Origin of the sequence: endosymbiont of Ridgeia piscesae (assembly GCF_001443665.1) — a bacterium.
GTDB lineage: Bacteria > Pseudomonadota > Gammaproteobacteria > Chromatiales > Chromatiaceae > Endoriftia > Endoriftia persephonae.
Window position 1 is genome coordinate 1 of sequence record NZ_KQ557130.1, and the last position, 81406, is coordinate 81406.

The following is an 81406-nucleotide window of genomic DNA, read 5'->3' on the forward strand; positions in this document are numbered from 1 at the left end:
CACTTCGCTGATTAAGAGTTTCTTCCGCATGTCAGATACAAAGTATATTTTGGCAAGTTCAAAAATAGACTGCCAATACTTTCGGAACGATTAATAGCCGGTGATCATGGCGCGCACCAGGTTCTCATTGTGGAGCCGGCTGGCGAACAGCACGCCCGCCAGATGCAATCCGACTAGCAATAACGAGAGGTGGGCGAGGAGTTCGTGCAACTCCTCCAGTGCCTTGGCCAGGAACCCTGGGGTGCCCGCCATCAGACTGGCGAGCGGTCCGGAAAACTCCGCTGCTCCATACAGCAGCAGGCCGCTGAACGCGGTCCCTGTGAGGCAGAGCAGCAGCGCCACCACCATCGCACCACCAGCCGGATTGTGTCCCAGATAGCGCTTGGCACGCAGTGCCAGCTCCTCCTTGAGGTAGCGGATCACTGTCTCGGGGCGGTGTACAAAGTCGCTGAATCGCGCGTGGCGCGGGCCGATGAAGCCCCATACCAGCCGCACCAGGATCAATCCTAACAGTGTATAGCCGGCCCAGCTGTGGAGGCGCATGAAGTGGTCTTCGGTGATGTAGGCGATGGCGAAGCTGCCCGCCAGACCCCAGTGGAACAGCCGCACCAGTGGGTCCCACACCTTTATCTCGGATTCGTTGTTCATGGATCGGATCCCTTCTTGCTATTTGAGACCCAGGGTAGCGGGCAAAGCTGAAATGAAGCTGAATGCGCGCGGGATTACTCCACTTCCAGTGGCCGGTTGATTTGGGATTGGAAATTGATCCCATCCCCTCTCGTGCAGGGGGGGTAAGGCACGGGAGGGTCGTCCCAATAATGATTTAGTGGGAACGCCTATCCTGTAAGTAGAGGGGTTGGATCTATCTGATGAATGACATCGATAAAGAGGCTTTGACAAGGCAAAAGCTGCTTGGAATGCATCTGCGGATGCCCCCCCGTCAGGGCCATGCGGAGTCGTAGAGAGATCGATTAGGGACATCCACAGACAGGGATGTTGAGACAGGGTCGTGAGGAGGGAACACAGAATGACAAATCAACAGCGAAACTTGTTTGGGTTTTCGATGTTTAGTGCTCTGTTGCTTCTTTTTGCCTTGATGCCGACCCAGCCGGTTGGGGCTGCGTGGGAGGTGTGCCGCACAGAGTTCAGCTTTGACTCAGTGCCAGATAAGGTCAAAGCGGGGAGTGCTCTCAGAGTAGTACTCAGGATGACCAACAAATGTAAACCAGATAATCCAGATCTTAGCTATCTAAGGTTCATCAGGGTTGATGTGGTTGGAAACAGGTGGATCTGGGGGAAGGTCGATCGGGGTTCAAAAATGGTTGAATATGAGATGCTTGCAATCAGAGGCGGCATCAGCAAAAAGTTTGTGGTCGACCTAACTGTCGGGAACGGACCGGGCGGTGAGGCGATGGTGCTAGCCTTTGCCAACGTATACAACAACCGTAGTCCCAGTGAGGGGACGTTGCTGAAAATCGGTACCAAGATCGAGATTATTGGGAAGCCACCCTGGACTGAAAAGATCAAGAAGATTGTCGACTCGATATTTTCGTCGTCCGGATAAGCAGGATCTCCCGTTACTCTTGCAGAGTGTTTGCGAGGGTTATTTCACTTGGCATCGCGCCTGGATGGGCCGGCCCCCTGGCCCATCCAGCGTTCGAGATCATGACTTCTTTGGCTTACGAGGTTTTTTGTCGCGGTTGCCCCTCTGATCCTTCCTGATTTTACTGCCACGCTTGAAGTTCGGCTTGGGCTTGCGTGGCGGTTTTTCAGCACCGCCACCGATTCTGAATGGCGCAATCTCCAGCTTCTGTCCACACACCCGCACCTTGCGCAGCAGCTGCAAGATCTCTTTCGGCATCCCCTCCGGTAGGTCGATGGTGGAGAAGTCGTCGTGGATCTCGATATGGCCGATGTAGCTGCTCTCGATGTCGGCTTCATTGGCAATGGCGCCGACGATGTTGCCGGGTTTGACCTCGTGCTGATAGCCGACCTCGATCCGGTAGCGGACCATCTCGATCTCGGGGAACTCCTTCAGCGGCTTGGGCTCGGCGGAGATGGGTTTTTCGAAGCGGGGCTCGCGCTGGCGTGGTTTGTCGAAGTCCCGTTCCCTCGTATCGCGCTGTCGCTCCGAACGCTCCGGGCGCTCGCGCTTGTGAGGTTTATCCACCAGCAGCAGCGGTTCGTCGCCCTGCAGCAGTCGCGCTACGGCGGCGGCCACATCCAGCGGGTCGGCGTCGGACTCCTGCTGCACCGCGCTGACGATCTGGTAGTAGAGGTCCAGGTCGTCGCCGGCCAGGGCGTCGCTGATGCGATCCTTGAAGCGCTGCATGCGCTTCTCGTTGATGTCGCCGGCGGAGGGCATCTGCATCCGTTCGATGGGCTGGCGGGTGGCCCGCTCGATAGTGCGCAGCAGGCGCCGCTCCTTGGGCGAGACAAACAGGATCGCATCGCCAGTGCGGCCGGCGCGGCCAGTGCGGCCGATGCGGTGCACGTAGGATTCGGTGTCGTAGGGGATGTCGTAGTTGATGACGTGGCTGATGCGCTCCACGTCGAGGCCGCGGGCGGCCACGTCGGTGGCGACCAGGATGTCGAGGCGGCCTGCCTTGAAACGCTCCACCGTGCGTTCGCGCTGTTTCTGCGGGATGTCGCCGTTGAGCGCCTCGCTGGCGTAGCCGCGTGCCTCCAGCTTCTCTGCCAGCTCCACGGTGGCGATCTTGGTGCGCACGAAGACCAGCATCGCGTCGAAGCTCTCGCACTCCAGGATGCGGGTCAGAGCGTCGAGCTTGTGTAGCCCGCTGACCTGCCAGTAGCGCTGGCGGATGGTCTTGGCGGTGGAGGTCTTGGCGGCGATCTTGATCTCCGTCGGGTCGTTCAGATGGCGCTGCGCCACCTTGCGGATGATCGACGGCATGGTGGCTGAGAAGAGCGCGATCTGGCGTGTCTGTGGGGTCTGTTCGAGGATCCACTCGACGTCGTCGATGAAACCCATGCGCAGCATCTCGTCCGCCTCGTCGAGCACCAGGGCGTCGAGATTGTCGAGCTTGAGGGTGCCGCGGCGGATGTGGTCCATGACCCGGCCGGGGGTGCCGACCACCACCTGTACGCCGCGCCTGAGCTGGCGTAGCTGGTGATCGTAGGGCTGGCCGCCGTAGATCGGCAGTACGTGGAAGCCCTTGATGTGGCGGGCGTAGCTCTGCATCGCCTCGGCCACCTGAATCGCCAGTTCGCGGGTCGGCGCCAGCACCAGGAATTGCGGGGTCTTGCGCGACAGGTCAATGCGTGACAGCAGCGGCAGGGCGAAGGCGGCGGTCTTGCCGGTGCCGGTCTGTGCCTGACCGAGCAGGTCTTTCCCCTCCAGCAGCGGTGGGATGCTCGCCTGCTGGATCGGCGAGGGGGACTCGTAGCCCACGTCGGCCAGGGCCTGCATGATCGGCTCGGAGAGGCCTAGGGAGTCGAAAGGTCTGGGGCTGTCAGTGCTCATCGGCGGGGTCACCTAGGAAAAGTGGGCAGGCGACGGTTTGGAGCCGGGCCAGCGGAAAAACGAGCAACTATAGCATAATTTAGTCGTTGCCTGGCCCGGCGGAATTATTTTGTGGGAATCGGGGTCTTCCTGCCGCCATCGTCGAGACAGACAAAGCTGACCTGGGTGGTGAAGACTGGCTGCTCCGAGCCGGTGTCGAGATCGTCGGCAAAGACCTCCACCCGGTAGCGGCAGGAACTTGTACCGCGCTCCACCTCGGTGGTGTCGAAACGCAGGATGGTGCCCTTGCAGATCGGTTTGTGGAACTCCACCCGGTCCATGCCAATGGTGACAAACTTGCAGCCAGGGTGGTCGAGGGTGGCGGCGATCCAGGCATATTCGTCGACCCACTTCAGCAGGTTGCCGCCGAACAGGTAACCGTAGTGGTTGAGGTGCTCCGGCAGCACCAGCTTGTGGTTCTCCACCGGACTCGGCCTGTTCAGGCTATGTCCGGCTGCATCATCTCCGGCGGTAGCGGGACGGGTGAGTTCTGATGCACCAGGATGCGCCAGCCGTCCGTGCCCTTGCGGTAGGTATTGGTAGCGTAGACCGACTGTTTTTGCGGCTGGCCGGGCACTGCGACCCGTTCTTCGATGAGGTGGATCGCCAGATCGCCGCTCTCGATCCAGCTGAGGTGCTTGACCTCGATGTCGAGTTTCATCCCGTCACCGATGATCGCCTGCCAGGCCTGATGGATGGCGCCGGGGCCGCGCTGGGCTGGCATCATTGGTAGCAGGCAGAGGATCTCCTCCGATGCCTCCCAAACCGCCATCATCGCCTCCAGATCGCCCTCGTCGATGGCGTCGTAGTAGGCGTCTTCCGCATCCTGTGGGGTATCGAATGGTGCTCTCATGGTCTCTCTTTCATAGTAGGTCGGGCGGGGCCGATGATTACATCGGTGGTTTCGCTATTCAAGCGAGTGGTCAGGAAAGTTATGGCGGTTGTTGAGGGGGGGAGTCGTTTAAAGTCTCTGTTTGTCACGCCGATTAGCATGGCTATGGTCATATTACAAAATTGTACAGAGGGGCGATCATGCGACAGGTGGGCATAGGCGCGAAGATCGGCGGCGGTTTCCTGGTCGCTGGTCTGATCCTGGCGGCAAGTGGTCTGGTTGGCTACTGGGTGATCAGCAATCTTTCATCGGCGCTGGCTGAGATCACCGGCCCGGTATGGAGCTCGATGGAGAGTGCCAATGGGGCGATCCGCGGTGTGCAGAAGCAGCTGATTGCAGTGGATCAGATTCTGGCGGGCAGGGACTCGGCACAACGCACGGAGATGGCAGAGGCTGAACGGTTGACCCTGGAGGCGATCGTCCGGCTCAAGACCAGCGGGCGGATTGCACCACAGCAGCTTCAGGCTTTGGATGGTGAAATCGAGGTGTTTGTCCAGGCCCGTGAAGAGCTGATCAGGATCCACAACGCCTTTCAGTCCGCAGAGGCGGCGCTGTCTGCCAATGCAGCTGCATTTCAGCGTCTGCTGGTGGATGTGGAGCGGCTTGCCAGCCAGCAGATGCTGGAGCGGGATCTGAACAGCCGCGGCGAAGAGGAGCTGGGCGAGTTTGAGGAGGGAGATGACGGAGCGCCAGATGAGGGGGAGGGAGATCCCAGAGCGGTGGTGAGTGCAGCGGGAGAGGCGCGCCTGGCAGTGCTCTCGCAACTCGACCTCTATCGTCGATTCAAACAGAACAGCCCACCGCAGGATCTGGATCGGCAACTCGGTGTGATCGGTGAGGATCTGCTCTATGCGCTGGAGCAGATCAGCGAGGACCAGCTCTTCAGCCAACCGATCAGGAGCGGTGAGAACGTTGGGAAGAGTCACAGCCAGTTGTTGATGGCGCAGCTGCAGGAACACCGGGAGCTACTCTCTGCCTCAATTGAACGGTATGCGGTACGTCGCCAGGCCCACCGCGACTATACCCAGGTGGCAGAACATTTGATGCAGACGGTGGAGCAGATGACCGCCGACAACCGTGCCCAGGTGGAAGTGGAGACGGGTGAGTTGCAGAGGCTGGTCGCCACCGGCGCAAACAGCATAATCATCGCCATCCTGCTGGGTCTGCTGGTGGCGGTGCTGGCCTTTATGCTCACCCTGCGGGCGATTGTCAGGCCGATCCGGGAGGTGCGGGACCAGCTCGGCAGTCTCTCTCAGGGTGGGGGCGGTCTGAATGTCACCCTGAGCGTCAAAGGCAGTGATGAGACGGCCCAGCTGGCTCAGGGATTCAACGCCTTTACCAGCAAGCTGCGCGATATGATCGCCGGGGTGCAGGAGTCGGTGAACCGCCTGGTTAGTACCACCGACGATATTTCCCGGATCGCCGACAAGGCAGGCGAGGCGGTCCGCTACCAGCAACAGGAGGTGGCATCGGTGACCAATGCTGTGGCCGAATTGACGGGCAGTCTGCAGGAGGTGACGGCTAATACCTTCCAGGCCGCTGAGCGTGCTGGTCTGGCCGATAAGGAGACCAGCCAGGGGCGGGCTCTGGTGCAACAGACCCTGTTGTTGATCCAGGTGGTAGCGACAGAGGTGGAGCAGGCGACCCGGGTGGTCAATGAACTGGGTGAAAAGAGCGAGTCGATTGGTGGGGTGCTTGATGTGATTCGCGGCATCTCGGAGCAAACTAACCTGCTGGCGCTGAATGCGGCGATCGAAGCAGCGCGCGCCGGTGAGCAGGGTCGGGGATTCGCTGTGGTCGCCGACGAGGTGCGTGGCCTGGCGGCCCGTACCAATGACTCGATCAGCGAGATCCAGGTGATGATCGATCAGCTGCAGCAGGGTACCAGCCAGGCGATCAAGGTTATGACCCAGGCCCGCAGTCAGACCCAGGCCTGCGTTGAACCGGCGAATCAGGCCGATACTCGGCTGGATCAGATCGCCGGCATGGTGCGCTCGATCACTGAACTCAACCGCGGTATCGCCAATGCTGCAGAGGCCCAGCATCTTACGGTGGTCGGAGTGGAGAAGAATCTGGCGGGCATCAACGAGGTGGCTGCCAACACTTCATCCAGTGCAGTGGAGTTGACCACCTCAACCCAAGTATTGAGCCAGCTTGCCGACGAGTTGCAGGCGCTGGTGGGTGAGTTCCGAGTATAGTTTGCGGCTATGAGATTCTATTTCGCCTACGGCTCAAATATGTCGTTGCGGCGGATGACTGCCCGGATCCCCGATGCGCACTCTTTGGGGATTGCATGTCTGCCAAAACACAGCCTCAAATTCCACAAGAGTGGTCGGGACGGCTCCGGCAAGTGCGACGCCTATCATACTGGGGTGGCGTGCGATTATATCCTGGGCCATCTCTATCAAATCAGCCGCGAGGCGGGGCAGACCCTCGATCTGTATGAAGGGCGAGGCAACGGGTATGAGCGGAAATCAGTAAGACTCATCGTTCCGGGAGCTGGTGAGTTGGAGGCCTTCACCTACTACGCAACGCAGATCGATGCAGGACTAGCACCCTTTGACTGGTATAAACACCATGTGGTGATTGGTGCTGAAGAGGCGGGGCTGAGTGAGGATTATCGGCGTGAGATTGCTGTGCTGGCATCTGTGCCTGATCCGGATCTGGAACGCCACCGGCGGGAGATGGCGATCTACGCAGGGTAGCGTGCCTGCCTGGACCGCCGCAAGGTTTCAGCACTGCTCCCAGGCGAGTCCGTGAAAACGCCAGCCGCCGACCGAGCTGCGGTGATGGTGCTCGTCGAGCTCCCCCTCGAACCCCTCCTCGATATGGAACACGCGGCTGAAGCCGCTCTCCAGCAGCGTCTTGCCCGCTTCCAGAGAGCGCTTGCCGCTGCGGCAGATGAGGATCACCGGTGCGCAGCCGTCGTCGATGGTGCAGACGCTGCCACCCAGCAGCAGCTTGCGGATGTCGGTGACGAAGTGGGGGTTCTCAGTCCAGTCCGGCTCGTCGATCCAGGGTACATGGACCGCGCCGACGGGGTGGCCGACAAATAGAAACTCCATGCTGGAGCGGATGTCGACCAGCACAGTGCGGGGGTCGTCCTGAATCATCTGCCAGGCTTGTTGAGGGGTGAGGCCGTGTGGGGTATCGCCGGTCACTAGGGGTTCCTCCTGCTGTTTCTGCAGATGCTAGATGGTTATCACATAAATACAACTCCAGTTCACTGGCAGCGAAGCTCTGCCTGAGCATTGCAGGCAAAAACCTTTATCAAGTTATCTGCGGATTGGCCCTGTCCTTCCCAATTTCACACTGTTTTTCAGTGGCTTCTATTCGCCATGAATTAAAGTGACAAGGCCTCCAGCCGCTCTCTACATCTGTATCAGGCCGATTGGCGGCCTGTTTTGCATAAACCGCCAATCACGGGGTGGGTAGGTATGAAACAACGAGTTGGCTGGGTCTTTCTCATCCTGGTCTCTTTGCTGTTGGGGGCATCTATGGCCCCTGCAGCGGCCAAACAGAAGCCGGGGGAGCAGGCAGATGTACGCATTCTCATCGATATCTCCGGCAGCATGAAGCAGAACGATCCGCACAATCTGCGCCGTTCGGCGCTGCGTATGCTGGTCGGGCTGTTGCCGAAAGAGACCCGTGCCGGTGTTTGGACCTTTGGCCAGTACGTCAATATGCAGATCCCTCTTGGTCAGGCCGATAAAGCCTGGAAGCGGCAGGCCCGCGCAGAGTCGAAAAAGATTGCCTCGCCCGGGCAGCGCACCAATATCGAAGAGGCCTTGCACCGGGCTACGGAAGACTGGAGTGGTCCGCCGACTCTGTTTCGACGCAATCTGATCCTGCTCACCGACGGCATGGTTGATATCTCCCGTGACAGTGCGAAAAACCACGCTTCCCGCGAGCGGATCCTGCAAAAAATCGTACCCAGACTACAGCAGCTGAAGGCCAGCATTCACACCATTGCCCTGTCGAAAAACGCCGACCATGAGCTGATGCAGGCGCTGGCCCAGTCCACCGGGGGATGGTATGAGCAGGTGGACAATGCAGAGCAGCTGAAGAAGGTCTTTCTGCGTATGTTTGAGAAGGTTGGCAAGCCGGATACGGTACCGTTCAAAGACAATAAATTCTCCATCGACGACTCCATTACCGAAGCCACTGTGCTGGTATTTCGTAAACCGGACGCCAAACCAACCCAGGTGATCCCCCCCTCCGGCAAGGCCTTTGGTGCCAGCAATCTGCCCGACTCGGTCAGCTGGCACCAGGATGAGGGCTACGACATGTTCACCATCACTAATCCCGAGGGTGGGGAATGGCGTGTGCGTGCCGAGGTCGATCCCGACAACCGGGTGATGGTGGTGACCGACCTGAAGATGCAATCGAACGAGCTGCCGAATCGACTGGTGCAGGGGGTGACCCTGCCGCTGGAGGTCAGCTTCACCGACCATGGTCGTCTAATCAAGAAACAGTCTTTCCTGAAGGTAGTCAACATCAGCGCCATGCAGCGCGATGAAGAGCGTGAACATGAGCCGCGCCCACTGTTGGATGATGGCGCAGGAGCAGATAAAACCGCTGCAGATGGCTACTTCTCCCTTGCCTATGGTGGTGAGGATCTGCAGCCAGGGATGGGGGAACTACTTCTGAACGCCAAAGGACGCACCTTCGTGCGTGAAAAACGGATCAGCTATGAGGTGGTGTCACCGCTCGATATCAAAGTCACCAAAGGCGCCGCGCAGGGTGAGATGGAGCTACAGATCCTTCCTGATAAACGGCTGCTCAGGCCGGACGGGGTAGAGATCGAGGCCTGGCTGGAGTCCTCGGAGGGGGAACAACTTCCGCTTGCGCTGACAGATGCCGGTGAGGGGGTTCGCTCAGGCAGTTTCAACATTATGAGTTTCAGCGGCCCCCATAAATTGATGATTAAGCTGAAGGGGCAAACAGTTGCGGGGCATCCAGTGGACTACTTCGATGGGCCGATGGAGTTAGAGGGCATCAAGCCTCCGCCGGCAGAATCCAAGCCCGAACCGGAACCTGAGTTAGAACCCATATCCAACCCTGCTCCGGCGCAGATGGAGCAACTAGTTGATGAGCCCGAGCCCGAGCCCGAGCCGGTAGAACCAACAGAGCCCAGTCATGAGCCGGCCCCGCAGACCCAGGCAGAGCCAGTGGCGGAAGAAGCGGAGGAAGAGGAGGAGACCGACTGGATCTCAAGCTCAATCTGGCTCGCTGTCATTAATCTGCTGGTTCTGGCACTGGGCGGAGGGGCCTTCTGGTGGGTGCGACGTAACAGGCAGGATGAGGTGACGCTGGTTGATGAAGGAGCGGCCGGCGTCTTGCAAGAGTAGGATTCAGGGAGAAATACCTAATGATCGAGTTAAGCGGCCTGACCGTACTCATCCTGGGAGAGGTGCTGCTGGCGCTGTTGATTCTGAGTGGGGTGCTGATCACCCTCACAATCCTCAGGCGAAGTCGAATCCGCAAGGCCGTACAGGCACTGGTCGCCAAGGTCACATCTAGCAAGGAACCGCGCCAGAAGCGCCTGCGGGAATTACTTGGCGGCAGCTATCAATATCAGGGCGAGGCGCTGGATCAGACGGTACACGACCTGAGCCGGTATGAGATGCAGCTCTATCAAAATCTGATCAATGGCTACCTGAAGCAAGACAACATAGTGCTTGAACAGATCGATGTGGATGTAGAGAACCTGGTGCTGGGCTACCAGCAACTCAAGCTGCCGAAAAACTTAGTGGCGGGACAAGAGGGCACGGCTGAGGGTGGCGACTCATTTGACGAAAATGCAGAGATCCATCGTCTGAAAGAGGAAAATGAACGTCTTTCGGCAGAGCTGCGTGTCACCATGGATACCATGGGAAAGATGCTTAGTGAATACTCATCGATGTTTTCCGGTGGGGCTGACAATGCGGTGGACAAGCAGCAGTTGATGAACATGTTCCAGGGGGAGCCGGCGGAGGGCGAGCCGATGGATGAGGCGCCTGCAGCAGGTAGTGAAACTGTTGAAGTCGAAGCGGTAGAGGCTGAGTTGCAGGATGAGGAGCTGGCCGTGGAGATTGTCGAACCCGAACTTGAGTCTGAACCTGAGCCTACTGATTTGCCTGTTGGTGATGACGGGCCTGTCGAATCGGTTGAGGCAGTCGAGATCGATGTGGCACTGGAGGAGGCGGGCATAGGAGAGGAGGAGAACGCCGCCTCCATGGTGGGGGAGATGGGCCATGTCGATATCGAAATCCCGGATGTAGGAGAGACGCTCGAAGATGAGGTGTTTGAAGCCGGCTCACTGGAGGATGAGTGGGCCAAGATGCTGGAGGACGAGGCCAACACGGCCAACGTTGCTGATCTGGATATCCCGATCGAGGATGAAAAGCCCAAACAGTAGTGGCTCGGCGGCGGCTCTCAGCTAGCCGCTCCGCCAATCCTGGCGGAACGCTGCTGCAGCCGCACGCTATCTCTTAGCGCTGCCAAGCCTTGCCAACACCGGCCGCCCGGCCTTTGCCATAGCCCTTCCCTTTTCCTGCGATGCTGCCTTTGCCGATTGCGATACCGCGACCGGAAACAGTGCCTGAGCCCTTTTTATGACGGATAGTGCCATTCTGGTCGCGATAGACGACCACACCTTTACCACTGGCGGTGCCGGTGCCTTTGAATACACCTGAACCCTGTGCGGCACCATAGCCTTTGACCCAGCCTCGGCCTTGAACTTCACCCGCCGTCGCGGTGGTAGTGATCGATAGAGCGGTTAACAGGCTGATGAGAGCGAGTTTTGCAGTCTTCATGTTCATGGTCTTTCCTTTCTGAAATCTGATCTGTTGATTGGGATGGCCGTTTCCGGCCCTCTCAACCTAAACAACGCAGCATTGCTGGATCGGTTGACATCAGATTTGTGGTAAATGAACAGGATTCGCTTAGATGGGGCAGACCAGTTGCCCCAGCTTCTCAGTCAGTTTCATGTTTTCGGAGTAGTCCACCGGCACATCGACCACCACCAGCGTATCGTCGGCAAACGCTTGCTGCAGGGTTGGCAGCAGTGTCTCTGCACTCTCCACCCGATAACCCTTGGCGCCGAACGATTCGGCGTATTTGACGAAGTCGGGATTGTTGAAGCTGATGTGGCTGGTGCGCCCAAAGTGGCGCTGTTGGTGCCATTTGATCAGCCCATACTCATTGTCGTGCCAGATCATGATGACGATGGCGATCAGGTGGCGTAGCGCAGTCTCGATCTCCTGAGAGTTCATCATAAAGCCGGCGTCGCCGGTAATCGTCAGCACCCGCCGTTCCGGATGGACCATCTTGGCGGCGATGGCGCCGGGGACACCTATGCCCATGGAGGCAAAGCCGTTGGAGATGATACAGCGGTTGGGGCGCTCGGCGCGGAACAGCCGTGCCACCCACATTTTGTGTGCGCCAACGTCGGAGATCAGAACATCGTCAGCATCCAGCGCCTGTCGGGTATCGTAGAGGATGCGCTGGGGTTTGAGCGGGAAGCTCTCATCGTCGGCAAAGGCGTCCAGCTCGTTGATGATCATCTGCCGTAGCGTGCCGCTCTGTGGTGATGTCTGGGGCGTCGCCAGTGCGCCGATCCGCTGCAGTGATTCGCCAATATCGCCGATCACCCCAGCCTCGAGGATGTAGTGGGCATCCACCTCGGCGGCGCTCTGGTCGATATGGATCAGCTGCTTGTCCGCGTTGGGGTGCCATAGGTGAGGGTGGTACTCCACCATGTCGAAACCGATACAGATCACCAGATCGGCGCGGGCAAAGCCGCAGGCCACATAGTCGTTGGCTTGCAGACCGACGGTGCCGAGGCTGAGCGGGTGGGAGAAGGGGATCACCCCCTTGGCCATGAAGGTCTGCGCCACCGGGATCTTGAGGGTCTCGGCAAACGCCACCAGGGCAGCGCTGGCGCCGGCCCTGATCACCCCGTTGCCGGCCAGGATGATCGGTGCCTTTGCGGCTGAGATGAGGGTTGCGGCCTGTTCGATCTTTGCCTGAGGCGGCGATGGGGGCATTGGCGCCTGTACCTTGAACGGCTTGAGCGGTGCCACCATCTCGCTGCCGGCGATGTTCTCCGGGAAGCTGATGAAGGCGCCGCCGGGTTTCTCCGCCTGGGCCTCCTTGAACGCCTTGCGCACCAGCTCCGGGATGATCTCCGGCTCCTTGATTTCACTGCTATATTTGGAGATCGGGGCAAACAGATTAACCAGGTCGAGCAACTGATGGCTCTCCTTGTGCATCCGGGTGGTGGCTCCCTGGCCGGCGATGGCGACGATAGGCGCCCGATCCATATTGGCGTCGGCAAAGCCGGTGATCAGGTTGGTCGCTCCCGGTCCGAGGGTTGCCAGACAGACCCCGGCGCGGCCGGTCAGGCGGCCATAGACATCGGCCATGAAGGCGGCGCCCTGTTCGTGGCGCACCGTGATGAACTTGATGTGGCTCTCCAACAGCGCATCCATCAGATCCAGATTCTCTTCGCCGGGGATGCCGAAGATCATCTCGACCCCCTCATTCTCCAGGCATTCAACCAGTAGTTGTGCGGCGCTCGGCATAGTGACTCCTGCGTTTTGGTTTTTTCCGTTGCAATGGTGAGTCGAGGCATTAAGGGGAAAGCGATGACGGCTGACTTCGTCTATTGGCTGTTTACCGGCATGGGATGGCTGGCGGGGCTGGTGTTTCTGCTACTTGGTATGATGTTCGTACGTGACCTGACCCAGACCCACAGCAGCGTGCGGCGCAACTTTCCGCTGGTTGGGCGGATGCGCTACTTTTTGGAAGGCCAGGGGGAGTTCTTTCGCCAATACTTCTTTGCCCACGACCGCCAGGAGCTGCCGTTCAACCGTGCCACCCGCAGTTGGGTCTACCGCAAGGCGAAGGGGCTGCCTGGCACCATCGGCTTTGGCTCGACCAACGACCTGCGTGAGCCAGGCTCGATCATCTTCGTCAACTCCCCCTACGCGATCCTCGAATCGGATCTGCACTGCGCCCCGGCGCTGGTGATTGGTCCCCAGTGTCGCCACCCCTTTGTCGTGCAGCATATCGTCAATATCTCCGGGATGGGCTTTGGCGCCCTCTCCAGCCGGGCGGTGGAGGCGCTCTCGATCGGTGCAGCAGAGGCCGGGGTCTGGCTGAACACCGGTGAGGGGGGGCTCTCCCCCTACCATCTGAAAGGCGGCTGTGACCTAATCTTTCAGATCGGTACCGCCAAGTTCGGTGTGCGCGACGCTCAAGGGCAGCTCGATGAGGCGCGTCTGCAGGAGCTGGCGGAGCTGCCGCAGGTGCGGGCCTTCGAGCTGAAACTCTCCCAGGGCGCTAAGCCGGGCAAGGGCGGGATACTGCCGGGCAGCAAGGTGACCGCTGAGATCGCGGCGATTCGTGGCATCCCCGAGGGAGAGGATGCGATCAGCCCAAATCGCCACCAGGAGATCAGTAACCCGGATGAGCTGCTGGATGTGATCGAGCGGGTGCGCCGCATCACCGGCAAGCCGGTGGGGATGAAGACGGTGATCGGCAGTGAGATCTATCCGCAGCAGCTGGTGGCGGCGATCCTGCGCCGCGGTGCGGTGAGCGCGCCGGACTTTATCACCCTCGATGGCGGTGAGGGCGGTTCAGGCGCCGCGCCCCAGGCGCTGGCCGACCACGTCGGCTTGTCGCTGAGCGAGTCCCTGCCGCTGCTGGTGGATGTGCTCTATCAGGCCGGTCTGCAGGCGCGGATCCGGGTCATCGCCTCGGGCAAGTTGGTGACCTCGGACCGGGCCGCCTGGGCGCTCTGTGCCGGTGCCAATTTTGTCGTCAGTGCGCGGGGGTTTCTGTTCTCACTGGGCTGCATCCAGTCGCTGCAGTGTCATCAGAATAGCTGTCCCACCGGCATCACCACCCAGAACCCACGGCTGCAGAAGGGGCTGGTGGTGGCGGAGAAGGCGAAACGGGTCGCCAGCTACGCCACCCAGATCAACCAGGAGCTCGATATGCTGGCCCACTCCTGTGGCCTCAGCTGTGCCCATGAGTTCCAGCGCAACCATGTGCGGATCGTGCAGACTGCTGGCCACAGCATCCCGCTCGACCAGCTCTACCCCTACCCGCAGCCCGATCCTGAACGATTTATTGAGCTGGCTAGTAAATAGATAGCTCTGCAGGGGCGGCTTTAGTCGCGACATCTGACTGATTCTGAGGCTGTCTAGTTTCTATCTTTCGATTTGATTTTGGACAGTGCCACTTCGGCCAGGCTCACCTACAATGCCTGAATCCAGTTCAACCCGGCAGTCTCAATGGCAGTGAAAAAAGATCGTCTTTTATGGTTGTCTGTAGGGGTACTGCTGACCGCGCTGGTCGCAGTGGTGGTCTACAAAGTTTGGCCGATCCTCTACCCTAAGGCTCAGTTCTCTGCGCCGCTCGATCCCGGCTGTGATCTGCGCGCCGGTCCCTGTGTATCCTCCCTGCCTGGCGGCGGTAGCATCAGCTTCGTTATCGAACCCCGTGAGATCCCGCTGGTGCGGCCGCTGCAGCTGCAGGTGATGCTGCAGGGCATCGAGGCGGAGCGGGTCGAGGTTGATTTCAAAGGGGTCGATATGAACATGGGGTTCAACCGTCCGCAGCTCAGTCGGGTGGCGGATGGGCGCTATAGCGGTAAGGGCATACTGCCGGTTTGTGTGCGGGATGCGATGGAGTGGGAGGCCACCGTGCTGGTGACCACCGACGACGGCCTGCTGGCAGCACCCTACCGTTTTATCACAGTCAAACCGGGGCAAATCTTCTAAGATAGAGGCTTCTTAGTCAGATTGCCCCCCAAAATCCACATTATGGTAAGAGATCCGGCTTAAAAGCCCCCGCGACCGGGAGGGAAGGGTGCAAACCCGCTGTCCCATTCATCAGGCCAAAAACGATTGCGCGTGATTTGGCAGTCGATTACGCCTTTGCTGCAGAGTGTTCTTCGCCACTCGTATTTTATGAAGTGCTTTTCACTTGCCTTGGAACGCGGTTTGAAGTGCACGGTTCTGACCGGTGAGTACTCCGACTCGCCAAACCCGGTGCCAGGTGCGGTTTCAAGCGTGTCTGCCCCCCGTCTACGAAGCGCGCGGCGCTTCTCCTGTCGGCGGGGATAGTTGTCATATGGAATGTCAGGCTTTTTGCCCTTGAACACGGCAACTGCAATGACGCCCATCGCCGTGCGGTCGCCCCAGGCATCAGCATATGAGTCGTCGATGCTGGTGAAATAGAATCGATTGACCCGTTTTTTACTGGTGCGCCAGCCCTCATACTCTGCCTGTTGATAGGGGCCAAGAACGTACATGCGTTCGTGGGGTTTCAGGTTGGATTTTTCCCCGGAGATGATGTTCCTGCCGTCGACCGTAATAACGAGTCCGATGCGTTCATCACTATTGTTGGTGATACGGATAGTGTAATTTTTTCCCTTTCGGGCTTCCAGGTAGGCGCGATGTGTCTTACCGTCGCCATCAATTTCATATTTAGGGAACTCCTGGCCATAATCGGAGACGATCTCAACATCGATCTTGTCATCCTGCCAGACTGGTCGTGCTTCAACAGCAAACGCAAACAGAAAACCAGCCGTTGCGAGCAGTGCTCCACTCAGTTTTTTCATCACTGTCTCCCATTGTCTTATTAAGTTAGTCAGGTTGAGATAGCTCATCTTCTGTTTACAGACTAAGGGGGTTTAACTGAATGAAAGCTGAATGCAGGCATGTCGATTTCTGGGGCTGGCACGGGCGCAGGGTGGCCGGGACACTATAGGCTGTCGCGTTGGCGAGTCGATTTTTGGGGCTGGGATGTCCCAAAATCTTTTACGGGGTAGCGACACGCTCGCTCTGTTGCGAGTCAGCATCATGCTGCAGCTTTTTCAGGCCCTGGGAGGTTTTCTCCTGCTGTGCCTGTTCGTTACGGGTGACATACTGCGGTTGCAGGGCATCCAGCATGGCGCGGATGACATAGAGAATAGTCTTGGAGGCGAAACCGGCGGCGAAGGCAACCAGGGCGGTGGTGGCCCCGGTCTCCAGCTTCATAGAGTAGACGGCGATGACCGCAATCATGGGCGCTGAGAGTACCTGCATGATCTCGAATACCAGCTTGTTCCGAACCTGTAGGCAGTGTTCGTCTTCCAGGCGCTTTGCATCGGACTGCAGTTTGCTGGTGTCGGTCTGCTGCAGTTGACTCAATATTCGACTCAGTCTTTGTGCCGCCTCCTGCAACGGCTGCAGGCCTGCAGCACTGCTGTTTTCCGCCACTCTGTCCGCCAGTTGCGCGGTTTTCTGTATCCCCTTGCTGTGACGGATCTCAAGTCCGGAAGCCAGATTCGCCAACTCTTCTGCCTCCTGCTGCAGCGAATCGGGTTCGAGTCTCCCAGCCGCATTGAGCATCGCAGTGTAGTGGTTTGTGGCGTCCACCAACTTCGAGGCAAGCGGATGCTTATTGATGATCGCTGTCACCTCCTGCTCCACCCACCAGGCGTTGTGCTGGATCTCCGGCACCCGCCGGGTCATGCTCACGGCCCCTCCGATGAGGGCGAAAATCAGCACATAGAGGGGGACCACGATACCGCTTTCGATCTGTGTCCAGCTTGACTCCATCGTGGGTTGGAGGCCAGGCGGCGGATTGCACTGCTCGAACTGATCCTGACACTGCCTCAGCTTTTGCTCTCTTGCAGGCTGTTCGGTAATTCCCTGGGCCACCTCTCTGCATGCCTCTCGCTCCGCCATACACTCTTTATTGAGGGCGAAATTGAGGGCGAAGTTTTGGCAACCAGTGTCGTTCTCGACACAGGCACTGGCGGCCTCCTCTGAGAGTGTTGTGTCCTGTACCGGCACGCCCGGCATCGGGGTCATAAAACCGCCGATGTTCAGGATCCATTGACAGTTAAGGCTTCCGGCATTTGGCTCTTTCTGGCACTGAACCACCGGTAGCACCTGCTCCTTGTTCCCGTCTGTCGGGGCAAGCGAACAGCCCTCTGTCATGCTGATAATCCTTGCGCCTGGCCGGCCTTCTGCCAACTTATGTGGTGCCACGAAGGGCCAGATGCTCATCACCAGGGCCAGCATGGTGAACAGGTAACAGAAACGGATCATCCAGGGGAGCCGTTGCTTGTCCGGCTCGCCGGTAAACAGGATCAGAAAAAGATAGAGGGTGGTAGCAGCGGTGATGCTGGCGATGAATGAGTAGGCGGACTCAAGCCAAGCATAGAAGGGGTCGTGCGTTACGAGTCCGAAGGAAGCCAGATAGCACCCCCAGAGGAAGAGGGTGACAAAAAACCAGCCATCTACAGCTTTGGCACCGATATGGAACAACCAGCCAAAGCGGCTGTGGTTGATTTGAACTCACTTGTTCTCCACCGGCCTGCCTCCCCTCGCACGATTTTTATTCCACATTCCTCTGGAAACATAGCAGCGACTGATGAGATTTCAGCAGGGTGCTGTGTGCCGGTGGGGAAGCTGGGCATTCTTAGGCCATGTTGAGAGTTGATGCTGGCTAGCCAGCACCCGGAGCTGGTGCCCGGGTGCTGCTTCGGCCGGTCAGGTCGGCACTGGAGTGCCAGCTCAGAGGGTGCGGATCTTCTCCGCCTGTGTTTCTAGATCAGCCAATGCTCTGCGCGCCACCTCGAGTTTATCCCGCTCCTTCTGCACCACCGCCTCCGGTGCCTTGTCGACAAAGTTGGGGTTGGCGAGCTTCTTGTCGGTGCGCTCCAGCTCAGCCTGGAGCTTGCCCATCTCCTTCTCCAAGCGCGCCAGCTCCGCATCCTTGTCGATCAGGCCGGCCAGTGGGATCAGCACCTGCATCTCGCCGACCAAGGCGGTGGCAGACTCGGGGCCGGCATTGCCCTCATCCAACCGGATGATCGACTCAGTCCTGGCCAGAAAATCGAGGTAGGGGCGGGCCGCCTCGGCCCAGGCTGCATCCTGCTTGCTGGCATTGGCCAGTAGCACCGGCACCTTTTTCGAGGGGGCGATGTCCATCTCGCCCTTGATCTTGCGGATGCCGAGGATGAACTGCATCACCCACTCCATCTGCTGCTCCGCCTCAGGGTCGACCAGCGCTTGGCGGAAGCTGGGGTAGGGTTGGAGCATGATGGTCTCTCCATCCTTGCCGGTCAGTGGCGCGACCTGCTGCCAGATCTCTTCGGTGATGAAGGGCATGATCGGATGGGCCAGGCGCAGCAGGGCCTCGAGCACCCGCACCAGGGTGCGGCGAGTGCCGCGCTTGGCGGCCTCCGATGCGGTGTCGCTGTTGAGCACCGGCTTGGTCAGCTCCAGGTACCAGTCGCAGTAGTGGTTCCAGGTGAACTCGTAGATCGCCTGAGCGGCGTGGTCGAAGCGGTAGTTTTCGATCGCCTCGGTGATGCTCTGTTTGGTCTGCTGCAACCGGGAGAGGATCCAGCGATCGGCTACTGAGCGCTCCAGTTCGCCTCCCGATCGTGGTAAAGATTGGCCACAGTCCTCTCCCTCGGTGTTCATCAGCACGTAACGGGAGGCATTCCAAAGCTTGTTGCAGAAGTTGCGATAGCCCTCGATGCGCCCCAGGTCGAACTTGATGTCGCGGCCGGTGGCGGCCAGCGCGGCGAAGGTGAATCTCAAAGCATCAGTGCCGAAGCTGGGGATACCGTCGGGGAACTCCTTGCGAGTCTGTTTTTCGATCTTCTTCGCCAGTTTTGGCTGCATCATGCCACGGGTGCGCTTGGCCACCAGCGCCTCCAGATCGATGCCGTCGATCAGGTCGATCGGATCGAGGACGTTGCCCTTCGACTTGGACATCTTGTCGCCGTGGCTGTCGCGCACCAGGCCGTGCACATAGACCTCGTGGAAGGGGACCTGCCCATCCATGAACTTGAGCCCCATCATGATCATCCGCGCCACCCAGAAGAAGATGATGTCGAAGCCGGTGACCAGCACGTTGGTGGGATAGAACGCCTGCAGGCGCTGAGTATCCTCCGGCCAGCCGAGGGTGGAGAAGGGCCAGAGCGCCGAGCTGAACCAGGTGTCGAGTACGTCCTCATCTTGGCGCAGCGGGTAGTCGGCGTCGAGGCCGTGCTGGTTGCGTACCTCAGCCTCGCTACGGCCAACGTAGACGTTGCCTTCGTCGTCGTACCAGGCGGGGATGCGGTGGCCCCACCAGATCTGGCGGGAGATGCACCAGTCCTGGATGTTGCGCATCCACTCGTAGTAGGTGTTCTTCCAGTTGTCGGGTACGAATTTGATGTCGCCCTTCTCGACGGCCTCGATGGCGGGCTTTGCCAGTGGGCCGACCTTGACGTACCACTGGTCAGTCAAAAAGGGTTCGATCACGGTGCCGGAGCGGTCGCCGCGGGGCACCATCAGCTTGTGGTCGTCGATCCGCTCCAGCAGGCCGCTGGCTTCCAGGTCGGCGACGATCTGTTTGCGCGCCAGGTAGCGGTCCATGCCGATATATTTGGCGGGGATCAGCTCGCCTTCCTCCACCTCATTTTCGCGGATCGCTGCGTCGGTGGTGAAGATGTTGATCAGGCCGCCGTGGGGTTGTTCGCTGATCGCGATCTCGTCGCGGTGGCGCAGCCAGACAGCGTAGTCGTTGAAGTCGTGGGCCGGGGTGATCTTCACGCAGCCGGTGCCGAACTCGGGGTCGACGTGCTCCTCGTCGGCGATGATCGGAATCTTGCGGTCGGTCAGCGGCAGCTCTAGCAGCTCGCCGATCATGTGCTTGTAGCGTTCATCGTTGGGGTTCACTGCCACCGCGCAGTCGCCCAGCATAGTCTCGGGGCGGGTGGTGGCGACGATCAGGTGGCCCTGGCCGTTGGAGAGGGGGTAGCGCATATGCCACATGTGGCCGCTCTCCTCCTCGTTGAGTACCTCCAGGTCGGAGACGGCGGTGTGCAGTTTGGTGTCCCAGTTGACTAAGCGTTTGCCGCGATAGATCAGCCCCTCTTCGTAGAGGCGCACGAAGACTTCTTTGACCGCTTCGGAGAGCCCGTCATCCATGGTGAAGCGTTCATGCTGCCAGTCGAGGGAGGAGCCGAGACGTCGCAGTTGGCGAGTGATGTTGCCGCCGGACTCCTGGCGCCACTCCCAGATACGGTCGATGAAGGCGTCGCGGCCCAGGTCGTGGCGGGTCTTGCCCTGTGCCTCCAGTTGGCGCTCCACTACCATCTGGGTGGCGATGCCGGCGTGGTCGCTGCCGGGCTGCCAGAGGGTTTGGTCCCCCTTCATCCGGTGGAAGCGGATCAGGGTGTCCATGATCGTGTTGTTGAAACCGTGCCCCATATGCAGGCTGCCGGTGACGTTGGGCGGCGGGATCATGATGCAGTAGGCGCTGTCGCCTTCGGCTGCGGGGGCGAAGTAACCGCGCTCTTCCCAGGTCTGGTACCAGCGTTGTTCTATGGCGTGGGGGTCGTAGGTCTTGTCCATGGTGTGTATCAGATGGTTCGGCCAAAAAAGGCGGCTATTATAGCCCCATGAGTTGTGGGAGGGGGGAGAGTAATCTTTATCCGAGATAATGGGTGTCAGATGGATTTGGTTTTCTCTTTGAAAAAGAGCTTGGCTGTTCCGGGGCGTCGTCTGGGTTTGTCACTGCTGGCGTTGCAGCTCGCGTTGCTGAGCGGGATTGATTCGACGGTTGCAACGGGTCTGCTTCTGGTCCATCTTGGTTTTTTTCTGCTTTGGCAGCCGCTGTTGCGCCGCGATGTGGATTGGCAACTGCGGGATCTGCTCTATCTGCTACCCATTCTGATCTGTTTTGTTACACCAGCCCGACCTTTCGCGGCAGAGCTGTGGTTGTTGTTGCTAATTGGCCTGGTCAGTGGGCGGGTGTTTTCCAGCCGCAGTGAGCGCCTGTTGCTGTCGGCTGCGCTGGTTGTGTTGCTTGTCGATCTGCTGTTGGTGTTGCTGCCACTGACACTGTTTCCCGCAAATTTTTCAGCTGCTGAGTACCGCCTCTTTATCTTTCTGGGCTTCATTCCGATTGTCTGGATGGTGTTGTCGCCATCGTGGGGTGGGGACAGTGCTGGACGTACCGACTTTTTCCACTCCATGCTGTTTGTTTTGCTGGTGTTGGCGCTGGGGATGGGAGCGGCGATGGTTCATCTACTCAGCGGCATCGAATATCACTTTGGGCTGGCTGGCGCGATGCTCGGTATCGGTTTGCTGATGTTTGCGCTTAGCTTCTTCTTGCGCTCGGGTGAGGGTCTCTCCCAGCTCTGGGAGAGCTATATCTTCAATCTTGGAACCCCGTTTGAGTTGTGGCTCTCCAATCTGGCCAATATCGCCTCCCGCCCCAATATCGATCCTGAAACCCTGCTCACTGCGGGGGCTGAAGAGGCATTGAAACTCGGTTGGGTGGAGGGTGTGAAAGTCACCCGGGAAAACGGTGATCAGATGGTTGGCAGGGCCACTGATTTTGTTTCAATGGTGGGCGAGCAGGATATTGCCATCCACTTCTTTTTCCATCAGGAAGTCGGACCAGGCCTGCGCTACCATACCCGGCTGTTGCAGAAGGCCCTGATGTTTTTCTATCTGGCCCACTCGCGGGAGAAACGGCTCTCTGAACAGGCGCATCTGCGCGCCATCTACGAGACTGGTGCACGTCTGACCCACGACATGAAGAATATTCTGCAGGCGATGAATACTGTTGCTGCCTTGGCCGAAGAGGCGCGCCATGACTGTGATGGTGAGGCGCTGGCTGTGGTCTCGCGTCAGCTGAAAGCACTTGGAAAAAGACTACATACGACACTGGATAAGCTGCGGGCACCTTTGGTTCAGCAAGAAGATTGGGTGGAGATCCAGAGTTGGTGGGAGCGTTTACAGCTGCTCTATACTGGCCGTGACGCCGAATTTTCTGCGCATCTGGAAGTGAGGCGCAAGGTGCCCGCCACGGTGTTGACCTCGATCAGCGAGAATCTGCTGGAGAACGCCCGGCTCAAGCGGCTCACTGAGCCGCAGCTGATGATCCGCATGGAGCTGCACAATACCCGTGACGAGGGGTTTCTGCTCAGAGTCTGTGACAGCGGTGCCGCAGTGCCCGAGGCGGTGGTTGCAAGCCTGTTTAACGGGCCGGTCGCCTCGGACAATGGTTTGGGGGTGGGGCTCTACCAGTCCGCCCGGATCGCCCAGGTCCACGGTTTCAAGCTGGAGTTGGCGGAGAATCGCAACGGACGGGTCTGTTTTACCCTGAAGGGAGCGGCTGAGAAGGGGGAGGCCGGCGGAGATTAGCCCGACCTATAGATGTGCTGATCTTCCAGACAACGCAAAGCCCGGAGATTCCCGGGCTTTGCGTCTACAACAGGGGATCAAAGGGTGATGAAGACATCGAGCCTCTGGTTTTTGTCATAGCTGCTACCGGAGCCGCCGTAGCGGGCCATATCACCGGAGGTGGCGTTGCCATCGTCCAGCTCATCATCCATGCGCTGTGCGATGTCGCCGGGTAGGCTACGCATCAGGATCTTCAGTTCGTTGCGGCCATTTGCCCAGTTACCGGTGGAGATGGCGTCGATCAGGCCCCCGTAGGGATGTTGGCGGCGCAGGGCCTTGCCCTGGGCGCTGACATCACCACCGATCATGCCGGCCAGCATTAGATGCTGCCAGACCAAGCAGGACTCTTCGGTGTTTCTGTCGCACCAGCCACCGCTCACAGTACCATCGCCATTGCCATTTCTTACGGTCACGCCAGTGGGTGCCTGAAAACTGGTGGTCGCCTTGTTGAAATCGCCGGGCAGAGCCTTGTAGCGATCCTGAAAGGCGTAGACCGCTGCCCGGTAGGAGTCGATCTGCTGCACGAAGTTTTTGTATTTGGCGTTCTGAATCATCTCCTGACCCTTCAGGATGCCGCCGATCAGCAGGCCGATGATGACCAGGACGATGGATATCTCCACCAGGGTAAAGCCGTTCTGTTTTTTCATTTTCTTGGACCTCTCGATTGGTAGTAGTCAAGTGTGTTCTTGCAGGCTGCGTGCCAGATGGTCGAGTAGGCGAAATTGGTCATAAAAAAGCTTGAAAACGGGTTTGCGCGGGAGATGTCACGGAGTTATCTCTTCGGGTTGCCAACGTAGTGTTGAAATATCGACAATAGGCTGTGCGTTCCTCAACAGCTGTTGAGGCTTCAACGTCCGGGATCAGCTCAGGGCAGCTGCCCGGCAGTGACTAGGCGGTGGTAGAGCACTTGAGGCGAGATCCAGAGCAGCAGGTCGTCGAAGCGCTCTGAACTGGTCAGGTCGGCGTAACCGCGAGAGCAGAACTGGCGGTCGCTGTTGTCGATGTTCTCGCGCTCATGACGACCGGGGGAGCGGGTGCCGTTCTTGCCGATGGAGAAGATCACAAACGGCGCGGTGCTGCTGATCACGCTGCCGGCGGGACAGTTGACCGCCTGACAGATCTGCAGATCGGGATTGAGAAACTGCATCTGCACCGCCCGCATGTCGCCGGGGGTGGTGAAGTCCGCACTTGATGCTCCCCCTACATTGCTCTGGGTGACGCTGTAGCGCAGGGGAGAGTTCCATTGATCCAGCAGCAGACCGTTGCTGTCGACTGCGCCGGAGAGCCCGAGGGTTCTGACCGGTACATAGCCGTGGGGTTGGCTGCAGTTGCCGCCGCCGACTGGGGCCTGCTGTCCATTGCTGCCGAGGGTTGCCGGACAGGGCAGGTAGCCGTTGGCCATGGCAAAACCCACCAGCGCGTCACGCACCGTGAGCAGCTGGTCTTCGGTCTCGTTGCGCGCCTGGGTTTCGCGTTGCGACATCAGTGAGATCAATGCTCCCCCCATCAGCAGACCGATGATCACCATGCCGAGGGCCAGTTCGATCAGGGTAAAACCGCGTTGCGCTGAGACCTTCATGGCCGCTCTCCTGATTGCTATGGAAGGATGACACGTAGTGTATCGTTGCCACCGGGCGGGCGCAGGTCGAAGCGGCGGTTGCCACTCTGGCCATTCTCCCCTTCAAAATAGTCGCTGAGAGTGGCGGAGGGACGGCGCCCGCTGAGGTCGATGCCGGCGAGCAGCAGCAGCCCCTGTTTGTCGTCTCTTCGGCCGGGCAGGTTGGCCACCTCGAGGCAGTCGACGCCGGGGGAGCAATTGGTCGCGGCGCTGGCGAAATAGCTTAGCCAGTGCCAGTTGTTGGCCTGGAACCAGGGTGGCAAGGAGGCGCCGGCGGCGCAGCCACTGCCCCAGTTGGCCGGCAGCACGCTGTCGATGGGCAGCAGCCCCTCTGTGGTGCCTGGCTGACTGTCGAACAGCGCCAGCCCGGACGGATCAGTAAATGGCACCGCATCAGGAAGGCGGCTGCAACCGGCCACATAGTCGCGCAGGCGTAGCGCGATCTCTGCAGCCACGCGGCGCTCCACCTCCTGCATCAACTCACGGCGGGTGATGGCGATCAGCCGGTCATTGAGGCCGGTGGAGGCTGGACGGGCCTGGGTGAAATCGGCGTCGCTGTCGCGGTTCTCCCCCTCCAGGTGAGCGGAGCGGGCCCGATCGGCATTGCCCATTACCGCGCTACTGCGCTGTTGTTGATCCAGCACCGGCCCGGGGGCGATCACCAGCGCAACGATATCCCCCTGGCCATCCAGCCTCAGAGCGCCCGAGGTGTCGCTGTTGAGCGGGACGCTGGCCAGCTCGGTATAGGCCGGACTGGGCAGATACCAGAGAGTGGCGTTGCTGCTATCGATCAGTTGCGCCACCCCCAGCTCCCGCCAAGGTAGCCAACCAGGGCGCATGGTTCCGCCCGTTTCACTGCGACAGCGGCTGCCGTTGTGGTCTTCAGGGTTAGTGATGCGGCCGTCGCCGTTGTAGTCGGGGCAGGGCAGGGCGCCGGGACGGCTATGCATCACGGCGTAGCCGATTAACGCCTGCTTGGCCTGCTGCAGCTGTTCCAGGTTGGCGTTGGCCCGGTGCAGGCGAAACCGGTCGATGGAGAATTTGCCGACTACCGCCATTGCCAGCGCCATGGTCAGGGAGAAGATCAGCAGCAGGAAGGCCGCGCCCTGTTGGGGTCGGCGCAGGTGGTTCATAGTTGGCTACCTGTAGTTTCGGTGGCATCAATGGTGGGGACGGCTTGTGTCTTGCTGTGTTCCATTGTGGCGGCCGTTGTCTGTTTTGCGTCTGCCTGCGTTGGCAGTGGTTGCGCTGTCGGCAGATCAATCGCTTCCACCACCCGCTGCTGCTGTAACAGCCACACCTGCCCAGGTTTCAATTGCTTAATCGCTGTGCCGTACTGTAACGGGATAGCGCCCTTATCCCGGTCGGCGTGGCGATCCTGCACATCAATGCCATTTGAGAGCCGACTGGTTTTGAGCGTCGAATGGTCGTTTACCCAACTGATATTGCGCTGATGCGGACGGAATACGGTCCCTTTCAGATGAATCGCCGGAGGGGGTTCAACAGCAGCTTCTGTGAATGGCTCCGCGTTGGGCTGTCGCAGCAGGTTGTCGAGTTGATAGCGCTGCTCCGCTGAGGTGAATAGCCGGCCGAAGCCGTTTTGGCGCTCCTCGGCCCAGCTGGCGGCCGGTGTGGCAAGCAGGAGCAGCAGGATTGTCAATCTAGGGCGCCATGCTCTCATCGACGGCTCCAGTTGCTGCTTCAAAGTTGATCGTTAACCACTCCAGATCGCAGGCGGCACGAATATTGATCAGGTCGGTGCGGTTGGTTTTGATGGGCCGATCCCGTTCGGCGCGCTGCAACTGACAGCTGCGTACCAGAAAGAGCCCCGTTACCTGCCGCTGCAATCCCTGCAGGAAGCGGAACAGTTGCTCTTCGTGCAACAGGCCGAGTTGCAGTTTCATGCGACTGCCAAACAGGGGGAGCGACTGGATCAGGTCGCTCGCCGATGGTGGCTGGAAGGGGGCGCGGCTTGCCAGTGAGTAGGTGACCTGTGGGATACCCTGGGCGATGGCGGTCTCACGTATCTGTTCGATCCAGGCCAGCCGCTCTTCCTCGCCGATGACTCCCTGTTGCTGCAGGCTGCTATAGCGCTCCTGGTAGATAGCGGCCAGCTCCAGATTGCGGCGCGCCTCGCGAATCCTGGCCATCGCCTGATGCAGCGCGGTACGGACCTCAGCGGTCTCGCTGTTGATCTCACTGGCATACCAGATGGATGCGCTGATGATCAGGAATGAGAGTAATACCAGGCTGAGCAGGGCGGCAAAGGAGAGGCGGTATCGGCGCAGGTAGTTGGAATGGATCATGACTCCACCTGCTGAGAGAAGCTGATAAGGATCTCGAACTCCCGATCCTTCTCCTGGTCATTGTTGCCTACTGCCTTGACTCCGGCACGGCCGGAGACTTGGCCGCTGGAGCTGATGTCAACCGGCAGCTGGCGCACCGCGATATCCTCCACATGGGCCTGGTGGGAGAGTCGGTTACGCAACAGCTCGATCAGATCAAGCTGGCGACGGTAGTTCTCCGCCTCGCTTTTGATGATGCCTCGCATCAGCAGGTTGTGGACCAACCGGCCACTAACCTCTTGCGCCATGCTCTCGTCTGCCATGTCATCCATGCCCATCTCGTCGATCATCCCCAGCATGCCGCCTGGCTGCTGCCTGTTGTCCATATCATCGCCGCCCAGTGAGTTGTCACTACTTGTGGCCTGCGGCACTTCGTCTCCCAGCAGCCAGCGCAGGCTGGTGATCTGGATCTCCTCCAGGTCTGGTCTCTCCAGTACTCTGGAGACGGCTGCCAGCGCCTGACCAGGGAGGGAGGGATAGCTGTGCTGTCGGAAGCCGTCGAACCACTCTACCGAATGGCGCATGCGGGCCGCCTGCCCCAGTTGCTCCTCAATACCGCCATACTGCTTTTTAAAATGGCTATCGGCTTGCTGGGTGCTATGCAGCAACTGCGGAATCTTGGCGTGGTCGATGAGGGCCTCAACTACCTGATACTGGGAGAAGCCGAGGGCGATGCAGAATAGTCCCATGGCAGCCGCTTTGAGCATCTGGCCGGCCTGGTAGCCGTAGTAGTCCTGTAGGCCCGGCGGGTCAAGATAGGGCTGACTGCGTTGGGGAGCACGGGAGCAGAGCCAGGTGAAGAGTACGTTGCACAAAACCGACTCATCGGTGTTGATGCCAAACAACTCATACACTTCGGAGACCGATGCGATCACTGGGTCATGTAGATCAGATGCCTGTATCTCCTCGCGCAGGAGCCTGGCCCACTCGTCGCGTAGTAGTGCCACCGGACGCAGCGGTTCGCCGTTCTTGATGAAGTGCCGCGAGGCGAGAAAGGCGCGGGTGTGTTGTAGCTCTTGCTGCAGGAAACGGCGGATCTCTGCTTCCCCACCTCGGGGCACCGCCGCCTGCCGGCTGAAGTAGAGTTTGCCGTTACGGAAGAAGCTCTGGCGCAGGGTTGAGGGGGCCTCCTGGCTGAGTAGCAGCACGTTCTCCCGTTTGAGTTTCAGCTGCTCGATCAGGCCGCGGCTGAGTTGCGGCACCGACCAGATCCCCAACAGCGGGGTGGCGGTCTCACGGATCGCCAGCAGCCAAGGGGCCATCAGCTCGGGGTTGGTGAGGCCGGAGTAGAGTACAAAATCCCGTTTGCCGCTGTCGCTGCGGCGCACCTCCAACAGGGAGTGGTGGAGAAAAGGCGATTGGTCGAACATGCGCAGGCCGTTGTTGCGGCAGTAGCGGCGATAGTCCCGCCCGCGCAGATGGGGTTGCTCGCGCTGCTGGAACTCCTCCTCGATCAGGTCCACCAGCAGGCGCACTGGCTGACGCCCAAGTCGTTCCAGATAGTCCCGGAAGGCGATTATCCCCTCCGGGGTGGGGGGGAAGGCAAACTGACACAGTTGCCGCGCCCCTTTCCAGTGGAACACTGTCATCATGTAGCCGCTGAAGAAGAGTACCGGGCGCATGCTCATCCTATCTTGGCGATGGTGTCGTAGATCGGGCCGAGTACACTGACCATCACCCAGCCCATGATCGCTGCCATCGCGATGGTCAGCGCCGGGGAGATCGCAGGTTCGATCTTGGCGATAGTCTCGCGGATGTCGCGGGTGTAGAAGTAGCTGACGTTATCCAGTGCCTTGTCGAGCGCGCCGCTGCTTTCGCCAACCCGCAACATGCGCACCACCAGTGGTGGGAAGAGATCCATGCGTTTGTAGCTCTCGGCGATGCCGACCCCTTCGGCGATCTGCTGTCGGGCACCGCGCAGCTTCTCCTCCAGCACCCGGTTCTGTACCAGCGACTCGCTCAGCTGCATCGCCTCCAATACCGAGATGCCGGAGCTGTACATCAGCGAGAAGCTCTGTGCCAGGCGTCCCAGCTTGATCTTCAGGTTGAGCGGGCCGAATAGCCAGAAGCGCAGTGACAGTAGGGAGAGCAGATAGTCGAAGCGGCGGTTCAGGCGACGGGCCAGGCGCACCGCCAGTGGCAGCCCGAGCAGTAGTCCAAGCAGAAATGGCCAGTTGGCGATGATGAAATCGGAGGTGGCGATCAGTGCTTGCGTGTGGGGTGGCAGTTCACCGCCGATCTCGCGGATGAAGGGCACCAGGCGGGGTACCAGATAGCCCATCATAAAGCCGGTCACGCCGAGCAGCACGCTGCCGAGGATCAGCGGATAGATCATGATCTTCTTGGCGTGGGAGGCGAGTTCATCCTGCCACTTGAGCGACTCGGTGATCTGCTCGAGTAGGGTGTCGAGGCGCCCCGATTCCTCGCCGACCCGGATCAGGCTGATAAACACCCGGTCGAACAGCTCCGGGTGTAGCTCGAGTGCCTGGGAGAGGGTGCTACCGCCCTCGATGGCGTCGATTACATTGCCCAGCACATCTTTGAAGTAGGAGGCGGCAAGGCTGTCACGCACGTCGTGGATCCCCTCCAGCAGCGGCACCCCGGCGCGCACCAGCTGTTCCAGGGAAAAGACAAAGTCGATCAGCAGGCGGCGCCGGTTACCGCCCAGGCCAAAGCGTTTGCGTCCGTGGTTGCGGCTGCGCCGGTGGGAGAGCAGCTCCAGGTGCATCTTGCGTACCCGCAGGTCGAGATCCAGCTCGTTGGCGGCGCTGATCCGGCCTTTGTGGATCCTGCCCTGGGGGTCGATGGCGCGGTAGTCGTAACTCTGCATCGCTCAGCTTGCCTTATGCATGGTGGATCGCGGCTTCTGGCACCGGGCTGGTGCGGCTGAGCGCTGCTCTGGAGTGAAATCCATAGCAGCAGCTATGGATTGAGTGACAAATCTGCTGGTAGCAGATTTGAATAGCCGCAGGCTGGCGCGAAGGGTGGAGCCCAGGGATGGGCGGAATAACAGCAAGCCCAGGCGTGCCAGAACAAGCCAGAACCGTGATAGGCCAGAACCGCTCACACCTTGGATGAGGCAATGTAGAGTCGTATTTTCTCCAGTGTTCATAATGTTTTCTCTGGTTCTGGCCGCCACCGTGCATAAGGCGGGCTCACTCCAGCCACTTGGTGAGGTCGGCAACGCGAGACAGTTCGTCGAGGCTGGTGACGCCTTCGAGAACACGGCGGATACCGTCCTCGGCCAGGGGAATAAAGCCGTGACCGATGGCGTAGCGCTCCACCTCACGGTAGGAGGCGCTGGCTGCGACCAAGTCATCGATTCCATCGTCGAAGCGCAGTACCTCCATCAGTGCCAGGCGTCCCTTGTAGCCGGTGTTGTTGCACTTGTTGCAGCCCGTGGCGCGGTGGATCTGCACCGCCTTATCGCTGCTGATGCCGAGCAGTCGCTGCTCTATCTCGCTGGGTTGGTAACCCTCTTTGCAATGGTCGCAGAGGCGCCGGATCAGCCGCTGGGCGACGATACCGATCATGTTGCCCGTCATTACCTGGGGGGTGACACCGATGTCGAGCAGGCGTGGGATCGAGCGGGCGGCGGAGTTGGTGTGCAGGGTGGAGTAGACCTGGTGGCCGGTCATCGCGGCCCTGAACGCCATCTCGGCGGTGTCCTGGTCGCGGATCTCGCCGACCAGGATGATGTCTGGGTCCTGGCGCATCAGCGAACGGATGCCGGAGGCGAAGTCCATCCGCGCCACCTCGTTGACCGAGGTCTGGCGGATCATGCTGATCGGGTACTCCACCGGATCTTCCAGGGTCATGATGTTGACCTCCGGGGAGTTGAGATGATTGAGCATCGAGTAGAGGGTGGTGGTCTTGCCCGAACCGGTGGGGCCGGTGACCAGGATGATCCCCTCCGGGCGGGCCATCATCAGTTTTAGCGCGGTGTGGCTATCGTGGCGCAAGCCGAGCCTGTCCAGCGGTACTATGCCCTTGGCCCGGTCGAGGATACGTAGCACAAAGTTTTCGCCGTGGGTGGTGGGCTGGGCGGAGACCCGGAAGTCGATGCGGTGGCCACGGATGGTCATCGAGATGCGGCCGTCCTGAGGGGCGCGGGTCTCAGCGATGTTCATCCCCGATATCACCTTCAGGCGCACGCTGATCGGTGACCAGAAATCCTTGTGCAGGCTGCGGATCTGGTGCAGCACGCCGTCGATACGGTAGCGTAGCCGCAGGAACTTCTCTTCCGGGTTGAAGTGGATGTCTGAGGCCCCGCGTTTCACCGCGTCGGCGATGATCGCATCCACCAGCCGCACCAACGGGTGTTCATACTCCTGCGCCTCCTCGGCCAGTGCCTCGTAGTCCACCGTGCCGGTCTCGATCTCGCGTAGGATGCCATCCACCGACAGCTCGTGGCCGTAGAAATGGTCGATGGCGAGCAGTATCTCGCGCTTGCCGGCGATCATCGGGGTGATGCGCAGCTGACGGGGGGTCTGTACCCGCAGCCGATCGAGCACCACCAGATTGTTGGGGTCCTCCATCGCCAGGGTGAGTGTGCCGCTCTCCTGGTCCAGAGTGATCGGCAGCACCCGGTTGCGCAGCGCGGTCTCGCGGTCGATCAGCGCCAGCGCCTCGGCGTCGGGGATGATGCTCGAGAGATCGACACTGCGCTCGCCAAAGATCTCTCCGATCACTTCGGTGAGCACCGCCTCGGAGATGAAGCCGAGGGAGATCAGGATCTGTCCGAGAGGCTCGCCGCGGTGTTTTTGCTCCTTGAGTGCGATCTCCACCTGATCGGTGGTCACCAGCCCCTGTTCGACCAGCTGGATGCCGAGAGGCTTGGCCTGTTTTTTCGGCTGGTTGGCGGCCGTTACCATGGCAGCACTCCTGCCGGATCGATCTGTGTCAGACGCTGTTGTGCGGCGGCGTTGGTGAAACTGGCCGGTCGGCTGCGTGCCAGTTCGAGTGCCTTGCGGTAGTAGTTGGCTGCGTGGGTTATTTTTCCCAAATGATCGAGGGCGACCGCGAGATTGAAAGCATAGTCGGGGTTGTTGCGGCTGCGGCTCCAGGCGTCGAAATAGGCCTGCTGGGCGCGCCGCCACTCCTGCCGGGCGGCGTAACGGCTGGCCAGGGCAAAGTGCAGGCGCGGGTTGTCGGGCTGCTGTTCAGCGAGCCGGCGCAGACGTAGCTCCAGGCCAGGGTCTCTGCTGCGTGGTTCCAGCAGGGCCAGTGCGGCTAGCACATCGGCGTCGTGGGGATCGTGGCGCAGCAGCTGCTGGTAGTGGGCCTCGGCGCTCTCCAGGTCTCCCCACTGCAGGGCTAGTGCGGCCAGTCCGAGCAGGGCATCGCGGTTGTGCGGCTCTTTCTGCAGCAGCTTGCGGTAGAGTCTCTCGGCCTGTTTTGTTCGGCCCTGCTGTAGAGCCTGGTAGGCGGAAGCTGCCGGTGAGCGGTGTGCTGTGCGTCGCTGAGTGCGTTTGATGATGATGCGGCTGGGCAGACCAAACCCCGGATCCTCCTCTATTTTCTGTTGGATGGCGGGTGGAGCGGGGCTGGTCTTGTTGGGTTGGGGTGTGGTGCTCTCGGGGCTGCTGCTGCCGATGAGATTGGTTGGTTTCACCAGGTTTTTGTTGGTATCGCTTCTGAGGGTGCCGGTGGACAGCGGGTGGCTCTCCTGGCTGGAGCTAGTTGCCGGTTCGTCGGCAAGGGGGGGGGTGAGCGCGGCGCTGCTCAGGGGATTATCCTGGAGAGGTTCGGTCAGCGTGGGGGAGAAGGTTTGAACCTCGTTGCTAATCAGCGACTGCTGCAGGTAGTACCAGTAGCCTGCGGCTATCTGCAAGCCAATCACCAGCATCGCGATGAGTATCAGCCAGAGATGGCGATGCTGGCGATTGCGCCGGCAGCCCTGCATCAACTGCTGCAGGCTTTGCGGATCGAGTGGTTCGGTGGTCTCCTTTTTTTCGGCCGGCGCCTCATCAGCGGGCCTGGTTTCGGGGGGCTCGATCTGCTTGTTCTCTTCAGACTCGATGTCGATCTCTGGCGGTTGGGGCAGTATCAGCTCATCGCTGCCATGGTCGAGCCGATCGGCAAGGGCGTTAGCAAGGTCGTCTTCGGGGGGAGCGGCTGGCGGGGGCTGAGTCTGCTCGGTAGGCTCTAGATCCAGCACCAGTGGCTCGGATTTGGGCACCGCATGGGGCGCATCGACGAGCTTTCTGGTGCTCTGGGAGTTCTCTTCGGAGGCCTTGTTGAGCGCGTCGAGCAACAGACTCATAGGGCTTCACCCGGTTCACGGTCGGCAGCCGGCAGTAGGTCTGGGGTCATCGTCCTGAAGGGTTTTAGGTCGGCCTGCAGGCTCGCCTTGTGGATCACTGTGGGGCGGATGAAGACGACCAGTTCGGTCTTTGAGACCTGTTTGTCGTGGTAGGAGAAGAGATCCCCCAGCAGTGGTATCGATGTGACACCGGGCAGGCTGTTCTGTGAGTTGTCGATGGCGTCCTGCATCAACCCGCCGATGATCGCCGAATCGCCGCTACTGACACGCAGCACTGTCTCCATCTCGCGCAACTGGATCTCTGGCACACGGTTGATCACGTTGGCCTCGTCCAGCTCCTGGTTGCGCATCTCGACGAAACCCAGAATGCGCGAGATGGTGGGACGGATGTTGAGCATCACGGTGTCGAACTGATCCACATAGGGGGTGACAGTGAGCACCAGCCCCTCTGGCACAGTGTTGACCGTGGTTTCGAAGGTGCGGGTCTTGGTCTTGGTCTCCTGGTCCTCCTCCACCTCCACATCGGTGATCATGTAGACCCGCTGGTCAGTGACGCGCAGCACCGCCGGCTGGTTGTTGAGGGTCATGATCTTGGGGCTGGAGAGCACTTTGACCTTGCCGAAGTTTTCTAGCGCCTTGAGGGTGAGGTTTAACGGGTCACCATTGATATTGCCGCTGAGAGTGAGGCTGGCGAGTGGCGCCTGCAGCAGGTTCTGACCGATCATCGCTGAGTTGATGCCGATGTCGCTGCCGATCAGGCTCCAGTCGACGCCGGCCTGGAAGTGGTCGCTCAGTACCACCTCGGCGATGGTGACCTCAATCAGCACCTGTCGTCTGGCGCTATCGAGTACCTGGGTCAGGAAGCGCTCGATCTCCTGGTGCTTCTTGGCGGTTGTGCGCACCGCAATCATGCCGGTTTCAGCGTTGATGATGATGTTGGGCGAGCCGAGGCTGACGCCCCGGATTCGCTACCGCTGCCGCCGGATGGATTTTTATCTCCGATGATGGCGGTGAGGTTGACGAACAGGCTCTGCCAGAATCGATTGCTCACCTCTCCCTTGAGCTGGGTGTTGGAGGTATTGCCTTCGCCTTCGCCGCCCTCGCCCCCGGCTACCTTGCTGGCCACCTTGGTGGAGATCTGGATAACGTTGCTGCTCTGACGCGACAGGTTGACATAGTCAACGATATAGCTGCGCAGGAAGGGAGTGTCTTGCATCACCCGCAGCACATCATCGTCTATCTCATAGCGCACCGCGCTGAGGTGGGTGATGCGGTCGAGGATGCGCGGTAGGGTCTGGTCAACCGCGTTGAGGGTGATGTTGCCGGTGATGTTGTTGTCGATGTCGAGGTTAAGACCAGCATCCCGCGCCAGGGTGAACAGCAGCTCGCGCAGGGGCACGTCGCTGACCACCACGGTGTAGCTCTCCAGTGGCGCCTCTGCGCGGGGTTCTGGCAGCAGTGCCGGGCGGGTGACCGGCGGTGGGATCGCCGCGCCCGGCTGGGCTGGTGTTGGTTTCGGCAGCAGGTGTCCAGTGGATGGGGTCGGTGCCCGAGTCGGGCCGCAGCCTACCAGTAGCAGGCAGACCGCCAGGAGGATGCCTGCATGCTGTGGTTTCGGTGTCAGATCAGTGGTTTGCACTGAGACTCTCCTTATCCCTGCCAGGGTTGCGCTTCGTCGCGCATACGGCGCAGCGAGCGTATGTAAGGTCGGCCCTCGGTGAGGGCCGTTGGCAGTGCATTGAGTGCGCTGTCAGCCAGTTTGGGGTCGGCATAGTGGCCATAGAGCACGATGAAATAGTCGCTTCCTTTGGAGTGCAGGGGGTAGATAAAGACTTGCTCAGGATCGAGTTGCTCGCCGTGCTTGGCGAAAAAGTTTTTCAGATAGACCGGCTTCTGCTGAGTGGTAAGTAGCTGGATGCTGTAGCCCCCGGCGCTGTCGTCGGTGAGCAGCTGGCGGGTGGCCCGCAGTCGGCGGTTGATTAATTCGTCGCTGTCTCCGGATCTCTTTGATGTCGCCGGAAGGGCAGCTTCTGTGAGTGTGGTGCCTGCCGGCTCTGGTGCGACTGAGACGCTCTGTTCCGATGGTGTCGCGGCGACAATCGGGGAGGGTGGCTGAGCGGCAGGATGTGGTACTCGTTCTGCCTGGGAGAGGGTTAGGCCAGTCAGCCCGAGCAGCAGACTGGCGGCGGCATAGAGCCAGCGCGGCGTGCTATGCAGTAGCCCCGACTCCTGTGCGGCGAGTCGGATGTGACGGCGGCGCAGCTGGGAGCTGCCTTCGGAGTAGGCGGCCAGCAGACTTTTGTCGGCGATGATGTTGATCCGACGGATCAGTCCCTGGCTGTAGCGGCGCACCCTTCGAGCCAGCGAGCGGGAGAAGAGCTCTACTCCCTGATAGCCCGACTGCTGGAGACGAAAGTTAAGATAGGCATGCACATCCCCGCTGCTTAGGGGGGGTAGTTCGAGGCTGTAGGTGATGCGCTCTCTGAGCTGGCGGATCTCTGGGTCGGCCAGCTTGCGGTCGAGTTCGGGTTGGCCGAACAGCACCATCTGCAGCAGTTTGTGGTCGCGGGTCTCCAGGTTGCTGAGCAGGCGGATCTGCTCCAGGGTCTGTAGCGGCATTGCCTGGGCCTCGTCGATGAAGACCACCACTTGGCGTTGCTCGGCGTGGTGCTGGATCAGGCGGCTCTGCAGCTGCTGCATGACTTCGAAGCGTCGGGCGTCCTGCGCAATATCGAAACCCAGTTCGATGGCGATTGCCCGCAGGATGTCGTCGGCGGTGAGGCTGGGGTTGGCGATGTAGACCAGGTCGACAGAGGCGGGTAGGCGTTCGCCGAGCATGCGGCTGAGCATGGTCTTGCCGCTGCCGACTTCACCGACCAGTTTGACGATGCCTTCACCGTTGGTGATGGCATAGAGCAGGGCGTCGAGCACCGCGCCGCGGCTGGCGCCACTGAAGAAGCGGCGGGTATCGGGGGTGATGGCGAAGGGCTTACGAGTGAGGCCGAACTGTTTCAGGTACATGGGCCTGCTCCGCTTTTTCAAGCTTTTTGACCTTGCTGTAGAGGGTGGTGCGGTTGATATGCAGCAGCCGCGCAGCCTTGCTGAGGCTGCCGCCGGCCATCTCCAGGGCGGCCTGGATATAGTGCTGTTCCAGCTGGTTTAGATATCGGTCGAGTTCAAATCCTTCGCGCTGAAGCAGGCTAGTTGGGGCATCCTGGTGATCTATCGCCGCTGACTCGATCGATGGAGTGCCTTGTGGGTCGATCTCTTGGCGCAGTGCAGTTGCCCCCACCAGCCCATCCGGGTGTTTGGTGCCGAGTCGGATAACAATGTTGCGTAGTTCGCGCACGTTGCCGGGGAAAGGGTAGCTGCGCCACAGCGCCTGTGCTTCGGCCGAGAGACGGAAAGAGTGGATCGAGTCTGCGAATTTGTTGATGAAGTGAACCAGCAGCTCGTTGCGGTCGTCGCTGCGCTGACGCAATGGTGGCACCTCGATAGTGAGTACGCAGAGACGGTGGTAGAGATCGGCGCGGAAGCGATCCCGCTCAACTGCCTGTTTCAGATTGCGGTTGCTGGCGGCGATGATGCGGGCCTGGGAGTGGCGCGGGCTAGTCTCGCCGATCCGGTAGTATTCGCCATCCTCAAGTACTCGTAGCAATTTGGCCTGCAGGCTGAGTGGCATTTCGCCGATTTCATCGAGGAACAGGGTGCCGCTTCCGGCCTCCTCGAAGAAGCCCTTCTTGCCCTGCTGCGCACCGGTGAAGGCGCCCCTGGCGTGTCCGAACAGCTGAGCCTCCAGCAGGTCAGGGGAGAAGGCGGCGCAGTTGAGTGCCAGGTAGGGTTGCTCACGCCGCTCAGCGGCCTGGTGCAGGGCGCGTGCCACCAGCTCTTTGCCGGTCCCCGATTCGCCGGAGATCAGTACCGGGAATTCGCTCGGGGCGAACTGGGCGATCTGCCCGCGCAGGCCCTGCATCGCCTCGCTGGTGCCGATCAGGCCGTGTGCCATGCCGCTAGTTGGTGAATGGGTTTCGAGCTCGGCGAGAATCAGCTGGCGTTTGAGGCCGGCCTTCAGCAGCTGCGGCTCACAGGGTTTGGGAAAGAAATCCGCTGCACCGAGGCTGAAGGCGTGGCGGATGTTGTCCTCCTGGGATTGGCCAGAGAGGATCAGGATGCGGATGTTGGCGTCGAATTGCAGCAGGTCGCCGATGATGGCAAACCCCTGATCCGGTCGGTGGGGGGTTGGCGGCAGCCCCAGATCGACCAGTGCCAGTTTCAGGTTTGCCGGGTGCTGGCTGAGCAGCCGGGTAACCTCGGCCCGGTTCGATGCTAGATGCACCTGGTACTCCTTGCGCAGCATAAAGCCGAGCGCCTCCGCGATCGCGGGGTCATCATCCACCAGTAACAGGGCGGGCCGTGATCTGGGGGCCTGGTTGGCGGAGTCGGTTGGCATCGTCTGTTGTGTCGCCATAAGTCGCTGTCGATTGAATGGGGAAGCAGTGTGCCCGGATAAACCGTACTGGTGGTTCTATCGGCAAGTGTGTCGTATGACTTTAATTTCTTGAGACGGTAAAGGGGTGCTGACGGGTGATCTGGTGGCGTTTCGAGGTTATTGAGACGGGTTTTGTGCAAGGAGGTAATGGTGCTGTCTTTGTGATTGACCTCACAGAAGATTATATTAAACTGAGAATGAGTGTGGTATTTGCGGTGATGGCGCTGTTTTCTCAGTTTGAATGCGCCTGTGAGGTGGGAAAAATATCGGGCTCTATTGAGCCAGCGATGGGATGCAGGGAGGAGAGATCAATGGAGAGAGGGAGTAATTATGGTGTGAGCACCAAGATCAGTTTTTTTCGATCGTTGCGCTTTGTGGGGCGCTTTTTTACCTGCCCCAGGCCAGAGCGGCGCGGATTGAGGTGATTAAGGATCGATTCGAGATGGAGACTCACTCCCGGATCTATTATCAGGTGAATGGGTATCGGGCCGATCTGATTGCAGAGGACCAGGATCGCTACAGCGGTTCACTGTATGACATGCCTGCGTCGCCAGGGGGCTGGGGTCAGCAGTTTCAGCTCGGCTCCTGGACGGAATACTACTATACCGATCCAATGTTCCATGACGGGGTGGAATACCGCTTTCCTGATACCCCTGCCGGGTCTGTCCCTGGGCCTTCGAGGTTGGGGGCGGATGGCAACTCCCGGACGACCATCACATTGGGTCCTGATGATACTGATCCAACCATCTATATGACCTTTGATCAGGGGCTCTACGGCTATAACCAGGATCCCTATCTGGAGGCCGTGAATGGTTACTACGACTGGTGGGCCGAGGGGACGATTGAGCTGGAGTGGACATTTCGGGTCATCGGCGAGGGGGCCTGGCTGGAGATTGGCAGCCAACTGGCTCGCTTTATGCCCTATGTTGACTACGAGGTCGTTCTCCACGACTGGGGTGGGGGCTCGCCGGTTTGGTTGGGGGGCGATAATTTTGGGTTAGAGGATAGCCATCTCTATACCCTCTCGATATACACCTATGTGGGAACGGCGGGGGATCCCGATCCGGATGGGACGGTGGATCTCTATTTCAGGAACGCAGAGCTTGCCTATGTCGCTGAACCTTCATCACTCTCTCTGATGTTGTTGGGCATGGTCGGTATGGTGTGGAGTGCCGTGCGCCAGCAGCGGCCTGGCATCGGTCACAGTCCGTCCTGAATCCGCCACTTGCTTCGGCAAGGCGAGCGGCCCTCATGCCTTGATGAGGTCTGCTCGTCTCTACCTTATCCTGTCTGAAAGTACCCTGCTCCAGCGGTGCAGCTTCTTCTTCTCGTCGCCTATCCATATCGCCACGATTCAATCCACCTGCCGCAAGTCATGGTGCAGTCAGCATAAGGGTCTATTATTCGAGATGGTCCGACCCTGCAAAGCCGAAAACGGCTTTTGTCTCTAACATGAGGAAGTGAAAAGATGAGTGGTAAACGGCACGTCTATGCGTTTCAGGATGGCGATGGAAAGAACAAACATCTGCTGGGTGGCAAGGGGGCCAACCTCTGCGAGATGACCCAGTTTGGGATCAACGTGCCGCCTGGTTTTGTGATTACTACCGAGACCTGCCTCAAATATCTGGAAGAGACCAGTCGCGGTCTGCCGGAAGGGGTGATGACGCAGGTGCGCGAGCAGATGGCGGCGGTTGAGCAGGCCACTGGAAAAGGCTTTGGGGACGCACAGAATCCGCTGCTGGTGTCGGTGCGCTCCGGCTCGGCGATGTCGATGCCGGGCATGATGGACACCATCCTCAACCTGGGGCTGAATGCCGACACCTTGCAGGGTGTGTTCGAGCAAACTGGCGATGCCCGCTTCGGTTACGACGCCTACCGACGTTTCATCCAGCTGTTCGGCAAAGTGGCGCTGAATGTGCCCGACGAACTATTCGATGCGGAGTTTGATGCCGTCAAGCAGAAGGCCCATGTGACCGCCGATGTGGGGCTCTCCGCAGATGACCTGAAGGAGATCAGCGAACGCTTTCTGCGGGTCTTCGAGGAGCACACCGGCCGGGCCTTCCCTGAAGACCTCTACGATCAGCTGGAGATCGCCATCAAGGCGGTGTTCGGTTCCTGGATGGGTAAGCGGGCAGTGGATTATCGTCGCGAGTTCAACATCACCCCGGAGATGGCCAACGGCACCGCAGTCAACGTCTGCACCATGGTCTTTGGCAACCGCGGCGATGACTCCGCCACCGGCGTCGCCTTCACCCGCAACCCCGGTACTGGTGAGAACAAGCTGTTCGGTGAGTATCTGATCAATGCCCAGGGTGAGGATGTGGTGGCTGGCATCCGCACTCCCAAGCCCATCGACAAATTGGCCGACGAGATGCCGGAGATGGCCCGCCAACTGGCTGAGCTGCGCGACAAGCTGGAGAGCCACTACAAGGAGGTGCAGGACTTCGAGTTCACCATCGAACGTGGCACTCTCTACTGTCTGCAGACCCGCAACGGTAAGATGAATGCCATCGCGATGGTACGCACTTCGGTGGAGATGGTGCAGGAGGGGCTGCTCTCCAAGGAGGAGGCGCTGCTGCGCATCGCCCCGGCCCATCTGGAGCAGATGCTCTACCCGCGACTCGACCCCAAGGCACGGGTGGAGCCGATTGCCCAGGGATTGCCCGCCTCACCGGGTGCCGCCTCCGGCTTTGCCGTGTTTGACGCCGACCGGGCCGAGATCCAGGGCAAGGATCAGGGGCAGAAGGTTATCTTGCTGCGGGAGGAGACCAAGCCGGAGGATATCCACGGTTTCTTCGCTGCTCAGGGCATACTTACCAGCCGTGGTGGCAAGACCTCCCACGCAGCGGTGGTGGCGCGCGGTATGGGCAAGCCCTGTGTGGCCGGCGCCGAAGGGATCCATGTGGATGTGCAGCGGCGCGAGGCCTATGTGGGCGGTAGGGTGATTCGCGAGGGTGACATGCTCACTATCGACGGCAGCACCGGCAACGTCTTTCTTGGGGAGATCCCGATGGTCGAGCCCGACTTCTCGGCGGAGCTCAACCGGCTGCTGCAGTGGGCTGACGAGGTCGCCTATCTGCGGGTGATGGCGAATGCCGACACCCCGAACGATGCGGCCCGGGCGCTCAAATATGGTGCCAAGGGGATCGGCCTGTGCCGCACCGAGCGGATGTTCAATGCGGTGGAGCGGCTGCCGGTGGTAATCGAGATGATCGTCGCCGAGGACCAGGCACAGCGCCAGGCGGCGCTCGATAAGCTGCTGCCGATGCAGCGCGCCGACTTCAAGGGGCTGTTCGAGGTGATGTCGCCGCTGCCGGTGACCATCCGCCTGCTCGATCCGCCAATCCACGAATTTCTGCCGACTGAACGTCAGCTGCAAAGTGATCTGGAGCAGCTCAGTCACCTGCGCCGTTCGGTGCTTGGGATGGAGATGTTGGCTGGTTCGATGATCCTGCTGCACGATCCCTCCGCGGCGAAGAGCGAGGCCGATTCGATGCGCCATATCGTCGACCTGGAGCTGGTCGAGCAGGCGATCGAGAAGAAGACTCTGATGCTGAAAAAGGTGCGTGCGCTTACCGAGGTGAACCCGATGCTCGGCCATCGTGGCGTGCGTCTTGGCATCACCTTTCCTGAGATCTACAAGATGCAGATCCGCGCCACCCTCGAGGCGGAGGCGGAGTGTGCAGCGATCGGCATCGAGGTGCATCCGCAGATGATGGTGCCCCAGGTCTGCACCGCGGAGGAACTGAAGCGGGTACGCAGCTACATGGATGAGATTCGCAGTGATGTGGAACAGAAGAGCGGCCAGCGCCTGAACTGCCGTTTCGGCACAATGATTGAGGTGGTGCGCGCCTGCATGCGTGCCGAGTCCTTGGCCGAGGAGGCGGAGTTCTTCTCGTTTGGCACCAACGATCTGACCCAGGCCACCTTCTCCTTTTCCCGCGAGGATGCGGAGAACAAGTTCCTGCCGATGTACAACCAGGCCGGCATCCTGCAGGACAACCCCTTCGAGGTGTTGGATGCCAAGGGTGTGGGCAAACTGATGCAGCTGGCGGTGGAGTGGGGGCGTGGTGTCAAGCCGGAACTCTCAGTGGGCATCTGCGGTGAACATGGTGGTCACCCCCAGTCGATCGCCTTCTGCCACCAGGCCGGACTCAACTATGTCTCCTGCTCTGCACCGCGGGTACCGGTAGCGCGTCTGGCAGCGGCTCATGCAGCGCTGAATGCGGTGAAGAGCTGATCACCTGTTGGAGCGCCACTGACGGTGCGAAAGATTAGATTCGCGCTGTCGGTGCGCTGCTCCTACCCTGGGCTGGTAATAGATCGCCCTGTTTTCCCGTAAACTCTGCGCCTCTCTGGCAACTCGACAAGGCACAACAATGATCCATGCCTCCGTTCCCCTGCTCGGATTTGCCGCCTACAGCGGCACCGGAAAAACCACCCTGTTGACGCGACTGATCCCGCTGCTGAAGGCGCAAGGGTTGCGGGTTGGCGTGATCAAACACGCTCACCACAAGGTCGATGTGGACAAGCCGGGCAAGGACAGCTACGAGCTGCGCAAGGCGGGTGCGGGGCAGGTGTTGCTGGCCACTGCGCAGCGTTGGGCATTGATGGTGGAGGAGCCGGTGGAGGGGGATCCTGACTTGCAAACCATGCTCGAGCGGCTCGACAGCGCCCAGCTTGATCTGATTCTGGTGGAGGGGTTCCGACACGTCGCCTTTCCCAAGATCGAACTGCACCGGCCGTCGCTGAACAAGCTGCTGCTGTTTACCGAGGACGATTCGATCATCGCCTTCGCCAGTGATGGGCCGGTGGCTCAGTCGGTACCGCTGCCACAGTTCGATCTCAACGATGCAGAGGCGATTTGTGCGTTTATTCTGGAGCAGGTGGTGGGCGCGGTTACTTCTCGGCCGTGATATAGCAGATCCAGCCGGCGTCGGCATCGCCTTCATCGACTGGCTGAAAATCGCCGTCGCCCTCGCCATCCTCATCGAAGCCCTGCCAGTAGAAGGTCACGCGGCTGAAGCCTGCCTCCTCAAGCAGTTCGCGTATCTCCGCCAGGGTCCAGAGGCGCCAGTCGTAGCTGAAGGCGCGCTCCATGCGTGAGCCGTCGGGGAAGTCGAAGTGGATGTGGCAGATCAGGCTGCCGCTGATCGGCTCGTACTTCTCCTGCTCCCAGATGTAGCTGAAGCGCAAGCCCTCCGCCTCTATCTCACGTTCCTCAATGATGTCGCGGAAAGAGTCGTAGCCGCCATAGGCGTCCATGAAGAGGATGCCGCCCTCAGCCAGCTGCTGCTGGACCCGCTTGAAGTAGCGCTTGAGCGTCTTGCGCTCCTTGAACAGCCAGTAGCTGAAATTCATTGCGGAGATGATATCGGGCGGCGTGGTCTTTGCCTTGAGCACGTTTTTTTCCAGTAGATCGATGCGTTTTGCCTGTGCCGGATTGAGCGCGTTGATGTGGTGTTTTCGCCCCCACTCGAGCACCTCAGGGTCGAGGTCGATGCCGATCGCCTGGTTGCTACTGCGCCGTTTTACCCACTCACAGCAGACGTTGGCGGTGCCGCAGAAGTCCTCCCGCAGCAGCTTGGCACGGTGACCTCGCAGCCGTTTGAAGGTGTCGTCGACAAAATCAATCTCCGATTCGGCACACTGTACCGACAGCTCGTAGAGCCGATGTCGGTCCATCTGATCTGCTTGCAGGTGTCGTTTTTTTTTCTTCTGTGTCATGCCGTATCCAGTCCGTGGGTGATTCGCCAAAGAGCCAAACTATACTAAAAACAGGTGTGTCGAAGGAGAGGAGGAGACTATGTCAGTTGCCATTACATTCAAAGAGTTCCTGCAAAACAAGGGTATCGAGTTTGATGTGATTGAACATAGCCGAACCGATTCAGCCCTGCGCACCTCGGAGGCGATGCACGTGCCCGGCGACAAGATGGCTAAAAGTGTGCTGCTGGGGGATGATCAGAGCTATCTAATGGTGGTGATCCCCGCTACCCACCGACTGCAGTTCGAGCGACTGAAGCGCCTCACCGGTCGTGAGCTGGAGCTGATTGAAGAGGATGAACTGAGCGATGCGTTTGCCGACTGCGAACCAGGCTCGGTGCCGCCCTCCGGCCAGCCCTATGGCATCGAAACCCTTCTGGATCGTTCACTTGCCGATCAGCCGGAGATCTATTTTGAAGCCGGTGACCATAGCCTGGTGATCCGGGTCTCCCGCCAGCAATTTTTAAGCCTGCTGGGTGATGCGGAGCCGGTCAACGTGAGCGAGCACATCTAAAGCCTGAGCCTGACAAGACGCGATAGGATTTGCGTACCGCACCAAACTGGTATAATCTTCGCGCTCCCTTCTGGAGAGGTGTCCGAGCGGCTGAAGGAGCACGCCTGGAAAGTGTGTGTACGTTAATAGCGTACCGAGGGTTCGAATCCCTCCCTCTCCGCCAATTAATATCAGTTAACTGACTTATAAATAAATCAATCTCTAATGCTGCTACATTTTTAGCGTCATTTGGTGTGGTTTGGCGTCCGAAATGACAGCTTTTTGCCAATATTTCCCACCTCTCAACCGCCTTCTCTCCCGCATCCGGCGCATTGTCGTGAATAAACCGGCTGTAGGTTCTTGCACTAAAGGTCCAATCGGTGCGTCCTATCTGTGTAGCCGCCCATTTGGGGGGACTCTTCCGCCATCAGCATCATCGAGATGTAGGTGTGCTGCATCTGGTAGGGGTAGCGGTACCGGATCTTCGCTTTTCTCAGGATTTGAGTCCACATGCGCTTGCGTATGACCATGTCTCCGGCATATATATCTATATGCCGATAAAAGCACTTATTGGCTCTGATGGGTTTCGCTGGGAAGCGCAGAAAAACGGAACGGATTTCATGCAGAAGCGATTCCTTCCGCTGGAGTACCTGATTCCATTAATGCTGAGCTTTAAAAAGGGTACGCTACAAGCTGGACTAGTTTTTTGAGACGTTGGCGACGGAAAGCCACTCTCCCAGATCACGGCATCTGCCTTCTGTCAGGTAAGGCGTAAGCTGAATGACGAATCGTTCATACGACTCAACGAAGCGCTGCTGGAGAGTGCAGAAAAGCAGATAGGACAAAGGCGCTGGCATGGTTATCGATTGCTTGCCGTCGATGGCTCGACTGCACGACTCCCCAACACCGAAGCAAGTGATCGACTCGGTCCCTCATCAATTGGTCCAGAAACAGCTGGATGCCCGCTTCACTGCCACCACGGCGGAATGTTTCCACAAGGGTGAGCGCGTCGCCAGTCATGTCCGCTCGTTTTCCAAGGGACATCACACCATCGTGGCCGAGCATATGCTCAAGTCACATCGTGAATATGCCGAATGGACGCCACAACGACTGATCCGTTGAGCAGAGAAAACCGGACCTCCCACTGCCGGGGTGATCCAACAAATCCTGCAACGACGTAATTACCCCCAACAAGGATTTCGTTCTTGTCAGGGTATTATGCGATTGACCAAGGGCTATGGCGCCCAATACCTGCGTCCCCCCCCCCGCCTGTTTGAGAAACTGAGCCTGGCCACGGCGAAGGCCACTTCCCCAAGCTGATGACGGCCTTCGTCAAGACTGATCTGCTGATTCTAGACGACTGGGGTTGGCCAAACTTGATGCCATTTTGGATCGTCTTATTCATAACCATAGATGGTTACCAAACCCTGCACATAATTGGCGAATACCACCTCTGCGGAGTAAGAATGCATGTAAACCTCCCCATTTTAGGACCACCCAAAACTGGAGGTTCCGGGATATGTTCGTTGCCGATATTCCATCGGCGTGAGGTCGCGCAGTGATTCATGGGGATGCTATTCGTTATATTCGTTCAGCCAGCGATCCGTGATCTCCCTGACTTCGTTCAGGGTACGAAAGACGTAAAAGTCCAGTACTTCATTCCGATAAGTCCGGTTGAATCGTTCGATGTAAGAATTCTGCGTGGGTTTGCCTGGCTCGATGAAATCTAGTTCGATGCTATGGGTTTCCGCCCACTCTGCCAAGGCTACGGATACCAGTTCCGGACCATTATCTAGGCAAAGTCGGGTCGGGTAACCTCGCCAGGCGGCAATCCGGTCCAATGTGCGGATCACACGCGCTGCCGGCAGATTCAAGTCAATGTCGATGCCCGGCACTTCCCGGTTGTGGTCATCCACGACATTGAAGGTCCGAAAACGACGACCGCAATACAGGGCATCACTCATGAAGTCGGCTGACCAGCATTGGTTGATCTGCGCAGGCACGCTCAGCGGTTGCGGGTTTCGGCTGGGTAGGCGCTGTTTGCCCTTTCACCGCAGGTTCATTTTCAGCTGACAGTACACCCGGTGTACCCGCTTGTGATTCCAGGTATGGCCTTCCCGGCGCAGGACCACGAACAGCTTGCGAAAACCATATCGTGGATACCGTTCCACGAGGGCCAGCAGAGTCTGGATGACCGGTTCATCCCGGGTTGTGTCCGGCTGGTAGTGATATACGCTGCGGCTGAGGCCCAAAGCCTGACAGCTGTGTCGGATACTCAGGCCGTGTGCGGTCACCAGGTAATCCACCAGTTCGCGTTTCTCTGCTGGCTCAGAGCTTTTTTTCGATGATGTCCTTCAAGGCCCGGTTTTCCAGGCTCAGGTCGGCATACATCTGCTTGAGGCGATGATTTTCTTCCTCCAAGTCCTTGAGGCGGCGGATATCGGCGGCTTCCATGCCACCGTACTTCTATTTCCAGTTGTAGTAGGTGGCCTCGGAAATACTGTGCTCCCGGCACACCTCCTTGACCGTCCGGCCCGCTTCCACCGACTTGAGGATGTGGATGATCTGGTGCTCGGTGAATCGTGATTTGCGCATGGGGGGTTCTCCTCTTCTTGCCAATTATCGGGGAGAACCTCCAGTTATGTCTGGTCCGATTTTAGGGGAGGGTTACAGAAGTACCAAGTGATACATCAATACCGTTACGTTATGGTTCTTGTGAATATATTCGCTCATTCACGCGTATTCACAGCAAGCTGCGGGGAATAGAACCCCAAGGGATTCAATAATCTGGCTTTTAATGCGCAAGATTTTGGTGACTTCTAGCCCCTTACTGCTGCAGGGTGCGGCCTCCGTCCACTGCGATGATCTGACCTGTCACATAGTCGGCGTCGCGGATGAGAAACAGTAGTGTGCGGGCAATGTCGGTTGGTTGGCCGGGGCGTTTCAGGGCGGTTCGCTGCAGGATCTCTGACTTGGCCTGGTCTGTCATATCCTGCTCAGGCCAGAGGATTGCGCCGGGGGCGATGCCGTTGACGCGTACCTCCGGACCCAGTTCCCGGGCCAGGCTCTTTACCAGCATGGCGTTGCCAGCCTTGGCGATGGAGTAGATCGGATGGTTTTTGAGGGGGCGCTCAGCATGGATGTCGACCAGATTGATGATGTTGCCCCGCTGATCGCGTAGCCAAGGCGCTGCCGCCTTGGAGAGGAATAGGGGGGCCTTTAGATTGCTGCCGATCAGGTCATCCCAGTCGGCCTGGTTTAGGCTCTCCAATGGGGTAGGATAGAAGCTTGAGGCATTGTTGACCAGCAGGTCGAGGTGTCCGCGGAATTTAACTGCTCGCTCGATCAGGCCTTCGAGCTGGTCGGTCTGGTGCAGGTCAGCCTGTAGCAGCAGCACCGAGTTAGGGCGTTGTGCCTGCAACGTTGCCTGCAGTTCGGTGGCGGCGACGCTGGAGCTGCGGTAGTGCAGTATCAGGTCCATCCCCTCGGCATGCAGCTGGCGGGCGATTGCCGCGCCGATGCGGTGGACGCCGCCGGTGATCAGTCCCGCTTTGCCTGCTAGGGACGATCCATTTTGCGTCATGCCAATGCTCCATGATTGAATGTCGGACCTACCATATCGCATTGCTCTAGGATTCTGAATTCATGTCCGCTTCATTTCGCCTCCCCAGAAGAGATCCGGTCTCTGATCTGCCCCCTCCCGATCCTGCCGCGCTGGAACTCAGTGAGCAGTTGCAGACAAGGATTTGTCATGAGATCGAGGCGGCAGGCGGGCGGATTTCCTTCGATCATTTTATGGAACTGGCGCTCTATGCCCCAGGATTGGGTTACTATGTGGCGGGCAGTCGCAAGTTTGGTGAGGCAGGGGATTTTGTTACCGCACCGGAGGTCTCGCCCCTGTTTGCCCAGTGCATCGCACACCAGGCGGCAGAGCTGCTGGGTGAGCTGCCACAGGGCGACATTCTGGAGTTTGGTGCAGGCTCCGGCGTTTTGGCTGTGGATCTACTGGCAGAGCTGGAACGGTTGGGACAATTGCCAAACCGCTATCTGATCCTGGAGCTGAGCCCGGAGCTGCAGCAGCGTCAGCAACAAATCCTGCGGGAGCGGGTGCCCCAGCTGCTGGAGCGGGTGAGCTGGCTGAGTCAGATGCCGTCTCGATTTGAAGGCTTTGTGCTGGCTAACGAACTCTTGGACGCGATGCCTGCCAGCCGTTTCCGTCATTCAGAGGCGGGGATAGAGGAGGGCTTTGTTGTCTGGCAGGGGGAAGGATTTCGCGATCACTTTGCCAGGCCCGAGACAGCAGGCTTCAGCGAACAGGTCAAGCGACGGTTGGCGGGACTGCCGGTGGGTAGCGGTGGATATGTGTCGGAGCTGAATCTGCGACTGGGCCCCTGGTTTGCTGCCCTCGGCGGAGCATTCAAGCGGGGCGCAGTGTTGCTCATCGACTACGGCTATCCACGCAGTGAGTATTACCATCTACAACGCAGCGAAGGCACCCTGATGTGTCACTATCGTCATCGCGCCCACGCCGATCCCTATCGTTGGCCTGGGTTACAGGATATCACCGCGCAGGTGGACTTTACGGCTGTGGCGGAGGCGGCGGAGCAGGCCGGATTTGCGTTGGCGGGCTACACTACTCAGGCCCATTTTCTCATGGCAAGTGGTCTGGACGAGCTGCTCGCCGGATCAGATCCCGACGATATTGCTGCCCACATGGCGCGGGTTCAGGGAGTGAAAAAACTGACCCTGCCGTCGGAGATGGGAGAGCGGTTCAAGGTGATCGGTTTTACCAAGCAGATGAAGAACCGAATGCGCGGGTTCGGCCTACTCGATCTGCGAGGTCGTCTGTAGCCGAACCGAGGCAGTTATTGCATCTTCTCCCGGGCGCTGTCGATGGCGCTGGTCAGGTAGAAGTAGAAGAGCTCCACTGTGTTGACGCCAACGATGCGTTTGCTGAGTTCATTGCCGTGGGGGTCGAGAAACAGCAGGGTTGGGGTGAGGTAGACATCATAGCGATGAGCAAATTCGGCGGCATCCTCTGACTTGCCCTCAAAGTTGATCAGGCTCTCCCCCAGGTCGATCAGGATCTCGCGCATCACCACCTTGTCTCGATAGTCGCCACTCAGGGCCATCGGATTGAGCACCTCCCGCTTCAACAGATCACAGAAAGGGCAGTGCTCCTGGGAGACCACCAGCAGGATGGGTGCATTTAGGCGTTTGGAGAGGGCGGCATCCTTTTGCAGATTGTCGGTGAAAACAATGGTGGAATGCACCTTGTCGGGGGATGCCTGAGCGACGGCCAGTAGAGAGAGGTTAAGTAATACAGCCAGGATCAATCTTCGCACGAGTCGCTCCATCAAGTCGAAAAGCAAGAGCGGAAGTATAGCCAAAACCGGTGGTCGAGTGCCCACTGCATCGCTGATATGACAGTTTGTCTTGTGAAATAATCACGGGGCCTGCCCGAAAGCCGGTTACTGAGTACCAGCGAGCACTTTTTCCGGCAGCTCGATATCCTGCATTGCGGTGCGGGATGAGTCGATCGCGTTGTTCAGCAGGATCAGGTATTCATCCTTCGAGTTGTAGCCAACAATGGGGGTCGCCAGCTGTTTCCCCTGTGAGTCGAGGATAACCACGGTCGGTGTGGCGAAGACCGTGTAACGGGAGATGAAATTGCGGCCCCGGACCTTGCTGCCGTCAAAATCGATGATTTTGTTGCGTGTGCTGATGTCGAAGGCCTTGATAATGGGCTTGTTTTGCTCGTCTGATGCCTGCAGCGGAATGAGTACATCATGTGTGAGCTGCTCGCAGTAGCTACAAGCTTCAGCTGTGAAAACCAAGATAATCGGAGACTGGGCCGCTTGTGCCTCAGCAGAAACCTGTGCCCAGTCCTCTGTGGCGGGAATGCCTTCCGAACCGGCAAAGGCAGGAAGAACTTGCGTGATAAGGATAAGTCCGACGAGAATGCGCAGTTGCTTCAACGTTCAAGCCCCCCCTGTCTGATGGCTGAGTCAGTATATCAGTAAATGATAATATATCAATCACTATAAGGGTTTTCCCTGATGCGCGATGTGACAAGAATCAGGTTTTATTGGGATTAATGATTCAATAAAACCTTACTCGGCAGCTGAGGCAGGAACCGGAGGATGATACGAACGCAGCGGTACGGGGTGTGACAGCAGGCCCATTTTCAAGCCTGATTAGTGGGGTTTTGGTTGATTCTTGGTGCCAGTGATGAATGCCGATGCAGATAGTGTGCTGCCGCATAATCGAGAGGCTGCGTGATGAACTCACCACAGACCAGAGCTGAGTACACCTTGTCGCTCATCTGTCTGCTACTTTTTCTGCCGCTGCTCAGTGGCTGTGAAATGCTCGGCTACTACGCCCAGTCGATCAACGGCCAGCTCGATCTGCTGCAGAAACGTCGCCCGATCGAGTCGTTACTGCTGGACAATGCCATCGACCCCGAGCTTAAGCAGCGGCTGCGGCGGGTCGTGGCGATTCGCGAGTTTGCCAGTCAGCAGCTGGCGCTGCCGGACAACGACAGTTACCTTAGCTACGCGGAGCTGCAGCGGGAGGCGGTGGTCTGGAGCCTGGTGGCGACTCCAGAGTTCTCGGTGGAGCCGATCAGCTGGTGCTATCCGGTAGTAGGCTGTGCCGCCTATCGCGGCTATTTCGACAAGCGAGATGCGGAGGCCCACGGCGAGCAGCTTGCTGCCCAGGGTTACGACCGGGTGGTCAACCCGGTGCCCGCCTATTCGACGCTGGGATGGTTCGATGACCCGATCACCAGCAGCGTGATCCGCTGGTCGGAGCCGCGCCTGGCGGCGTTGATCTTCCACGAGCTGGCCCATCAAAAGCTCTATGTACAGGGCGACAGCGCCTTCAACGAGGCGTTTGCCACACAGCTGGCACGTATCGGCGTGCGGGCCTGGCTAGAGCAGGAGGCTCCGGAAAAACTTGAGCAGTGGCATCGACAGAGTAGTCGCAGCAGCCAGTTCACCCGGCTGCTGTTACAGAGTCGGGCATCCCTCGCAGTGCTCTATGCCAGTGAGTTGCCAGCATCCCAGATGCGCCAGCGCAAACAGGCGCTGTTCGACCAGTTGCGGCGGCGCTATCAGGCCTTGAAGGCGGAGTGGGGCGGTTACAGTGGCTTTGACCATTGGTTCCGACGTCCACTCAACAACGCTCTGCTAGCATCGCTGGCCACCTACGAGTCGCTGGTGCCCGGGCTGGAAGCACTCTATCGGCAACAGAGTGGAGATTTAGAACGCTTTTATGCCGCTTGCGAAGCCTTGGCGGAGCTACCGCTGGAGGCGCGACATGCTCGACTGCAGCCTTAATCCTTGTTAGCAGTTGAGGGAAACTCCATGCCGATCACTACGCCACTGCCGTCTGGCAGGTTTTCAGCATAGACGCGGCCCTGGTGAAACTCGGCGATCAGCCGCACCAGATAGAGTCCCAGGCCCAGATGTGAGCCGCTGTCCCGATCTCCCCGCAGACTCACCATCGAGTCAAAGAGGTGGCTGGTCATGGTCTCTGGCAGAGTGGGGCCCTGGTTGATCACAGATAGCCGCTGCCGACTCTGCTCCGGCAATGGAGTCAGCTGCAGGCGAATTGGCGTCTGCTCCTGGTGAAAATCGATGGCGTTGCTGACCAGCTTGTCGAGGGCCTGTGCGATCAGCTCGGGTGCGGCGTCGATCGGCGCCAGCCTCGTTGTCTGCAACTCGAATCGAACATCTGGGAAGCTGACCCGATACCCCTCCAGCATGGTCTGCAGCAACGGCTCCAGCTGCAGCGGCTCCCGCTCCGCCTGTTGCAGGCTCTGCTCCAGGCGAGTCGCTTCGCGCATCCGCTGCAGGATTAGGCTGAGCCGCCGGCTACCCTCGGTGGCGCGTTCCAGGTAACGGCTTTGCGCCTGCGGGTCCGGGTCGCTGGCTAGATTCTCCAGGGAGGATTGCACCATGGTCAGCGGTGTGCGGAACTCATGGGCAAGTCGTGACGCCATCGACTCCAGATAGCGGTTGTATTCGCTGAGGCGTCGCAATACCCGGCCAAAGCTGCGACTGAGTTCACCGATCTCGTCCCGCTCGGAGACCGCAGGGAGGTTGGAGAGGATGCGTCCATCGGGGCTGACCGCCGCCTCCACGCTGCGATTGAGGCGCTGAATCCGGCCAGTGAGGCGACCGGCGTAGCCAAGCAGGGCCAGCACCGAGAGTAGCAGTAGAACTGACCCGGTGGAGAGGATCCGGGCGAAGGCACGTTGCTGCAGGCTGAGGATTTCATGGCTGCTCTTTTCGATCAGCAGGGCGCCGAGCAGAGTGCCGTCGGTGGCGCGGATCGGTGCGCCGGCAGAGAGGGTGATCGCCGACTCGAAATGGCTCTGCTGGAGGCTGACCGTGCTCTCCCCCTGCAGGGCACGGTGGATCGCCGCTGCGTCGAGACGTCCGGCATGCTGATGCGGCGTCTGGAAGATTCCCACCGGGCGCGGCAGCAGGCGACGCAGCAGCTGCTCGAAGAGGGAGGCTGGTCTGAGCCAGTGGGGTGGGCTGAGGTTGCCGCTTCTGGCCACGATCATCTGTTGGCGATCCACGACCTGGATGCGTTCACCGTCACTAACCACCCCCTGTAACAGAGACTCTACCGCAGCCAGCGGCAGCACCAGCCGTGCCAGAGGGGCATCATTATCCAATCCTGAGCTTGAGGCGACGACAGGGGGCTGCTGCGTCGCCTGATCGAAGACGGTGACGGAGAGCCCGCCCCGCGCCAACTCTATGGGAAAGCCCAGCTCCAGATTGTAGCCGTCAGGTGACTCCTGCCACTCGCCGCGTATCGGCGGCCCCGCCTGCTGTTGCGGGTTGGCTTGAAACCAGCCGGGAGCCGAGGTGGCGATGCGATAACGCCGCAGTACCCCCGTCTCCGAGCGCAGCTGCAGGAGCAGGTGATCCGCTGCCGGACTCAGCAGGTCGTTTGCCGGTGCGTAGCGGATCGTCGAATCACGGATCTGCAGGAACAGCAGCAGCTGCTCAGCATGAATGCCGCTGAGCAGACGAAAGTTGAGTCTGCCGGCGGTGTAGCTGTGCGCCTGGTCCAGCAGCGGCTGCCACTCCTCACCGTAACCGTCCAGATCGATCGGCTGGGCGAGCGGGTGGACGAAGATCGCTGGTGCCTCGCTAAAGCTGCTGCGAAATGCAGGCTCCTGTTGGGTGGCCAGCAGCTGGGCGATCAGTTCGGCCTTCTGCTGCAGATTCTGTTCACTGGCGCTGCGCAGAAACTGCTCGGTCTCGACCAGGTAGCGATAGCCTGCCAGTGGGATCGCCAGCAGTGAGAGCGAGACCAGCAGTAGCTTGAAGCGGAGGCTTTCGCGAAAACGGCGCCGGCGTAGCGGAGGCATCAACTCTGCCTATTCTCGAGCCAGCGGTAGCCTGCGCCGTAGACCGCATCGATGGCGCTGAACCCGGCGTCGAGCTGCTGGAACTTCTGGCGGATGCGCTTGATGTGGGTGCTGACGCTGGCCGCGTCCACCAGGATGTTGGCCTCCTCCATCAGCTGATCGCGGCTGCGCACGTGGCCAGGGTGATGGGCCAGCGCATGCACCATCCAGAATTCGGTGAGGGTCAGCTCCACCGGCTGCTCGCGCCAGTGGGCGGTGAGCCGGTCGAGATCGAGACGCAGCGACCCCGGGGTGAGGATGTTGTCGCTACTCTGTTGAGTCTGCAGGGCGTCGAGACGGCGAAACAGGGCGGCGATGCGCGCCGCGATCTGAGGCAGGCTGATCGACTTGGTGAGGTAGTCGTCGGCGCCCAGGCGCAGTCCCGAGACCGTGTCGAACTCGTCGTCACGGGCGGTGAGGAAGATGATCGGTAGATTGGCGGAGCGGCTGCGCAGCTCCCGGCAGAGCTCAAAGCCGGCGTCCGGTTCGTCCTGCAGGCCGATATCTAGAATCACCAGGTCGGGCAGCTGTCTGCCAAAGGCGCTGGAAGCGGCCTGACGGGAGGCATAGCCATTGACCCGATAGCCCTGGCGCGTGAGGTAGTCGGTGTAGTTGTCGCGGATGGCTGGCTCATCCTCGACGATGGCGATCAATTTTGGCATCTGGCTTCCATTGGCTGATTGGTAGGGAGCTAAGGAGCCTCTGATCAAGTCATGAACGCGTATCTTGTGCCCAGAATATCCAGTTTCTGCGTGGCAAATCTCGGCAACGGCTCCATGCGTGACTCTACCTTCTGCATCCATGCAGTCGTTTGCAATAGCCAGCTATCCCCGACAGGGATGTAGGGGAGGCGCGTGAGCAGGGAGCGATAGCTTTACGTGCGATTTGCGCCTTGAATCTGAAAATTCTGAATTACACTCGATTTCGTCCAGGTTTAATCAGAGGCTCTCTAATGTAACCGGCTTTGCCGTGGTGGTAAAAAGCTGCAGCGGTTGCCTGCACCATTGCCACCGTGTTGCCATTTTTTGTCTTCCCTTTGCCCCGATTGGGCAAACTCCTGCCACCACCGTGCTTTGTAATCTCCTCCACAAGTTAGTTTTTACCGGCGCAGACCAAGGAGGGTCGCCCTTGTCAGGGATGGCGCGCTGGGTCAACCGAGGAGATGAATGATGAAGATGAAACTGATCGCAGCAACCGTTTTGGCACTTTCGACGAGCCTCTCCGCTCAGGCACAGGAGAGCTCTCTGGATCTGCGCGATGATGGGGTTGAAACCTTGAAACAGCCAGCCATTGGCATGCTACTGGGTGGGATTCTGGCCGGCCCGCCAGGGATCGTTGTCGGGGCGATCGGTGGGGCGCTGGTCGCTGATATCAGGCGTAGAGATGCGGAGTTGCAGGCCTCCCGCGAAGCGCTGGGTGAGGCCCAGCAGCAGCTGCAGCAGGTTTCTGGGGCAAGGAGTCGGGATTTGGCTGCACTGGAGCGCATCCGCGGGGAGCAGCGCCAGCGTCTGCAGGCGGTGGCGGATGGCTTCTCCTTCTGCCTGCGTTTTCGTACCGACAGCAGTGAACTGGAGCCACGCCTGCAGCCCCAACTGGATACCCTGGCAGGCCTGTTGAAGGCGTTTCCTCAGCTCGATATCGAGGTGCGCGCCTCCAGTGATAGGCGTGGCAGCCCCAGCTACAATCAGCAGCTGGCGCAGCTACGAGCAGAATCGGTGGTGCAGCGGCTACTGGCAGCAGGTGTCGATGCAGAGCGGATCCGCCAGCAGCCACAGGGTGAGACGCTGGCCGCCTATGCGGAGAATGACCTGGATGGCATGGCGTTCGATCGCTTTGTGCTGCTCTCGTTTGTTGACCGGGCGGCACAGTGAAGGGCTATCCGCAGCCGCTGTGCGAGGAGTTTATCTACGGCTCGCCTGAGCGGCTCAACCCGGCCTCATTTCGTTTGGTGATGCCGATTGCGAGGCTACGCAATGACGGGACTCAGCGATTAAGGGAGAGGGCCTATGCTCACAAAAAGGGGCGATGATGGGGAATGGGTGGGGTTGGCAGGTGCGATGAGGTCGCGTTCGTTGTTGACTGATCTGCTGCTGACCCTGCTTTCGGCTCTGGCCGCTGGAGTGTTCGGGTCGGTGGTGCTGATGCTACTGCTGCTGTTTGTCGGCGGCGGGATCTAATGGCGGCGGGAGAGGGCGCACCCCAAGTGGGGTGCGCCACAGAGGAGACGACTATTCGACTACCTGGACGACCACATCGTCCATCTGTGAGTCGACGCCGCTATTGCCGACCATGAATACCACCTGGGCGGACTGGATATCGCCGCTGACGTTGATGGTCTTCTCGCCGCTCAGCTCGCTCCAGTTGGTACCGACATCCTGGCGCTTGACGAAGTACCAGCGATAACGGTTGTTGGCGCGAATCAGCAGATAGATGCGACCACGCTGGTTCTCCTCAGCTGTCTTGACCTTGGCGGAGATGCTGTAGGTCTTGCCGTTCTCCAGGCTTCCGGTCAGATCGTAGCTGGCACCGCTGTACCAGCGTCGGCGGTTGGTCATGGAAAGGGACTGCATGCTGTCGCCGTAGCCATCCGCCACGGTTGCCAGCTGCGCGCCGTACTTGCCATTCCAGCCGTCGGCATTGCTCTCGAAGTCGGCATTGGCGACCAGGTTGGTGGGGGTGGTGGGAGTACTGGCAGCGCTGCTGAAGGAGACCTCATCCACCAGGAAGTCGTTACGACGGCTGGGGCCCCAGATCAGCAGTTTGGCGCTGCTGAGCGCGATATCGCCGGCAGTGAAGCTGCCCTGCAGTTTGGTCCATTCGTTCTGGACGATGGAGGTCCTGGCCAGGCGGTGCCAGCGGCCGCGGTTGTTTGCATCCTTGGTGTAGAGGTAGGCGTAGGCCCGCTGGCGCGAGTAGGTGCCTTCACCCAGCTTGGCCCAGGCGGTGAAGTTGTAGGTGGTGCCGGCCTCGATGTTAGCTACATCTAAGGTCTGGAATGGACCAGCGACGCTGGAGCGGCGACCGCTGACCGCGGCTGCGGCCACGCTGTCAACCAGATCCTCAGTCTGGCTCAGGGTTCCCCAACTGTCGCTGGGGAAGACGCTCCAGCCATCCAGGCTGTCGAAGTTGCCGTTAGTGGCCAATTCGGTTGCGGTGCCGGGTTTGCTACCGCCGCCATCAACTACGGTGGGACGCCAGGTAGCCGCCTGGGGGGCGGCGGCTCTGAGTGAAAAGGATGCGTCTGATGAGCCGGCTTGGTCGTGGGGTACGCCGCAGGGCAGATCCACACAGGTCGAGAGGTCCGGGTTGGAGTGCAGCTGTTGCTCGTTGTAAGTGCTAAAGGCCGATTCGTAGGCCATCAGGGTGACAAAGGTATTGTCGATGCCGTAGCCCACACCATGCTCGTAGAGGTTGCCGGTGCTGCCCTGTTTGCGGGAGTGACCAAGGCTCAGGTTGTGGCCCAGTTCGTGGGCAAAGCTGCTGACGCAAGTGTAGCCAGTCACACTGTAGGCGTAGTTCTTGGCGTAGGAGCGGAAGGTGCCGTTGCTATCACCCTGACCGACCCAGGCGATACCGCAGTAGGGTCCGGTGTTGGTGATCATGCTCACCATATCCGCGCCATACTGGTCCCGCAGTGCCGCCACGCCACTATCATTGGTGACTGCGTCCAGCGCATCCCCATCGGTATTGCCATCGTTGACGAGATCGACCTGTTGAGTGTGGACCAACCGGTAGCGCATATCGACCTGGCTGTTCTCCAGTGCTTGATTGGCAAATTCGACCATCGCGGCAAGCCGGGTGGGGCCATCCTTGCCGGCATCGGTGAGGTCTTTGGTGTAGAGACCGAGCACATCGACGGTGATGATCTCTGCCATGGCAGGCATCGATAGAGCCGAGGCGAGGGCCGCGGCTGTTAGCTTCAGAGCGGTTGGCTTCATGATTTTCCCCTAACTTTCCTGGTTGTGTTTATTGGTTCCAGTGTAATTTGAGAGCGTGTTTTTCTTGATGGATCAGGCATCCGGCTCGCCTCCTGGGATAGGCGTGGTGGGCTCGGTGGGCTTTACGCTATCGCCAGGGATTTTGAATACCGAGAGTGTCCGGTTGTCGATGACCGCACCACGGCCGGTGCGGTTGTTGATCTCGATCTGGTAGATGCGGCTGCCGGTGGCGACCATCACTATGGTGCTTTGTTGCCCCTGGGTGAGGGTGAAGTTGCTGAAGTTGCCGCCATTCTCTAACCCGCCAGACCAGACCTGCACCTGGCCATCCAGCTGATTGTGGGTCTCTTCAATGGTTCCGTAGTAGGATTTGGCCTCCTGCGGGATCGGCAACTCCAGTGGCTGCCCCACCTGGAGATTGTTGAGCACATCCCGGTTGACCCTAATCGTTTCGTACTCGACCTCGGCAGGGATCGGCAGGCCGGCGGCGGCCCCATTTTCATCGTCCTGCCAGAGCGCGACAGGCTCATCTGGAAGCGCTGGCTCTGCTTCCAGCTCCATCTGTGCAAGCTGTTCCATCATTACCCGCAGGATCTCCTCATCAGTGGCATCTTCTGCGAACTGGTGAATGTGTGCCGGCAGCGGTTCCTCTGCAGCGAGAGCTTTTATTGTTTCGGATGAAGGTGCAGGTTCGGCCGGTGTGGGTGGGAAGCTGGCGACGTCGGAGGATTTTTCTGCCAGCGGGGTGGGTGAGGCGGCGGCTAGGTCCTGATCAGTAGATGTAGACTCGCCGCCATATTTGCTGAGGGCGGCGAGCAGCAGGATTGCCGCTGCGGTTCCGGATAGTGCAACTGCCACTGTGGATGGTTTCACTTCTGCGTCCCTTTAGAATCCGAATCTCGTTCCAGTTATGGTAGGGAAAAGAATAGTGTGATGTCTATTGCACTTCTTGTTCGGTTAGATTCAAGGCTGTGATTGGTATCGCAGTTTTTCCGGATTGGTGACTTGTGAGTGTGTTTTCGGTCACGCTGAGGGTGTGAATTATGAGCGTGACTGCATCGCTGACCAGAGAGTTTTCCTGTCGCTCGGGTCGAAGCTAGAATGGTTGCTCTGTTGGAGCGATCCTGGTGATCTATCTTGAAGCCTGTACGTATATTCCGTCATATCGCCTGTGAGGGCCCTGGCTATCTCGGGGAGTTCCTCGATCAGCGCCGGGTTCCCTGGGAACTGGTTTGCATCGATGTGGATCACCCGATACCACCGCAGGTGGAGGATGTGTCGGGGCTGGTGTTTCTTGGTGCAGCAGTGAGTGTGAATGACGATCTGCCCTGGCTGCAGGGTGAGCTGGAGCTGATCCGCACGGCGTTTGCAGCGGGGCTGCCGATGATGGGAGTCTGTTTCGGTGCCCAGCTGATCAGCAAGGCGCTCGGCGGCGAAGTCAGCCGCGGTGAGAGGATGGAGATCGGCTGGTTCCCCTTGCAGCGAGCTAATGGCGCGGATGACCTGAGCTGGCTGGATGGGCTGCCGCAGAGTTTTGAGACCTTCCACTGGCACGCCGACACCTTCTCTATGCCGCCGGGCTGCCAGCCCCTGTTGCAGAGTCGCTGCTTCAGGAATCAGGCCTACAGCATCAACGACCATATCGGCATGCAGTTCCATCTCGAGATGACCGCCGAGATGGTGGAGGCCTGGATCGACAAATATGGCAGTGACCTGGAACTCAGCTCGGCCTGCAGCCAGCGTTCCGAAGAGATCACCGTCGGGCTGGATGAGAAGATCACACGTCTGCACCGGATCTCGGATGTGATCTACGGTAACTGGCTGGCGCGGGTCAGGGCGAACGGGAAGGGCGGATGAGGTTCGCTGTCATTCTGCTCTATTTCACCCTTATTGCAGGCACTCTCCCTGTGGCGGCGAATGAGCCGTTATCGCCCGAGGTGGTGCAGGTGCTGGAGCGGCTGGTGCCACGCCTCGAACCGCAATTGCGACGCCGCTTTGAACAGGCCGGGGTGGAGTATCCGCCAGCGCGACTGCAGCTGATCAGTCTGAAACAGGAGCAGCAGATCGAGGTCTGGGCGGCAGATGCTGGGCCCTGGCGGCATATCCACGACTATCGGGTGCTGGCCGCCAGTGGCGTGGCCGGTCCCAAGCTGCGGGAGGGGGACCGGCAGGTGCCCGAGGGCTTCTACCAGATCGAGGCGCTCAACCCCCACAGCCGCTTTCACCTCTCGATCAAGCTCAACTTTCCCAACAGTTTCGACTGGCTCAACGCCCATGCCGAGGGACGCCGGCAGCCCGGTTCCAATATCTTCATCCACGGCAGCGCTTGGTCGGTGGGCTGTCTGGCGATTGGCGACCAGGCGGTGGAGGAGTTGTTTCTGCTGGTAGCAAGAAGCTGGCAGGAGCCGGCCTCGGTGATGATTCTGCCTTATGATTTCCGGCGTCGACCCCCGCAGCTTCCAGCGGCGACTCGCCCCTGGGTGGCGGAGCTCTACAGCTATCTGCAGCAAGGGGTGGCGCGATTTCCCCTAGCCGCGAAAGCGGCTCGGTGTGTGTCGGGATGTGGCGCGCTGGTCTCAGCCGGCGAAGCCGTGCTCCCGTAAAAACGCCTGGGTGATGCCCGAACCGCTGCGTTCGGCTGCCCGCTCCCCCAGCATCAACCGCTCCAGGTAACGCGCCAGCAGATCGACCTCCAGATTGACCTGGCTGCCGGTGGCATAGCCGGCCATGATTGTCTCCTGCAGGGTGTGCGGCACGATGTTCAGCTCAAAACGGTTGCCGTCCACCGCGTTTACCGTGAGGCTGGCGCCATCCACGCAGATCGAACCCTTGTGGGCGATATACTTCGCTAGTTCCGCCGGCGCTTCCAGCGTGAAGCGGATCGAGCGGGCATCCGCGGCGCGATCGACGATGTTGCCGATGCCATCCACATGGCCGCTGACCAGATGACCGCCGAGACGGGTGTTGAGGGTCAGCGCCTTCTCCAGGTTGACCGGGCTGCCGACGCCGAGTTGCGTCAGGGTGGTGTGGGCGAGGGTCTCGCGGGAGACATCCGCGGTGAAGCCGTCGCTGCTCAGCTCCACCACGGTCAGGCAGACACCGTTGGTAGCGATGCTGTCGCCGAGCGCCACATCGCTTAGGTCGAGCCTGCCGGTGCGCAATTGCAGGCGCAGGTCGCCGCCACGGTTCTGTTTGCCGGCGATAGTGCCGATAGCCTGGATGATTCCGGTGAACATCGAGTTTCTCTCAGGAATAGACCGGGTGGGCGGTGATGCGCAGATCCGGGCCGACCTTGCGCAGATCGCTGATCTGCAGCCCGATGCGCTGTGACATCTGCTTCAGCAACGGTAGGTGGAACAGGCCGCGGGCGCTGTCACCCATGATGTGGGGCGCCATGTAGATCACCAGTTCGTCGATCAGCTGCTTCTCCAACAGCGCGCCGGCGAGGGTGGCGCCCGACTCCAGTAGCACCTCGTTGAGCTCTTGTTCGGCGAGGACGGTGAGCACCTCGTCGAGGTTGAGGTTGCAGCCGTTGGCTGCCAGCGAGATCACTTGGGCGCCAGCTGCATCCAGGGCGGCCGCGTGCAGCGGTTCATCGTCGTTGCTCAGCAGTAGCGTGGGGCCGGGTAGCTTAAGCATCTTCGCTGTCGGTGGGGTCTTCAGAGCCGGGTCGAGCACCACCCGCACCGGCGTTGGCGGCTGTAGATCTGCCTCCAGCCCCAGCTCTTCAGCGGAAAGGCGTACATTCATCGAGGGGTCGTCCGCCAGCAGGGTGCCGATGCCGGTGAGGATCGCGGAGCTGCGTGCGCGCAGCCGCTGTACATCAAGCCGCGCCGCCTCGGAGGTGATCCACTGGCTCTCGCCGCTGGCCATTGCGGTGCGGCCGTCCAGGCTCATCGCCAGCTTGCAGCGGATGTAGGGACGGCCCTCGGCCATGCGTTTGGTGAAACCTGGGTTGAGCGCCTCCGCTTGGGCTTGCATCAGGCCATATTCGGTGGCGATGCCAGCGGCCTCCAGCTGTGCTAGCCCCTTGCCGGCAACCAGCGGGTTGGGGTCGCGCATCGCCGCCACTACGCGGCTGACACCGGCATCGATCAGGGCGTCGCTGCAGGGTGGGGTGCGGCCCTGATGGCAGCAGGGTTCCAGGGTGATATAGGCGGTGGCGCCACGAGCGCGCTCGCCAGCCTGGGCCAGCGCGTTGCGCTCTGCGTGGGGTTCGCCGGCGCGACGATGCCAACCCTCGCCGACTACCTGGTCATCCTTGACCAGCACACAGCCGACCCGGGGATTCGGATGGGTGGTGTAGAGCCCCTTCTCCGCCAGCTGCAGCGCGCGGGCCATCTGATGGTGATCGGTGTCGCTGCTCATTTTTTCTCCTTGTCGCTGATCGGCAGCTTGAGTTGCTGACGGCGCTGTTCCGGCGTCGGCTGGCGCTCGAGTCGTTCGATCTCCTCGCGAAACGCGTTGACGTCCTCGAACTTGCGGTAGACCGAGGCGAAGCGTACGTAGGCGACTTGGTCGAGGCGCTTTAGCTCATCCATTACCAGATCGCCGATCTGCAGTGAGGGGATCTCGCGTTCGCCCTTGGTGGTCAGTTTGCGCGTGATGTGGCTGATTGCCGCATCAACTCGCTCAGCGCTTACTGGACGCTTCTCCAGGGCCCGCTCCATGCCGGCGCGCAACTTATCTTCATCGAAGGGTACGCGGCTGCCATCCTGCTTGACCACCTGTGGCATGTTGAGTTCGGCCGTCTCATAGGTGGTGAAACGCTCCTTGCAGGTGCTGCACTGGCGGCGGCGACGTATCTGGTCTCCGTCACCGCTGAGGCGGGAGTCGACCACCTTGGTCTCCTGGGCTCCGCAGAAGGGACAACGCATGTCTAAAGGAAACTATGGATTTTGAATTGTAAATTATGAGTCGAGTTGGTGTGGGCTACGCGCACAATATCTTCTTTAAAAGCGTGAGCGTAGCGAACACCAAAATCCATAATTATCGCGCGTAGACTGGGTGCTTGGCGCAAATCGCCAGCACCTTGCCCTTGATCTCATCGATCTTGGCCTGCTCGCCACGGTTGTCGATGATGTCGCACATCCAGCCGGCCAGTTCGCTGGCCTCGGCCTCGCTGAAGCCACGGGTGGTGATCGCCGGGGTGCCGACGCGGATGCCAGAGGTGACGAAGGGGGATTGCGGGTCGTTCGGCACTGCGTTCATGTTGACGGTGATGTAGGCGGCGCCGAGCCAGGCGTCTACTTCCTTGCCGGTGAGGCCTGCCTCGATGAAGCTGACCAGGAACAGATGGTCGTCGGTGCCTTTGGAGACTACGTCGTAACCGCGATCCATGAAGACCTTGGCCATCGCCTGGGCGTTGGTGATTACCTGCGCCTGATACTCTTTGAACTCGGGCTCCATCGCCTCCTTGAAGGCGACCGCCTTGGCGGCGATGACGTGCATCAGCGGGCCGCCCTGGGTGCCGGGGAAGACCAATGAGTTGAGCTTCTTCTCGATCTCCGGGTTGGCTTTGGCCAGGATCAGACCACCACGCGGGCCGCGCAGGGTCTTGTGCGTAGTGGTGGTGGTGACGTCGGCGATGGCAACCGGGCTGGGGTAGTGCCCGGCGGCGATCAGGCCGGCGACGTGGGCCATGTCGACAAATAGGTAGGCACCCACCTCGTCGGCGATGTCGCGGAAGCGCTGCCAGTCGACCACCCGGGAGTAGGCGGAGAAGCCGGCGACGATCATTTTCGGCTTGTGTTCCCGGGCTAGACGCTCTACCTCGTCATAGTCGATCTCGCCGGTCGCGGGGTTAAGGCCATACTGTACGGCGTTGTAGATTTTGCCCGAAAAGTTGGGCTTGGCACCGTGGGTGAGGTGGCCGCCGTGGGCCAGGCTCATGCCGAGTATGGTGTCGCCGGGCTGGCAGAGCGCCATGTAGACGGCGGCGTTGGCCTGGGAGCCGGAGTGAGGCTGCACGTTGGCGTAGTCGGCGTCGAACAGTGCCTTGGCGCGGTCGATGGCGAGTTGCTCTGCCACATCGACATTCTCGCATCCGCCGTAGTATCTTTTGTGCGGGTAGCCTTCGGCATATTTGTTGGTGAGCACGCTGCCCTGAGCCTGCATTACCCGAGGACTGGTATAGTTCTCAGAAGCGATCAGCTCGATGTGCTCCTCCTGGCGGCGTTCTTCTGCCTGGATGGAGGCCCAGAGCTCATCGTCATACCCTTGAATTTGCATACTCTTGTCAAACATGGTGCGCTATCTCTGCCCGATTAAAAACAAGTAAATATACCAAATTCGTTGGGTATAGTCTCGTTTTGCAATGTCGCCATTAGGCTGTTTTGAGGGCTGGGTTCAGGCTCGCGCCAGTGGCGCTTTTATGGGTGGTGGTTTTGCTTTACCAAGGGCTGAAAAGACGTTAGGTTTCGCGGTTTTACAGATCTAATTCATGCCCTGAATCGGGCAACAGGGGGAGGAATGCTTGGAGTAGCGAGAATCTTTTGGCTGGTGTGGCTGGCGGCCTCTCTGCTGCCGCTGTCAACCAGTGCCGCTGAGCTGACGATGGGTGAGGCGATCGATAAAGCGGGGCGGCAGCGCATGTTGACCCAGCGGATCGTCAAGGCCTATGCCATGATGGGCCAGGATATCAGCTATCGGAAGGCGAAGAAGCAGCTGCGCAGTGGAGAGAAGCTGTTTGCGAAACAGCTTGCCGAGCTTCAGGCCTTTAAGGTCAATTCGGCAGTCTCGCAGGAGTTGGAGCGTGTGGCCGCGCTCTGGAAGAGTTTTAGGGCGCTGGCAACAAAACGTCCGGAGCGGAAATCGGCTGAGAGGCTGCGCGCCCAGGCCGAGCAGTTGCTACAGGCCGCACATCAGGTAGTGCTGCATTTGGAAGCAGCCTCGGGAGCCAAGGCAGGGCGGCTGGTCAATCTGTCCGGTCGCCAACGGATGCTCTCGCAGCGTATGGGTAGTATCTATCTGCTACGCAGTTGGGGCTTTGAGAATCCGATCTATGAGGAGGATTATAAGAAGGCCGTGCGTGAGTTTTCCGAGGCGTTGCAGGTATTGCTCACCGCACCTGAAAATACGCCGGAAATCGACAAGATGCTGCGTGATGTCGAGGGTAGATGGAAGCTGTTCCAGCTAAGCAACAAGATGGATAGCGGCCAGTTTGTGCCGACTTTGGTAACCCGGGCGCTGGATCAGATTCTGGTGAAAATGAACACAGTTACCGGAATGTATGCCGCGTTATTGAAATAGAACCCGTCTGATTCCGCGTTGGCCTGTGCTGTGCCAGGCCAACGCCCCCTCGAATTACTTGCTACCCGCTGAGTAGGATGCGCTGAGGCACGAGCCGCACCAATCAGGGCTTTCCCTGAGCTGCTTTCGGGTTATAATCACGCCCCTTTGTGGAGGCTCTGGTATCCAGAGCTCGATTGACAGTTTATGGTGGCTGGCATCGGTCCCCTCGCAACGAGAAGCTGTGAACCCCGTCAGGCCCGGAAGGGAGCAGCGGCAGCAGTGGCATCGTGTGCCGGGGTGCGGCTGGTGTCCGCCGCCACCCAATTTCTCCCATACTCTCCGGGCGCTGCTGGAATTGTGATTCCGCAGCGCCGATGGGGTACACTTCGGCCCTAGTTTCCCCGGCACTATTCGATTCATGTCCTACCAGGTACTTGCCCGAAAATGGCGCCCGCGCCTGTTCAATCAGCTCGTTGGCCAGGAGCATGTGGTCAAGGCGTTGAGCAACGCGTTGGACAACGATCGCCTACACCACGCCTATCTCTTTACCGGCACCCGCGGCGTCGGCAAGACCACCCTGGCACGGATTCTGGCCAAGTCGCTCAACTGTGAGCGCGGCGTCAGCTCCACCCCCTGTGGCGTCTGCAATAGCTGTCGGGAGGTGGACGAGGGCCGATTTGTCGATCTGCTGGAGGTGGACGCGGCCTCCCGTACCAAGGTCGATCAGACCCGCGAACTGCTGGAGAATGTCCCCTTCGCGCCGGTCAGGGGCCGTTACAAGGTCTATTTGATCGATGAAGTCCATATGTTTTCCGCAAGTAGTTTCAATGCCTTATTGAAGACACTTGAGGAACCACCTCCGCATGTGAAGTTTGTGCTGGCGACCACCGACCCGCAGAAGGTGCCGGTTACCGTGCTCTCCCGCTGCCTGCAGTTCAACCTCAAGCGACTCACCAATGAACAGATCAGTGGACAGCTGCAGAAAATCCTCAAACAGGAGCAGATCGCCCACGATGCCGAGGCCCTGACCCTGCTGGCGCGTGGCGCCGATGGCAGTATGCGTGATGGCCTCAGTCTGCTCGATCAGGCGATCGCCTTCGGTGGTGGAGAGGTCAAAGGGGCCGAGGTACGCGAGATGCTCGGCACCATCGGTGGCGAGTGGAGCTATGCGCTACTGGATGCGCTGGCCGCCAGTGAAGCGGCGCAATTGCTGCAGGCGGTGGCCTCGATGGCCGAGCTGGCCCCCGACTACGCCACGGCCCTGCAGGATCTGCTGCAACTGTTGCATCAGGTGGCGCTCTGTCAGCTGGTCCCCGGCGTGGCGCCAGCTGAATTGTTTGATGCCGCCAGGGTGAGCGGATTTGCCGAGCAGATCCCCCAGGAGGATCTGCAGCTGTTCTATCAGATTGGACTGAAGGGGCAGGAGGAACTGCCCTTGGCGCCGACTCCACGTAGCGGGTTCGAGATGGTATTGCTGCGCATGCTCGCCTTTCGGCCGGTGTCGGGAAGCAGGGACAAGGTCGGTGTCAGTGCAAAACCACAGGGAAAAACGGCTGCTGCAGCGCCACGCCCCAAAGTGGTTCAGGCACAGCCCAAGGCAGCGCGTCCTCAGGCCTCAACTGCGGCGCCAGCTGCCGCTGCGGGTGAGTGTCGAGATCCAAGCCGCTGGGGCGAGTTTGTCGCCACCATGCGGCTTGGTGGTATCGCCAGCCAGCTGGCTGGCAACTGCACCTTCGGCTCTTGGGACGGCACGCAACTGACCCTCAAGCTCGATCCGGTCGGTCAACAGTTGCGCGTTGGGCAGTCTGAAAAACGCCTGCAGGAGGGAGTGAAACGCCTGCTTGGTGAGCAGGCCAGGCTGGTGATCGTTGTCGAAGCGTCGGAGCAGGAGACCCCCGCCAAAGCCTCGGTCCGGCAGCAGAATGAGCGCCAACAGGATGCCCGAGCAGCGATGCAAAACGATCCGTTTGTGCGCGAGATGGAGGAGCATTTCGATGCCCAGTTGGTGAACGGGTCAATCCGGCCGGTCGATCCGAAGTGATGCAACAGCGCAGTTCGGGCTAGAATTCCAAGATTACAACCCCTCGAAAATACCATAGGCTATCCGGGTTGGTGGAGGGGTAAAGTTAGAGTCACCGTTGCAGGCGACGCTGTGAATATGAATCCAAGAGGTTAGAAGATCATGAAGGGTGCGATTGGCAATCTGATGAAGCAGGCGCAGAAAATGCAGGCCGAGATGCAGCAGGCCCAGGAGCGGCTCGCTCAGGAGGAGGTAGCCGGTGAATCGGGTGGCGGCCTGGTCAAGGTGATCATCAATGGCAAGCACGAGGTGCGCCGTGTCACCATCGATGAGAGTCTGTTGAGCGACGACAAGGAGATGCTCGAGGATCTGGTCGCCGCGGCATTCAACGATGCCAGCCAGCGGGTCAGCCAGAAGATGCAGGAGAGCATGGCCGACCTCACCTCCGGCATGGGCCTGCCACCGGGCATGAAACTGCCGTTCTGAGCCGATGGCCGCCTCTCTGCTTGATCAGCTAATGAGTTCGTTGCGCTGCCTGCCTGGTGTCGGCGCCAAGTCGGCACAGCGTATGGCCTACCATCTGCTGGAGCGTGACCGGGAGGGCGGTCGTCGACTCGCCGCGGTGATGGCCAAGGCGATCCAACAGATCGGCCATTGCCAGCGCTGTCGTACCCTGAGCGAGCAGGAGCTTTGCCAGATCTGCAGTAGCAAGAAGCGGGATTCGCAGCTGATCTGTGTGGTCGAGACCCCCTCGGAACTGGCGGTGATCGAAAACTCTATCGACTACCGTGGCCACTACTTCGTGTTGGGCGGGCGGCTCTCGCCCATCGATGGTATCGGCCCGCGTGAGTTGGGGCTCGACCTGCTGGCGGCGCGCCTCGAGGAAGGTGAGATCGAAGAGGTGATCCTGGCCACTAACGCCACTGTGGAGGGGGAGATGACCGCCCGCTACATCCACGACATGGCCGAGGCCCGTGGCATCAAGACCACGCGCATCGCCCAGGGTGTGCCGATGGGCGGCGAACTGGAATATATCGACGGCGCAACCTTGGCTCATGCCTTTGCCGGTCGTTCCAATTTCTGAACCCCTCACAAAAAACTCATCTAACACGGTAGGTAGCGCCAATATGCTTTTGTTTAACAAGGATATTTGGCTTTAAGTTTCCATTTGATTGATCCCGCCCGCGGCGTGGAAATGAGGAGTGACAATGGACAGCTGTCTTTTCTGCAAAATGGCAAAGGGTGAGATCAAGCCCGATACGGTCTACGAAGACGATGAGATACTGGCGTTTCGTGACATCAATCCCCAGGCGCCGCTACACATTCTGGTGATCCCCAAGCGCCACATCGCCACGCTCAATGACCTGACCCCGGCAGATGCCGAGCTGGTAGGCAAGCTGGTGCTGACTGCACAGCAGATCGCGGAGCAAGAGGGTTTTTCAGAGCAGGGCTATCGAACTCTATTTAACTGCAATGCCGATGGTGGACAGGAGGTCTTCCATATCCACCTGCACCTGCTGGGCGGACGTCGGATGAGCTGGCCGCCGGGCTGATTTTCCATATGAGTGAGTCACAGCGAGCGGAATACCGCTCCCAATCCAGCAAGTCGGCCAGTCCGGCCGATACCGGTTCGCGCCCCTATACCCTGAAGATCGAGGAGATGAGCTGCGCCGCCTGCGTGAGTCGGGTGGAGCAGGCGATTCGTTCGGTAGATGGGGTGCAGGATGTGGCGGTGAACCTGCTTGAGGGACAGGCCCAAGTGGTGGGTGGCGATCCGATTCAGGTGGCCGAGCATGTCAGCGCTCAAGGTTACCCGGCGCAGCCGGATCAAGCGGCAGCACCGCTGGCGGATGGCGGCGAAGAGTACCTGATCGAGATCGAGGATATGAGCTGCTCCGCCTGTGTGGGGGCAGTGGAGCGGGCGGTTGGCGCGGTGAGCGGCGTCGATTCCGTGCAGGTCAGTCTGCTGGAGCGCCAGGCGCGGGTCAGTGGTGGCGATCCTGTCGCGGCCGTGCAGGCGGTGATCGAACAGGGTTATCAGGCTAGCCTGCAACAGCCGGGGCGTCCGGTTGATCGTTTTCAGTTCCGGTTTGCTGCGCCCTTGAGTGAAGCACAACAGCAGCAGTTGCAACCACTTCTGCTTGGACTCGATCCGCAATTGACGATGCAAACTCTGCCTCAGGGGATAGCGTTGGAGAGCCGCGCTCATCCGGCGGATCTGCTGCTGGCGGTGCAAAAGATCTGTCCTGATGCTGAACTGGAGGAGCAGTTCGACGACCCGCAGCTGGAACAGGAGCGGCGGGCGCGCCGAGAACTGCGGCGTTCGATCTGGCGGGCAGCTCTGGCGGGGAGCGCAGGTATCGGTCTGATGGTCGCCAGTCACTCCGGCTGGCTGCCGCCCCTGGAGGGCAATCGCGGGCTGTGGCTGGGGATTGCGCTGCTGTTTCTCGGCGTGATCGGCTTTAGCGGTGGTCACTACTACCGTGGTGCCTGGAAGCAGGCTCGCCACGCTTCTGCCAATATGGATACCTTGGTGGCGTTGGGGACCGGCGCGGCCTGGATCGCTTCATTGCTGGCGATCGTTGCGCCTGAATGGGTCGTTACCGATGCGCTCTACCTGGATGCCTCGGTGATAATCCTCGCCTTTCTGCAGTTCGGTCATCTGTTGGAGGTGCGGGCCAAACGTACCACTAGCCAGGCGATCGGCAGCTTGCTGGAGTCGGTGCCTAAGCGGGCATCGCTGCTCAGAGGCAGCGAGGAGGTGGTGATCCCTGCCTCGCTGGTACAGATCGGGGATCGCGTGCGGGTGCGCCCGGGGGAGAAGATCCCGGTGGATGGGCAGGTGCTGCAGGGGCATTCCTCGGTGGATGAGTCGATGATCAGTGGCGAGTCGCTGCCCCAAGAGCGGGGGAGTGGTGATAGGGTGATCGGCGGTACGGTCAACGGCAGTGGTGCACTGCTGCTGGAGGTCAGCCGGATCGCCGGCCAGACCACCCTGGCCCAGATCATCCGCATGGTGAAACAGGCGCAGATGAGCAAGCCGCCGATCGCCCGGCTGGTCGATCGGGTGGCGGCGGTGTTTGTGCCGGTGGTGGTGACGATCAGCCTATTATCGTTTGTCGTCTGGATGGCGCTGGCCCCGGCCCCGGCGTTGCCGCTGGCCCTGACCGCCGCCATTGCGGTGCTGGTGATCGCCTGCCCTTGTGCCCTGGGGTTGGCCACCCCGATCGCTATCATGGTGGGCACGGCACGGGCGGCCCAGTTCAACATCCTGATCCGTAACAGCGAGGCGTTGGACGGGGCGAGCCGCCTGACCCATCTAGTATTGGACAAGACTGGCACCCTGACCCAGGGACGACCGCTGCTGCACAAGATTTATCCCCTCGATACGGCGACAGAGGATCTCTGCCTGCAACTGGCTGCGGCGCTGGAACAGGAGTCGGAACACCCGCTGGCTCATGCGATCACCTCGGCAGCGCGGGAGGCTGGCCTGACGATCCCCCCAGCCAACGCCTTTCATGCCCTGCCGGGGCAGGGTGGAGAGGCCGAGGTTGCCGGTCAGGCGGTGTTGATCGGTAACCGGCGGCTGCTGGCGCAGCGGGGGGTGACGATACCGCCGTCGCTGCTAAAACAGGCGGAGCAGGAGGCCTCGGCGGGGGGGTAGTCTGGTCTGGCTGGCCCTCCGTGGGCGTCTGCTCGGGTTGCTGGTGGTGAAAGATCCGATCCGCGCCGATACCCCGGCGGCGGTGCGGCTGTTGCAGCGTCAGGGGATCCGGCTGGTGCTCTGTAGCGGTGACAGCCGCCACACTGCCGAGGCGGTGGCCACCCAGCTTGGCATCGACGAGGTGCACGGGGAGATGCTGCCGGAGGGCAAGCTCAAGGTGGTGCAGATGCTACAGGCTCAGGGGCATCGGGTCGGCATGGTCGGGGATGGGGTGAACGACGCGCCGGCCCTGGCCCAGGCCGACACCGGCTTTGCCATCGGCAGCGGCACCGATGTGGCGATCGACAACGCCGATGTGACCCTGGCGGGGGACTCCCTGGCCAGCGTCAGCACTGCCATCGCCATCTCCCGCGCCACCCTGCGCAATATCCGCCAGAATCTGTTTGGCGCCTTCATCTACAATCTGATCGGTATCCCGCTGGCGGCCGGTCTGTTCTACCCGTTTACCGGCTGGCTGCTGCCGCCGATGTTTGCCAGCCTGGCGATGGCGCTCTCTTCGGTGACCGTGGTGAGTAACGCCAACCGGCTGCGATTTTTTAAACCCGACCTAGAGGAGATGTCGATGTCTGTAGAACTGAAAGTGACCGGGATGACCTGTCCCCACTGTGTGGCCCATGTAAAAAAGGCCCTGGAGGCGGTGTCTGAGGTGGAGTCGGCGGAGGTTGATCTGGAGTCGAGTCGTGCTCTGGTCAAAGGTAGTGCCGATACGGCACAGCTGCTGGGTGCGGTAGAGCAGGCGGGTTACTCCGCAGAGCTTGTCTAGAGTTGGTAATCGGAGCTGTGCCTCTGTGTGGCAGGAAAAGGTCTAAAATGTAGACATTGTCGCACTTCGAGGGATTATTGATCCTGTAATCTGGATTACAATTCCCTGCCAGATAAGCATCGAATTCGATTGAAGGGAGCGGAGTTGGAAATACGGGGTTCAATCATCGCCCTGCCGACACGGCCCGTGCACGAGCGCGAGGTCGATCCCTCCCGTATTGCCCCCCGTCCAGAAACCACTGATCCGACCCTGGTGGAGCGGTCGACGCTCCGTCCTGTGGCGACGCCAGAGCGGGCAGAGGCGCTCTTTGCCAGGCGCCATCGCCAGCAGAATCTGGCACAGGACGAGATCGACCAACGTGCCCGCCAGGCCCTGAATGCCTACCAATCTCTCGATCAGATCAATGAGCGGGATTACGTCAGCGCCGTGTTGGGCATCGACGAATACGCCTGATCGGCTGGTATCGCCAGATGATCCTCCAGGATGCAGCTGGCACGACTTCCTTCGCAATCCTTTAACTCCCCCCATGGAGAGTCCATCTTGAAGACTCCAATCCGCTCAGGATAGCGCTCCTGCAGGAGCGCTACGATTGAGCGGCAAGCAGGCGTCTCACAGGGGGTTATGCATGGTCTATGTGCTGGTGATATTGGGGGGGCTGCTAGCGATGGCCCTGCTGGGAAGTGAGGGGGCTGTTTTTGGCGCAGTGATTGGCTGGCTTGTGGGCAAGTTGCTCAGGCTGGAGGGCCGTCTCTCTCGGCTAGCACACGAGCTGGAACAGTTGCAGAGGGAGAGGTCGGTTGTGCAGCCCGCTGAGTCACTCGACGCGCAACGGGTCAAGCCGCCAGTTGCAGCGCCGGAAGCCGCAGAAGTGATGCCAAAACGGACTCCTGAAGCCCCGTCTGAGGTGCTGCGGACTCCTCCGGAAATCACTGCATCCATGTCCTTTGAACCGCCTGATCCCTCCCTGAAGAAGCCTGCTCGCAGTGACTGGTTGGTCAGCTTGACTGAATGGCTCAAAGGCTATCTGACTGGTGGCAACCTGATCGTGCGTGTCGGCGTCATCGTGCTCTTTTTCGGTGTCGCCTTTCTATTGAAATATGCCGCCGAGCACAGCCAACTGCCGATGGAGTTGCGCCTGGTCGGCGTGGCACTGGGCGGTGTATTGATGCTGGGTTTCGGTTGGCGACTGCGCCACCAGCGAGAGAGCTATGCCCTGGCGCTACAGGGTGGGGCGGTGGGGTTGCTCTATCTGACCGTGTTTGCCGCGCTGCGCCTCTACAATCTGATTCCCGCCAGCATGGCATTTGTGCTGCTGTTGCTGTTTGTCGCTTTTTCGGCACTGTTGGCACTGCTGCAGAACTCCCGGGCATTGGCGGTGTTGGGCAGCGCCGGTGGCTTTCTTGCACCGTTGCTGATCTCCACCGGGGAGGGGAGCCATGTCGCCCTGTTCGGCTACTATCTGCTGCTCAATGGCGGCATCCTGGCGATCGCATGGTTCCGTGCCTGGCGCATCCTCAATCTGCTCGGGTTTGGCGCCACCTTCGTTATTGGCAGCCTCTGGGGTTTTCAGTTCTATCACTCCGAATTCTTCGCCACCACTGAGCCCTTCCTGATCACCTTCTTTTTGATGTATGTGGCGGTGGCGGTGCTGTTCGCGCTGCGTCAGCCACCCAATCTCAGAGGCTGGGTAGATGGTTCACTGGTGTTTGGCGTGCCGCTGGCGACGGCGGCGCTGCAGGCCGCGCTGGTAAAGGATTTTGAGTATGGACTGGCGTTCAGTGCCCTGGCCTTGGGCGGTTTCTATATCAGCCTGGCGGCGCTGCTGTTCCGCCGCGGCGGAGAGAGTCTGCGCCTGCTCTGTGAGAGCTTCCTCGCGACCGGTATGGTGTTCTCCACCCTGGCTATTCCGTTCGCCCTGGAGGGGCGTCTGAGTTCTGCCTTTTGGGCGCTGGAGGGGGCTGCGATGATCTGGATCGGTAGCCGTCAGTCGCGCCTGCTGCCGCGGCTGTTCGGCCTGTTGCTGCAGCTGCTGGCCGGGCTGCTCTATCTCGAAGCGGGGTATCGCATCGACTGGGGGCTGCCGCTGCTCAACAGCCTCTATCTGGGGGCGGCGCTGATCGCCTTTGCCGGCATCTTCAGCGCCTTCTATCTCGATCGCCATCGGCAGCAGAGCCATCAGCTGGAGCAGCGATTGGTCCCACTGTTGTTTGCTTGGGGGCTGCTCTGGTGGCTTGGCGGGAATTTTCAGGAGATCCTGCACTTTGCTCAGGGGATCGATGAATCGAGTTGGCTGCTGCTCTTGCTGACGGCCACCGCAGTGGGGGCGGAGCTACTGCGTCGGCGGCTCGACTGGTCGCGCCTGCGCCTGGTCTCTCTGGGATTGTTGCCGGCACTGCTGCTGATGCTGGTGGCGATGGGGCAGGTCCACGGCCATTACCTGATCAGCTGGGCGGGCTTGGGCTGGGTGCTGATGTTTGCCGCACTCTACTGGATCATACGCGGGCTGGAGTGGGATGAGATGCCGCCCCAACTGCAGCGCTACTGGCATGCCGGCAGCTTCTGGGCGCTCTGCTGGCTGTTGAGTCTGGAGGCGGCTTGGCGGATCGATAGACTGATTGCCGGTGGCCATGGCTGGGAGTTGAGCGTCTGGGGTTTGGTGCCGTTGTTGATGGTGCTGCTGGCGACGCATGGCGGGCGACTGCTGCGCTGGCCGCTGGCGCAGCTCGCGGATCTCTATGCGACCGCCATTGCAGCACCGCTGGTCGCCTGGCTGCTAGGTTGGGTGGTGGTGGCCAATCTGACTAGTACCGGTGACCCTCGGCCTCTGGCCTATCTGCCGCTGCTCAACCCCCTCGATCTGACCATGCTGTCTGTGTTTTTGCTACTGGTGAAGTGGTGGCAGCGGGCCGGTGGCTGGCTGCTGGAGCAGGGGCTGGTGGCCCGTTACTACTTTGCGCTGTTGGGCGCCAGCCTGTTTCTCTGGCTAAACGGGATACTGGCACGCACGATACATCACTGGGCCGGGGTGCCTTTTACTGCCGATGCTCTGTTCGATTCACAGATTCTGCAGGCGGGGCTGGCAATGCTGTGGGCGCTGCTCGGCCTGGTCGGAATGGTGGTGGGCCATCGTCGCCACTCTCGTCTGCTCTGGCTGGTGGGGGCCGGGCTGATGGGGATGGTGGTGGTGAAGCTGTTCCTGATCGATCTCTCCAACACTGCCACCCTGGCGCGTATTGTCGCCTTTCTGGGAGTAGGGGCGCTGCTGTTGCTGGTGGGCTATCTTGCTCCGGTGCCACCCCGCCAGCCCCAGTCAGAGAGCGTGGAGGAGCAGTCATGAAGTCCACGATTCTGTTGTCTCTGCTGCTGCTCTCCACCTTGGCGGTGGCCGATCGAACTGCACTGGCGCCGGCCGATTTCGCCTGGGGGATAAGGCTGCATCCCAGTGGTGAGAGGCCACTCTATGAGTTGTCGGTGCCACTGGCGGTCTACCAGGGGGTTGTGCGCAGTGATCTGGGCGACCTGAGCCTGTTCAACGCCCAAGGGAGCCAAGTGCCCCATGCCCTGCAACGGCTGTCCAGTCAGCAGCCGGCTGAAAAACAGCTGCGGCAGGTCAAGCTCTTCCCGCTCTTCGGTCCCAGCGAGGCCACGCTTCAGCTGATCGCGATGCAGATGAGTCAGCCGGCCGGGGATGGACAGCTGACCCTCTACACCCGCGAAATGAAACAGTCTCAGGATGAGGTGCTGCATGGCTATCTGCTGCAACTGTGGGGGGACGATGAACCTCCCGCCGTTGAGGGGCTGATCCTGCAGTGGGCTGCCGGGGAGCGAGGCTTTGTGCAGCGTCTTAGGCTGGAGCAGAGTAACGATCTTAGTCATTGGTCGCTGCTCACCGACAAAGCGGTGATTGCCGACCTGCAGCACAATGGCGAGCAGCTGCAACAGCAGCGGATCCCGCTGGGCAGACGTCCGCCCCGCTATCTGCGACTGACCCCGGCTGATCAGAGCCGGCCGGTCAGGCTCAGCTCGGTCCAGCTCGAACTTGGCGGGGCCCAGCCTGTGATCGAGCCCGAGTCGATGGTGATCGCCGATCTGCAACGGGTGGCGGCGGGCGACTACCGTTTTCAGATCCCTGTCAGCCTGCCCCTAAGCGGGATCGAGATTCTGCCCCAGGAGCCGAATAGCCTAGCGCGGGTCAGGCTCTACTCCCGGGGCGGACCGAAGGAACGCTGGCAGCAGCGTGCTGCCGGGCTGATCTACAGCCTGCAGAGTGAGGGCGTGCAGATGCAGCAGAGCAGTCTGGCGTTGACGCCGGTGGCTGATCGCTACTGGCGGTTGCGAGTGGATAAGTCGGGGGGCGGCTTCGGCAAAACAGCGCCCCGCATCGAGCTACACTGGATCCCTCACCGGCTGCGTTTTGCCGCCCGCGGCGATGGGCCTTTTCTGCTCGCCTATGGCAGTGCCCGAGTGCAAGCGGAGCAGAGTGCGGATCTCTGGCAAGGGTTCAGTGCAGGGCAGCAGGATCACCTGGTCAGTCGGCAGGTAGGGATCGATGTGCCTGAATCTCTCGCGGGGGAAGCAGTGTTATCACCCCCGCTGGTGGGTGATTGGAAGCAGTGGTTGCTATGGGGGGTGCTGATCCTTGCCAGTCTGCTGTTGGGCTGGATGGCCTGGTCCACGGCTCGGCAGCTCGCCAGGCAGGGAGGGAGCTGATCTGAGGAGCACTTCTCCCCGTGTGAATGGCCCCAGCTTCGATGCGTTTGTACCGTCTGCGGTACTCTGCGAATAGAGTGATGGTCAGCTGAATCGACTTCAGCAACAGCCGACCTACCACCTGAATTGTGCCGCAGCATTGGATAATTTGGAGCAGCGATGCTGCCCTCCATGACTCGTTTCGATGCTCCCGATGCTCCCTAAAGCGCGAGCACGCCGATCCATCCTAGTATCAGCACAAAGGCGAGTATCCACATCAGGGTGTGGCGAATGTTGCTTCTACGCATCTCGACCTCCCGGACAGGTCATCTCCTGCCCTCTATCTTCAACATAGTCCCGGATGCGGGTGGCTGCAATGCAGGACCCGCCAATCAACTCGCCAGCGCTTTTCCTGTATGATTGCCGACCTGTTTTGATTGACAAGAAAAGGCCAGACGATGCTCATTCTCCGTGGTGCGCCCGCGCTCTCTGATTTTCGCCTGAAGAAACTCGCCCGGCGGCTTGAAACGCTGCTCGGCAGGCCGATCGGTGTCTATGCTGAGTTCATGCATTTTGCCGAGCTGAGCCAGCCCCTGGATGCAGCAGAGGGCGAGGTGCTGCAACAGCTGCTGCGTTATGGTCCGCAGTTGTCAGAGCACGATCCTGAGGGGAGTCTGCTGCTGGTAGTGCCACGGCCCGGCACCATCTCTCCCTGGTCTACAAAGGCGACTGATATTGCCCACCATTGCGGTCTGCAGAAGATCGAGCGGTTGGAACGGGGCATGGCCTACTATCTGCAACTGGAAGATGGCGAACTCTCCAATGGCGAAAGTAGAGTGCTCGCAGCCCTGCTGCACGACCGCATGACCGAGGTGGTGCTGGCCGGGATGGATGAGGCGGACTGCCTGTTCAGTCATGCTGAGCCCAAGCCATTCACGCGCGTTGATCTACTGGAAGGGGGGCGGCCTGCCCTGGAGCGTGCCAATGACGAGCTGGGTTTGGCCCTCTCCGACGACGAGATCGACTATCTGCTGGAGAGCTTTCAGGGGCTGGGGCGCAATCCCAGCGACGTCGAGCTGATGATGTTCGCCCAGGCCAACTCCGAGCACTGTCGCCACAAGATCTTCAACGCTGACTGGATTATCGACGGCGAGCCTCAGCAGCGCTCCCTGTTCAAGATGATCCGCAACACCACCGACTGCTCACCGGACGGTGTGCTCTCCGCCTACAAGGACAACGCGGCAGTGATGGCCGGCCCGCGCGCTGAACGTTTCTTGCCGGATCCCAAAGATGGGGTCTACAGCTTCGGCGAAGAGGAGATCCACATCCTGATGAAGGTGGAGACCCACAACCACCCCACTGCCATCTCTCCCGATCCTGGCGCGGCCACCGGCTCCGGCGGCGAGATCCGCGACGAGGGCGCTACCGGCAAGGGCTCTAAGCCGAAGGCAGGGTTGAACGGCTTCTCGGTTTCCAACCTGCGCCTGCCCGGCGGCGAAGAGCCCTGGGAGCAGGATAACGGCAAGCCGGGGCGTATCGTCTCGGCCCTCGATATCATGCTCGAAGGGCCGATCGGCGCTGCCTCCTTCAACAACGAGTTTGGTCGGCCCAATCTGTGCGGTTACTTTCGCACCTACGAACAATGGGTGGCAGGGCCGGACGGTGAAGAGCTGCGCGGCTACCACAAGCCGATCATGCTCGCCGGCGGGCTCGGCAACATCCGTGGCGAACATATCGAGAAGACGACCTTCCCAGCGGGCTCGCCGTTGGTGGTGCTGGGTGGCCCGGCGATGCTGATCGGCCTGGGCGGTGGCGCCGCCTCGTCGATGGCCAGCGGCACCTCAGCGGAGGATCTCGACTTCGCCTCGGTACAGCGCTCCAACCCCGAGATGGAACGTCGTTGCCAGGAGGTGATCGATGCCTGCTGGGCACGCGGCGGCGAGAACCCGATCCTGTTTATCCACGACGTGGGTGCCGGCGGCCTCTCCAACGCCCTGCCGGAGCTGGTCAAGGATGCCGGCCGTGGCGGCAGATTTGAGCTGCGCATGGTGCCCAACGATGACCCCGGCATGGCGCCGATGGAAATCTGGTGTAACGAGTCCCAGGAGCGCTACGTGATGGCGATCGACGTTGAGCGGCTTGACGAGTTCAAGGCGATCTGCGAGCGCGAACGCTGCCCCTACGCGGTGGTGGGGGAGGCCACCGATGAGGAGCACCTGCTGCTGGGCGACGCCCACTTCAACAACAAACCGATCGATCTGCCGATGCCGCTGTTGTTTGGCAAGGCGCCGCGGATGCTGCGTGACGTGCATCATCGGCCTTTCGCTAAGCCAGAACTTGATACCAGCGAGATCGACCTGAAGGAGGCGGCGCTGCGGGTGCTGCGCTTGCCGACGGTGGCGAACAAGACCTTCCTGATCTCCATCGGTGACCGTTCGATCACCGGTATGGTGGCCCGCGACCAGATGGTCGGCCCCTGGCAGGTGCCGGTGGCTGATCTGGCGGTTACTACCTCCGGCTTGATGGGCCACACAGGTGAGGCGATGGCGATGGGCGAGCGCACCCCGCTGGCGCTGCTTGATGCGCCGGCCTCCGGGCGGATGGCGATCGGTGAGGCGATCACCAATATCGCCGCCGCGCAGATCGGCAAGATCGGCGATATCAAGCTCTCCGCCAACTGGATGGCTCCGGCGGGTCACACTGGTGAGGATGCCAGGCTCTACGAGACCGTCAAGGCGGTGGGTATGGAACTCTGTCCGGCACTCGGCATCGCGATTCCGGTAGGCAAGGACTCGATGTCGATGAAGACGGTCTGGCAGGAGGGGGAGGAGCAGCGCGAGGTAACCGCGCCGCTGTCGCTGATCATCTCCGCCTTCGCCCCGGTGGAGGACGTGCGTGGCACCCTGACACCGCAGCTGCGCAGCGATCAGGGGGATAGCGACCTGATCCTGATCGACCTGGGCAAAGGGCATAATCGGCTCGGCGCCACGGCGCTGGCCCAGGTCTACAAGCAGATCGGCCATGAAGGCGCCGATCTGGATGACGCGGAGACGTTGACGCGTTTCTTCGATGTGATCCAGGAGCTGAATCGGGACGGGCTGCTGCTGGCCTACCATGACCGCTCTGACGGCGGCCTTCTCGCCACCCTTGCTGAGATGGCCTTTGCCGGTCGCACCGGCCTGAACATCGAGCTAGATGATCTCCCCGGCGAGCCGTTGGCGCTGCTGTTCAACGAGGAGCTGGGCGCGGTGGTGCAGGTGCGCCATACCGATACTGACGATGTGCTGAAGGCGCTGCACGATGCCGGGCTGGGCCACTGTTCGCAAGTGATCGGCGCCCTTAACGACGATCAGCAGATCCGGGTCTCCCGCACGGGCAAGCTGCTGCTGGAGGCAAGTCGGGTGGAGCTGCAACAGGCTTGGTCAGAGGTAACCCGGCAGATGCAGGCGCTGCGCGATAATCCCAGCTGTGCCGAGGAGGAGTTCGAGCGCATCGCGGCAGACGATCCGGGCATTCAGGTCTCTCTCAGTTTTGATCCGGCGGAGGATGTGGCGGGGCCAATGATTGCCAGCGGGGTCCATCCGAAGATAGCGATCCTGCGCGAACAGGGGGTTAACGGCCAACTGGAGATGGCAGCATCGTTTCATCGCGCCGGTTTCGAGTGTGTCGATGTGCATATGTCCGACATCATCGAGGGGCGGCACTCGCTGGATGAGTTCAAGGGGCTGGTGGCCTGCGGTGGTTTCTCCTACGGCGACGTGCTCGGCGCCGGCGAGGGCTGGGCCAAGTCGATTCTCTTCAACAGTCGTGCGCGGGATCAGTTTCAGACCTTCTTCGAGCGTAGCGACAGCTTCTCGCTGGGGGTCTGCAACGGCTGCCAGATGCTCTCCAATCTGCATGAGTTGATCCCTGGGGCCGAGAACTGGCCCCATTTTGTGCGCAACCGCTCGGAGCAGTTCGAGGCGCGCTTTGTCAGTGTCGAGGTGGGCGAGACAAACTCGGTTCTGCTGGCAGGCATGGCGGGTTCGCGAATGCCGATCGCGGTGGCGCACGGCGAGGGCAGGGCGGAGTTTCACGATGCAGCGCAGCTGGCCGCGGCTCAGTCGCAGGTGGCGTTGCGCTATGTGGAGAACAGCGGTGAGCCGGCCAGTCGTTATCCGGCCAACCCCAACGGCTCGCCAGAAGGTATCACCGGCCTAACCTCCAGTGATGGCCGGGTCACCATCATGATGCCGCATCCGGAACGGGTGGTTCGCACTCTGCAGAACTCCTGGCACCCGGATGAGTGGGGTGGTGATGCCCCCTGGCTGCGGCTGTTCCGGAATGCCCGGGTATGGGTGGGCTGAGCCTCTCCTCTTCTTTAGATAAACGGCTATGCCGGGTTTTGTTGCTGGATTTGGGAACTAATGGATTTATCTGTATCGACGACTATCGATGATCTTATCGAACGTTATGATGGCTTTCTGCTCGATGCCTCTGGTGTTTTGGTCGACCGGCGGGGGGTGCTGCCGGGGGCGGAGGCATTTATCCATCGCCTGAATGCGATGGCCATACCTTATTTGGTGCTGACCAACTCTGCGTCACGGCTACCTTCGACGATGGTAATGGACTATCTGCGTCAGAGGCTGGAGATTGCGGAGTTCTCCATCCTCACCTCAGGTATGTTGCTGGAAGCTTACTTTGTCAAACGCGGCCTGGTCGGTTGCGGCTGCCTGGTGTTGGGCCCTGAAGAGTCAGAGGATTATGTGCGCCGCGCCGGTGGATACCCAGAGCCGTTAAGAGAAGGGGTCGATGCGGATGTGCTGGTGATCGCGGATCAGAAGGGATTCGACTGCGTGGAAGGTATGAACAAGGCGCTGAGCATGGTGATGCGGCGGTTTGATATGGGCCACCCGGTGGAGTTGGTGCTGTGCAATCCGGATATTATCTATCCGCTCTCTCCCGGCGAGTATGGTTTTACCTCAGGCGGCCTGGCGGCGATGATCGAGGCGCTGCTGCTGGAACGCTATGGTCAGCATGCTCCGCGATTTGTGCGACTCGGCAAGCCCTATGCGCCGATCTTCGATCAGGCACTTCAGTTTCTGAATGTGCAGAAGCCGATAATGATCGGGGACCAACTGGCTACCGATATTGCCGGTGCCAACCGGGCGGGTATCGATTCGGCCTTGGTCTCCACCGGGCTGGGCGGTAGTCATCCGCCGCGAGATGATGTCTGTCCTACCTGGTATCTGCAATCGCTGGTCTCCTTCTGACTGAGATTTTGGCCTCTGGATTGGTCATTTGGGGAACGAAATAAAGCATTCCACCAGGGTGCCGATATTTGTTTCGGCAGCTACCTAAGGAGAGTGCAACGATGTTAACCGACAACAATAGGCTTCTGTTGGAGATCGACAAGACGATCAGGGAAATCAATCGGGAGACCATAAATCCAGCGATCCCAAAATTGTCGCTGAGTGATTTGAACCCGGTCATGGTGTTGGTTGCGCGGGCGCGTGTCGTCTACCTCAAGGAACTGTTCGATATAGCAGGTGTAGTGGGTAACGGCTTGCCATCTCCCGACCAGATCGATCAGCTAAAAAAACTGCGCGAAACCTATGAAGAACTGGTGAATGGCGCGCAGTCACTTGAGATAGCGATTCAGCGCGGTTATCTCGACGTGATCTCGAAATCGAGCTGAATCGCCGGGTAATTAGCGTCTGTTAAAGCCGGCTGCCAAAAGAGGGGTCAGATGCTCCACTTGGGATGGGAATGCCGGCAATGAAAGAGGCCTGATTGACTGGTCCGCCCGGAAAGCATTGGTAGAGCCATTTACGCCCGCCATCGCCTGCGAACTCCTCCCCCAGGGCTTTCATGACCTCTCGGGCAGAGGCTTCATCCCCACGCCCTCGATAGTATTAATCGTTCCGAAAGTATTGGCAGTGTATACTGCTTTCCATGGCTACGATAAAAGAACAGCGTGATCAGAAAAGGAAAGATGTAGTGGAG

At 60.0% G+C, this 81406-nt stretch carries 66 protein-coding genes, 1 tRNA gene, 1 other RNA gene and 5 pseudogenes; 36 read left to right on the plus strand and 37 right to left on the minus strand.

The window, feature by feature from the left end; genetic code table 11:
- Positions 1–90 precede the first annotated feature (90 nt).
- The gene (locus Ga0074115_RS08925) at positions 91–648 is read right to left on the minus strand and encodes a cytochrome b/b6 domain-containing protein (protein ID WP_057957359.1); all 558 of its coding nucleotides are present in this window, start codon (positions 646–648) and stop codon (positions 91–93) included.
- 379 nt (positions 649–1027) lie between these two features.
- Here Ga0074115_RS08925 and Ga0074115_RS08930 point away from each other — a divergent pair, with 379 nt between their 5' ends.
- Positions 1028–1564: a hypothetical protein gene (locus Ga0074115_RS08930; RefSeq protein WP_060528434.1), complete on the plus strand. Its 537-nt coding sequence runs from the start codon at positions 1028–1030 to the stop codon at positions 1562–1564.
- A gap of 99 nt (positions 1565–1663) precedes the next feature.
- Here the strand turns inward: Ga0074115_RS08930 and Ga0074115_RS08935 are convergent, their stop codons facing one another.
- From Ga0074115_RS08935 to Ga0074115_RS08945, 3 genes are all read right to left on the minus strand, one after another.
- On the minus strand, positions 1664–3484 hold the full coding sequence (locus tag Ga0074115_RS08935) for a DEAD/DEAH box helicase (protein ID WP_057957041.1): 1821 nt from the start codon (positions 3482–3484) through the stop codon (positions 1664–1666).
- A 104-nt stretch (positions 3485–3588) separates the two neighbouring features.
- Entirely contained in the window at positions 3589–3948 is a 360-nt protein-coding gene (locus Ga0074115_RS08940; RefSeq protein WP_006473748.1) for an acyl-CoA thioesterase, read from the minus strand.
- A gap of 14 nt (positions 3949–3962) precedes the next feature.
- Positions 3963–4376: a YybH family protein gene (locus Ga0074115_RS08945; protein ID WP_057957040.1), complete on the minus strand. Its 414-nt coding sequence runs from the start codon at positions 4374–4376 to the stop codon at positions 3963–3965.
- A gap of 179 nt (positions 4377–4555) precedes the next feature.
- On the opposite strand from Ga0074115_RS08945, the gene Ga0074115_RS08950 reads away from it, so the two are divergent.
- Together Ga0074115_RS08950 and Ga0074115_RS08955 are read left to right on the plus strand one after the other, a co-directional pair.
- The gene (locus tag Ga0074115_RS08950) at positions 4556–6613 is read left to right on the plus strand and encodes a methyl-accepting chemotaxis protein (RefSeq protein ID WP_057957039.1); all 2058 of its coding nucleotides are present in this window, start codon (positions 4556–4558) and stop codon (positions 6611–6613) included.
- 9 nt (positions 6614–6622) lie between these two features.
- A complete protein-coding gene (locus Ga0074115_RS08955; RefSeq protein ID WP_060528435.1) occupies positions 6623–7120 on the plus strand; it encodes a gamma-glutamylcyclotransferase family protein in 498 nt (165 codons plus the stop codon).
- A gap of 27 nt (positions 7121–7147) precedes the next feature.
- Here the strand turns inward: Ga0074115_RS08955 and Ga0074115_RS08960 are convergent, their stop codons facing one another.
- Positions 7148–7576 carry a rhodanese-like domain-containing protein gene (locus tag Ga0074115_RS08960; protein ID WP_057957037.1) on the minus strand — a complete coding sequence of 143 codons (429 nt, stop codon included), beginning with the start codon at positions 7574–7576 and terminating at the stop codon, positions 7148–7150.
- Between the two features lie 276 nt (positions 7577–7852).
- Between Ga0074115_RS08960 and Ga0074115_RS08965 the strand changes: the two genes are divergently transcribed.
- Both Ga0074115_RS08965 and Ga0074115_RS08970 read left to right on the plus strand, forming a co-directional pair.
- On the plus strand, positions 7853–9766 hold the full coding sequence (locus Ga0074115_RS08965) for a vWA domain-containing protein (RefSeq protein ID WP_057957036.1): 1914 nt from the start codon (positions 7853–7855) through the stop codon (positions 9764–9766).
- Between the two features lie 20 nt (positions 9767–9786).
- Positions 9787–10815, plus strand: a complete 1029-nt coding sequence (locus Ga0074115_RS08970) for a hypothetical protein (protein ID WP_060528436.1) — start codon at positions 9787–9789, stop codon at positions 10813–10815.
- A gap of 73 nt (positions 10816–10888) precedes the next feature.
- On the opposite strand, the gene Ga0074115_RS08975 is transcribed toward Ga0074115_RS08970, so the two are convergent.
- The gene (locus Ga0074115_RS08975; RefSeq protein ID WP_057956853.1) at positions 10889–11218 is read right to left on the minus strand and encodes a hypothetical protein; all 330 of its coding nucleotides are present in this window, start codon (positions 11216–11218) and stop codon (positions 10889–10891) included.
- Between the two features lie 123 nt (positions 11219–11341).
- Complete coding sequence (locus tag Ga0074115_RS08980) at positions 11342–12982, minus strand: acetolactate synthase large subunit (protein ID WP_057956854.1); 1641 nt, start codon at positions 12980–12982, stop codon at positions 11342–11344.
- A 63-nt stretch (positions 12983–13045) separates the two neighbouring features.
- On the opposite strand from Ga0074115_RS08980, the gene Ga0074115_RS08985 reads away from it, so the two are divergent.
- Together Ga0074115_RS08985 and Ga0074115_RS08990 are read left to right on the plus strand one after the other, a co-directional pair.
- Entirely contained in the window at positions 13046–14554 is a 1509-nt protein-coding gene (locus Ga0074115_RS08985; protein ID WP_057956855.1) for an FMN-binding glutamate synthase family protein, read from the plus strand.
- A 144-nt stretch (positions 14555–14698) separates the two neighbouring features.
- Positions 14699–15187, plus strand: coding sequence for a hypothetical protein (locus Ga0074115_RS08990; protein ID WP_057956856.1), 489 nt, complete (start codon positions 14699–14701; stop codon positions 15185–15187).
- Positions 15188–15246: 59 nt separating this feature from the next.
- On the opposite strand, the gene Ga0074115_RS08995 is transcribed toward Ga0074115_RS08990, so the two are convergent.
- The 3 genes from Ga0074115_RS08995 to Ga0074115_RS09005 all read right to left on the minus strand — a co-directional run bounded on the left by Ga0074115_RS08995 (position 15247) and on the right by Ga0074115_RS09005 (position 20812).
- Positions 15247–16029 (minus strand): hypothetical protein, encoded by a 783-nt coding sequence (locus Ga0074115_RS08995; RefSeq protein WP_232433007.1) that lies wholly within the window; start codon positions 16027–16029, stop codon positions 15247–15249.
- A 199-nt stretch (positions 16030–16228) separates the two neighbouring features.
- Positions 16229–17725: a hypothetical protein gene (locus tag Ga0074115_RS09000; protein WP_057956858.1), complete on the minus strand. Its 1497-nt coding sequence runs from the start codon at positions 17723–17725 to the stop codon at positions 16229–16231.
- Positions 17726–17974: 249 nt separating this feature from the next.
- Entirely contained in the window at positions 17975–20812 is a 2838-nt protein-coding gene (locus Ga0074115_RS09005) for a valine--tRNA ligase (RefSeq protein ID WP_060528437.1), read from the minus strand.
- A gap of 99 nt (positions 20813–20911) precedes the next feature.
- On the opposite strand from Ga0074115_RS09005, the gene Ga0074115_RS09010 reads away from it, so the two are divergent.
- Positions 20912–22612, plus strand: a complete 1701-nt coding sequence (locus Ga0074115_RS09010; protein ID WP_232433008.1) for an ATP-binding protein — start codon at positions 20912–20914, stop codon at positions 22610–22612.
- Between the two features lie 77 nt (positions 22613–22689).
- Here the strand turns inward: Ga0074115_RS09010 and Ga0074115_RS09015 are convergent, their stop codons facing one another.
- The 13 genes from Ga0074115_RS09015 to Ga0074115_RS09070 all read right to left on the minus strand — a co-directional run bounded on the left by Ga0074115_RS09015 (position 22690) and on the right by Ga0074115_RS09070 (position 37347).
- Entirely contained in the window at positions 22690–23298 is a 609-nt protein-coding gene (locus tag Ga0074115_RS09015) for a prepilin-type N-terminal cleavage/methylation domain-containing protein (protein ID WP_057956821.1), read from the minus strand.
- A 218-nt stretch (positions 23299–23516) separates the two neighbouring features.
- A complete protein-coding gene (locus Ga0074115_RS09020; protein ID WP_057956822.1) occupies positions 23517–24230 on the minus strand; it encodes a type II secretion system protein in 714 nt (237 codons plus the stop codon).
- 17 nt (positions 24231–24247) lie between these two features.
- Positions 24248–25402, minus strand: a complete 1155-nt coding sequence (locus tag Ga0074115_RS09025; RefSeq protein WP_057956823.1) for a hypothetical protein — start codon at positions 25400–25402, stop codon at positions 24248–24250.
- Positions 25399–25950, minus strand: a complete 552-nt coding sequence (locus Ga0074115_RS09030) for a hypothetical protein (protein WP_232433009.1) — start codon at positions 25948–25950, stop codon at positions 25399–25401. Before Ga0074115_RS09030 ends, Ga0074115_RS09025 begins: the two co-directional genes overlap by 4 nt.
- On the minus strand, positions 25931–26575 hold the full coding sequence (locus Ga0074115_RS09035; RefSeq protein WP_057956825.1) for a hypothetical protein: 645 nt from the start codon (positions 26573–26575) through the stop codon (positions 25931–25933). The genes Ga0074115_RS09030 and Ga0074115_RS09035 overlap by 20 nt, the downstream gene beginning before the upstream one ends.
- Entirely contained in the window at positions 26572–28236 is a 1665-nt protein-coding gene (locus tag Ga0074115_RS09040) for a hypothetical protein (protein ID WP_057956826.1), read from the minus strand. Before Ga0074115_RS09040 ends, Ga0074115_RS09035 begins: the two co-directional genes overlap by 4 nt.
- A gap of 2 nt (positions 28237–28238) precedes the next feature.
- On the minus strand, positions 28239–29444 hold the full coding sequence (locus tag Ga0074115_RS09045) for a type II secretion system F family protein (RefSeq protein WP_005965955.1): 1206 nt from the start codon (positions 29442–29444) through the stop codon (positions 28239–28241).
- Positions 29445–29769: 325 nt separating this feature from the next.
- Entirely contained in the window at positions 29770–31488 is a 1719-nt protein-coding gene (locus Ga0074115_RS09050; RefSeq protein ID WP_057956827.1) for a GspE/PulE family protein, read from the minus strand.
- The gene (locus tag Ga0074115_RS09055) at positions 31482–32879 is read right to left on the minus strand and encodes a tetratricopeptide repeat protein (protein ID WP_060528440.1); all 1398 of its coding nucleotides are present in this window, start codon (positions 32877–32879) and stop codon (positions 31482–31484) included. The genes Ga0074115_RS09050 and Ga0074115_RS09055 overlap by 7 nt, the downstream gene beginning before the upstream one ends.
- On the minus strand, positions 32876–33790 hold the full coding sequence (locus tag Ga0074115_RS16755; protein ID WP_232433010.1) for a type II secretion system protein GspD: 915 nt from the start codon (positions 33788–33790) through the stop codon (positions 32876–32878). The genes Ga0074115_RS09055 and Ga0074115_RS16755 overlap by 4 nt, the downstream gene beginning before the upstream one ends.
- Positions 33787–34518, minus strand: a complete 732-nt coding sequence (locus Ga0074115_RS16760) for a hypothetical protein (protein ID WP_232433011.1) — start codon at positions 34516–34518, stop codon at positions 33787–33789. The genes Ga0074115_RS16755 and Ga0074115_RS16760 overlap by 4 nt, the downstream gene beginning before the upstream one ends.
- A gap of 11 nt (positions 34519–34529) precedes the next feature.
- The gene (locus tag Ga0074115_RS09065; RefSeq protein WP_060528441.1) at positions 34530–35900 is read right to left on the minus strand and encodes an ExeA family protein; all 1371 of its coding nucleotides are present in this window, start codon (positions 35898–35900) and stop codon (positions 34530–34532) included.
- Positions 35869–37347: a sigma-54-dependent transcriptional regulator gene (locus Ga0074115_RS09070; protein ID WP_087959756.1), complete on the minus strand. Its 1479-nt coding sequence runs from the start codon at positions 37345–37347 to the stop codon at positions 35869–35871. The genes Ga0074115_RS09065 and Ga0074115_RS09070 overlap by 32 nt, the downstream gene beginning before the upstream one ends.
- A gap of 116 nt (positions 37348–37463) precedes the next feature.
- On the opposite strand from Ga0074115_RS09070, the gene Ga0074115_RS09075 reads away from it, so the two are divergent.
- The 4 genes from Ga0074115_RS09075 (at position 37464) to mobB (ending at position 42284) form a co-directional block, all read left to right on the plus strand.
- Positions 37464–37793, plus strand: a complete 330-nt coding sequence (locus Ga0074115_RS09075; RefSeq protein WP_057956317.1) for a hypothetical protein — start codon at positions 37464–37466, stop codon at positions 37791–37793.
- A gap of 17 nt (positions 37794–37810) precedes the next feature.
- Positions 37811–38584 (plus strand): hypothetical protein, encoded by a 774-nt coding sequence (locus tag Ga0074115_RS09080; protein ID WP_157292724.1) that lies wholly within the window; start codon positions 37811–37813, stop codon positions 38582–38584.
- Positions 38585–38836: 252 nt separating this feature from the next.
- The gene (ppdK, locus tag Ga0074115_RS09085) at positions 38837–41608 is read left to right on the plus strand and encodes a pyruvate, phosphate dikinase (protein WP_060528444.1); all 2772 of its coding nucleotides are present in this window, start codon (positions 38837–38839) and stop codon (positions 41606–41608) included.
- A gap of 139 nt (positions 41609–41747) precedes the next feature.
- Positions 41748–42284: a molybdopterin-guanine dinucleotide biosynthesis protein MobB gene (gene mobB, locus Ga0074115_RS09090; RefSeq protein WP_057956314.1), complete on the plus strand. Its 537-nt coding sequence runs from the start codon at positions 41748–41750 to the stop codon at positions 42282–42284.
- Here the strand turns inward: mobB and Ga0074115_RS09095 are convergent.
- On the minus strand, positions 42268–43095 hold the full coding sequence (locus Ga0074115_RS09095; protein ID WP_057956313.1) for a class I SAM-dependent methyltransferase: 828 nt from the start codon (positions 43093–43095) through the stop codon (positions 42268–42270). The two genes, mobB and Ga0074115_RS09095, sit on opposite strands and share 17 nt — an antisense overlap.
- 79 nt (positions 43096–43174) lie before the next feature.
- On the opposite strand from Ga0074115_RS09095, the gene Ga0074115_RS09100 reads away from it, so the two are divergent.
- From Ga0074115_RS09100 to Ga0074115_RS16770, 5 genes and pseudogenes are all read left to right on the plus strand, one after another.
- The gene (locus tag Ga0074115_RS09100; protein WP_057956312.1) at positions 43175–43645 is read left to right on the plus strand and encodes an aminoacyl-tRNA deacylase; all 471 of its coding nucleotides are present in this window, start codon (positions 43175–43177) and stop codon (positions 43643–43645) included.
- Between the two features lie 72 nt (positions 43646–43717).
- A tRNA-Ser gene (locus Ga0074115_RS09105) sits at positions 43718–43808 on the plus strand.
- A 265-nt stretch (positions 43809–44073) separates the two neighbouring features.
- On the plus strand, positions 44074–44334 hold the full coding sequence (locus tag Ga0074115_RS16270) for a hypothetical protein (RefSeq protein WP_157292725.1): 261 nt from the start codon (positions 44074–44076) through the stop codon (positions 44332–44334).
- Positions 44335–44548: 214 nt separating this feature from the next.
- Positions 44549–44866 (plus strand): annotated as a pseudogene (locus tag Ga0074115_RS16765) (Mu transposase domain-containing protein); the annotation flags it as partial.
- Positions 44855–45012, plus strand: a pseudogene (locus Ga0074115_RS16770) (ATP-binding protein); the annotation flags it as partial. The pseudogenes Ga0074115_RS16765 and Ga0074115_RS16770, both read left to right, overlap by 12 nt.
- Positions 45013–45111: 99 nt before the next feature.
- On the opposite strand, the pseudogene Ga0074115_RS15825 reads toward Ga0074115_RS16770, so the two are convergent.
- A pseudogene (locus Ga0074115_RS15825) lies at positions 45112–46219 on the minus strand (IS3 family transposase).
- A 232-nt stretch (positions 46220–46451) separates the two neighbouring features.
- Positions 46452–47207 carry a pteridine reductase gene (locus Ga0074115_RS09130; RefSeq protein ID WP_057956310.1) on the minus strand — a complete coding sequence of 252 codons (756 nt, stop codon included), beginning with the start codon at positions 47205–47207 and terminating at the stop codon, positions 46452–46454.
- A 62-nt stretch (positions 47208–47269) separates the two neighbouring features.
- On the opposite strand from Ga0074115_RS09130, the gene Ga0074115_RS09135 reads away from it, so the two are divergent.
- On the plus strand, positions 47270–48475 hold the full coding sequence (locus tag Ga0074115_RS09135; RefSeq protein ID WP_057956309.1) for a class I SAM-dependent methyltransferase: 1206 nt from the start codon (positions 47270–47272) through the stop codon (positions 48473–48475).
- Between the two features lie 14 nt (positions 48476–48489).
- On the opposite strand, the gene Ga0074115_RS09140 is transcribed toward Ga0074115_RS09135, so the two are convergent.
- Both Ga0074115_RS09140 and Ga0074115_RS09145 read right to left on the minus strand, forming a co-directional pair.
- On the minus strand, positions 48490–48969 hold the full coding sequence (locus Ga0074115_RS09140; protein WP_232433012.1) for a thioredoxin family protein: 480 nt from the start codon (positions 48967–48969) through the stop codon (positions 48490–48492).
- 126 nt (positions 48970–49095) lie between these two features.
- Positions 49096–49602 carry a thioredoxin family protein gene (locus Ga0074115_RS09145; RefSeq protein WP_057956307.1) on the minus strand — a complete coding sequence of 169 codons (507 nt, stop codon included), beginning with the start codon at positions 49600–49602 and terminating at the stop codon, positions 49096–49098.
- A gap of 303 nt (positions 49603–49905) precedes the next feature.
- Here Ga0074115_RS09145 and Ga0074115_RS09150 point away from each other — a divergent pair, with 303 nt between their 5' ends.
- On the plus strand, positions 49906–50964 hold the full coding sequence (locus Ga0074115_RS09150) for an aminopeptidase (protein WP_232433013.1): 1059 nt from the start codon (positions 49906–49908) through the stop codon (positions 50962–50964).
- Here the strand turns inward: Ga0074115_RS09150 and Ga0074115_RS09155 are convergent.
- Positions 50961–53015 (minus strand): ATP-binding protein, encoded by a 2055-nt coding sequence (locus Ga0074115_RS09155; RefSeq protein WP_057956306.1) that lies wholly within the window; start codon positions 53013–53015, stop codon positions 50961–50963. The genes Ga0074115_RS09150 and Ga0074115_RS09155 overlap by 4 nt on opposite strands.
- A complete protein-coding gene (pdsR, locus tag Ga0074115_RS09160) occupies positions 53015–53716 on the minus strand; it encodes a proteobacterial dedicated sortase system response regulator (protein WP_057956305.1) in 702 nt (233 codons plus the stop codon). Before pdsR ends, Ga0074115_RS09155 begins: the two co-directional genes overlap by 1 nt.
- 507 nt (positions 53717–54223) lie before the next feature.
- On the opposite strand from pdsR, the gene Ga0074115_RS09165 reads away from it, so the two are divergent.
- Positions 54224–54925 carry an OmpA family protein gene (locus tag Ga0074115_RS09165; protein ID WP_057957253.1) on the plus strand — a complete coding sequence of 234 codons (702 nt, stop codon included), beginning with the start codon at positions 54224–54226 and terminating at the stop codon, positions 54923–54925.
- 135 nt (positions 54926–55060) lie between these two features.
- Positions 55061–55231: a hypothetical protein gene (locus tag Ga0074115_RS16465; protein ID WP_057957254.1), complete on the plus strand. Its 171-nt coding sequence runs from the start codon at positions 55061–55063 to the stop codon at positions 55229–55231.
- Between the two features lie 51 nt (positions 55232–55282).
- Here the strand turns inward: Ga0074115_RS16465 and Ga0074115_RS09175 are convergent, their stop codons facing one another.
- Complete coding sequence (locus Ga0074115_RS09175) at positions 55283–56992, minus strand: carbohydrate binding domain-containing protein (RefSeq protein WP_232433014.1); 1710 nt, start codon at positions 56990–56992, stop codon at positions 55283–55285.
- 72 nt (positions 56993–57064) lie between these two features.
- Positions 57065–57865 (minus strand): hypothetical protein, encoded by an 801-nt coding sequence (locus tag Ga0074115_RS09180; RefSeq protein ID WP_057957255.1) that lies wholly within the window; start codon positions 57863–57865, stop codon positions 57065–57067.
- A gap of 264 nt (positions 57866–58129) precedes the next feature.
- Between Ga0074115_RS09180 and Ga0074115_RS09185 the strand changes: the two genes are divergently transcribed.
- Together Ga0074115_RS09185 and Ga0074115_RS09190 are read left to right on the plus strand one after the other, a co-directional pair.
- Positions 58130–58849 carry a type 1 glutamine amidotransferase gene (locus Ga0074115_RS09185; RefSeq protein ID WP_060528445.1) on the plus strand — a complete coding sequence of 240 codons (720 nt, stop codon included), beginning with the start codon at positions 58130–58132 and terminating at the stop codon, positions 58847–58849.
- Positions 58846–59595 (plus strand): L,D-transpeptidase family protein, encoded by a 750-nt coding sequence (locus Ga0074115_RS09190; protein WP_057956596.1) that lies wholly within the window; start codon positions 58846–58848, stop codon positions 59593–59595. The genes Ga0074115_RS09185 and Ga0074115_RS09190 overlap by 4 nt, the downstream gene beginning before the upstream one ends.
- Here Ga0074115_RS09190 and Ga0074115_RS09195 read toward each other — a convergent pair.
- The 4 genes from Ga0074115_RS09195 to glyA form a co-directional block, all read right to left on the minus strand.
- Positions 59569–60228 (minus strand): riboflavin synthase, encoded by a 660-nt coding sequence (locus Ga0074115_RS09195; protein ID WP_057956595.1) that lies wholly within the window; start codon positions 60226–60228, stop codon positions 59569–59571. The two genes, Ga0074115_RS09190 and Ga0074115_RS09195, sit on opposite strands and share 27 nt — an antisense overlap.
- A 10-nt stretch (positions 60229–60238) precedes the next feature.
- Positions 60239–61360 (minus strand): bifunctional diaminohydroxyphosphoribosylaminopyrimidine deaminase/5-amino-6-(5-phosphoribosylamino)uracil reductase RibD, encoded by a 1122-nt coding sequence (ribD, locus tag Ga0074115_RS09200; protein ID WP_057956594.1) that lies wholly within the window; start codon positions 61358–61360, stop codon positions 60239–60241.
- A complete protein-coding gene (gene nrdR, locus Ga0074115_RS09205) occupies positions 61357–61869 on the minus strand; it encodes a transcriptional regulator NrdR (RefSeq protein WP_005960886.1) in 513 nt (170 codons plus the stop codon). Before nrdR ends, ribD begins: the two co-directional genes overlap by 4 nt.
- A gap of 112 nt (positions 61870–61981) precedes the next feature.
- The gene (gene glyA, locus Ga0074115_RS09210) at positions 61982–63238 is read right to left on the minus strand and encodes a serine hydroxymethyltransferase (RefSeq protein ID WP_005960885.1); all 1257 of its coding nucleotides are present in this window, start codon (positions 63236–63238) and stop codon (positions 61982–61984) included.
- A gap of 225 nt (positions 63239–63463) precedes the next feature.
- Here glyA and Ga0074115_RS09215 point away from each other — a divergent pair, with 225 nt between their 5' ends.
- The 13 genes and pseudogenes from Ga0074115_RS09215 (at position 63464) to Ga0074115_RS09275 (ending at position 81098) form a co-directional block, all read left to right on the plus strand.
- Positions 63464–64243, plus strand: a complete 780-nt coding sequence (locus Ga0074115_RS09215) for a type IV pili methyl-accepting chemotaxis transducer N-terminal domain-containing protein (protein ID WP_057956593.1) — start codon at positions 63464–63466, stop codon at positions 64241–64243.
- 197 nt (positions 64244–64440) lie between these two features.
- Positions 64441–64537: signal recognition particle sRNA small type (gene ffs, locus Ga0074115_RS09220), an RNA gene on the plus strand.
- A 106-nt stretch (positions 64538–64643) separates the two neighbouring features.
- Positions 64644–66266 carry a DNA polymerase III subunit gamma/tau gene (gene dnaX / locus Ga0074115_RS09225; RefSeq protein WP_057956592.1) on the plus strand — a complete coding sequence of 541 codons (1623 nt, stop codon included), beginning with the start codon at positions 64644–64646 and terminating at the stop codon, positions 66264–66266.
- A gap of 141 nt (positions 66267–66407) precedes the next feature.
- On the plus strand, positions 66408–66731 hold the full coding sequence (locus tag Ga0074115_RS09230; protein ID WP_005960882.1) for a YbaB/EbfC family nucleoid-associated protein: 324 nt from the start codon (positions 66408–66410) through the stop codon (positions 66729–66731).
- Positions 66732–66735: 4 nt separating this feature from the next.
- Positions 66736–67329 carry a recombination mediator RecR gene (recR, locus tag Ga0074115_RS09235; protein WP_057956591.1) on the plus strand — a complete coding sequence of 198 codons (594 nt, stop codon included), beginning with the start codon at positions 66736–66738 and terminating at the stop codon, positions 67327–67329.
- A 124-nt stretch (positions 67330–67453) separates the two neighbouring features.
- The gene (locus Ga0074115_RS09240) at positions 67454–67798 is read left to right on the plus strand and encodes a histidine triad nucleotide-binding protein (protein ID WP_057956590.1); all 345 of its coding nucleotides are present in this window, start codon (positions 67454–67456) and stop codon (positions 67796–67798) included.
- 8 nt (positions 67799–67806) lie between these two features.
- A pseudogene (locus Ga0074115_RS09245) lies at positions 67807–70732 on the plus strand (heavy metal translocating P-type ATPase).
- 144 nt (positions 70733–70876) lie between these two features.
- Complete coding sequence (locus Ga0074115_RS09250; protein ID WP_232433015.1) at positions 70877–71185, plus strand: endoglucanase; 309 nt, start codon at positions 70877–70879, stop codon at positions 71183–71185.
- 172 nt (positions 71186–71357) lie between these two features.
- The gene (locus Ga0074115_RS09255) at positions 71358–74069 is read left to right on the plus strand and encodes a DUF2339 domain-containing protein (RefSeq protein WP_060528446.1); all 2712 of its coding nucleotides are present in this window, start codon (positions 71358–71360) and stop codon (positions 74067–74069) included.
- Positions 74066–75442 (plus strand): DUF3999 domain-containing protein, encoded by a 1377-nt coding sequence (locus Ga0074115_RS09260; protein ID WP_057956585.1) that lies wholly within the window; start codon positions 74066–74068, stop codon positions 75440–75442. Before Ga0074115_RS09255 ends, Ga0074115_RS09260 begins: the two co-directional genes overlap by 4 nt.
- A gap of 437 nt (positions 75443–75879) precedes the next feature.
- A complete protein-coding gene (gene purL, locus Ga0074115_RS09265) occupies positions 75880–79767 on the plus strand; it encodes a phosphoribosylformylglycinamidine synthase (RefSeq protein ID WP_060528447.1) in 3888 nt (1295 codons plus the stop codon).
- A 60-nt stretch (positions 79768–79827) separates the two neighbouring features.
- A complete protein-coding gene (locus Ga0074115_RS09270) occupies positions 79828–80673 on the plus strand; it encodes an HAD-IIA family hydrolase (protein WP_057957331.1) in 846 nt (281 codons plus the stop codon).
- Positions 80674–80774: 101 nt separating this feature from the next.
- Positions 80775–81098: a hypothetical protein gene (locus Ga0074115_RS09275; RefSeq protein WP_057957332.1), complete on the plus strand. Its 324-nt coding sequence runs from the start codon at positions 80775–80777 to the stop codon at positions 81096–81098.
- A 22-nt stretch (positions 81099–81120) separates the two neighbouring features.
- Here the strand turns inward: Ga0074115_RS09275 and Ga0074115_RS15830 are convergent.
- Positions 81121–81303 (minus strand): annotated as a pseudogene (locus Ga0074115_RS15830) (TusE/DsrC/DsvC family sulfur relay protein); the annotation flags it as partial.
- Positions 81304–81406: the final 103 nt, after the last annotated feature.

Bases quoted from the DNA above. Each gene is read 5' to 3' on its own strand.
- Ga0074115_RS08925 (WP_057957359.1), bottom strand. From the start codon at position 648: ATGAACAACGAATCCGAGATAAAGGTGTGGGACCCACTGGTGCGGCTG.
- Ga0074115_RS08930 (WP_060528434.1), top strand. From the start codon at position 1,028: ATGACAAATCAACAGCGAAACTTGTTTGGGTTTTCGATGTTTAGTGCT.
- Ga0074115_RS08935 (WP_057957041.1), bottom strand. From the start codon at position 3,484: ATGAGCACTGACAGCCCCAGACCTTTCGACTCCCTAGGCCTCTCCGAG.
- Ga0074115_RS08945 (WP_057957040.1), bottom strand. From the start codon at position 4,376: ATGAGAGCACCATTCGATACCCCACAGGATGCGGAAGACGCCTACTAC.
- Ga0074115_RS08950 (WP_057957039.1), top strand. From the start codon at position 4,556: ATGCGACAGGTGGGCATAGGCGCGAAGATCGGCGGCGGTTTCCTGGTC.
- Ga0074115_RS08955 (WP_060528435.1), top strand. From the start codon at position 6,623: ATGAGATTCTATTTCGCCTACGGCTCAAATATGTCGTTGCGGCGGATG.
- Ga0074115_RS08965 (WP_057957036.1), top strand. From the start codon at position 7,853: ATGAAACAACGAGTTGGCTGGGTCTTTCTCATCCTGGTCTCTTTGCTG.
- Ga0074115_RS08970 (WP_060528436.1), top strand. From the start codon at position 9,787: ATGATCGAGTTAAGCGGCCTGACCGTACTCATCCTGGGAGAGGTGCTG.
- Ga0074115_RS08975 (WP_057956853.1), bottom strand. From the start codon at position 11,218: ATGAACATGAAGACTGCAAAACTCGCTCTCATCAGCCTGTTAACCGCT.
- Ga0074115_RS08980 (WP_057956854.1), bottom strand. From the start codon at position 12,982: ATGCCGAGCGCCGCACAACTACTGGTTGAATGCCTGGAGAATGAGGGG.
- Ga0074115_RS08985 (WP_057956855.1), top strand. From the start codon at position 13,046: ATGACGGCTGACTTCGTCTATTGGCTGTTTACCGGCATGGGATGGCTG.
- Ga0074115_RS08990 (WP_057956856.1), top strand. From the start codon at position 14,699: ATGGCAGTGAAAAAAGATCGTCTTTTATGGTTGTCTGTAGGGGTACTG.
- Ga0074115_RS08995 (WP_232433007.1), bottom strand. From the start codon at position 16,029: ATGAAAAAACTGAGTGGAGCACTGCTCGCAACGGCTGGTTTTCTGTTT.
- Ga0074115_RS09005 (WP_060528437.1), bottom strand. From the start codon at position 20,812: ATGGACAAGACCTACGACCCCCACGCCATAGAACAACGCTGGTACCAG.
- Ga0074115_RS09010 (WP_232433008.1), top strand. From the start codon at position 20,912: ATGGATTTGGTTTTCTCTTTGAAAAAGAGCTTGGCTGTTCCGGGGCGT.
- Ga0074115_RS09015 (WP_057956821.1), bottom strand. From the start codon at position 23,298: ATGAAAAAACAGAACGGCTTTACCCTGGTGGAGATATCCATCGTCCTG.
- Ga0074115_RS09020 (WP_057956822.1), bottom strand. From the start codon at position 24,230: ATGAAGGTCTCAGCGCAACGCGGTTTTACCCTGATCGAACTGGCCCTC.
- Ga0074115_RS09025 (WP_057956823.1), bottom strand. From the start codon at position 25,402: ATGAACCACCTGCGCCGACCCCAACAGGGCGCGGCCTTCCTGCTGCTG.
- Ga0074115_RS09030 (WP_232433009.1), bottom strand. From the start codon at position 25,950: ATGAGAGCATGGCGCCCTAGATTGACAATCCTGCTGCTCCTGCTTGCC.
- Ga0074115_RS09035 (WP_057956825.1), bottom strand. From the start codon at position 26,575: ATGATCCATTCCAACTACCTGCGCCGATACCGCCTCTCCTTTGCCGCC.
- Ga0074115_RS09040 (WP_057956826.1), bottom strand. From the start codon at position 28,236: ATGCGCCCGGTACTCTTCTTCAGCGGCTACATGATGACAGTGTTCCAC.
- Ga0074115_RS09045 (WP_005965955.1), bottom strand. From the start codon at position 29,444: ATGCAGAGTTACGACTACCGCGCCATCGACCCCCAGGGCAGGATCCAC.
- Ga0074115_RS09050 (WP_057956827.1), bottom strand. From the start codon at position 31,488: ATGGTAACGGCCGCCAACCAGCCGAAAAAACAGGCCAAGCCTCTCGGC.
- Ga0074115_RS09055 (WP_060528440.1), bottom strand. From the start codon at position 32,879: ATGAGTCTGTTGCTCGACGCGCTCAACAAGGCCTCCGAAGAGAACTCC.
- Ga0074115_RS16755 (WP_232433010.1), bottom strand. From the start codon at position 33,790: ATGATTGCGGTGCGCACAACCGCCAAGAAGCACCAGGAGATCGAGCGC.
- Ga0074115_RS09065 (WP_060528441.1), bottom strand. From the start codon at position 35,900: ATGTACCTGAAACAGTTCGGCCTCACTCGTAAGCCCTTCGCCATCACC.
- Ga0074115_RS09070 (WP_087959756.1), bottom strand. From the start codon at position 37,347: ATGGCGACACAACAGACGATGCCAACCGACTCCGCCAACCAGGCCCCC.
- Ga0074115_RS09080 (WP_157292724.1), top strand. From the start codon at position 37,811: ATGGAGACTCACTCCCGGATCTATTATCAGGTGAATGGGTATCGGGCC.
- ppdK (WP_060528444.1), top strand. From the start codon at position 38,837: ATGAGTGGTAAACGGCACGTCTATGCGTTTCAGGATGGCGATGGAAAG.
- mobB (WP_057956314.1), top strand. From the start codon at position 41,748: ATGATCCATGCCTCCGTTCCCCTGCTCGGATTTGCCGCCTACAGCGGC.
- Ga0074115_RS09095 (WP_057956313.1), bottom strand. From the start codon at position 43,095: ATGACACAGAAGAAAAAAAAACGACACCTGCAAGCAGATCAGATGGAC.
- Ga0074115_RS09100 (WP_057956312.1), top strand. From the start codon at position 43,175: ATGTCAGTTGCCATTACATTCAAAGAGTTCCTGCAAAACAAGGGTATC.
- Ga0074115_RS09130 (WP_057956310.1), bottom strand. From the start codon at position 47,207: ATGACGCAAAATGGATCGTCCCTAGCAGGCAAAGCGGGACTGATCACC.
- Ga0074115_RS09135 (WP_057956309.1), top strand. From the start codon at position 47,270: ATGTCCGCTTCATTTCGCCTCCCCAGAAGAGATCCGGTCTCTGATCTG.
- Ga0074115_RS09150 (WP_232433013.1), top strand. From the start codon at position 49,906: ATGAACTCACCACAGACCAGAGCTGAGTACACCTTGTCGCTCATCTGT.
- Ga0074115_RS09155 (WP_057956306.1), bottom strand. From the start codon at position 53,015: ATGCCTCCGCTACGCCGGCGCCGTTTTCGCGAAAGCCTCCGCTTCAAG.
- pdsR (WP_057956305.1), bottom strand. From the start codon at position 53,716: ATGCCAAAATTGATCGCCATCGTCGAGGATGAGCCAGCCATCCGCGAC.
- Ga0074115_RS09165 (WP_057957253.1), top strand. From the start codon at position 54,224: ATGAAGATGAAACTGATCGCAGCAACCGTTTTGGCACTTTCGACGAGC.
- Ga0074115_RS16465 (WP_057957254.1), top strand. From the start codon at position 55,061: ATGCTCACAAAAAGGGGCGATGATGGGGAATGGGTGGGGTTGGCAGGT.
- Ga0074115_RS09175 (WP_232433014.1), bottom strand. From the start codon at position 56,992: ATGAAGCCAACCGCTCTGAAGCTAACAGCCGCGGCCCTCGCCTCGGCT.
- Ga0074115_RS09190 (WP_057956596.1), top strand. From the start codon at position 58,846: ATGAGGTTCGCTGTCATTCTGCTCTATTTCACCCTTATTGCAGGCACT.
- Ga0074115_RS09195 (WP_057956595.1), bottom strand. From the start codon at position 60,228: ATGTTCACCGGAATCATCCAGGCTATCGGCACTATCGCCGGCAAACAG.
- ribD (WP_057956594.1), bottom strand. From the start codon at position 61,360: ATGAGCAGCGACACCGATCACCATCAGATGGCCCGCGCGCTGCAGCTG.
- nrdR (WP_005960886.1), bottom strand. From the start codon at position 61,869: ATGCGTTGTCCCTTCTGCGGAGCCCAGGAGACCAAGGTGGTCGACTCC.
- glyA (WP_005960885.1), bottom strand. From the start codon at position 63,238: ATGTTTGACAAGAGTATGCAAATTCAAGGGTATGACGATGAGCTCTGG.
- Ga0074115_RS09215 (WP_057956593.1), top strand. From the start codon at position 63,464: ATGCTTGGAGTAGCGAGAATCTTTTGGCTGGTGTGGCTGGCGGCCTCT.
- dnaX (WP_057956592.1), top strand. From the start codon at position 64,644: ATGTCCTACCAGGTACTTGCCCGAAAATGGCGCCCGCGCCTGTTCAAT.
- Ga0074115_RS09230 (WP_005960882.1), top strand. From the start codon at position 66,408: ATGAAGGGTGCGATTGGCAATCTGATGAAGCAGGCGCAGAAAATGCAG.
- recR (WP_057956591.1), top strand. From the start codon at position 66,736: ATGGCCGCCTCTCTGCTTGATCAGCTAATGAGTTCGTTGCGCTGCCTG.
- Ga0074115_RS09240 (WP_057956590.1), top strand. From the start codon at position 67,454: ATGGACAGCTGTCTTTTCTGCAAAATGGCAAAGGGTGAGATCAAGCCC.
- Ga0074115_RS09255 (WP_060528446.1), top strand. From the start codon at position 71,358: ATGGTCTATGTGCTGGTGATATTGGGGGGGCTGCTAGCGATGGCCCTG.
- Ga0074115_RS09260 (WP_057956585.1), top strand. From the start codon at position 74,066: ATGAAGTCCACGATTCTGTTGTCTCTGCTGCTGCTCTCCACCTTGGCG.
- purL (WP_060528447.1), top strand. From the start codon at position 75,880: ATGCTCATTCTCCGTGGTGCGCCCGCGCTCTCTGATTTTCGCCTGAAG.
- Ga0074115_RS09270 (WP_057957331.1), top strand. From the start codon at position 79,828: ATGGATTTATCTGTATCGACGACTATCGATGATCTTATCGAACGTTAT.
- Ga0074115_RS09275 (WP_057957332.1), top strand. From the start codon at position 80,775: ATGTTAACCGACAACAATAGGCTTCTGTTGGAGATCGACAAGACGATC.